Here is a 115,343-nt window from a genome sequence, read left to right as displayed (position 1 = left end):
TAGATGTTGTTCCGCTGTCGCATCTTTATGCTCAACAATCGCAGTAACAGAACCTTCTCCATTGCGAACAATACGTCCGTAGCCTGTAGGATCATTAAGGTTAACCGTAAGTAATGCAAAATTATCTTGTTTAGCTAACTCAACCATCTGATTCATTGTTGCCGGTTGAGTTAAGGGAACATCACCATAAAGAACAAGAACAACGCTATCTTCAGCAACAGAAGGCATTGCTTGAGCAACCGCATGGCCTGTACCTTTCTGCTCAGCTTGTAATGCAAAATTAAGGGTTTGTCCTGCCAAGGATTCTCGTAGCAGTTCTGCCCCATGGCCGATGACCACATGGGTGATCACATCTTTCATTTTTGATGCCGCATCAATCACATGCTGCACCATCGCTTTACCCCCTACTTTATGAAGCACTTTCGGCAGGTTTGATTTCATACGGCTGCCCTGACCTGCAGCTAAAATGACAACGTCAACTGACATAATGTCCAACTTTCCTTGTGGCTAGCGCCTTATTGATAATTACTACTTTATTATCGCTTAACTTTAAAGTAATAATAGTTTCACACAATCCCTTTTGTCACAAATTTTATGACAATTATGAATAATGAAATATTTGAATTACTTGGCCTAACCCCACGTGAAATAGCGATTTATAAAGCTCTTCTATCACTTGGAGCAAGTTCTATCAGATCAATTGCTGATAAATCTGGCATTAATCGTGGTAGTACATATGAAAGCCTTAAAGAGATGCAGGGAAAAGGGATCGTTACCTATTTACCTAAAGGAAGAAGACGATTATTTTCTCCAGTAGATCCTGATTATTTATTGCAGTTAGCAGAAGAGCGTCGTTCAGGTATTGAACGCGCTATAGATACGCTAAAACAAAGCATCATCCCTGAACTACAACACCTTAAACCCGATTTTAACACCGCCAATGTTCAATTTTATGAGGGGGATAATGGTATTGAACATGTGTTAAAAGATATCCTCAGCTCAGTGACCAACTCAGAGCGAGATAGCTACTCAGTCTTCTCCTCTAAGCCGATTAGAAAGCACCTCTATCGACCCTTCCCAAACTTCACAAATCAACGCATACAACGTGGTATTAGCGTACAAGTGATAGCTATAGGAGATGGTGGGGAGGATGCGGAGTTATCAGAACGTAAATGGATAAAAACTGAAGGGAAAGTTGATGCTGCCTATATAGCTATCTACCCACCTAAATGTGCAATTATCTCACTTGCTTCTGACAACTATCCAACCGCTGTAGTGATTAATTCAGCGGAAGTAGCGACTGCACAGAAAATCATCTTTGATACCTTATGGCGATTACTCTAGAAGGCCAACTCTGTGCTGATGCAACCTTAGGTATAATCGCTCTAGGGGAAAGATCTCCCACAAACGAAAAAGGCAACCCGAGGGTTGCCTTTTGACTTGTAGATTGTAAAAAGAGATCTTAACGACCCAGCTTTTTACGAATCTCCTGTAGAGTACGAAGCTGAGCTGCTGCTTCTGCAAGCTGTGTAGCGGCTTTCGAGTATTCAAACTCGGAAGTTTTATTCGCTATAGCTTGCTCAGCATCTTTCTGAGCTTCTTGCGCTGCTGCTTCATTAAGGTCTGCTGCATGCAAAGCTGTGTCTGCAAGAATAGTTACCTTATGAGGTTGAACCTCAAAGAAGCCACCGGATACATAAAAAATATCCTGTTCGCCACCCTGTTTACGTAATTCGACAGGTCCTGGTTTCAGTTCCGTCAGAAGCGGAGCGTGACCTGGGTAAACACCCAAGTCACCCAGGCTACCTGTTACGGATACGAATTCAATCAGGCCAGAGAAAATTTCATTCTCAGCACTAACGATGTCGCAATGAACAGTCATAGCCATATTTATACCTCGTAAAGGTTAGCTAAAAACATTTACATGTTTTTAGCTTTTTCGATCGCTTCGTCCATACCGCCAACCATGTAGAACGCTTGTTCTGGTAGGTCGTCGTACTGTCCTTCAAGGATACCTTTAAAGCCGCTGATTGTATCTTTAAGAGATACGTATTTACCTGGAGAACCAGTGAATACTTCAGCAACGAAGAATGGCTGAGATAGGAAACGCTGAATCTTACGAGCACGCGTTACAACCTGTTTGTCTTCTTCAGACAACTCATCCATACCCAAGATAGCGATGATATCTTTCAGCTCTTTATAACGCTGAAGAACACCCTGCACCTGACGAGCAATATCATAATGCTCTTGGCCGATAACCAATGGATCAAGCTGACGTGATGTTGAATCCAGTGGGTCAACCGCGGGGTAGATACCCAATTCTGCGATCTGACGAGACAATACTACTGTCGCATCAAGATGTGAGAAGGTTGTCGCTGGAGACGGGTCAGTCAAGTCATCCGCTGGTACGTATACCGCCTGGATAGATGTGATAGAACCAGTTTTAGTAGAAGTGATACGTTCCTGAAGAACACCCATCTCTTCCGCTAGTGTTGGCTGGTAACCTACCGCTGAAGGCATACGGCCTAGCAGTGCAGATACCTCGGTTCCCGCAAGAGTGTAACGGTAGATGTTGTCAACGAACAACAATACGTCACGACCTTCGTCACGGAAAGCTTCCGCCATAGTAAGACCAGTCAACGCTACGCGAAGACGGTTACCTGGAGGCTCATTCATCTGGCCGTATACTAGAGATACTTTATCCAATACGTTGGATTCTTTCATCTCATAGTAGAAGTCGTTACCCTCACGAGTACGCTCACCTACACCAGCAAATACAGAGAAACCTGAGTGCTCGATCGCGATATTACGGATCAGCTCCATCATGTTTACTGTTTTACCTACACCGGCACCACCAAACAAACCAACTTTACCACCTTTCGCAAACGGGCATACCAAGTCAATTACCTTGATACCTGTTTCCAAAAGATCGTTAGAAGCTGACTGCTCTTCGTATGAAGGGGCTTTACGGTGGATCGGCATACGCGTCTCTTCACCAATAGCGCCACATTCATCAATTGGGTTACCAAGAACGTCCATAATACGACCCAATGTTGCTGTACCTACAGGTACAGAAATTGGTGCATTAGTGTTCGCTACTTCCCAGCCGCGGCTTACGCCTTCGGTTTGGCCCATTGCAATCGCGCGTACAACACCATCACCCAGCTGCTGCTGAACTTCTAGTGTCAAGCCAGTTTTACCGACTGTCAACGCGTCATAAATCTTCGGTACTGAGTCACGTGGGAATTCCACGTCTACTACAGCGCCGATAATCTGAACAATAGTTCCGCTACTCATGTTCGGATCCTCTTAAAATTGAACCTGTTTACTGCATTAAACAGCCGCAGCACCACTAACGATCTCAGATATTTCCTGAGTAATCGCCGCTTGACGAGCCTTGTTATAAATCATTTCAAGCTCGTTTATCATATCGCCAGCATTATCTGTTGCATTTTTCATTGCTAGCATTCGTGCTGCCTGTTCACAGGCATTGTTCTCAACCACGGCCTGATAGACCAAGGACTCTACGTAACGTACTAGTAAGCCATTTAGAAGCTCTCTAGCATCAGGTTCGTAAAGGTAATCCCAATGATGATTGAGACGTTCATCGTCATCTTCTGCCTTAAGTGGAAGCACCTGTTCGATAGCCGGTGACTGGGTCATTGTATTAACGAATTCGTTAGATACAACAAACACTTTATCCAGTTTTCCTTCATCGTAAGCATCAAGCATGACCTTCACCGCACCAATTAGATCAGCAACTTCCGGTGCGTCACCTAGGTGTGATTTAGCAGCAACTACATTTCCGCCATAGTTCTTAAAGAACGTTGCAGATTTGCTGCCTAGTGAACAAATATCGATTTCGATATTTTGATCATGGAACTCTTTCATGCTTTTAACAGCTGCTTTGAACGCATTCACGTTCAAACCACCACACAAGCCACGGTCGGTTGCAACAACAATGAAACCAACGCGTTTAGTCTCTCTCTCCTGCATGTACAGATGTTTGTACTCAGGATTAGACCCGGCTAGGTGCTGAATTACACCACGGATACTCCGGGCGTACGGCCGAGATGACTCCATGCGATCCTGTGCTTTACGCATCTTAGAAGCAGCAACCATTTCCATAGCGCTGGTAATCTTCCTCGTGCTCTGCACACTCGCAATCTTTGTCTTAATCTCTTTTCCGACTGCCATAGTTCCGCCTATTAACCTTGACTTAGTGTTAGATCTGCATGAATAAACTCATGCAGATCACTCACTCGTAACGAGCTCTTACCAAGTTTGAGTAGACTTGAACTTTTCAATGCCAGCTTTGAACTGTGCAGCGATCTCATCAGAGTATGCGCCAGACTTATTGATATCAGCCATCAGATCAGCGTATTCGCTGTTGAAGAAAGAGATCAATGCAGCTTCAAAGTCTAGAATCTTGTTCAATTCCACACCAGATAGGTAACCTTCGTTAGCAGCGAACAGGCTCAAACCCATGTCAGCAATTGACATTGGTGAGTACTGCTTCTGCTTCATAAGCTCAGTTACAGCCTGACCATGCTCAAGCTGAGCACGAGTCGCATCATCAAGGTCAGAAGCGAACTGTGCGAACGCTGCTAGCTCACGGTACTGAGCCAATGCTAGACGAACACCGCCACCTAGCTTCTTGATGATTTTAGTCTGAGCTGCACCACCTACTCGAGATACCGATAGACCAGCGTTGATTGCTGGACGTACACCTGAGTTGAATAGATCAGATTCTAGGAAGATCTGACCATCAGTGATGGAGATTACGTTTGTTGGTACGAACGCAGAAACGTCACCGCCCTGTGTTTCGATTACAGGTAGAGATGTTAAAGAACCTGTTTGGCCTTTAACTTCACCATTAGTGAATTTCTCAACGTAGTCAGCGTTAACACGCGAAGCACGCTCTAGTAGACGAGAATGCAAGTAGAATACGTCACCTGGGTATGCTTCACGTCCTGGTGGACGACGTAACAATAGAGAGATCTGACGGTAAGCCCATGCCTGTTTAGTCAGGTCATCGTATACGATCAGAGCGTCTTCACCACGGTCACGGAAGTATTCACCCATTGTACAACCAGCATAAGGAGCCAAGAACTGCATTGCTGCAGGATCAGCGGCACCGGCAGCAACAACAATGGTGTGATCCATTGCGCCGTGCTCTTCAAGCTTACGTACAACGTTAGCGATAGTAGACTGTTTCTGGCCTACGGCTACGTAAATACATTTAACGCCTGTATTTTTCTGGTTGATGATAGCGTCGATAGCAATCGCAGATTTACCAATCTGGCGGTCACCAATGATCAGCTCACGCTGACCACGGCCAACTGGCACCATGGAATCGATTGCTTTCAGACCAGTCTGTACTGGCTGATCAACACCCTGACGTTCGATTACACCAGGTGCAACCTTTTCTACAGCGTCAGTTAATTTAGTTTCGATTGGACCTTTACCATCGATCGGGTTACCCAGAGCGTCGACTACGCGACCCTGCAGTTCCGGACCAATTGGCACTTCCAAAATACGACCAGTACAACGTGCAGTCGCACCCTCTACTAGGTTCTGGTAGTCGCCCAATACAACAGCACCTACGGAATCACGCTCAAGGTTAAGAGCCATACCATAGATACCGCCAGGAAATTCGATCATTTCCCCGTACATTACGTCAGCAAGTCCGTGGATCGTAATGATACCATCGGAAACGCTAACTACAGTGCCCTCATTACGGGCTTCTGAAGTCACATCGATGTTTTCAATGCGCTTCTTGAGAATCTCACTGATCTCAGAAGGATTCAGTTGCTGCATGCTTTATTCCCCTCAGGAATTCATCGCTTCGGCCAATTTCGCAAGTCGAGCACGAACGGAGCCGTCGATCACTAAATCGTCTGTACGAACTACTACACCACCCAAAATAGATTTATCTATTTGAGAGGTCAGTGTTACATCACGACCTAGTTTGGTTTTCAGTGCCTGTGCAAGTTTTTCCTGCTGTTCATCTAGCAGTTCAAACGCCGTTGTCACTTCAATATCTAGTGACTTTTCTTGATTCGCTTTCAGTTTATTAAACTGCGCAGAAATCTCAGGCAATAATGCCAAACGTTTGTTCCCAGCTAGAAGCTTAAGGAAATTCTTACCCGCCTCATCTGCATCTTCACAAATGCTAACCATAACGTCAGCTTTTTGTGTGTTTGTAAGAGCAGGGTTACTCAGTACACTCGCTACCTTTTCATCATTAGCTGCAGCTGCAGCTAATGAAAGTGTAGCGGACCACTGATCAAGGTTACCCTTATCCATTGCATACTCAAAAGCAGCTTTGGTATAAGGCCGAGCGACAGTGTTGACTTCAGCCATCGTTAAACCTCGCTTTAAAGCTCAGCGGCCAGTTTTTCAACAAGCTGTGCATGTGCCTTTTCATCAATAGATGCTTCTAGAATTTTCTCTGCGCCTGCTAGGGCTAGAGTAGCAACCTGGCCACGTAATGCTTCACGTGCTTGGTTAACTTCTTGTTCTAGTTCAGCTGTTGCTGCCGCTTTAACACGACCTGCTTCTTCAACAGCTTTCTCTTTAGCTTCTTCGATGATCTGGTTAGCCCGCTTGTTGGCCTGTTCAATGATGGCGGCTGCTTCTTCTTTGCCTTTACGCATATTTTCAGTTGCTTTTTCTTGAGCCAACTGTAAATCACGCTCAGCACGATCAGCAGCGTCCAGACCTTCTGCAATCTTCTTTTTGCGCTCTGCTAGTGCGGCCGTAATTGGAGGCCATACAAATTTCATGCAGAAAACAACAAAAATAAAGAAAGCGATGGCCTGACCAATGATGGTTAGATTGATATTCACGCCATTACCTCTCGCGGTTGATTAAGTTAATCGACAAGTCAGTCTTACGACTTGTAGTTACTTACGCAACAGCGAACAGTACGTACAGACCAAGACCCACACCGATCATAGGTACAGCATCTACTAGACCCATTACGATGAAGAACTGCGTACGTAGAAGAGGGATCAGCTCAGGTTGACGAGCAGCACCTTCTAGGAATTTACCACCTAGGATACCGATACCAACCGCAGCACCCACGCTGCCTAGACCCAACATCAGCGCACCAGCGATGTACAGCAATGCCATTTCCATCAGTTTTATCTCCACTTTAAGTTTTAAATTTAAAAAAATTTCTAAAAATTCGGTTTTTTACTACTTTTCTTTATCTATAACCACCTAGTGGTGATCATACGCCATAGCCATATAAACAATTGTTAGGACCATGAAGATGAACGCCTGCAGGGTAATTACCAGGATATGGAAAATTGCCCAAGGTACAGAGAGTACCCACTGCGCCCAGAACGGTAGTAAAGCGATCAGGATGAAGATCATTTCACCAGCGTACATGTTACCGAACAGTCGCAGCGCCAGTGATATAGGCTTAGCTAACAATCCGACAAGTTCTAAGAACAGGTTAAATGGAAGCATCCATTTACCTAAAGGCTGGAATGATAGTTCAGCTAAGAAACCACCCAAACCTTTCTGTTTAATGCTGTAAAAAATAATCAGGGCAAATACACTTAATGCCATACCCGCTGTTGCATTCACGTCTGTTGTAGGTACTACTTTCATATAGACGTGATGAGGGTCAGCACCAAAACTAGCGCCAATTTGACCAGCAACAAATGGAATCCAATCAACAGGGATCAAATCCATTGTATTCATGAGGAAAATCCACACAAAAATGGTCAATGATAAAGGTGCAATCAGATCATTTTTATGGTGGAAAATGCCTTTAACGTTTTCATCAACAAATTCGATGATCGTTTCGACAAAGTTTTGAGTACTACCCGGTACACCTGAAGTAGCTGTTTTTGCTACTTTACGGAACAACCAAGTGAATAGAACACCTAGGGCAATAGACCAGCCCAAAGTATCTACATTGATTGCCCAAAAACCCATTTCAGCAGCTTCCTGAGCGTTATGAGCAAAGCTCATACCGTTTACAGGGTGACTACCAAACGTAAGGTTCGTTAGGTGGTGGGAAATATACTCTGAGGATGTTTGCGTTCCACTAGCCATTCTCAGTCTCTCTCGTTCAAAGTTTTAGGAATCTGTTATTTAATTTCATCTGAGCAAACCACGCTGATACCTGCATCAAGATGAATGTGCCAAATAAGGAAAATGGATTCAGAGGTTGAATCAAAATAAACACCGCTGAAAACCCCAGAATGCTTATTCCCATTTTCCATATTTGGCTCACGTACATTTCGGCTAATGCTCTTCCCGCGCTTTGTTTATCGCGAAAACTCAGAGCACGATGGGCAAAATAAATATTAGGTATAAGGTATAAGCCTCCACCTAACAAAGCAGACCATGCGCTTACTAAACTATCTAGCAAAAATATTGCTGATAAAATCACACATAAAACTGCCTGTATTAAGAAAACTCTAAAAATTTTCTCTCGAGTTTTACGACTATGGACACCTTGCTTTCGATTAGCTTTGTCCGTTGTCATTGAGTAAAACCTTTAAACTATTTTTATCGCGTTTCTTAACACGCTCTATCTTGGCGCACATATAGCCCAAAATGCGTGCCGATTATATGGGCTTAAGGCTTAAGAGACAACAGTCAGTTTGAGCATTTGCACTAATGTCTTAGCAGATAATGCTATAAGTCAGTTTTATTAAGTGCGAAAGTAGTACTTATGCTCTTATTTCAATAAAGACAGTATAGTTTCTAAGGTTTCAGCATCATCATAATTGATAGTGATTTTGCCTTTACCTTTAGCATTTTCACTAACCGCAACATTAGTGGCAAAACGTATAGATAACTCACCGGCTAATTCACTTAGACGAGGGTTTGGCTCCGGTTTAATTTTCTCAGGGCTAGGTTCGCCACCTTGTTGAATTTTCTTAACCAAAGCTTCAGTTTGACGTACAGACATACCTTGACCAGAAATTTCCTGAGCAGCCTGTAATTGTAGATCGCCATCAAGAGCGAGTAAGGCACGTGCATGACCCATTTCAAGGTCACCATATTCAAGCATTTTCTTAACTTCATCGCCTAATTTCATTAAGCGAAGAAGGTTTGTAACTGCTGAACGGGATTTGCCAACCGCATCAGCAACTTCTTGTTGAGTTAACTCAAATTCATCTTTTAGACGTTGAAGAGAGATCGCTTCTTCAATTGGGTTTAGATTCTCACGCTGAATATTCTCTATCAGCGCCATTGCGATCGCAGCTTCATCGGGAACATCTTTCACAATAGCAGGAATTTCAACTAATCCTGCCATCTGTGTTGCACGCCAGCGACGTTCACCTGCAATAATTTCATAACGATCAGAGTCGATCGGGCGAACAACAATAGGTTGCATAACCCCTTGCGCTTTAATTGAGTTAGAAAGCTCCTCAAGCGCTTGAGGTTCAATATCGCGTCTAGGCTGATAGCGTCCACGCTGAATCACATCAACAGCTAGTAAACGATAACCATCTAATGATTCTGCACCTTGAGTTGAAACATTATCTTCAACATCACTAACACTCGATAAAAGAGCATCCAGACCTTTTCCTAGACCACGCTTTTTAGCCATTAACTATGCTTCCTGTGATTGTTCTTTTTCTTCCAACTTGGTACGGCGAATAAGTTCACCAGCCAATGCTAAATATGCAACGGCACCGCGGGAGTTTTTATCGTACAAAAGAGCCGGTAAACCATGACTTGGCGCCTCAGCTAACCTAATATTTCTTGGTATAACAGTGCGATAAACTTTATCACCAAAATATTCAACGAGGTGAGATGACACATCTTTTGTCAGACTCATCCGCGGGTCAAACATTGTACGTAAAATCCCCTCTATTTTTAGAACAGGATTTAAACGTTTATTAATTTTATCAATAGTACCAATCAGTGCTGATATACCTTCCAATGCATAATATTCACATTGCATAGGTATTATCACACCAGCTGAGGATGCCAACGCATTCACCGTAAGTAGATTGAGTGAGGGCGGATTGTCTATCAATACATAATCATAATCATCATCAACGTCGATTAGTGCCATTTTGAGGCGAAATTCACGACGTGGAATTTGAAGCAGTTCAACTTCTGCTGCGGTTAGATCGCCATTAGAGCCAATTAGATCGTATCCGCCGACAGTATCCTTAACAATTGCTTCACTTATATGAACTTTATCGGTTAAAACCTCATACACTGTATTTTCTAATGTATGTTTATCAACACCACTACCCATACTCGCGTTACCTTGAGGATCAAGGTCTACCAAGAGTACTCGTTTTTTTGTAGCAGCCAATGAAGCAGCCAGATTTACGCAGGTCGTTGTTTTACCTACGCCTCCTTTCTGGTTTGTGATCGTTAAGATCTTTGCCACGCCTAGCGTCTCCCTAAAACTAGCAAATGCCTTTCACCTTCTGTTTCTGGTACTTGTAAGCGGTGACAGGTTTTTAATTCGAAACCATCAGGTAATACTGATAGTTCGTCTTCAGGATACAGTCCTTTCATTGCAAGAAAAATACCCTCTTTCTCACAAAGCTGATGAGTCCAGTTGATCATATCTTCGATTGATGCAAAAGCTCTAGATATAACCTGATCGAAAGGCTCAAACTGACAATTTTCAACACGATCATTAACAATCGTCAAATTTTCAAGCGATAACTCAGTTTTAACTTGCTGCTGAAAGCGTGTTTTTTTGCCATTACTATCCAATGTAGTAACCGATAACTCCGGATAACATATAGCAAGAGGTATGCCGGGAAGTCCGGGGCCACTGCCTACATCTATAATTCGTTTACCTTGGATATATGGCACTATACTCAAACTATCTAACAAATGACGATTAACCATATCCAGCGGCTTTCTGACCGCGGTTAAGTTATACGCTTTATTCCATTTGATAAGTAGGTGTAAATAGTTAATCAATAGGTCTATTTGCTGCTCACTAATATCTAAACCTAAGGTTTTAATGCCCTTTTTAAGTGCAGATTCTAAATCACCTTGTGCGAACTGATTCATTAACTAGCAACCTGCTCTGATTTATCGGTTGTTTGCTTTTTGCTCAATTGATGCTTTTTCAAATAAACCAGCAGTAATGATATAGCAGCTGGAGTCATACCTTGAATTCTAGAGGCTTGCGAAATAGTTTCAGGGCGAACATCTTTTAATTTAGCTTTAAGTTCATTGGATAATCCTCCGACCTGATCATAATCAAAACCTTCAGGTAATAATGTATTCTCCTGACGACGCATCTGCTCGATCTCATCTTTCTGACGATCAATATATCCTGCGTATTTATTGTGAATTTCAACCTGTTCAGATACTTGACTATTGTTTACACCTTCACCTTTCAAATTAGCAATATCTGCATAGCTAAGTTCTGGACGCTTTAGCAGATCAGAAAGATTATATTCTCGCGATAGTGGCGATTTAAGCTTAGGTGCTAATTGATCAGCTTCAGCTGATCCTGGTTGAATCCAAGTCTCTTTTAAGCGTTGTTGCTCACGTTCAATAGATTCACGTTTTTCACAAAATGCCTGCCAACGTTCATCGCCAACTAAACCAAGCTCTCTACCTTTTTCAGTTAAACGAAGATCTGCATTATCTTCTCTTAAAATAAGACGGTACTCAGCACGGCTGGTAAACATTCGATAAGGTTCAGAAGTACCTAAAGTGATCAGATCATCTACCAATACACCAATATAAGCTTCATCCCTACGGGGATACCATTGATCTTTATCTAGAGCTCTTAGCGCTGCGTTTGCTCCAGCTAATAGCCCTTGTGCTCCGGCTTCTTCATAACCTGTTGTGCCATTGATTTGGCCTGCGAAGTACAAACCATCCATATATTTAGTTTCAAGGGTATGCTTTAAATCCTGAGGATTGAAAAAATCATATTCAATGGCATAACCAGGACGAACAATATGGGCGTTTTCAAAGCCACGAATCGATTGAACCGCTGCTAACTGAATATCAAATGGCAAGCTTGTTGAAATGCCATTCGGATAAAGCTCATGGGTTGTTAAACCTTCAGGTTCAACAAAAACTTGATGCTGATCTTTATCAGCAAAACGCATTATTTTATCTTCAATTGATGGACAGTAACGCGGTCCCACACCTTCGATCACACCGGTGTACATAGGTGATCGATCTAAACCACTACGTAAAATGTCATGGGTTCGTTCATTGGTATAAGTGATATAGCAACTAATTTGCTCTGGATGATCACTTAATTTACCCATGTAAGACATAACCGGTGTAGGCGTATCACCTGGCTGCTCTTGCATAACAGAAAAATCTACACTTCGCGCATCAATTCTTGGAGGTGTGCCAGTTTTTAAACGATCAACTCTAAAGGGTAACTCACGTAAACGTTGAGCTAAAGCGATGGAAGGAGGATCCCCTGCCCGTCCACCTGAATGATTTTCTAAACCTATATGAATTACACCGCCAAGGAAGGTTCCTGCGGTAAGCACTACAGATTTTGCTTTAAAACGTATACCTGTTTGGGTAACAACCCCTCTTACCGATTCACCTTCAATAATTAGATCATCAGCTGATTGCTGAAAAATATCTAAATTAGGTTGGTTTTCAAGTATTTGTCTTACCGCTGCTTTGTAAAGAATACGATCAGCTTGGGCTCTTGTTGCTCGAACCGCTGGTCCTTTACGTGAATTCAATGTTCTAAATTGAATTCCGCCTTTGTCTGTAGCACAAGCCATAGCTCCATCTAACGCATCAATCTCCTTAACCAAATGACTTTTACCAATACCCCCGATCGCTGGGTTACAGGACATTTGACCTAAGGTTTCAATGTTATGGGTTAACAGTAATGTTTTTGCACCAGTACGTGCTGATGCTAATGCAGCTTCAGTTCCTGCATGGCCACCACCAATAACAATGACATCAAAGTGGGTTGGAAAATCCACTGTTGTATTACCTCTAAAAAGAATGCTGTTAGATCTGATTAAGACTTCTTAAGCACTTGTGTTGTATACGGGTTTTGAAATGGACGCTGATTATACCTGCACTTCACCCTATTAGGAATGAACGTTTTTTATACAACTCATTGAGAAGTCTTTTTTATATAAAGAATTATATTATTTAAAGATTATATATATGTTTTCTTATTTTAATGATTACTATTAAGCAGGCACTTTTCTGGTGGTAACTTAATATTATCCTTATATTTCAAAGTATTACAGCAATGATAAAGGGTATCTAAAGGTGGATACATTGTCTGCAAAGGCTTAGTGTAAGTTGTGGATATATAGGCTGCTTATCCACAGGGGTAATTATCCACATCTTTATCCCTATGTTACTTAACTATCCTCATACAGTTTGTGCACAGCTTCTGTAGATAAGATTTTTAGGTAATTTATTATTTTATTTTTATTTAGAGATAATTATTCTTAATTTATTCTTATCTATTTGATAAATAAAGATTAAATTATTGTTTTCATAGTTAAAAGTTTATTTTAAGGTGTTTTTTATACAATTCGTTCTGTGGATAAGATGGGAGTAACATTTTATATACTTGTGCAAGAGAGGGGGATTTATATGTATAACTTTATATAGGAAAAACTTAGCAATTTTCCTGTTTTATGGCTTTTGTATCGTAGGTAGATAGAGTTATAAGTATTTTATATTAATATTATTCAGTGAATATCAATTTAACATTAAACTTATTCATTTAATTGTTGTTATAAAGCTACTTTTTATGATTTATGGATCAATCACAAATAGTGGATTTAACTCTCAAAATTAAAGTGATATAGAGTTTAATTAATAGGCTCCAGCAGTAAAAAATTATCTCGAACTGAACAAGCCACAAAAGATATTCAAGGTAAAATATCTAGTTTACAGAGTGAAATTGGCCACCTTTCAAGTGCTATGAATAGTGGTAAATAAACTGCTGAAGAGAGCGTGAATCGTTTACAGGTTACTGCCAATCCGTTGCGTTCTATATTCAGGTAATGATATGAATCTGCAGATACGGTAGCGGAGCAGCAGATACAATCTTCTGGCAGTTAAAGGATCGTTTGATGAGTATTCACTCTGAAGCAAGCAATACTCAATCTATGAGTACTGAGTTAGGAGTTAGAAACTTAGGTCGGTAAGATGTATACAGATATGGAACAATTGGAATCAGTTATTGCTAGCTTTTAAATACAGAAAAAAGTTACTTAGTTTTTATTAAATAACTTTATTTTATACCTAAAAAAGACCGCGTTATTAGCGGCCTTTTGTATTGGATTAGGTGATTTATTAAGCTATTTTTTGCACCTACCTATAAGAGGTGTATTGTAAGTGATTAATCACTTCCCTATGCAGAAAGAGCTAAAAATTCGACCTAGTAGGTCATCTGATGAAAAGGCCCCGGTAATTTCGTTTAAAGTGTGTTGAGCTTGACGGAGATCTTCAGCAAGCAGCTCCCCTGCTCCATTGACTTCTAACTGTGTTTGTCCAATACGTAGTAATGCGTGGGCCCGTTCTAGTGCATCAAGATGGCGTCGTCTTGCCATAAAACCGCCTTCCGTCGTTGCACTAAAGCCCATGCACTGTTTTAAGTGCTCACGCAGTAGATCTACACCGATTTGAGATTTAGCGGATAAGGTGATGGTTGTATGATTTTGTGCTTCGATAATACCGATTGTTTCACCGCTAAGATCAGCTTTATTTCTGATGACGGTAATTTTGCTTGAATCGGGTAATTGGTGAACAAATTCAGGCCATATTTTTTCTGGATTATCTGTTTCTGTTGATTGGCTATCAACCATCAATAAAACAAGATCGGCCTTTTTTATCTCCTGCCATGCGCGGTCGATACCTATACGCTCAACTTCATCAGGTGCATCCCGTAGACCAGCTGTATCAATAATATGCAGTGGCATACCATCAATATGAATATGCTCCCTCAGTACATCTCGAGTTGTTCCTGCGATATCTGTGACTATAGCGGTTTCTCGTCCGGCTAAGGCATTAAGTAAACTTGATTTACCCGCATTCGGTCTACCCGCGATCACTACGTTCATACCTTCACGTAGTAAACTGCCTTGTTTAGCTTCGGTTTGAACATTCGCAATTTTTTCAAGAATCTTATTAAGATCGTTAAGGACTTTGCCATCGGCGAGGAAATCGATCTCCTCTTCGGGGAAATCAATAGCGGCTTCTACATAGATGCGTAACAGGATTAAAGCTTCTACCAATTCATGTATACGGTTTGAAAATTCACCTTGTAGGGAGCGGATAGCGCAGCGAGCGGCTTGTTCAGATGAGCTATCTATCAGGTCAGCTATAGCCTCTGCCTGAGCAAGATCTAACTTATCATTCAGGAAAGCCCGTTCTGAAAATTCACCCGGTTTAGCTAAACGAGCGCCTAATTCTATCGCTCGTCTTAAGATTAAATCGACTATCACTGGGCCGCCGTGACCTTGTAGCTCTAATATATCTTCACCGGTAAAAGAATTAGGTCCGGGAAAATAGAGAGCAATCCCCTGGTCTATCTCTAACCCGTTGTCATCAAAAAAAGGGCCATAATAGGCATAACGGGGCTTAAGTTCTGTTTTAAGAACCTGTGTCGCAATCTCTTTGGCCAAAGGGCCTGAAATTCGGACGATACCAACACCACCACGACCGGGAGGGGTAGCTTGAGCGGTAATCGTATCTTTGGCGGTAAGTGTCATAGTGTCTCTCTACAGATTCTTTCTAATCAATCCTAAGTGTGCGCAGTCTATCACTTTAAGATAGAACGATCAGGCACAAAAAAGCCGCTAATTGTTAGCGGCTTTTTGTTAGCGGGTTATCTAAGTAATATCTACTTATCGGTTCCCGCTTCAATCTGCTTATTGATCACATATTGCTGAGCTATAGACAGCACGTTGTTCACCACCCAGTAAAGGGTTAGACCTGCTGGGAACCAAAGGAAGAAGAAAGTGAACATGATGGGTAGCATCTTCATGATCTTCGCCTGCATTGGATCTGGAGGTGTTGGGTTCAACATCTGCTGAATAAACATACTTGCACCCATAATAATCGGTAGGATGAAGTATGGATCTTTAACCGATAGATCCGCTAGGTATAGGAACTCAGCTTGTCTAAGGTCGACAGACTCCATTAGTACCCAGTAAAGAGCAATAAAGATCGGCATCTGAGCAACAATAGGTAAACAACCACCCAAAGGATTGATTTTTTCCTTTTGGTAAAGCTTCATCATCTCTGAAGACATCTTCTGGCGGTCATCACCATAAAGCTCTTTAAGACGAGTCATCTCAGGGCCAAACTTACGCATTTTAGCCATAGACTTGAAAGCTTTTGCGTTTAGTTGGAACAAAGCAGCTTTCACAAGAATAGTGATACCTATGATCGCAAGACCCCAGTTACCAACTATGCCGTGGATCCATTTAAGCAACATATATAGAGGAGAAGCGATCCACCAAAGCACACCGTAATCTACAGTTAGCTTAAGGTTTTCATCAGCCATTTCCATAATGTCCTGATCTTTAGGACCTGCGTAGAAGTTAGCACTTACTGTTTTGCTATCGCCTGCAGCTACAGTGAAATCAGGAGATAGGAAACCTGCAATATAATTACCGTTCAACTTACGAGTTTGGTAGTTATATTCGGCACCCTTCTCTGGAATCCAAGCACTTAAGAAATAGTGCTGGGACATAGCTACCCAGCCATCTAAGCTTTTCTCTTTAAACTGCTTTTCATCGATGTCATCAAAGTCGTATTTAGTGTAGTTACTCTCTTGTGTAGAGAAAACCGGACCTAAATAAGATTGCATGCCCATATCAGTTGTTGATGTAGGATCTGCACTTTTATCACGTTTAATCTGACCAAACAGGTTAGCAGACCAGCTTTCTTCAGACTGGTTGTTAACGATGAATTCAAGGCCGATTTCGTAGGAACCTTTATTAAAGGTATAACGCTTAGTGATCTGAACCGCGTTTTCAGTAACGTAAGTTAAATCAATAGAGAGAGAATCTTGATCGTCTAAGATAAATTCACTCTGAGAGATAGAATAAGTTGGGCGGCCATTTGCACTTGCATCTGGACCATTTTTACCAACTAGACCACTCTGAGAAACGTAAGTACGTTCTGCTGTTTGCTCAAGTAATACGAATGGAAGCTCAGAACCTAGTACTGCTTTATATTCAGGTAAAGATACCTGAATAATGTCGCCGCCTTTAGTATCTATAGTTACATTCAATACGTCAGTTTTCACCTCAACTAGAGATGCTTTCTGAGCTTGAGCTGCTGTTGCTGGTAGATCACCAGCTTGAGCTGTTGCCTCTACTGCCGCCGGCAGATCAGACACTGCGGGTTGTGTTTCATAAGCAGAAACAGAGGTTGTTACTTGCTCAGCTTGAGGTTGCTGACCGTAATCTTGGTTCCATTGTAGCACCAGCATGTAGCTGATCAGGCAAAGTGCTCCAATAAGAATAATGCGCTGTACATCCATGGGTTAGGGACCAAATCAGGTTTTCTTTAACTTTCTCGATTTATTATTTAATCGGGACCAGCATTTCTTCATCAGCTTGTGGACGTCTTGATTTTCCATCTCTCCTAGACCCTTTCGAGCAAGGATAATGATGTCCACAGCAGGTAAATCATGTTGATTCAGACGAAATGATTCGCGAATGATACGCCGAACACGGTTACGTTTCACCGCTTGACGAACATTTTTTTTAGAAATAACGAAACCAATTCGAGCTTGGTCAAGATCATTGGGGCGAGAAAGTATGAGGAGAGGCTGGTCTGGTACCTTCAACTGTACGTCGTCAAACACACGTTGAAAGTCCCGGCCGGTCAACAAACGTAACCGGCGTGGGTAACTGAATTCGGTCATTCAAATAAACCAGACCTTTTTGTCAGCCATTAAGCTGACAGGCGTTTACGGCCTTTAGCACGGCGGCGGTTAATAACCGCACGTCCAGCTTTAGTAGCCATACGTGAACGAAATCCGTGAGTGCGTTTACGTTTTAGTACGCTTGGTTGAAATGTTCTTTTCATCGGTCAATCCTGCCAACGCATTTGATGAATGAAATACGCAGCCAAATTGACTACGCGAAAAAATAGAGGCGGAATTCTAGTGAATTTGTCGGGAGGGTTCAATCTATTTTTACTAATAATCACTGTTTTTTAACAAACAGACCCATTTATCGCTATTTTAAGGCCTAATCTGAGCTAGAGATAGAAGCAAAATCTTTAACTAGAGGTTTTTGAAATTCTTAATACTCGCTAATTTTAGCTATCTGTCTTTAGTTTTGCTGTTGGTTTTTAAATTTATATGTAAGCGATAAATACTATATTCGACCCTTTTAAAGGCGGTAAATTTAGTGTTTTGATTGTTTTTGTTACTAACTCTGTTAATTGTGTGGATAACTCCTGTGAGCGCTTGAAAACTATACCCATTGTTTGCTGTATAACTTTGGGGATTAAAAGTGGGTTAGTTGTGATTTAAAGAATAAAATTCTTTTAATAAACAATCGCCAACAGCCCTATTTATAGGGCTTTTGAGAAATGGAAAAATTATAAAAAGATTTACAAAAAAGGCCCCTGCTTTGTGGATAAGTGAAGCAGAAGTGGTTAGAATCCTTCTATACTTTGGTGTATCTCTATTATATGCAGTTCATCTGCTTGCCAGAGTAAAATACTAATAACCATAATTACAGGATAGAGAAGGGCCTCTCCCTTATGTCGACGGAACTATGGGCGCGTTGTTTACATAGCCTTCAGGATGAGTTTCCGACTCAGCAATACAATACATGGATTCGACCTTTAAAAGTCGCGCCTGAAAGTGCTGATCGGTTAGTTCTGGTAGCCCCCAACCGTTTTGTACGTGATTGGGTGAATGACAAGTTCCTTTCGCGCATCCGCCAAGTGGTTTGTGATGTTAGCGGTGATATATCCACAGAAGTTGCGCTAGACGTTGCTAATAATCGCGGCGTTGCTGCTCCTCGGCCACGGACTGCTGCTATAGCTGCACGTCGCCCTGCTCCGCCTGCACGCGTTGCTGAAACAATTTTTAATCCAGAACAACATAATAGTTTTGAACCTGCTGCCACCTCTCCTCCTGCTGAATCTCCTAGAGAAAACATCTTTCAGCCTGGTCTGGAGCCTGAGCCATCTCAGATTCAAATGCCGATGGATATGCCTACTCCACCACAACAGCAGCCTATGGTTGAGCGTACAGTTAATGTTGAAGGTGGTCTTAAACATCCGCAATCTAAGTTAAACCAGTCTTTTACCTTTGAAAGTTTTGTACAAGGTAAATCTAACCAGCTAGCTTTAGCCGCTGCACGACAGGTCGGTGATAATCCTGGTGTTTCTTATAACCCACTCTTTATATACGGTGGTGTTGGTTTAGGTAAAACCCACTTGATGCATGCGGTGGGCAACGAGATGTTGAAGCGCAACCCAAATGCGAAGATCGTTTATCTTCACTCTGAGCGTTTTGTTGCAGACATGGTTAAAGCCTTACAACTCAATGCGATCAATGATTTTAAGCGTTACTATCGATCTGTTGATGCACTATTGATCGATGATATTCAGTTCTTTGCCGGTAAAGAGCGTTCACAGGAAGAGTTTTTCCACACATTCAATGCCCTGTTAGAGGGTGGTCAGCAGATGATTCTGACCAGTGACCGTTATCCAAAAGAGATTAACGGTGTTGAAGAGCGTCTTAAATCCCGATTTGGTTGGGGATTAACCGTTGCCATTGAACCACCGGAATTAGAAACCCGTGTTGCCATATTGATGAAGAAAGCCGACGAAGCCCGTGTCCGCTTACCGGATGATGCTGCTTTCTTCCTTGCGCAAAAAATCAGATCCAATGTCCGTGAATTAGAGGGTGCTTTAAAGCGTGTAATTGCCAATGCTCATTTCACCGGTAGTGCAATAACAACACCTTTTATTAAAGAATCTCTAAAAGACCTACTGGCATTGCAGGATAAACAGGTTAGTATTGATAATATTCAACGAGTTGTAGCTGATTATTATAAAATTAAGGTTTCTGATCTGTTGTCGAAAAGACGCAGCCGTTCTGTTGCTAGACCACGCCAAGTGGCGATGAGTTTATCGAAAGAACTGACTAACCATAGTTTGCCAGAAATTGGTGATGCGTTTGGTGGTCGTGATCACACTACTGTGCTCCATGCTTGTCGTAAGATAAAGGAGTTGCGCGAGAGTGATGCGGATATCAGAGAAGATTATAAGAATTTACTGCGCCATCTAACGGCGTAAATATACCGGTCTTAATCCGGCCATATATAAAGGTAGGTGGGTAAACGATGAAATTTGTCATCTCACGTGAAGCGCTGATTAAGCCTCTGCAACTAGTTGCAGGTGTGGTTGAGCGCCGACAGACATTGCCAGTGCTATCCAATATTTTATTGGTGGCTGAAGGAGATCAGCTGTCCATGACCGGTACAGACCTTGAGGTCGAACTGGTTGGACGTGTGACACTGGACGAGCCTGCTGAAGCAGGTTCAGTGACAGTGCCAGCACGTAAGCTGATGGATATCTGTAAATCGCTGCCTGATTCCGCAAGGATCGAGCTGACGCTTACCGGTCAGAAAATGGTGATTAAAGCGGGTCGTAGTCGCTTTAGTTTATCAACTCTGCCTGCTGCAGAATTTCCAAATGTTGAAGACAGTCCAGAAACTCTAGAGCTATCTATGGTGCAGCAGCAGTTGCGTAACCTGATCGATAAGACGGGTTTCTCAATGGCTCAACAGGATGTGCGCTACTACCTTAACGGTATGTTGTTAGAGATCGCCGATGGTCAGCTTCGCGCCGTATCTACAGATGGACACCGTTTAGCAACCAGTGTGACCAATGTTGAAGCGCAAGAAGGTCTTCAGCATCAGATCATTGTGCCACGTAAAGGTATTCTTGAGCTTGCTCGCCTACTGCAAAGTGGTGAGGAGGAGTTACGTTTAGTCATTGGTGCCAGTCATATTCGTGCCCATGTAGGTGACTTTACCTTCACATCTAAACTTGTTGATGGCAAGTTCCCAGATTATGAACGCGTTATCCCGAAAAATGGCGACAAGATCCTGTTAAGTGATCGTATGGAGCTACGCCAAGTTCTAAGCCGTATCGCGATTCTTTCCAATGAGAAGTATCGTGGTGTGCGTCTTGCCCTTTCTCCCGGTTATCTACAGGTTATGGCGAATAACCCTGAGCAGGAAGAAGCGGAAGAAACATTGGCGGTTGATTATGATGGCGATAGTTTAGAGGTTGGCTTTAACGTTAACTATCTACTGGATTGCTTATCTATTCTTAACTCTGACGTTGTGCGTTTAACTTTATCGGATTCCAACTCCAGTGCGCTGGTTGAAGGGTTTGATGAGGAAGGAAACCTATACGTTGTTATGCCAATGCGTATGTAATTAACAGTATATCTTGTGATAAGTACTGAATTACATAGTGATATTTTTATCCTTGGGAGCTGTGACCAGCTCCCATACTTTATTCCCTCCTGATGTCCATTTCTAAGCTCCAGATTAAATCTGTGCGTAATATCAGCTCAATTAATCTTGAGCCATCCCCTGCTATCAACATCATTTGTGGTGAAAACGGTAGCGGTAAAACCAGTATTCTCGAATCGATCAATATTTTGGGTCTTACTCGCTCCTTCCGAACCAACAAAGCCCATCATGTAGTGCAGAATGATCAGCGCGCTTCCGTCGTGTTTGGTTCTATCGATCCGATGATGCAAGGTTTAAAGCAATCCCTGGGTGTTGAGCGTCCAAGTGAGGGTGAAGCAAGGATCCGTTTTGAAGGCTCAGATATAGGTCTTTCTACCCTTGCAGAGCTCATTCCACTGCAAGTTATTAACTCCGATACATTCCTATTATTGGAAGGATCGCCTGCTATTCGGCGACAGTTTTTAGACTGGGGCGTTTTTCATGCAGATAAAGCCTTTATTCAGCTCTGGAGAGGCTTCAGAAGAGTATTAAAACAGCGGAACACATTGCTTAAATGTGGTAAGATTGACAATCAGTTACGTCAGGTTTGGGATAGTGAATTTATCGCCTTTTCAGACCAGCTAACTCGCTTGAGAAAAGAGTACCTTAGCTTGCTAAAACCGGAGTTTGATTCGGTGGTTTCACAGCTACTTGAGGGTACCAAAATCGAGTTGGGTTTTAGCTACGGCTGGGATAAAAAACGACAGTTAGATGAAGTGTTAGCGAGCAACTTTGAACGCGACCTTCGTCAAGGCTTTACCGGCAACGGACCTCAACGGGCCGATCTGCGTTTAAAGGTTGATGGTCATAATGCGGCTGAACGTCTATCCCGAGGCCAGAAAAAATTAGTGGTCAGTGCCCTTAAGCTAGCTCAAGGTGCACTGTTTCAGCGGATGAACAGCCGCCCCTGTATCTATCTGATCGATGATCTACCTTCAGAGTTAGATCAGGTACATGGAGAACTGTTCTGTAAAGTGTTGGAGCAAAGCTCTAACCAGTGTTTTATAACTTGTGTCGACGACAGTGCTTTAAAGACATACTGGAGTCCACAAACGGAAATAGCCACTTTTCGTATAGCAGAAGGTAGCCTTTGCTAACTCACTGTACGGAAGCGTTAGGAGACTTGAATGAGCGGCGAAAATAATCAAGATTATGATTCCTCCAGTATCAAGGTATTAAAAGGCCTAGATGCAGTCAGGAAACGCCCAGGCATGTATATTGGTGACACAGATGACGGTACAGGTCTGCACCACATGGTATTTGAGGTTGTTGATAACTCGATCGATGAAGCCTTAGCGGGTCATTGTGACGAGATTAAAGTCGTCATCCACCCTGACGAGAGTGTTACGGTTTCCGATAACGGTCGTGGTATCCCAACCGATATCCACGAAGAGGAAGGGATCTCAGCTGCCGAAGTTATTATGACGGTACTCCATGCCGGCGGTAAGTTTGATGATAACTCCTATAAAGTATCCGGTGGTTTGCATGGCGTAGGTGTCTCTGTTGTAAACGCCCTCTCCTCCAAATTAAAAATGACCATCCGTCGTAACGGCAAAGTGCATGAGCAGGTTTACTCACATGGTGAACCACAGTCGCCTTTAACCGTTGTTGGAGAAACGGATACCAGCGGTACTATGGTACGTTTCTGGCCTTCAGAAGATACCTTTACTAATCACTTAACCTTTAAGTTTGAGATACTCGCAAAACGTCTTCGTGAGCTATCATTCTTGAACTCTGGTGTTCGTATTGTCCTTAAAGATGAGCGTTCAGCCATTGAAGAAGTGTTTGAATATGAAGGTGGTTTAAGCTCATTTGTTGATTACCTAAACACCAACAAAACCACCGTCAATAAAGTCTTCCACTTTACCGCTGATCACGAAAGCGGCGTTGCAGTTGAAGTAGCGATGCAGTGGAATGACTCTTACCAAGAAAGTATTCACTGTTTTACTAACAACATTCCACAGCGCGATGGTGGTACCCACCTTTCAGGTTTCCGTGCCGCGCTGACTCGCTCTTTAAATACCTATATTGAAAGCGAAGGCCTTAACAAAGGCGGTAAAGTTAGCACAACAGGTGATGATAGCCGTGAAGGTCTAACCGCGATTATTTCGGTTAAAGTGCCTGATCCTAAGTTCTCATCACAGACCAAAGATAAGTTAGTGTCATCTGAAGTTAAATCTGCGGTTGAGCAGACGATGGGTGAACTACTTGCCGACTACCTACGTGAAAACCCACAGGAAGCTAAAGCGGTCGTATCTAAAATGATCGACGCTGCCCGTGCCCGTGAAGCGGCGCGTAAAGCCCGTGAGATGACACGTCGTAAAGGCGCACTAGATATCGCTGGCCTACCCGGCAAGCTTGCTGACTGTCAGGAAAAAGATCCTGCACTGTCCGAAATCTACCTAGTGGAGGGTGATTCTGCGGGTGGATCGGCTAAACAGGGCCGTTCACGTAAAACGCAGGCGATTCTACCGCTTAAAGGTAAAATCCTTAACGTAGAAAAAGCACGTTTCGACAAGATGCTAAGCTCGGTCGAGGTTGGCACACTGATCACAGCCCTAGGCTGTGGTATAGGTCGCGAAGAGTACAACCCAGACAAACTACGTTACCACCACATCATCATCATGACCGATGCCGACGTGGATGGATCCCATATCCGTACCCTACTTCTGACCTTCTTCTTCCGTCAGATGCCGGAACTGATTGAACGTGGTTACATCTACATCGCTCAGCCACCGTTGTACAAAATCAAAAAAGGTAAGCAAGAGCAGTACCTTAAAGATGATGAAGCTTTGGATTCATACTTACTGCAAGGCGCCCTAGACGGTACAACTTTGCACGTTAATCCAAATGCACCAGGTATTGGCGGTCAAGAGCTACAGACGCTTATATACGACTACCGTGCGGTTATTCGCACCATTAACCGTATGTCTCGTGTATATCCTTTTGCTCTACTTAAATCGCTTATCAATGTATCCGTGCCTTTCCCACGTGAAACAATGACAGACCAAGCGGCTGTCGCTGAATGGTGTGACGTCTTTGATGATGCCCTTGCCGGCTTCTCTGATAAAGCGGTTAGCTACCAATGTGTCGTGGTAGAAGATAAAGAGCACAGCAACTTTGTCCCTAAAGTAATGATGCTTCAGCACGGCGTGTCCCATGACTACGTTCTAAATGAAGAGTTCTTTGCCTCCCGTGAATACAGCTCCATTATTAAAATGGCCGGTACACTGGCAGGCTTACTTGAAGAAGGTGCTTACCTACAACGGGGCGAACGCACCCGTGAGATCACCGACTTTGAAGAAGGCCTAAACTGGCTACTGGATCTATCCCGCCGTGGTCACTACATCCAGCGCTACAAAGGTCTAGGTGAGATGAACCCAGAACAGCTTTGGGAAACCACTATGGACCCAGAGTCGCGCCGTATGCTTCAAGTAACGATCGAAGATGCGATTACCGCAGATCAGCTATTCACCACCCTAATGGGTGACGAAGTTGAACCGCGTCGTAACTTTATCGAAGCAAACGCACTACAAGTTGCTAACTTGGATGTGTGATATGTAAGCATTTACTTACTCTAAAAAGCCTTGACAGCAATGTCGGGGCTTTTTTTATGGCTGTCGAATCTCGTGAGTGGTGAAACGCCGTTTCATGATAGTGAAACGGCGTATCGCGAGATATGAACTATGTTTGAGGCGGCAATTGCCGCCTTTTTTAATTTAAAATCCTGGATGCATACTTCTGCATTAACAACTCAAGTGTTCTTGCGCTTGTATAAGCGGCATACTTTTGTATTCCATCTGCTTTATCGGGGTCTGCAAAATCACAAACACTTTTCAATGCAAACACCTTAGGTCTTGGTTCTCCTGCAACAGAAGCGGATGAGTAAAGGCCATACACTTCCATTTCTACACCAATTAAATCTCTTTGCTGAGATTTAATTTCATTGATAACTTCACCATCAGCTAGAACTGCTGAGCCGGATGCTACAGGTCCAATTTGAAGTTCTGGGATCAAGTCAGTTCTGTCTGCATCTTGGGCCATTTTAATAAAAGAGTCTTGATCAGCTTTAATCTGCTCCAAATGCGATCTAATTACAGGATCACATGGTATTTGATGAGGGGCTATTGAGAAGCTTTTATTATCGCTTTGATCAATTACTCTTTTACCGCTTTGGAAGTCCCAAGCGGGGTCTGCAAGCAAGACATCACCCATTTTTACCTTTTCTTTTACTCCGGCACATATGCCGCACATGGTAACTACTTTGGGTTTAAAAGTATTAATCATTGCAGCTGTCCGTAATGCCGTAGAAACCATACCCATCCTAGGGGCGAATGTTGCTGCAACAGTATACTGTTTGCCATCTATGTCAAAATAGCCATCATGTACGAAAATTGTGTCGCTAATAGGCCTCGGTTCTGACCAGTTCCAAGGTAATTTGAGAACCTCGGATAGTTCTGGCTTCTGAAGAGCACAAACAATGACTAAGTCGACACTCTTTTCCCCAGGTTTGTCACTTGGGTCCAAGCTTGAAGTTAAGTAAGCTATACAATTACAAATCTGTGTAATCCATGAGTCATCACTATCTGAGTACTCGATTACATTCCAAGTTGACTCATTAAATTTCTCTGAGGCGTTTCCAGTTGAGTCAATATCACCAGTTATTCCTAAGATCATTTTAGGCTTATTTAACTCATCGCCCTCTTGGATATCAAACAACAAATCTAATGAGTGCTGATTACTATCTGGATCATCTTCAGGGTAATTAGGAAGAAGAATATCTAGGATTAGTAGATCATACTCTTTTGATTCAAGCTCATTTCGAGCATCACTTGCTGATGGAACCAATGAAATGTCTTCTCGTTCCAGACCTATACTAGCTAACTCTTTAAAAAGCCTCTGATATCTTCTTGATTGATCATCGGCGATTAGAACTTTCATTCATGATCCTCAGTGTCATTTGGGTAGTTATCATAAAAAAAATCTTGGAGTTTTAACTTCCAACTAGTGTTTGAAGTATCGAAATGAACTATATCTTTAAAAGAATTTGGGAAATCCTTTTCCAACTGTTCCCTAAGGTCGTTTAGGTCAATAGCTTTCCCTGCTTCTCTTGGAAAAGCTTCATAGCCTGTAATCACTATTGTTGGACAGGAAACTTCTGATAGTTCCATGAAGCGCAGTACTTCTATTCCGCCAAAGCCGAGTGGTTCTCCCCCATTTTCTCTCTCAGATATATCAAATGTAGGCAATGACATATCAAGCAATAAGGCGTCAGGAGGTAAGATTTCAATTTGATCGAAAGCAGAATCAACAGATTTTGCCTCGCTTATAGAAACATCAAGGTTAAGGTCACCAATGAACTTTATGATCTTTGCGCGCTTTGGTGCTTCATCTTCAACCAGCAAGACATTTATCATCAGTGTTAACCTCCATCATAGGTTGTTTGTTAATGATAAATGAAAGAACAACGCTTAATTTGAATCTTCCGTCTTCTTGATACCCAAAATCAATCATCCCCTTTTCTGATTGATGTGCTACTGCCGCAATTTTTACAAATCCACTTCTACCTTCAGATGCTTTCTTTTGCTTATGGTTTTTCTCTTCAATAATAGCTCTGGATTCTGCGAGCTTTTTCTCGTTCTCGGCCCGTTTACTAGGCTTAGAATCGCTAATAACATCTATAGATAGAGTTTCATTTTCTATGTCTGGTACAACGGTAATTTCTACATTGGGACTTCTAAGACCTGAGTGAGCACGTATGTTATCCAGTGCGACAAAAAGAACATCGTGAACAAATACTAAGCTGCTGGATACCGTTTTAATACTTTTACTATGTACTTCCTTACTAATGGTTGGAGTGAAGCCTCTTTGACACTTCAATGCAGAATCTACTGCTATGCTCACTAATTGTTCGAGAACGAACAAACGCTGCTGAGCTTCTACATCTAATTTTTTGAACCAGAGTGAGGCTTCATCGAGGGCATTTTGTACGTTAGTGCAACAAGTGCTTATTTCAGCTGTTACATGCTTGCACGCTGGATCTTTGATAGCGACCATTTTGACTGAGCCTCGAAGTTGATCGAAAAGCTCAACCATTTCATTTTTAATGTTTACAGTGATGAAGTGTCTTACGTTCTTAAGAGAATTATCTAGTGCCGCCCATAGAAATGGTATTGCAACATCAAGAAATGATTGAAGAGTATCGTCTAAGGTAAATAGAGCCCTGGCTAAGTAGATCATTCCTTCAGGTAGGTGAAGGTAAATTAGTCCTTCAGGCTTCTCCTCAGATGCGATCTGAAAATTATTATCCTTGATGTCTACTAATAATTTATCAAAGCTAGTACTGAATTGGATAAATGCTTCTTCAAGTAAGTCTTTCTCTGTATGAGTTAATTGAGAAAATTGATCAATAAAATAACTGTTTCTCTCGTACTGTCCTCCAGCTGAGTCTTTAGTCGTTATTAGTTGACTATCTTCTGCTGGGCCACGAATTAGTCCTGAAAAAGATTGATGCCGTATTCGTTTAGATAGATAGAAATTCAGCCCAAAGTCCGGGTTGCTCAAAAATTGTTCACTGAGTTTTTGTAGAATTTCGTATAGCAGTACATCTGCTTCACTTTCTGCTTTAAAGTTCAGCATTTTTGAAGCTAACGCAGGGGTCGATAGCTCCTTCATTACATCATCAAAGTCATGATTAGAGTCTGTACTTAGATCAACCAGATCCAAATAACGAGCATGATCTTCATGAAGTTCACGCTCGGCCCATTTTATTAGACCATCTACATTCACGTGAATTCTTGATCTATCAACAATGTACTGCCCCTCTTCAATAACCTGCTGGTTTGCAATCTCAGCAACCTCTTGTGCATAAATATCAGAGTTAGAAGGGTCGAGCTCACGTAATGAAGCACATATTGCTTGACGTTCTTCTAAAACTGCCTTAGTCCCTCTGCATAGACGAGAGAGCTGAAGAACCTTAGAAGAGCATATTTTATCAAGGTAATAATTAAGCTGGTGTTTTTTGAAAAGTTCTTGATAATCAATTAGTTCTGACGGCTTTTGAGCGCCGGATTTTGTTGTTACTATTTTTGTTATGTAACGAAGCTGAGATAGCCTTTCATCATCTTCAGTTATATCCCAAAGTAAATGGAGAGCAATTGCTGCATCGATTGGCTCATCGAGTTTTCTGAAGTCTTCCCATGAGTTTGATGATATGCATGCAGCAATAGGAAAGAAAAATCGACTCGAATCAGATGTTATAGCTTCATTTGAGATGAGGGAGATCACTTCGGATCTATTCCCAAGAACTACGTTTGTATGAAGTAGCAATGCAGTATGAAATGGCTTCAGAGCATACGTTGTTTCTATTGAGTTCAGTTCTCTATGTGCTTCGCGAATTCTATTTGAGTTTATTAAGTTTGCGGATATGAAAAGAGATTTGATGTTTTCATCTATAGTAGCTGTTCTATCCTGGCCTAGCAAAAAGCATCCCCAGACCCTGCAAGTCAAAGGGCTACTTATATTGATTCCATAGTTACCAGAGTAATCTGGTTTTAAGTCTTCGACGCCAAAGGTTGGGCTATCGAATCCCATCAGCCAAGGCTTCCACTTAGTTTCTGGTGTTTCCTGTTTTATCTGGTTCGAGAATCTCAAAATCCCAGAGGCTACGGGTAATCCTTTAAAGTTCGTAGTTAGCTTTATTAATGCTGTAAAGGATGCATCTGCTCCTTCCTGTCTCTGAATTACCGATCCAATAAGAGAAGGGATTGACGAGGGAGTTGATGTACTTCTCCCGGATTGTTTGCTCCTACTTGCCTTAAGAAGACCATAGTAAATCAGCTGCCAGCAGTCGATTGGATCATGATGCTTGTATATAGGTCGTATGAGTGAGATTGAACGTGAAAAGTTTTGGCTGATTAGACTATCAGATAGTGCTCTGTCTCTCATCAGGAGACTTCCAGCATTGCATCCACTAATTAGGTTTTTTAACTTAGTAAATCTGTAGTCTTCTACTAGTTCTAATTGGTCAATGCTTTTTTCGATCACTGATAAGAGATTAGGAGTTAAATCTCTTTTACTAAGAAGGTGTTGAAGAACGTTTACGAAGGTTTCATACAGATCAATAATTGAGTGACTTTGCTCTGTGCGAAGAATATCTGCAAGTTTACTTTCGCTATCTGGGAGCTCGTTTGCTAGGCGATACATCAGATAGGTTTGGATCGGTTGATCGTAATACTTATGCTTTTCTATACGAGCTTGAATGTCTTCATTAAATTTGGCTAAGGTTGTTCTTTCTTCATTTCTTACACTTGTATGGTATGCAATGAAATTAAGTAGACCATTCTTGAAGATGTTTCTGACAGACTGTGTGTATTTCTTTTGACTCTCAAGACCGTTAAATGCTTGCTCTATGGCTATTCTTAGTTGAATAAGCCAAAAATTCGCCCCATGTGATTCCTGTATGTCATTCAAGGTTGCTACTGCTTTTTCTACATTACCTGCGAAGATATGCTTCTCTAAGCTGGAAACAATAACCCTAAACGACCTAATTTGCTCTTTTTGAACCAGAATACGGTTAGTTATCCAAACTATTTCATCTTCTAAGGATAGAATTGAAGGACTGATGACGACACCGGATAGGTCATCGAATCCAATAGGTGTTCGTGAGAATTCAGGTAACTGAGAATGAATCTGCTGATGAAGCCATCGCAGGTATTTTTGATATTGTGAGTGGTGTAACGAAGTCCTACTATCAAGTAGAAGCTCCCTGATCCCTGTTCTCAGAATAGCCGCAGGAGAGAGGCGCCTTTCCTTCTTAAAATTCTGATTTTTAAAAACTGAAATTAGGCCGCGAAACAGATGCTGTTGCTGAATAAATTTCTTATGTGAAGACGTTGAGTTTCCTTTCAAAGCCAATTCCTTTTATGCGACAGCTATTCAATAGCGTTCCGTGTTGCTTAACTACTATCCTGGATCGTTAGCTTTGCTTAGCGATCGAATTAAGCTTATTTATGATGCATTCAATGTATATAAAAAGAGTACTAGATTCAATGTGTTATGTCGTTATACGAGAGGTGAACGAAGAAACAACTAGTACTTAACCCCTAAACAGTACTTTTACTTATTTTAGCCATTAGCATTGATTAAGTATCAAAAGTTCAGATATATCGTAACTTTATGAAAAATAAGGTAAAAATTTTGATTTATTCTTCCTTTAGGCTTATCTTGTTACTTAACTGAGTAACTTTTGAGCGGTTTGGTATGTCACCTTTTGGACGGTATCTTGCAACCTTAAGGCTTCACCGAAGAGTCAAACAGAAGGATTTGGCTAATGCTGTAGGGGTTCATCCTTGCTATATAAGCTTGATCGAAAGTGGAAAAAAGAGCCCACCTCCTGGCCGTTTGATCAACTTGATTACCTTAGCACTTGATCTTCAAGATGATGAAGCTGGCTTATTGCGTAGATATGCTGATGAGTCCATCAAAGTAATGCATGTACCTGAAGACCTTCCAATGGAGGGATACGCTTTTATTTATGACTTACGAAAGTCCTTAAAACTGCTTTCCATCGATGATTTCAAAGAGTTACGAAGTATTGTTTCAATGAATAAAGTTCTTGGAGAAGAGAGGATGAAAAATAGCGCCTAGATAAAGAAAAACGGGAAAAGCACTGCTTGACCCGCTTTCAGATGGTATAGATACCATGTTGTGGTGACTAAAAGTATCTATCCCATCCTTAAGCCCGTCAAGCAACCTAACTAAATTCAATAATTTTTGTTACCGATTTTGTTAACGAAAGGGTTAGTTATGTTTAAAAATTATAATGCTACGCCTTTGGGTAAAGGTGTTAAGGGATCTTTGCGCTCAATTTTTAGCGCAGAATCGCCAAATAGTCGGTCAAGGGAGCCTGTTAATCGCTCTGGAATAACATATCGAGGACGATTCCCATCTTTCAAAATGGAAAGATTGATTCATTGGGAATCCAAGTATGAAAGATTGGCCTGCTACAGGTTTGAGTTCTCACCAGGAATAGTAAGCTTTGAAGAGCAGCCTAACCCTATCATTTACCCCCCAGGCTTTAGGTTTTCCAAGTACACACCTGACTTCAGACTAGTGTCTAGTGACTCCAATGAATGGATGGTAGAGATAAAGCCTTATAACCATCTATTTAAAGATGATGTTCTAGATAAGCTACAAACCGCTGCTAGCTATTACCAAGCTCAGGGAATTAACTTCATTGTTATAACCGAAAAAGAGCTTCTTAACCCCATACTCGAATCTAATTTGGTTACCTTGAGAAAAGCTTTGGCCCCTCTTACTGAAAATGAAAGAGCGCACATAACTCACTGGATGAATAACGTTTCTTTGCCAACGGTTGGTATGGCTGCAGAGTATTTTGGAGGCCTGAACAGAGTTTATTCCTTTATTGGCAATCACGTGATAACTACAAATTTAGAATCCCCGTTATCTAGATCATCTTTCATTAAGCTAGCTGAGGAGGGGTACAGTGAAAATTGCTTCTTTTCGTACAGGACAGCACCTCATTTTGAGGTTTGTTGAATATAAGATTTTCAGGATAGTTAGAGATGAGCAGGTAGTTTTAGAGCGCCAAAATGATGGGGCTCTTATCTCTTTTGATAAGCAAAGTTTGATGGAAAGCCTAGTAACAGGCGAATTAGAAATTCTTAGTGACTTACAAAAGCAGGATCACTCCAATGGAGTACTCAATCCACTCAGCTGTTACTCGGATGAATCACAGGCGGAAGCTTCACGTCGGTATGAGTACCTGAAATCAGTCATTGGTGTAGTTGGTGACGTCCCAACTAGAATTGGAATAATACCGGTCATCAAGGAGCATTCTGAGCTAACTGGTGACACCTCCCCTCCAAGTGTTAGTACTCTCTTTAGGTGGTGGAAAAAGTGGCTGCAGAGCGGGAATGATGTTGCTGCATTAGTTCCAATAAATACTAAAAAGCGAAATTCCTTTGTCTCGGGATATCTAAAGGATTTATTCCATGAAGTTGCTGAGGAGGTTCTATTACGGCCAGTTCCTGGAAGTATTCAGGACGCCTATGATTTATATATTGTACGGCTTCAGGAATATAACAAAGCTTGTTCAGAGCCTCTCAGGATGCCCTCACGCTCAACTTTCTATCGTCAGTATCAATCAAGTTATGACGGCTATGAGAAGCTACGTGCTCAAAAAGGAAAGCGCATTGCAGATGAATTTTATCGTGCATCTGGTGCAGGAGTGACTACCTCGCGGATATTAGAGCGTGTAGAGATAGATCATACACCAATAGATAACATCATCGTTGATGATCGCACAGGTTTAGCCATTGGGAAACCCAATCTAACAGCACTTATAGATCACTATTCCAGGATGATTCTCGGAGTCTATATTGGCTTTGAACCTCCTTCAGAGTTATCAGTGATGCTGGCTCTAAAGCACTCGATATTGCCTAAGCCTCAATACCAGGAAGAGTTTGAGTTTGTCCATAATGAGTGGAAAGCATATGGCATCCCATCTGTTCTGGTTTGTGATAATGGTTCAGAGTTTCATGGTCATCAATTGAAACGATTAGCCAGGGAATTAAATATAGAGCTTTTCTTCTGCCCTCCTAGAAAGGGAAGTGCTAAAGGGACAATTGAGCGTGTTGTAGGGTATATCAACGACAGAACTTCTAAGCGTTTACCTGGTACTACTTTTTCGAATATTAATGAAAGGGCCGATTATGACCCTGTGAAGAAATCTTCGATTCCTCTTCGGTATTTTCAGTCTCTTGTATATGAATGGATTATCAATATCTACCAGGAGAGCTTTCATAGTGGCATCAACACATCACCACGGCTGAAGTGGACGGAAGGTTTGGAATCTATAGAGCCTGTCATCCCTGCAAATATCTATCAATTTGATCTCGCTTTTACCCGTGAATATCACAGAAAGCTAAGCCATTCAGGTATTAAGGTTTGTAACCTTCAGTACAACTCGCATGAACTTAAGCTTCTTTCCCATCGAATTGGACATAAGAGCAGTGTCCGTATCAGGCTGGATCCGGAGAATTTAGGCCGAATTTGGATTTACGATGATCAACAAGAACATTTTTTTGTTGTGCCTTCAGTAAGTGAGGAAGCTGAAGGGCTGACAGTTCGTCAGCAAAAACTGATTAGATCAATGATTACTGCACATAGAAAGGAGCTTGATACCGATACTTTAAGGCTGGCTAAGGTTAGCTTGGCGAAACGCTTACGAGATGGTCTGTCTAGTAAAAAGATAACTGAGAGAACTCGCTCGAAAAGGATTGAATCAGACATGGATTGCTTTCAGTCGCCTGTGACACCAGTGAATAAGCCCCCGAAAGCAGATTCTAATAATCCTCTCACTCCACCTGCAGAAGAAGATCTCTTTGAGGTCGATTGGGGGAGAAAGAAATGAATACTGAAGTGTTTGAGAAAATCAAAGCTATTAGAGGAATTACGATTAAGCATCCTCAATTTGAAAAGGCGGTACGGAAAATAGAAAGGGCTTTCTTGTCATGCTCTGAGTGCTCAGTTCCAGAAAATTTGATTTGCATAGGGCCGTCCGGGACAGGCAAATCTACATTAAAGAATTGGTTCGTTGATAGGTATGACAGGAAAGATGTTAATGGGTGCCTAAATATCCCAATTTTAGCTATTGATACACCCTCGCATCCAACAGTAAAGAATTTTGCCGAAGCTGTACTAATTGAACTAGGCGATCCCAATTACAGTAGAGGGTCGATGCAAGATAAGACTAATCGTATACAGCTGTACTTACGGCAATGTGAAGTAAAACTAATTATCTTCGATGAACTACAGCACTTTGTTGATCAAGGAACAAAATCAGCACAAAGAAGTGTATCTGATTGGTTGAAATTATTAATAGATAAGTCAGGGGTGTCCACTGTACTTATGGGACTGGAGAGAAGTGAGCGCATACTACAAGAGAATGAACAAATCCGTAGACGCTTTAGTCACCGAGTTGATCTAACTCCCTTCTCAATCGATACTCATGAGGATAAGAAGACCTTTTACGGAGCAATTTTTGTTCTTGATAAAAGTATCGCTCTTCCTAAGAGAATCGAAGTTGATGACAATCTGTTGATTTCCTTTTTCTACGCTACTAATGGTGTGATGGGCTACTTGGTAAAGCTCATGTTAGGTGCTTTTGAAGTGGCTTACTTTTCTAGATCCAAGTCGATATCAAGAAAACATTTAGAAGTAGCTTTCACCGACACAATTTGGTCTAAGGGGGTTGGTAGCAATAATCCGTTCAGTTCCTCTTTTGCCAAGAGGCCTTTGATTAGAGAGGGAATGCCCTTTTATCTAGAAAGTCAGCCCTTTATTAAGGAGCCGAATGATGCCTGAGCTGATAAGGCCTATTTATCATCCAGTCGCGTTTAAAGAAGAGTCTCCTCTTGGTTATCTTTTTCGGCTATCTGATATGAATAAGTACAAGTTTATACACTGGCTTTTTAAAGATAACTTTGGTGCTCTTTCTTATACATTCAAGAACTTACTTCATAGCTTAATTGATCAGCCTTGGACGGGGTTTGATGAATGTGATGAGTTATCAAATAAAATCTCTGAATTGCCAGGTAAATATCTAAATTATACAAGCTGTCGATATTGCCCTTCTTGTCTTCGTGAGGACGGATACTATAGAAATATATGGCATATAAAGTCTGTGGTAGCTTGCCCCAGGCATAACGTATGGCTAGTTGATACGTGCCATTCTTGTAATTCCAGATTGAACTTCAGAGAGCTTGCAGGCTTGCATAGTTGTAGCTGTGGGGCAGATTTGCGTTTGGCATCATCTATAGAGCTTGCCGAAGATGTTCGCCGTTACTTTTATCTACTATCGATAGAAAAACCAGCCTCAGACTTTCATTCTTGGCCTTACTCTATTTGCTTTGGGATGAAAAACTGGAGCCTGGAAGTGCGAATCAGCTACTTACATTTTTTTGCGTCCTGGCAGCCAATAGACCTAAACAATTTTGACCATCGAGGGGCTTTTGGTGGGCTTAATTCAATGGATTCTGCAAAACCGTATATTGAATCCTTGGCTATGAGCCTATGTGGTAACGAGCAGTCTTGTTTTCATGAATTCCTCGACAAGCTCCAGCACTCTGTCGAAAGTAGCCCTGATGCTGGAGACGCCCTCCTCCGCCGCTTTTACAAAGCTTTCTACAAGGTCTGCACCCATGATGACTTCGATGCTTTAAGAATCTCTTTGCAAGAGTATTTAAACGATAACTGGATGTATGCTGTGAATCACAGAAATACCCTGTTTTCTGATCAAGAGATCAAGGCTCATAATTGGGTCTCTTTGCAGACAATTTCTAGGCAATTTGGTATAGGTCAATCCAAAATATTACATGCAATTTCCTCGGAAATGGTTCGAGCCCACTATAGAAGCTCTGATAAAAGGGTCCAAACCCTGGTTCATCGGCAAGACCTAATTCGTTACTTTGAGCAGGAGAAGAATTACGTCGATTTTAAGACGACAGCATCGTTACTTGGCATAACCAGAAAGCAGCTGAAGAGTTTGATTGATGCTGAGGTTTTAAAGGGAAAAGAGCCGGAAAAGCACTACCAGAGTTGGTCCTTTTCTTTGGATGATATCCATGAGCTGATCGATACGTTAAAGGAAGTTGTACCATTCATTGAGGACTCTCGACTTTCTTTAGCTGATGCCATTCGGAAAATATCAAATCGAATAGATAATCCTTTAGTGCGGCTGTATGACGCTATTTTGAATGAAGATGTTAAGTGCTTCTACGATAGCAAATATGTTGGTTTAAGCGGCTTATTAATTGATGAAGCTAGCTTGATGGATTGGTATATGAGAGAAACTTACAAAGAGGATTCTAGTGTCTTTACTAAAGAGCAATTAAAGATGCTGTTGAAGCTTTCATCGACACTGATCAAGCAGTTAGTAGATAAGGGTTTCTTGGAAAAGAGTATGGCTACTGGTCCTGGGAACTGCACTTATATTTCTCAGGAAGCTGTTATCAAGTTCCAGGAGCAGTATGTTGTTCTCTCAAAGCTTTCAAATGCTACTGGAATTGAGTCAAGAGGACTGATTAACTTGCTGTCTGAGCTAAATATTCGTTCTATTGATGCGGGCTGGCCACTAAATCAGTCACTGTTTCAGAAGGTTTATTTAAGGAGAGACTTAGTTGGCGTTAAGGAAGTAGATGGAGCAGTTCGTACGGGTGAGGATTGGGCTTATGCATCAGTAGGTGCTATTCCTCAGGCACAGAAAAACACACATTATGAGTGGGATGCTCAGTTGAACTGTCCCTTTTAAGACTGTAAATTCAGTTAGTTATATAGCCTCAAAATAAATTATCGGATTTGATCATGGATGACATATCGCTCTCTACAGCAATTTTTTCAATAGTATGTAGCCTTATCGCAAGCTGGTTATTTCTGAAGTATCAGAAGATTAGTGAGTATCGAGTTAAGAAGAAGATTGCTGACTTAGACTTCGAAATTGAATTTTTAGATCGAATTGGTAATGGTTACAAGGAGCTGATCCGGGTTTCAGTAAAGGTACTTTGTTTCTCTTTAGGATTGTGTGCCACTGCAGCAGCGGTACTTGTAGCTGCATTCTTCTTAAATGTCCTAGCCGCTTTTAAATCTGTAGCCGTCATCGTTGCTCTCATCTGCTTAATATCTGCTGCAGGAATCTTCTTTGCTCACTTTAGATCGTTGGTTCAGCTCATTGATAAAGAGTCTGTTCAGAATAAGATGAGAGTGAAAAAGGGGAAACTTGAAAGCAAGATAGGACGATAACTACTTTCAGAATTTGGTGCTAAGATGATCCCCTCATAGGTGTAGGTTATTGATTCTAAGTACACCTCAAAGGAATGATAAACAAACGGAGTTACTTAGTTGGGCTTTGAAGTTCGAAAAGGAGTAGTTATTGTTAATCATTCTCATAATGAATTTGCAGTAACCTCAGTCAAGGATAACCCTACCTCAGCCTTTATCAATGGCCTAGAGGTACATTCTGCGTTCTCACGTAAGAGAAAAAGGTTACGTCGAGGGAAGGGAAGCAATCAGCGTGTTGCAGGTGATAACTGTCCTATGATCTATGCGCTAAAGGGTAAAGATGACTTAACCACAAATAGAAGTGAAGTCCTTAAGCTTAATGCGAATCTCAAAGAGGTTATAAAGAAGTTTGCTATAGGCTCAGATGATTGGGATTTGATTGTATCCCTGCCATCTTCTCATAGCATTGGGCATATTGTTGCGAGAAGGCTGCAGCGCGCTTTTGGGAATCAAACAGTTGCCATCAATAATATGTTTAGAAAGAAAAATATTTTCGAAGCTCGAGCTGAGATCAAGTCATCTTCTTTACCAGTGAAAGATAAAAGATATTTTGAAGATAGGTTGAGTCTCCAGCGTAAGGAGGTTGGTTGGGGAGGTCCTTATTCATTAAAAGGAATCTTTGCTAACCAGAGGGAGAAGCTGAGTCTCTTAGTTATGATAAACCCTCCTAATAAGGGTGTAGTTAGAAGAGTTCTTTTAGTTGATGATGTTGTTTCTTCAGGTACAACATTGAATTCTGCGAAGGCATTGATCGAGCAGAGCCTAGATGATGTAGAAGTGCAGGCATTTTGCCTATTTAGCGCAAGTGGAGCGAAGTAATCATAACTATAAGGCCATTGACTCATATAGCAAACTAGCTTATATTTTGTACTACAGAGCTGGCATGAGCCTCCTAGCTCTATAAAGATCAAAGTGAGGTCCGCGCAGCGCATGTGTAGCCAGGTCGTAAGGGCCAAGATTCACAGCAAACGAAGCGGGTTGCCAACTTTTCTAAGATTAAGATGTGCTTGGGACGGTTGTAAATTTCGATATGGGGAGCCTTATGGCTCCCCTTCTCTTTTGTAGTTCTTCTTTATCTTATCTTTTCATCGGCCTTGTTGCTTCAGGCGTCGATTTCAACTTTGCTATTTAATAACCCCTTTCTCAAAGAGTTAAACTCTCCTATCTGTAAGAAAAGACGAATCTCAATGTAATAGCTTACACATATTTCTAAATCGCTGTCACAGGATGTAGATAGCAACCTAAAGATTGTTGGACAAATGGAGCTATTGGTTTTATCACTAATGGGATTCTAATGTTTGGTTGCACTTATTGTGAGATTTACGAGAATTATGTTGTGTCTTGAGTGTTGCTACGACTGCCTAGGCAGGTGACTTCTGTTTCAGGTCTCATGAGACTCGACAATGGCTCTCTAAAGCAAGGATATAAACTCGCTCCGCTCCAAAAATATGTATGTAGGAGCTCAGCCCCTGAGCGAATGCCTGAGCAAATATCTGAGCGAATTCCTGAACAAAGCCTCGGGCAGAGATTTTTCCTCTGCTAAGTTAATGCTAAGCGCCGGTGCGCGTTTATAGAAAGAAGATGTTCGCGAAGAAAGAAACATGGGTTGTTCTACAAAAAAAGACCTAATCCCATAGTTCGGTCGAATGTAAAAATTGATCAGACGGATCATAAGTTTGATCAATTTTCACGTTTCACCGTTTTCCATGGCTAAAGCGACCTTCTTGCAAGTCGTTATGGGGAGGTAGAGCTTGCGTGTATTTTCGCAGCTAACTTCGATAAAGCCATATTGTTTATAAAAACCTACAGCATCTTCTTTTGCATCAACAAAAAGCCCTATTACTGCGGCAGGGTTATCAGGTTGAGCAGACAATGCTGTTTTTCTAATACATTCAAGTAGTAGCTGTTCACCGAAGCGATGCTTCTTGAAGCTTTTATCTATAGCCATACGAGCTAACGTCAGGGCTGGTGCGGGGTAAGGATAGTTTGCGAGCCGAGGAAAACCATCTGGCACAGATACAGTAGCATAGGCCAGTGTATAAAAACCGATGATTTTCTTGGGCTGTTCAGAATCAACGAGCACAAACGTTTTAGTCAATGAACGTTGATCTGAACTGCTTGCATACTTTGCTAGATAGTCGTTTAAAACATCAACACCGCAATCAAAACCTTTGCGGTCGTGTTGCTTCTTATCAAGTTGAACTGTCTCCAGCATATTTAAATCCACCTTCTTCGTTAAACGTTTTGGCAGCAGTCAAAAGTTTGTTATTGATCGGCGGCGGATTGTCTAGAGCGGCAAAAACAGCTTCTGCCCCTTGCATTGAGAGGCGAATGCTTTGCTCGCTTTCATAAACCGATCGGGCCTTGGTTGTTACGGCCTCTACGATAAATTGAGACAGCGTTGAACCCGATAGATCCGCAGCATTTTTTACAAATTCCTGAACATCCTGCGGAACACGTGCAACGAGCCTTGCGTCCTTTGGTGCTACAACGGTCATTGTTCTCTCCAAATTTTTAGTCTTAGTTTTTCGCCACAGTTAGCGAATGCGGTCATTCACTAAGGTTAATCATACAGATCAATACTGTGTGCTATTATGGCATACAAGCTTAAAATGTCAATAATGTGTGCTAAACAGGCATACAAAGATAGGAAGAAACAACGTGGTCAAAACCCCGTAGGAGCTCAGCCCCTGAGCGAATTCGGAGCAAGCCTCGCTCAAGATTTTTCCTTTGCTATTGTTGTTTAGGCACGCAGTCTATTTTCACATAGGCGCTTTCCCTGCGGATTTACAGCCTTAGCTGTCCAAAATGATAATTGTATTGCCTGCCCGCTTAGGTTAAAAATAGTGATCAATCAGACAGGTGGATGTCTGGCATGGGTCGATATACAGAGCCGCTTTTAGCAGGTTCAATGTCTATCAATTGTTAATACGCATGCTCGTTTTGTCACGGAAGAGTACGATTTAATCCTTTAGTTTCTCCTTCCTTTTCAAATCACACCATCTGTTTTTAACGGATAGTGGTGTGGGTAGATACACGGACCCCCGTATATACAAATGTTAAACGGTGAAGCATGGAAAGCAGAGTTCGCAGAAAATATGCTTCGATGATGTGGGAGTGTCGCTATCGGATAGAAACACTGCGTGACTTCACGTCCGGAAAAACTCACTGCACCTATCTCCAGACCACGATTGAATCAGAAGCCCTTCAGTTGCGGAAGTTGCTTGAGCTAATTGCGTTCTCCTCGTTGGTGTCATACCAAGAGGCTTACCGTTCTGTGAGAAGCGATATTGCTAAGGATTGGCACGCCGCTAGGGTCTTGCGCAAGATTGAGACCATTAATCCTGAGTTTTATCCAGTCCCAATAGACGGCTTCAATAGGAATGACTGGAATAGAGTGCAAGGAGGGTACCTTACGAGAAAGCAGTTCGAACGATTATATGATAAATGTGGAGCTATGCTTCACTCTCAGAATCCTTTCTCAAAAGGGAAGAGCTCATTGGCCTTCCATAGAAAAGTACCCGAATATCTGCGCAGAATTGAGACGCTATTGTCAGAACATTTGGTGGAGCTTGCTGAATCACGAGAGCTCATTCACGTGATCGCTCCGATGGAAGATGATGCACCAATCCAAGTCCGGCACTTAGTGCGGGAATCAAAGCACGTTTAACAAGGCCAAGCACAGCGACAGCTTTTTCGTTGCGGCTTCGCCTTCACTACAAAGCTGCGCGTGTTGGCGGCGTTAATTCAGTTCTCGCATTTTGCATTAGATTACCAACTTCATCTTTCTCACATAAAATGAATTAACAGATATTTTGCCTCTACCCTACTTCAAGCCAAGTAAGATCCGACACTTTTGCACCTAGACCTTAAAAAGCAGCCTCTGGGCTGCTTTTTGCGTTATAGGCGTAAACTTAGCTTGCTGTTGGCCCTATAAGGCCCTCTATCGGTCATTTTATTTGGTTATGCAATCAGCTAAGGGCTTCTTTAAAACCCTTCAAAAACGATTATATAAAGCCGAAATTTCCACTATTTTTTACAATAACGTCGATTAGGCGCAACAAGGTCAGGGTATTACCTATGGCGTTAACTTAGGAGGTAAACGCTTTGTGGTAAGTTGTACAGTTGCTGTCGTTGTACTTTTGCACTCGCGGCAATTAAAAGGCATAGCGGCATTGCCCTACTCGTCTTTGGCTACCGGTTTACAAAAAGTGAATAAACTAAATGGATAAGTATTTTATGAGTGGGTATAGAATCCTTCAGCGATAAGATTGTATATCTATGCCTGCTTGCAGAAAGTCTAGGTAGGCAGTGAAAATGTAATTTTTACTTTATGATTGTTTTACGCAAAACACAGATCTGCTTTTAATAAATTCAACCGGCTAAATGTGCGGGGCTCGGTAAAAGTGCTAACGCTATTATGAGAATAATCTTAGCTATAGGAATCAGTCTGCTCGCTACCGTTGCCTTATATCTTTTATATTGGTTAGGCAGTGGGATCGCATCAGATCTTGGCTACCCTCAACGAGGGGGTGTTGGCTGGGGTATTGCTGTGTTCGTAGCTTCATTTTTTATGTTGCCGTCTGCGCTTATATATATGCTGCTTTTACGTAAGTGGACCTCTTCCCGTGTTGTTGCACTAAGCCTAAGCTTCCTTGTGTTTCTGTTGTTAAGTACATTGTTTATGGGAAATCAGTTTAGTGATGGTTGGTCGCACCCCTATCGTTATATCTATTTTCAATCTTGTGCCTTGCTGGTGTTGAGTTCGTTAGTTGTTGTGCCGTTAGTCTATAAAGCTATCCGGCGGGCTTAAACTAAGCTTACTTTTTAAAGAATTAACTCTTCGCTTTCTAATCTTCCTGTCCTTGTGAAGTTGTTCCCATATAGCCTTGCCTCTACCCTTCTCTCTTTCGAATAACGCTTGTTTCACGTGAAACTTATCAGTTAATTAATAGACACGATTTACTTGTCGGGCGTCAATAGAAGAGGAATTAGCGTGATGTATATTGCTGATATGTTGGCTTGGTAATGGTGTTGTTTGCTCCTTGAGAAATCCTTTTTTCAAGTCAAATGTTGACTCAAAATCTGTGTGCTACTTGTTCTAATGAACTAGCTGTTTGTGGTTGTTAGTTAATGGGTAGAGGAAATGGACGCGGGATGGCTGGGTCCGTTTAGTCAGTATTAGGCGAAGCAGCAACGCTTTTATTTTTGCTGTAAATTCCAATAAGAGTAAACCTATGAATATTCAAACTCTCTCTATTTTAGCTGCCTCGCTAGGATTTTTAGTGAGCGGAAATATTGCACAGGCACAGGAGCCTATTCAGCCTATTTCTACAGTTAAGGAGATTAACTTAGCTGAAGTTGAACTTGGGAAAAAACTCTATTTTGATCCTCGGTTGTCAAAATCAGGCTTCATTTCTTGTAACTCGTGTCACAACCTGAGTATGGGAGGTACAGATAACCTAAAGACTTCTATTGGGCATAATTGGCAGCAAGGTCCAATTAACTCACCGACTGTATTAAATTCCAGCTTAAATATTGCGCAATTTTGGGATGGCCGTGCTAAAGATCTAAAAGCTCAGGCGAGTGGTCCTATCGCTAATCCTGGTGAAATGGCATCGACCCACACCTTAGCAATTGATGTTTTGGAGTCAATCCCTGCTTACGTTAATGAGTTTAAAGAGGTCTTTGGTAAAGACAAAATTGATATTGATCAGGTGACTCAAGCTATTGCCGAATTTGAAAAAACACTAGTTACACCTAATTCTCGATTCGACCAATGGTTGCTGGGAGATAAGGATGCGATTACCGATAATGAATTAGCGGGTTATAACCTATTTAAAAGCAGCGGTTGTATCGCTTGTCATAATGGCGAGGCTGTTGGTGGTAACTCCTTTCAGAAAATGGGGTTGGTTGAGCCCTATGAGGCAACGAGTGCTGCTGAAGGGTTAGCTGCTGTTACAGGAAAGGATGCGGATCGTTTTAAGTTCAAGGTGCCCACATTACGCAATGTGGAAATGACCTACCCCTACTTCCATGATGGCGAAGCGGAAACAATGACTGAGGCGGTAGATATTATGGGTCGGCTACAGTTAGGGCGAAAGTTTAGTGATGACGAAAATGCGCAGATTGTCGCTTTTTTAAGAACACTAACAGGCGATCAGCCTACTTTTCAGTTGCCGATCTTGCCACCATCTACAGAGACAACTCCTAAGCCTCAGCCCTTTGAGTAAATACCCTTCCTGAGTTATTTGGTCGAGCTCTAAACTCGAAGCATGTTTTCGGGTTTAGAGCATATATCTTAAGTTTGAATAAATGAGATTATGAACACCTGGACTGCTTTGGATCAACAGCGGGCAGCCTAGGTTTTAGGCGTTGAAATTAGTCAGCTGAAAAGGGATTAGTGCTGGGTTAGGGCGGTCGGTTTTTGCTGGGGTGTTTAAACGGAAATAGGTTTTTCATCTGTGGTTCTGTTTATAACGGCCGGAGATTTAAGGCACGCTCATTAGTCAGCATCAGTAAAATACTTTATGTGTTTCACGTGAAACCTTGTTGTTACTTCCTGCGAATTGTTGCTTTTGCCTTCCCTTTAGTTAATCCACAAGTCCGTTCTTTTGCAGTGATCGATAGATTTTCTTGGCTGTTTTGGCCAGTTTGTCTATATCCCCAAGGTTGGGTATTTCTCCCTCCTTTAGGTTTTTCTCTTTATCGAGCAGTTCCATATCTAAATAATCTAAGAGCTTTTTAGCGCAGCCGGTACAAGGGCCGTTACACATTAATGCGACGGGCATGTCGAATGGAATTGTCTCTCTGATCTGTTTGATGAGTGTTTGCATGGCTTCTGTGGTATCAGGTTTCATAGCTCCCTCCTCTGTCCTTAATTTACCAAAATTGCAGTATTGGTTTCTAGCCTTATGACAAAGGTGAGTGATATACAATTAACTTTGTAAGTGAGTGGCGGACTTTTTAGGTTATGTTTGGATTGTTTATAGGGGCCTATATTGGGCTGTTTTTTTGTATTGATGCTCAGGTTGCGAATGGTAATGAAAACTCAAAACAGGTGCCCTGGTTGAGGGTGCTGCGTACTTTGATGGGACTGTTATGTAGTTCTAAAATCCGCTTCACTATAGCTAAACCTAGCCCTGTTGAATTATGCGCTTCTCTGCTTTTATCTGGGTTGGTGTAAAAGCGCTCGAATATATGGGGTAGATCATCCTGACTTATGCCTGCGCCATTATCGCTAATGCTGATTTTAATTGCCTTTGTTGTGAAGGTCGCTTGGGGTTCTAGTTGGAAAACAATATTCCCGTTTTGAGGGGTGTAAGCGATAGCATTACGAATTAGGTTTTCAAAGACCCGCTGAATAAGGCTGATATCTGCATGCACATTAAGGCTGTGATTGGGGATGATAACTTGGTAGTGAATTCCCTTATCTTTTAGCTCCAGCTCCAACTCTTGTAAGGTATCGTAAACGAGCTCTGCTAAGGAGAAGGTTTCAAATTTTGGGGCTACGTTAAAGGCCTCTAGTTTTGATAGTTCAAATAGATCCCCGATTAACTGGCCTAAACGACTTGTGCTGCTGATCGCTGTTTTTAGATAGTGTAAGCGCTCCTTGTCGGTAAGCTGTTTGTCTTTGATGAGTAAAGTTTCTAAGTAGCCTTGGGTCGATGCTAAAGGGGTTCTTAGGTCATGGGATACATTGGCAATCAGTTCACGGCGTGAATTGTCGGCGTCCTTTAGTTGATCAAACTGTTGCTCAATCTGTGCTGCCATCTGAGCAAAGGTTTGTTGTAGTTGGTCGATCTCATCTTTAGCAGGTTGCGGCTTTGAGGGTTTGCTTAGAGATCTGTGTTTGCTCTCTAGTGTCTTCCCTAGTTGCTGTTCGGAAAATTGACCTATCCTTTTGCTTAGCTTGCTGAGGGGATTTATCAGTAAGCTAAAGATTAAGAGGCCTGCTGTGACGGCAGCTAGACTGATCATAGAGAGGGTCATAACCGCCATAGAGCGGCTGTGGCTGGACTTTATATCTTTACCCATTTCTTGGTGTATCTTGCTGCCTAATACCACGTACAGGTAGCCCTGAGGCGTTCCATTGTTAAGCACTTGGGCGGCGGAAAATATTTTAGTCCGTGTGGGATCGCGAGGGTCAATGCCATGGAGTGGAAATTCTGCATCGCCATTAATAAAGGTTTTAATTGGCCCTAAAGGGATTGTTCTTTGTTGGATACTGGTTTCCGGTAATGCGTGGGCGATGATCCTGCCCGTACTGTCCAGTAGATAAACTTCGGCTATGGGATTGATGATCATCGCTTGGCGAGAAAGTTTTTTTATCACATCGAGATTGGGCTTTTCGTCATCTTTGTCGATCAGTTCGTAGGCGTCCGTAACGTACATTGCGATACTGGCATTTATCTTTTGGGTTATCTCTTCGTTGTAGCGTTTCATCCAAAATTGGCCAGCAAAGAACATAGCGACACTGGATGATATGAGGATGAGTATAAGTGCAATGGATAGCTTGCTGCTGAGTGTGCGAGTTATACCTGCACTTAAAGGGGATCGAATAAGCATAGGTTGGCTCATGGGTTAGTGCCTAAGGTTTCTAATTTGTAACCTACACCCCAAATGGTGACGATCTGTTTTGGGTTGTTAGCGTCCTGCTCTATTTTCGCTCTAAGTCGATTTATATGAGAATTGACTGTGTGTTCGTAGCCGTCATGACCATAGCCCCAAACTTGATCTAAGAGTTCTGAACGCCTAAAAACTCGTCCTGGGTGTGAGGCGAAATGTTTGAGTAGATCGAACTCGCGTGCCGTTAAGTCGATCTCTTCCTTGCCTAAAAATACGCTGCGCTGATCTTCATCTATTGTTAGCTCTCCTGCTTTTATTATTCGCTTGTTGCTGTGGGTTACTTTCTGCATAGCTGCTTCACGGCGAAACACTGCTCGGATACGGGCAATAAACTCCATTACACTGAAGGGTTTTGTGATGTAATCATCGGCGCCTAGATCTAGGCCAAGCACCCTATCCAATTCGCTTGATCTTGATGTGAGTAATAGCACAGGTATATAGGTTTGCTCTCGCCGAACGCGGCGGCAAATTTCTAACCCTGAAGGTCCGGGAAGTTGGATGTCGAGAATGATTAAATCCCAGCTTTCGGTTAGTGCTTTTTGTAGGCCATCATTACCTTCGCTAGAAAGTGTCACCATCGCGCCTAAATCACCGAGATGAAGATTCAACAGGTCGGCTATATCTTTCTGGTCCTCCACAATCAGTATTTTTTTATTTTCCATTGGTACCCGCCTGTAGGTGAGAATCTATTTATTCTTATCGTGCTCAGTCAGTGTGACAGTTAATTGGTGATTTAATTCTATCGATCAGTTCTCACAGGAGTATCACGAAATATGGGTTATTTAGTTTTTCTGTGATATCTCTGGATAGAATTAACACCTAATTGTTAAGTGCCCTTGATACCTTCTCCTGCCCTCTTTTTTAAACTAGTTCCGATCTGAAATTATATGGCGGCCTCTGTTTGGTCGTTTAGACGGAGAGATTTAATGAACAGTTCTAAAGCTAAATTAAGTGCGGTTGTTTCTGCTGTTGTTTTGTCGTCGGTGATGAGTGCGGGCGCTATGGCTGCTGATGGTTTTTACGTGGGTGGTCAGTTGCAGAGTTCTACGTTTGGTCACAGTATTGAACGTAATACGGGTAGCGCTACTAGCCCAAGTATTACCAGTTTTGCAGAAGAAACGGATGTGGCTGTTGGTGTGCATCTTGGGTATAAATTACATTTAACGGATGATGCATTCGTTGTAGCGGAAGCGTTTTATAATGATGAAAATGCTGAGACAACCAACATCAACAATATGCTGCAAACTCAGTTGGAGCTTAATAGCTCTTATGGTATTAACTTTAAAGCTGGGGTTGATGTAACAAGTAAGTTTTCTGTTTACGGAATTGCGGGCGCGACAGTCTTAGATTTTGATATCCATAATAGCTATCCATTTGCCCCGCCTATGCGAAGTGGTGATGCGTCAGAAGTTGGTCTGTCCTTGGGGGCGGGCTTTGAGTATCAAGTGGATAAGCAGTGGTCAGTTAAGGGTGAGTATATTCAGATCAATGATCTAAGTTTTGATCCTCTACCTGAGGTTGCTGTGCCGGGTAAATTGAATCCTAACGAAGTGGATTTCGACAGCCTTAAGTTGTCAGTGAGCTACGCTTTTTAAACTTTGCTAACAATGCCGTGTAAGCCCCCTTCCTTGCTGTACGGTTTTTTTGCTCAGTGTTTCACGTGAAACGCTGAGTTTTTTATAAGACCGACTGGCAGGAAAATTATTTCGGCATTATTTGTCTTAGCTTTTAAGTGAGTGACTGGAGAGTAAATGCTTTGCGAAGGCGTTAAGATCATCAAAGATTAATGTGTTTTCTGGATGGGTTTTTGCCGAGAGTGTTTTCAGCCCTTTACCTGTTTTTACCAAAACCGGCTGGCTATTGAGTTCGCATCCTGCGACAAGATCGCGGGCACTGTCACCAATGGTGTATGAGCCTGACAGATCTGAAAGCTCAAAGGTCTCTGCAATTTTTTTAAACATGCCAGGAAGTGGTTTGCGGCATTCGCAATTATCGTCAGGGCCGTGAGGGCAGTATTCTATTGTGTGTATGATTCCGCCCTTTTCACTGACTAGATTCGTTAGCTTCTTATGCATTGCATGTAGCGTGCTTTCATCAAAATAATTTCTGGCTAGTCCTGATTGGTTGGTTGCCACGCAAAGGGTGTAACCGGCTTTTGATAGGTCAGCGATCGCTTCGATACTTCCTTTGATTGGAATCCATTCCTCTAGTGATTTTACATACTGGTCTGAGTCTTCGTTGATGACACCATCACGGTCAAGAATAATAAGTTTGTTTGGATCGATAAGTGCCATAGTTTTTGCCATTGTTGAGTTGATCTGTGTTTCACGTGAAACGTCAATAAAAAAGCCGGCGTAATGGCCGGCTTTTATTATAACTGAGTGCGGAGTCTTATCCGAGAACGGAGATGTCTGCTACACCCAAGAATAGAGCGCGAAGCTGACTAAGCAGTGCTAGACGATTATTTTTAACCGCCTCGTCATCAGCCATAACCATTACGTCTTCGAAGAATGCATCAACAGGCGCGCGAAGTCCTGCTAGTGATTCTAGGGCTTCTTGATATTTACCTTCGGCAAATAGTGGCGCTAGAACTGCTTTCTGTGCATCAATTGCGCTTGCTAACGACTTCTCTGCTGCTTCAGATAGAAGAGCTGGATTAACATCAGATATGCCAGTTACACCCTGTTTGGAAAGGATGTTGGATACACGCTTATTAGCTGCTGCCAATGCGTTGGCTTCTGTTAGGCTGCGGAAATGATTCACTGCTTTGACGCGACGATCAAAATCTAACGGACGTGTAGGTTTGATTGCCAGTACAGCCAAGAACACTTCGGCATTGATGTTTACATCTTCATACCATGCGCGGAATCGCTCAAGCATAAAGTCGAGAACTTTATCTTCCAAGCCATCACGAGCCGGTAAGCTTGTGTGGTTGTTGGCAGCGATAGTTAATAGTTCGCGAAGATCTAAATCAAGGTTGCGATCCACAATAATACGTAGAACGCCTAAAGCTGCACGACGTAAAGCAAAAGGATCTTTAGATCCTGTCGGTGGCTGATTGATACCAAAAAGCCCTGTTAGGGTGTCCAGACGATCCGCAATGGCTACAGCGATGCCGGGTGCTGTTTCTGGTAATTCATCACCCGAAAAGCGTGGCATGTATTGTTCGTTTTGAGCCAGCGCTACATCTTTATCTTCGCCATCGTTTAGCGCGTAGTGGTAACCCATTAGCCCTTGCAGGTCGGTGAACTCATAAACCATATCTGTCATTAGATCGGTTTTTGCTAAAAGCCCTGCCCGTTCTGCTTTGGCTTGATCTTCACCTAGTACGGAAGCCACTTTACCAGCAAGGGTGCTGATACGTGATGCTTTATCATGCAGAGTGCCAAGGTCTTTCTGGAAGACAATGCTTTTTAATTTTTCAACGCGGGACTCAAGCGTGCTCTTCTTGTCGGTCTCAAAAAAGAATGCCGCGTCGGATAGACGTGGACGAATAACTTTTTCATTCCCTTCTATAACCTGCTGCGGATCGTTTGAAACGATGTTGCAGATGGTTGTGAAGTTCGGCAGCAACTTGCCTTCGCTGTCTAAATGATGGAAATATTTCTGATGCTCTTTCATTGAAGAGATCAGGGCTTCCGCAGGTACATCTAAAAAGCGCTCTTCAAAACGACCGGTTAGAGCAACGGGCCACTCATTCAGTGCGGTTACTTCATCCAGTAGATCTTCATCTATTTGAGCAGTGGCGCTGATTTTTTCACCCTCAGCAATGACTTGCTGGCGAATTAGTTCAAGACGTTCTTCGTAATCCGCAATGACCATGCCGGGTGTTTTTAGCGTTGCCGCATATTCAGATGGCGTGATTAACTCAATATCGTTGTTGTAATGGAATCGGTGACCACGGGTTTTGCGCCCTGATTTAAGCCCTAGAATTTCACAATCAATAACATCATCGCCTAATAGCATCACTAGCCAGTGAACCGGACGGACAAACTCAACCCGTGAAGAACCCCAACGCATACGTTTAGGGATAGGTAGTTTGTTTAGTGAGTTTTCAACTAAGGTTGGAAGAAGAAGTGCTGTTGCTTTCCCCTCTTCTGTATTGCGGAAGTTGAAGTAATCACCTTTATCCGTTGAGATGGTTTCTAACTGATTGGCGCTAACACCGCAAGAACGGGCAAAGCCTTCGACAGCCTTTTCTGGTGCTTTCACTGATGGGCCGCGACGCTCAATATCTCGGTCGGCCTGTTTCTCATCTAGTGCGCTAATCAGTACAGCAAGTCTGCGTGGTGAAGCGTAGCTTTTAACGTCGCCAAAACCTACACCCGCTTCTTTTAGACCCGAGGTAATGCCTTGGGTAAACGCGTTAGACAGCGTTTTAAGTGCTTTAGGTGGTAGCTCTTCAGTACCTAGTTCTACGAGAAAATCCTGATGTGACATTATTTGCTCTCCTCGCAGTTAGCCAGTACTTCCTGACGAATTGCTTCAGGTGCTAGCGGAAATCCAAGTTCTTTACGCGTATTGAAATATGCGTTTGCAACTTCACGTGCCAAAGTACGTACACGTAGAATAAAACGTTGGCGTTCAGTTACTGAGATCGCATGGCGAGCATCTAATAAATTGAAGGTATGAGATGCCTTAAGAACCTGTTCGTAAGCGGGTAGAGGTAACGGCTTTTCAAGTTGAAGTAGCTTGTTACACTCAGCTTCGCAATGGTCGAACAGTTCAAATAGTTTAGGTACATCGGCATGTTCGAAGTTATAAGTAGATTGCTCAACTTCGTTTTGGTGGAATACATCGCCATAAGTAACCACTGTACCATCTGAGTTTTTAGCCCAAATAAGATCGTATACGCTATCAACATTCTGCAGATACATGGCAATACGTTCTAAACCGTAGGTGATCTCACCAGTAACGGGATAGCATTCAAGCCCACCGGCTTGTTGGAAGTAGGTGAACTGAGTCACTTCCATGCCGTTAAGCCATACTTCCCAACCAAGGCCCCAAGCGCCCAGTGTTGGTGATTCCCAGTTGTCCTCTACGAAACGAACATCATGAATACCTAGATCTACACCCATATGTCGGAGAGAGCCAAGGTAAAGCTCCTGAATGTTATCTGGGGATGGTTTCAGTACAACTTGGAATTGGTAGTAATGCTGAAGACGGTTAGGGTTTTCACCATAACGGCCATCGGTTGGTCGGCGGCTTGGCTGAACATAAGCCGCGCGCCAAGTTTCTGGTCCGATAGCACGAAGAAAAGTAGATGGGTGGAAGGTGCCAGCACCAACCTCCATATCAAGCGGTTGTACGATCACACAGCCCTGCTCTGCCCAGTATTCCTGGAGAGCAAGGATCAGCCCCTGAAATGTGCTTACGTCTGGGGTTGCCTTATCAGTCACAGAGTTCACCATTGTAAAATTGGCCGAAAAATTAGCCGGCAATTATACAACAAAAAATGATCAATCGGTCTTAGGAATGCAGAGAAGATGGGATAAAAAGGGTTTTTTAGTGAAAAGATTGAGCAGAACTAAAGTCTGCCCAATCTCAAGGTAGAAAATTAGTAATCTAAACAGAGGTATTTAAGGGTCTCAATAACCTGTTCAGTGTTTTCTGCAACGGCATGAGCACAGGCATCGATCTCTTTGAGTGGATGGGTTAGTTCTGGAGCGTGTTCCACAATAAGTGATTTTCCATTAGCAATCGCAAAGCCCGCATCAAAGGCTGCATTCCATTGGCGGTATTTATTGCCAAAACGAACAATCACTATATCTGCGCGTTTGATAGCGGTCATGTGGCGCATAGTATTCATTTTTGCTGATTTGTGATCGGTCCAGAAATTGGACTCTTCTGGGCCTAAAATTTCGGTAGCGCAACCATCACTTGATTCGTGGTCTGTATTTGGCGTTAAGACGTCGATCGGTAGGCCGTTTTGATTAATAGCTTTTTTGATCTGGTCGCGCCAGTCGGAATGAATTTCGCCAGAAAGGTATACGGTATAACGCATGGTTTAGGTCTCAACTTTTTAATAACTTAAAATCTATTTTACAGGTTACTTATCGTTTCCAGAATATAGGTGTAAATAATACAAGCAGTGTGAATACTTCTAATCGCCCTAGCAGCATTGCAAAACAAAGCACCCATTTTGCTGGCTGATTTAAGTCACCGTAATGGGTTGAAACGCCACCTAGACCCGGACCTAAATTGTTCAAGGTTGCACCTACGGCAGACCAGGCTGTTACTTGATCTAAACCGGTAGCGAGTAATGCAAGTAGCATGACAACGAATACGATCATATAAACCGAGAAAAATCCCCAGACCGCTTCTAATACGCGATCGGATACGGGCTTTTTGCCTAGTTTAACGGGAATGATCGCGTTCGGGTGAACGAGACGTTGAATCTCACGATAACCCTGTTTGAGGATAAGTAAAACACGTATTACTTTCATACCGCCGCCGGTTGAGCCTGCACAGCCGCCGGCAAAGGTGGCGACGAAGAGGAGGAATGGCAGCATGACGGGCCAGTGGGCAAAGTCAGCAGTCGCGAAGCCGGTTGTTGTGGCTATAGAGACAACCATGAACAACGCTTTACGGAGAGATTCTGCAGGCTCATAAGTGTTGGTGACGATTAAGGCTATAAGGGCAATTATTGTTATACCGACCAATGTTGAAAGGTAAAACTTGAATTCAGGGTCTTTTAAATAGTGGCTGATAGAGCGTTGGCGCCAAGCAAAGAAATGCAGGCCAAAGTTAGCGGTGGAGACAATCATAAAGAACACGCAGATCAGTTCTATAGTGACTGAATCAAAGTGACCAATACTGGCATCGTGGGTTGAGAATCCACCAATCGCGACGGTGGAGAAGCTATGACTCACCGCGTCAAATACGTCCATGCCTGCTAGCCAATAACCTACGCCACAAACGATTGTTAGGGATAGATAGATATACCAAAGGGCTTTGGCTGTTTCAGTAATACGCGGCGTAAGTTTAGAGTCTTTTACCGGCCCAGGTATCTCTGCCCTGTATAGCTGCATGCCCCCGATACCCAGCATTGGCAGAATCGCCACCGCTAATACGATGATACCCATACCGCCTAACCATTGGAGTTGTTGGCGATAGAAGAGGATTGATTTAGGCAGATAATCAATACCGGTTATAACGGTGGCTCCGGTGGTTGTTAAACCGGACATAGATTCAAACACAGCATCAACGAAAGAGAGGTGGGGATCCTCGGTGATCATAAAAGGAAAGGCCCCGAAAAAACCCAATACTGCCCAGAAGAGTACCGTAATTAAAAATCCATCTCGTGTGCGGAGGTCTTGTCTAACGCGGTAAACCGGAATCCAGATAATAAACCCGGTTATTAGTGTGATAAAAAAACCAGCGATAAATGCGAACTCAGCGCCGTCCGCGTAAATATATGAGATAGCTAAAGGCGGCAACATGGAAAAGCTGAATATCATCAGCAAAATACCAAGAATGCGCAGAATTACTTTGTAATGCATTTGATCAATTACCGCTTAGAAGAAAGTTAAGCCAACTTGGAAAAGTCGCTCAACCTCTTTAATTCGTCGTTTGTCGACAAGGAATAAGATCACGTGGTCGCCACTTTCAACGACAACATCATCGTGAGCAATAAGTACTTGATCGTTACGAACAATAGCTCCAATGGTCGTACCTTCAGGTAACTTGATCTCTTCGATAGCTTTGCCTACCACCTTTGAGGATGAGCTGTCCCCATGGGCAACCGCCTCTAAGGCTTCTGCCGCGCCTCGTCGTAAAGCATGTACTGCAACAACATCACCTCGGCGCACATGGGTTAGCAGTGCACCAATAGTTGTTTGTTGGGGGGATATGGCAATATCTATAGCGCCGCCTTGTACTAAATCTACATAAGCGGGGTTATTGATAAGGGTCATTACTGTGCGAACACCTTGGCGCTTTGCGAGCATTGAGGCCATGATATTGGCCTCATCATCGTTAGTCAGAGCGCAAAATACATCGGTATCTTCGATATTCTCTTCGATTAGAAGCTCTCTATCGGAGGCGCTTCCTTGAAGTACAATGGTTTTATCTAAGGTGCGGGCCAGTTTGTTACAGCGTTCGAGGTTCCGTTCAATAATCTTTACTTGGTAGCGATCTTCTATAGATTCCGCTAAGCGGGCACCTATATTACCGCCTCCGGCGATGATAATGCGCTTATAGGGGTTATCGAGACGGCGTAGCTCGCTCATTACTGCCAAAATATCTTTTCGTGCAGCGATAAAGAAGACTTCATCGTCTGCTTCAATCACTGTATCCCCTTTAGGGATAATAGGACTACCACTACGGAAAATGGCTGCAACGCGGGTATCAACGGCGGGCATATGTGCACGAAGGTAAGATATTTCGCGCCCTACCAGTGGGCCGCCATAGTAAGCCTTTACTGCTACAAGTTGTGCTTTTCCATCGGCAAAATCGAGTACTTGCAGTGCGCCTGGGTGCTGAATAAGGCGTTTGATATGTTTGGTAACTAGAAATTCAGGGCTGATTTTTACATCAATAGGGATGCCTTTTTCGCCAAAAATCTTCTGGTTTTTGTTGAGGTAATCATGCTCGCGAACACGAGCGATCTTTGTTGGCGTGTTGAACAGTGTTTGTGCAATCTGACAGGCGAGCATATTAACTTCGTCAGAGTTGGTAACTGCAATCAACATATCAGCATCTACCGCACCGGCCTGTTCCAGTACCGTTGGGTATGAGGCTTTGCCTTCGATGGTACGAATATCGAGTCTGTCTTGAAGTTCTCGCAGTCGATTCGTGTCTGTGTCGACGACGGTGATGTCGTTATCTTCTCGGGCTAAATTCTCAGCCAGTGTGCCGCCAACTTGCCCGGCACCTAGAATAATAATCTTCATTATCAGCCTTTTACTGCTGCTAGAGGCGGTAGAGTCGCCGTTTTAGTCGAGCTTACTCTGTTTTTCCAGCAGTGCATAATAGAAACCATCATGGCGATTGATTTGTGGAAATAATTGACGTCCATGCTCGCGGGCAATTCCCCAAGGTGCATCAATTTTTATCTCTGTTACATCGTCTGTTTGTGCAATAAAGCGCTTTATCTGTCGCTCATTTTCTTGCGGGAAAATGGAGCAAGTTGCATAGAGTAATTTTCCGCCTGGTTTGAGCATCGACCAGCAGTTTTCTAAGATAGATAATTGTAGTTTAGATGTTTCATGAATATCTTCACCTTGGCGTAAATATTTAATATCTGGATTGCGTCTAATAACGCCGGTGGCTGAACAGGGTGCATCTAATAGAATTCGATCGTAGAGCGTTCCGTCCCACCACTCTTGATGTGAAGCATCAGCAATAATTACATTGGCATCTAAATCTAAGCGCTCTAGGTTTTCTTCGATTCGCCCTGCTCTTCTCTCTTCTAGTTCAACGGCATCAACGGAGGCTAGAGCGGGTTCACTTTCCAATAGGTGGCATAGTTTTCCACCTGGGGCCGCGCAAGCATCGAGAACGGTTTGACCTGCCTGCAAATCTAGTAGTTGGGCGGATAGTTGGGCCGCCTCATCTTGCACACTAAAGGCGCCTTCCTCATAACCGGGCAGTGATTCAATATTTAATGAGGTGGATAGGCGAATTCCTGTGGGACTAAATTCGGTTTTCTCTGCATCAACGATGGGTTCAAGCTGAGTTAAATAGCTTTCTCTATCTGTTTTGAGTGCGTTGATTCTTAACGTCAGAGGTGCTTGTTCATTGTTGGCTTGTAGGATCTGTTGCCAATGATCCGGCCAGTTGTTTTTTAATTTAGCGATCATCCACTCGGGGTGGTTAAATTGGTAAGATTCGTTGTCTGATAATGAGTCGATCAACTCCTCTTGTTCCCGTTGGAAGCGGCGTAAAATAGCGTTCACAACTTTACCTGCCCACTCCTTATCTAAATCCCTGCAAGCCTCAACACTTTCACTGATGGCTGCATGGGCGGGAATACGTGTATGTTGAAGTTGGTATAAACCTAGAAGCACAATCGCTTTAATGTCTATATCGCGAAATTTGAAAGCGCGATTTTGAAGCAGTTTTATTATGCAATTTAACTGTGGGTGGTGACGCATAGTGCCATAGCAGAGTTCGCGAAGTAAGGCGCGATCTTTCTCTGGGCAGCGTCGCTCAATAGCGGGGAGCTGGGTGTTGAGCGAACCTTTGTTCTGCAATAAAGGAGTCAACACTTGAGCGGCTAAGGCACGGACATTGGATGTCATTATAGTTATCCTAGTTGTACGCCAGCACTAAACTGTTCACGTTTAGAGTTGAGTACTGAAGCTGCATCCATAGGCTTTTTACCGGGGAGTTGCAGCATCTTGATTTTGATAGCCCCTTCCCCGCAGCCAACAACGATGCTTTTTTTATCAGAGGGAAGAATTTGTCCTGCTACACCTTGTTGATCTAGTCGTTCGCATTCAAGCAACTTAATTGTTTCACCTTCTAGCTGGAAAGTAACCGCTATACGTGGGCTCAATGCGCGAATCTTTAGATCAATAGCTTCTGCTGATTGGTTCCAGTCGATCACGCCCTCTTCTTTGCTGAGCTTGTGGGCATAAGTTGCTAACTCATTATCTTGCATTTCAGCAGCAATGTTTCCTTCACATAGGCCGTTTAATGTTTCGATTAAGGCGGTTGCACCTATGCCACTTAAACGATCAAAAAGGGACGCTGCTGTATCTGTTTCATTTATAGGTGTTGCGGCTTTTAAAAGCATGTCACCGGTATCTAAACCTTCATCCATCTGCATGATGGTGACGCCGGTTTCTGCATCACCGGCTAACATAGAGCGTTCTACAGGGGCGGCACCTCTCCAGCGTGGCAGAAGTGAGCCATGCACATTAATACAGCCTAAACGGGGAGTTTCTAATATGGAGGGTGGCAAGAGCATTCCATAAGCAACAACAACCATAATGTCGGCTTCAAGGTTAGCGAGTACTTGCTGCTCCTCCTCGGTTTTTAAGCTGGTGGGCTGAAAAACAGGGATGTTATGGGCTTGAGCAAGGTCTTTAACCGGCCTTGGTGCCATTTGGTTTTTGCGTTTTCCTTTTTTATCAGGCTGGGTATACACCGCTATCACTTGGTGGTCGCTATCCAGCAGCGCTTGTAAATTGTACGCGGCGAAGTCTGGCGTTCCTGCAAAGACGATACGAAGTGGGGTGTTAGCCATAAAAAAGTTATCCAAATTAAATAAAACAGGCCTGCGCTGTTAAGCGCAAGCCTGAGAATAGAGTGTAGTCGATCGCGCTTACGCGTGCTTTTCCATTTTGTGCTGTTTTTCAAGCTTACCTTTAATGCGGTTTCGTTTAAGCATGGAAAGGTAATCTACAAACAACTTGCCATTTAGATGATCTAATTCATGTTGAATACAAACCGCTAAAAGGTCGTCTGCAATAAGTTCGTATGGCTCACCATTGTAATCTAGAGCTTTTAACTTAACTTTTTGTGGGCGCTGCACATCTTCATAGAAGCCGGGAACAGATAAACAGCCTTCCTGATATTTGTGTAACTCATCTTCAAGTATTTCAAATTCAGGGTTAATCAGAATTAAAGGCTCGTTTTGTTCTTCTGAGATATCGATAGTAACAATACGCTTATGAATATTTACCTGCGTTGCTGCTAAACCTATGCCGGGGGCGGCATACATAGTTTCGAGCATGTCATCAATTTGAGCACGTACGGCATCATCAACCGTTTCTACAGGTTCTGCGATAGTGCGCAGGCGAGGATCTGGGTATTCTAGAATGGTTAATATTGCCATGATTTAATGTCTATTCTACAGTTGTGTGAGGCTATCCAGCAGGTATCTATCATTGATACATGCTAACGTTAGAAAGAAAGTAACTTTGTTTCTAATCAAATTTCTCGATTTTTCAGCAGATTGGCCGAAATAATATGTCGAGATCGATAGCGAAAAATATTATTCTGCCTATTATACTGATTAGAACGCTCAATGCATTGTCGTTACCTCGTTAGCTTGATAGTTTTATAGCTTGGGGTAATAAGGGAACTGGACATGAAAAAATTGTTATGTGGATTACTTGCCTTTGTGGTGCTTTCTATTACGCATGTTAGTGCTGAAACACGAGAGGATAGTTTGCTTCTTCGTGATGATTATCCACAAGAATACGTGGTAGTTAAAGGTGATACTTTATGGCACATATCAGGGCGCTTTCTGCAAAGCCCTTGGAAATGGCCAGAGGTTTGGGGCGTAAACCCACAAGTTGATAATCCACACCTTATTTATCCTGGTGATGTTATCTACTTAACATGGGTAGATGGTAAGCCTCGTCTTGGTGTTCGTCGAGATAGTGGTATCTATCCTCGTGCGCGAACCTCTCCGCTAGATCAGGCTATCCCTGCGATACCTCTACGCGACATCATCAGCTTTTTGAATGATAACCGTGTGTTAGAGGAAGATATTCTAAAGGACGCTCCTTATGTATTAGGTGGTAAAAGTGCACGCATCATCGCCGGTGCAGGCGATCGTATTTATGCTCGAGGTAGTTTGTTAGAAGAGCAGCGTCGACAAGGCATCTATCGTGCAGATGGTGAATACGTAGACCCTGATACGGAAGAGGTATTAGGTTTCGAGCTAACTAAGGTAGCTGATGCTGATGTGAAAACACACACAGACGATGTTATTACCCTTGATGTTGTGAAATCTAAAAAAGAGATTCGAGTATTGGATCGAGTAGTACCGACCGAAGAAGTTCGTATACAGTCTATCTTTTATCCTCAACCCTCTCCTGATGGTCTTGAAGGTAAAATTCTTAAAGTGCTTGGTGGTGTTAGAGATGGCGGGCAGTTCAATGCTGTCGCCATTAACCGCGGTGTACGTGAAGGTTTAGAGCCTGGGCATGTTTTTGCTATTTACCGTAAAGGTGAGCGTCTTAAGGATCCTGTGACTAAAGAGTTCGTCACTTTGCCTAGTGAACGTTCGGGCGAATTGATGGTGTTTAAAGTATTCGAAAAAGTAAGCTATGGTTTAGTTATGCAAAGTACAGATGTCGTTTCTATTGGCGATACTTTGCGCCAACCATAATTTAAGGAAATAAAAATGACGGCAGATCCAAGGGACTGGATCGCCGTTGCAGCTCTGCCCAGTCTTGGGCCGGCTTCGATTAAAGCGTTATGGGAGCAAGGCTGGACGCCTGAAAAGCTTCTTAACGCATCTGCAATCGAATGGCAGCGGCTAGGTCTTAAACAGAAAACTGTAGATGCGCTGTGTGAATATCAGTGCTCCTCTCAAGGTCTTGTTCATCAAGCTATAGATACTGCTTCGCAGTGGCAAGCATCGTTTGATGACGCACATATCCTACCGATCACCCACTCTGATTATCCCCAATTACTTCGTGAAATTTATGATCCTCCTCCTATTTTGTTTGTTCGTGGGAATATTCAAGCACTTAATCTACCCCAGATAGCGATTGTCGGTAGCAGGAGCGCGTCTGCAAGTGGTTTAAAGCAAGCCTACAGGTTTGCCTTAGAATTCGCCAAAAATGGCGTTGTTGTTAATTCGGGATTGGCTTTGGGGGTTGATGCCGCGGCCCATAAGGCGTGCATTGATATTGAGAAGCCTACTGTCGCTGTTTTTGGTACCGGCATTGATCGGATCTATCCCGCCCGAAATCGATCATTAGCTGTAGATATTTTAAGAAATGGAGGTGCTTGGGTAAGTGAATTTTTCTTGGGCTCCCCTCCTATAGCGCCCCATTTTCCAAAAAGGAATCGCTTAATTAGTGGTATGAGCGTAGGTGTGCTGGTTGTTGAGGCGGCTCCGAAAAGCGGATCTTTAATTACGGCTAGAATGGCAATGGAGCATGGTCGAGAGGTTTTTGCGCTGCCGGGTCCATTAAATAATCCTTTAAGTCGAGGTTGCCACTTGTTAATTAAAGAGGGAGCCGCATTGGTAGAAACAGCGCAAGAGATGGTTGACCAACTTGCGCCTTTATTGGGTTGTTATCTAAATGAGGAGTTTGAGCAAGATAGCGTAAACCTAGACAGCAGTGCCCAGAATAATTTAATGGTTGAGTTGAGTGGCGCTGAAAGCCGCGTTTTAGAACAGATAGGTTATGAGGTTTGTTGTATAGATGCGCTAAGTGTTCAAAGTGGTTTAAGCATTGCTGAGTTGAGTCAGCTACTTGTCTCTATGGAATTAAAAGGAGTGATAGAGCAAAGAGAGGGTGGCTATATTAAGTGCTAAAAGAGTTTGGTTTGCCTAACATGAAATAAAAAGGAATATCAGTCGATTTTTCTATATATTTTTCGTCTATATCTATGACCTAACAGTTGTTGCAAAGCGGGCTTTGAACATTTAGTGTTCAGCATCCTAACCTAACTATCCGAGAGAGACATGAGCAAACCATTCCTTGCTATTCTAATGGGGTCGGATTCTGACCTACCTGTAATGACCGCTGCGGTTGACGTATTGCGCTCATTGGACGTTGCGTTCGAAATTAAAGTTAGCTCTGCACACCGTACTCCGGTTCAGACACATGATTATGTTAAAGATGCTGATGCTCGTGGTGCTGTAGCTTTTATTTGTGCTGCCGGAATGGCTGCTCATTTAGCAGGTGCCGTAGCTGCGAATACAACTAAACCAGTGATTGGTGTGCCAATTAATTCATCACTTGATGGTTTAGATGCGTTACTTTCTACTGTTCAGATGCCGGGTGGTATTCCTGTTGCTACAGTTGCTATTGGTAAAGCTGGCGCTAAAAATGCAGCCTACCTTGGTGCACAGATTATGGCTGTAGCGGATGCTGATCTTGCGGAACGTTTAAAACAAGAGCGACAAGCTAATACTGATTCCATTGTTGCAAAAGATGCAGCACTGCAGGAAAAGCTACAGAACGGTGAGTTGTAATCAGAATTTAAACTGGTGGCATATCCATCAGTCTGTTCGGGCGATAGAACACGGAGGTGTTATCGCCTATCCTACCGAAGCGGTTTGGGGATTAGGGTGTGACCCTTTTAACCAAGACGCAGTCTCCCACCTGCTCAAAATTAAACGACGCCCTGTCGATAAAGGGCTTGTTTTGGTTGCGGGCAACCTGTCTCAAATACAATTTCTGTTAGATGACCTCAGTGCGGAAGAATACGATAAAGTAACGGCTAGTTGGCCGGGGCCTTATACGTGGGTTTTACCGGACAAAAAAGATATAATCCCCAGATGGATTAAAGGAAAACATAGTTCGGTTGCTGTGAGAGTGAGCGATCACTTACTTGTTAAAAAGTTAACTGAAACTTACGGTTCTTTCATCGTTTCAACTTCTGCTAATCCTTCAGCTCATTGTCCTGCAAAAGATATATTGAGAGTAAATACTTACTTCGGCAGTGAGCTTGATTATGTTTTGCCTGGTTGTTTAGGCGGATTGTCTCAGCCAACCCAAATTAAAGATTTAAAATCGGACCGTATCGTTAGGGTCTGAATATATAAGTGAGTGAGTACTATGTCCGCCCCAAATATCGAAGCTGTAAAAGAATATCTATTAAGCCTTCAGGACGCTATTTGTGATGCCCTTGAAAAGGTTGATGGCGGTGGTGAATTCTTTGAGGACGAATGGCAGCGTGAAACCGGCGGCGGAGGTCGGACTCGAGTATTAGCGGATGGAGCCATCATTGAAAAAGGCGGGGTAAACTTCTCCCATGTTTTTGGTGATAAGTTACCGGGCTCGGCTACTGCGCATCGGCCTGAGTTGGCCGGACGTAACTTTCAGGCGATGGGTGTTTCCTTGGTCATCCATCCAAAAAACCCTTACATCCCTACTTCGCATGCTAACGTACGCTTCTTTATTGCAGAAAAAGAAGGGGAAGATCCTGTTTGGTGGTTTGGTGGTGGTTTTGATTTAACGCCTTACTATGGCAATGATGAAGACTGTAAATTTTGGCATCAAACAGCTAAAGATGCATGTGACCCGTTTGGCGAGGATATCTATCCACACTTTAAAACATGGTGTGATGAGTATTTCCATCTGAAGCATCGTGATGAGCCAAGAGGTATAGGTGGATTGTTTTTTGATGACCTGAATGAGTATGGTTTCGAAAAAAGCTTTGCTCTGATGCAATCTATTGGTAACGCTTATAGTAAAGCTTATATCCCAATTATTGAGCGTAATAAAGATAAAGAGTACGGCGAGCGTCAACGTGATTTCCAACTGCATCGTCGTGGACGTTATGTTGAGTTTAACCTTGTTTATGATCGTGGGACACTTTTTGGCCTTCAGTCTGGTGGGCGTACAGAGTCAATTCTAATGTCACTGCCTCCTGAAGTGCGTTGGGGCTATGATTGGAAACCAGAAGCAGGCACTGAAGAATCTGTGTTATATGATCGTTATTTAAAGCCTACAGATTGGTTGAATGTTTAACATTACTCAAGCAATGTAAAGAGTCCGTATATATGACAGATCGTTATGCCGTTTTTGGCAACCCTATAACGCATTCAAAATCACCGCAGATTCATACGGCTTTTGCTGAAAATACAGGTCAAGATTTGACCTATGAGGCGGTTGCTGTAGCGGAAGATAAATTTGCTGAAACTGTTGAGTCATTTTTATCCGGCGATGGGCGGGGGTTGAATATAACTATACCTTTTAAGCAGGAAGCTTGGGCGTTAGCTACCGTGCGATCCCCTCGTGCAGAACTTGCCGGAGCAGTGAATACTCTCTATCGCGATGAGCAGGGGCAGCTCTGTGGTGATAACACTGATGGTATAGGTATGGTGCGAGATATTATTCGTAACCATGGCGGCAAGATTGAAGGTAAGCGGGTTCTTATTCTTGGTGCTGGTGGTGCGGTGAGGGGCGTGTTACAGCCTGTTTTAGAGCAGAAGCCACAGCGATTAGTGATTGCAAACCGAACCGCTTCAAAAGCGGTTGAATTGGCCGAACTGGTTGCTCATTTAGGTAATGTTTCCGGATCTGGATTTGATACATTGGATGGACAATGTTTTGATTTGATTATCAATGGGACCGCTGCGAGCCTTCAGGGAGAAGTGCCTCCCATTCCTGCTTCTGTTTTAGCTGATCATGCTTGGTGCTATGACATGATGTATTCCGCCTCCCCTACTGCTTTTTGTCAGTGGGCTTTAGATAAAGGCGCAGAAAAATCAATTGATGGATTAGGTATGCTCGTTGAACAAGCCGCACAATCCTTTCAAATATGGCGCGGAATTGAACCTGATTCTCAGTCGGTAATTAAACAGCTTCGTAATCTATTAACTGATTGATTTTAATACAACTGTTATCTTTCCTTGTTTTTCCATCAGAGCTTGCAAGCGGCGCTTCTGGGGGGTATAACTTCAAGAAACACAGGTAAAAATTGTGATTTCTTAATGACCCCAGTCATCAGCGGGAGCGCCATATGGTAACGGAAACCCGACTATCCACTGAGCAGCTCTATTGCAGCTGTGATCCTGAACTACTACCTTTTAAAACCACATCAACACTTGAACCTTTTACCGGCTTTTTTGGGCAGGATCGGGCGCTTGAGGCGATGGAATTTGGTATTGGTATGCGCCGTCCAGGTTATAACCTGTTTGTTATGGGAACGCCTCATACTGGACGTTTCTCTTTTGCGATGGAAAACCTAAAAGCGGTTGCCAAAAAAGAGAAGAAACCGACCGATTGGATCTACCTTAATAATTTAAAAGATAATCGCCATCCTTTGGCCATCAGTTTTCCCGCCGGGAAGGCACAGCAGTTTAAGCGTGATATTAAACATATTATTGAGGGCGCTTTAACGGAGATGCCCGCGGCGTTTGAAAGCCCAACTTACCAGCGTAAGAAAAGTAAAATCGAGCGCGATTTTAATCGTTATTATGATCATGCGATTGATGCCGTTGAGCGCGAAGCGCGTGAACATAGTATTGCTGTCTATAGAGATGCCGGGACTATAGGGTTTACTCCTGTTGCTGATGGGCAGGCAATGGATGAGGCAGCTTTTTCTCAGCTAACTGAAGAGGCGCGAGCTGGATTTACTAGAGCTATTTCTGAGTTAGAAGATCAGCTAAATGAGGCGCTAACTGGCTTGCCTCAATGGCGTCGTGAAGCGGCTGAAAAGTTAAAAAATCTTGATCGAGACACAACTAGAGAAGCGATCTCCCCCCTATTCCAACCGATTAAAGAGAAATATGCCAATCTCTCTGCAGCCATGGACTATTTGGCAGAGATGGAAAACTCGTTGGTTAAAAACTGTAGTGAAATTGTCGGTGATGACAAGGTTCTAGAGCCCGTAACTGATGCTGCCCGACGTAACTATATGGAAAGCAATTACGGGGTTAATCTGCTAGTTGATAATGTTAAAACCAAAGGCGCTCCCGTTGTTTATGAGGCTCATCCGAGTTATGAGAATCTATTTGGCCGCGTTGAATACAATACGGAGATGGGTGCGCTGTCGACCAACTACAAGCTTATTCGTTCTGGTGCATTGCATCAGGCTAATGGCGGTTATTTGGTTATGGAGGCGGAAAAGCTATTAGAACAGCCTTTTGTCTATGGCGCATTGAAGCGTGCACTGAAATCCCACGAGATAAGTATAGAAAGCCCTGCCAGTGAATATACAGGGATCAGTACTATTACACTCTTGCCTCAAGCGGTGCCTTTGACAGTAAAGATTGTGCTTGTGGGCTCTCGAGATATTTATTACTTACTACAAGAACTCGACCATGATTTTGAAAAGATGTTTCGTGTTGTGGTCGATTTTGATGAGGATGTAAAGCGAACTCCACAGATGGTGCGTAGTTATGCCCGTTTGATGAAAACCTTAGCGGATGAAGAAGGTTTAGCGCCTTTAACTCGTCGAGCGGTAGCTCGGTTGGTGGAACATAGTTCTCGGCAGGCTCAAAATCAAGCGCTGTTATCGGCTCATATTGGTGAGTTAGTAGATCTGCTCTGTGAAGCGGATTTTAAACGGATCAAGGAGGAAGATGAGCTAATCAATGCTGATCATGTGGAGATGGCATTGAATGCGAAAGAGCGTCGCACAGCACGTATGGCGGAGAAGATTGAAGAGGGTATCGTAGAAGAGACCGTATTGATCGATACTGAAGGTGAGGCTATAGGTAAAGCCAATGGCTTAACTGTACTTCAAGTGGGTGATGTGGCTTTTGGTACACCTGCACGTATTACTGCGACGGTATATCCCGGTAATCGCGGTATTGTGGATATTGAGCGGGAGGTGACTTTAGGTCAGCCTATTCACTCGAAAGGGGTGCTTATCCTCAGTGGTTTCCTGGGTAATCAGTACGCTAAAGATTTCCCTATGGCGATGTCCGCGAGCATAGCTCTAGAGCAATCGTACGGCTATGTTGATGGTGATAGCGCTTCATTAGCGGAGGTTTGTACTTTAATCTCAGCACTTACCCATATTCCAATCAGTCAAAATTATGCAACCACTGGTTCAATCAATCAGTATGGTGAAGTGCAGGCAATTGGCGGTGTAAACGAGAAAATAGAAGGTTTCTTTAATCTATGTAAGGCTCGAGGCTTGAATGGCGAACAGGGGGTGGTTATCCCTAAGGCAAATATTCGTAATTTAATGTTAAAAGCTGAAGTGGTTGAAGCGGTGAGACAAGGGGAGTTTTCTGTTTATGCAGTTTCCCACGTGGATCAATGTTTAGAAGTCTTGATGGGGCGTAAAGCCGGTAAGCTTAAAGAGGATGGTACGTTTACTCAGCGCAGTATTAATGCCCAAGTGGTTAAGCGTTTACGTGAAATATCCAGTGCTAAAGCCGATTAGGCTTCATACCTTATGCTTAAAATAGGTAAAAGTTGTTGCTAGCTAGTTCCATGCTTAGCATTTTACCGATACTATGCACGCTATTAGTGCAATGGTTTCATTGTCACTAAGGTTATACCGAATTGTGACGACCGGCATTGATGATAGAAGGGGGATTCAATGCCGGTCTGTCACACTACGAAGTAAATAGCAGTTTTTTACTGCAGGTCTACTTAGTTCACTGCTTGGAAACAGTTAACCTTGTGGTTTAAAACTCTGTTACAAGTACAAGGTTTAACGTATCTGTTTCTTCATTGCTGTATGACTCTTCACGAACATACTCTGCAACAACAGACGCATTTTCACCGAATGAGCGCTCTACACCTAGAACAATACGTTCTTCCGCTAGGTCTACAACATTCTGGCCATCATCTGTTTCACTATAGCCTGCAAAGATTTGACCGTCAGCACCAAACACGTTAGTTGCATAACCTGCATTTAGGTGTAGGAAGGTAGGGTCAATAGATGTGTTGTCAGCATCAATATCAATATATTCTGCAGACAGCGCTAGAGCACCGACTTCATATAGGCCGTTTACACGCCATGCATCGCCTGCTGGAAGGCCGTTTAGGTCAGCAACATCGCTTAGGTAGCCCGCACCAAAAGACAAGCCTTCAGTTACAGCGAAATCTGCGCCTAAACCAATAGTATCAAGGGTATCGCCATCTTCTGCGCCATTAAAAGTATAAGCGTCTAGTGTTAGGCTATCGTTACCCCAGCTAACCATCGCCATACCTTCTTTGATATCGAAAGCATCGTCAGTTAGTGGATCAGTCCATGAGTTGCTTTTAATAACAGCAAATGGAACTGGTGCTTTACCAACAGTAAGGGATAGGTTGCTATCTGGTGCACCAATTACAGCGTAAGCTTCAGTTACGTCTAGTTTTTCAGCGTCTGAATCATATTCAATTAATGAAGAAAGCGTTACGTTTTCGTTAACTTTAGCTTCAATGCCTAACTCAAAAGTGTCAAGCAGGACATCATTTGTGCTGTTGCCGCCGTCTTCTTCAGAGTGAGTTGCAAGAACTTCTAACGCACCTGAAACGCTTACGTTATCAGCAAAACCACCAGAGGTATTAGATGTAGTTCCTTGTTTAGCTATAGTAGCTTGCTGAGTCGCTAGCTGAGATTCAAGCTGTGCGATGCGCGCTTTCATTGCTGCTAATTCTTCTGCAACGTCCGCAAATGCAGGAGATGATATTGCTAGAGCCGCTGCAACACATGTAGCGATGGCTGTTTTTTTCATGGTTTTTCCCTTCATCTTTATGTAATAGTAATAAGTTATATTATAACATTTTATATATGCTTGTGTGTATACCCCAATGCCTAAAAATAGCCTCTTCAAAAAAGAGGGGGTAGACACTCCCTAAACTAGAAATGGGGATAAGTGGTTATCCCAAGCGGTATGAGCCGGAATATCCAATTTTACTTTTTCTTTATTTTTGGTTTGGCAGTTATAACGGTAGCAATACCCTCTGCCCGTACTGATTAAGAACTCTTCAGGTTTCTCTGTTTGCGCTAAACCGCAACCATCTCTGCTTGTGGTTGATGTAATAAATTGCTGGGTGTCTGCATGCCAAAATGTTACTAAGTCACCGCGGGGTGATGAGATGGCTGCAACTTTTCCGCTTTTATCAAAACGAGCACTACCGCAATACTGTTTCATTGCCATATTGGTGCTAATCGGTGCGCGAACTAATGCTAGAGGTTGTCCTTGGGTATGGAACGCAACTAAAGGGACATCGTCTGTTTTGTCTCCTTGGTATTGCAGGCCTATGACAACCCTGCCTGTTTGATTGATATCAAAGTGGCGAATGCTCAGCTGGTGGTACTCTTCAGGCATAAAGACCTGTTCTTTCAATTGACCTGTATTGATGTCTACATAGGCTAGTGATGGGCGCATAACATCTATATTGAGTTTTGCCCTACCTTTGTCGGGATGGGTAAGAATTCCCCCATTGGCGATTACTAAGGTCTTTTCATCAGGCATCATTTTTAGTTCATGGGGGCCAATGCCCGCAGAGCTAAATTGTTGTACAACAGCATAGTTATGCAGAGCATCACGAATAACAATTAGTCCCTGCCCTGTTGCAATCTCGTTTTCAGTTGAGATCAGCCAGCGACCATCTGCAGAATAAATTGCATGGCCGTAAAAGTGCTGTCCTTGAGCGCTTCTAATGCGAGTTTCTAGCTGTTTTTTTTCGTAGTTGACCACATCAATAAATGTTTCTGGGCGACGACCTACAGCGGCTAATAGCGGCTTATGGGGATGGGCCGCAATGTGATGCGCTCGTGCTGGTAACTCATGACGTAAGTGCAGACGCCCTGCCTGATCGATCACCAGTAATTCATATGCACCATTGGATGCTTTTGCAGCGGAAGCAAATAAAGACTGTTTCCCATTTGCAAGCAGCGAAGGGCTTAGTAAAGTGCAACCTAACAGCAGGCTAAATTGTCTACGATTAATCCCCGTCACGACTATTAAATCCTAGCTGAAGACCTAGTGCAGGCATGGTTTTATCAAGGCTTTCGTGCAGTTGCTTAAGCTCTTGGGCGATAAGTAGTAGCTGCTCTTTCACCTTTGGCTCTTTAAGGTGCTGAGATAGTGGCGTAGGTATCTTTTCTAAGGTGGTTTCTATAGTGATGAATTGCTGTTCAATACTGTCTGCTAAATCGGTCGCACCCTCCTCTTTTAGCAACTGGAAAAGACTGTAATCTTTAAGGCCGCTGTAGAGGTGATGGAGTGATTGGATATTCATCTGTATATTTTGCAGTGCATTTTTACTACGCCAGCTTTCTAAGCGACGAGCCTTTGCTTTACCTTCATTACCTAGTGGTCTAAGTATTTTTAGATCGCGAATCACTTCCAGTGGTTCGACTTGAGCTTTCATAATATCAATGCTCGCTTCTTGAGCACTTTCGTAGATACCTTCTTCGGAAGTGAGTGTACTAAATTCCTGCTTGTACTCTTGCCACTCCTTATTGGTATTGTCCGTTTGAATGACTAGATAATCACTAACCGATTGTAGGAATTGGCAACGATATGGATTCTCTTCTATCTGTTTTAACGCGTCATCAGCAAAGAGAATTCGCTCCATGGCGGGTAAGCCTTTCACTGCAATACTTGCTGTTCTGAAAAATTCGGGCTCCAGTGATGCTGGATCTTGATTTTTAAGAATAATATTCAGTTGTTTTGAAGTGAGGTTTTTCTTGTCTGGCCAAAATTGAATCGTAAAATTACGCATTAATAGTTCAATAGGGCCAAACTGCACATGCTGTATACTCTGCCATGCATTCAGTGTGTCAATAAAGTGGGCTTCAGCATTCCTCAAATTTTCTTCGGATGGCGCTGCACACAGTGAGGCGCTAGCCATCGCTAAGGTTTTGCTTTTTTCCGCTAGAATATTGTAGCTCGGAAGTATGTGCTCATTTACAGCGGCTTGATTGAGTTTTAACCAACGCTCTTGGCTGATTTCTGCTGCTGTAATTGGCGCATTCAGTAAAAATACTAAGCTGAGTGCGCTGTATCGGGTAATAGATAGCAGGCTCATTTATAGAGACTCCAGGAATTTGATAAGATTATTTCGATCAGATTTTGACATCTTTGTTACGGATCGCTTGGCTTGTTCAGCTTCGCCTCCGTGCCAGAGGATCGCTTCAAGTAAAGTGCGTGCACGACCATCATGTAAGTAGTGGGTTTTTCCGCTAACAACGTCCGTTAGTCCAATGCCCCATAACGGGGGTGTTCGCCACTCAAGGCCATTAGCTAAATACTCGGCGCGATTATCGGCTAAATCTTCCCCCATGTCATGTAATAGAAGATCTGTATAAGGCCAGATTAATTGATTACTTAATTCAGGTAGCTCGGGTATGTTCGCTGTTGTAAATCTTGGCTGGTGGCAGTTAGCGCAACCGCTATTATAGAAAATTTCTTTGCCCGCTAAAACCTCTGGATCGTCAGCATTTCTGCGAGCGGGAACGGCAATATGACGTGTATAGAAGAGTAATAGCTCTATCATGCTTGCGGATGCCTCAACCCCGTCAAGATGAGCACTATTTCCATTGGGCATGTTTAAGCAGCTTTCTTGCTGTTGTGTGCACTCGCCATAAGGACTTGTTGCATAGGGAGTGGATATGCCTATATCTCCATTAAAAGCGGTATTGTTCTGTTGGTTTAGAGTTGGTGTGCCGGCCTTCCAGCCAAATCGCCCGAGTGCTGTTGACTGGGTTTGTTGGTTCCAAACCCAGTTAGCCCTGCCTGAAATACCATCGTTATTGAGATCATTAGGATCGCTTAGGGCTAAAATGCTGGCCTCAGGAATACTTTCTAAGAGACCTAAACCAATCATCGGGGGGGCGATACGAGGTGATAATAAAGTCTCTGGATGTAGAGGGCCATATCCGAGATCGCTGATTGAGTATTTTGGGCGACGTAAAGAAACGGATTCTCCATCCGCTAAGGTGATCTCTGTCTCGCTATAGCTTATTTGTATATGCCCTTCGGCATTTAATCCTGCTACCGCAAAGTCTTGTAACTGAGTACCGTAAGTCGGTTCAGGAATGACACCGACCTCTCCTGTTGCTAAGGCTTGCTTTTGCTCTTTGTTTTGAGGAGGGATACTTAAGCGCAAGAAAAGTGAAACTGCGTTATCTTCTGGCCAGTTGCTTTCCGGCGTATGGCCTCGGCCATCTCTTATATGGCATTGCATGCAGGAGCGAGCATTATAGAGGGGGCCTAAACCATCGCTGGCGGTGGTTGATGATGGCGCAGGTACCCACAACTTTTTGAATATACTATTCCCTAGCTTAAAATCTAACTCTTTTTTAAATGCGAGATTAGCGGCTGGGTGGCTGAAGCTGTGTCTATTATTTCCATTATGATGAGTTGTTGCACCACCCTGCTCGATCTCTTCTGCTATAAAACCTACCGTTGAGCTCTCTGCTGCGAAGAGCTGGAAGGAGAAAAGCAGATATAGGAATAGAGATAATTTGTGCACAGTATTTTTTTCATCATCTATGAAAAGAAAAATCCGAGACCTAGGCCCCGGATTTTATGATTAGCCTTCAGTTTAGTTACTCAGCGCTAATTGAAGCTGGGTTATCTAAGCTATCTGAACCTTCTAACTCAATACCTTCGAGCTTCAACGCTGCAATAGCATTTTCAATAGACTCAGCTTCTGCAACTAAGGCGTCCACGAACGTTTGTACTACTTGGTTGCCTGTTTTGTTGTCGACACCGATAAGTACGTCAAAGGTATTGCCTTTCGCTGCTTCATCAACCATTGCTTGAGCAGCGTTTTCAGTTCTGTCCAGGTTGTTTCTAAGATCTTGATCAACTGCAGGAGATTGGTGCTTGATCAGTTCCGCAAGGCTTGCACCAGAAACGGTGGAGCCATCAACGCGGGTATATTCGCCTAAATAGACATTTTTAATCCCTTTTGCATCGTAGAAATGGGAGTTATGTGTATTATCGGAGAAGCAATCATGTTCCTCTTCAGGGTCATGTAGCATTAAGCCTAGCTTAGTGCGTTCTCCCGCCAGTTCACCGTACGCTAAGCTACCCATGCCCGTTAGAATTGTTGCTATACCTTCCGCGGGTGCTTTGGATAATAGTTCAGTGCGCGCAGGGCCTTGGGGAGCCCAGTTGTTTGTCATCTCTTGCAGATCATCAATCAGAAGCTCTGTCGCAGCCATTAAGTAGTCGCGGCGACGATCACAGTTACCATGGGTGCAATTCTCAAGATCAAAATCAGTTGCTGGGCGATTACCTGCACCTGGGTTATTACCATTTAGATCTTGGCCCCATAAAAGGAACTCAATGGCATGATAACCAGTTGCCACATTGGCTTCTACTTCGTCTATCTCATGTAGGGTTTCTGCGAGCAGCTTCTTATCTATTTTAGATGCGTCAATCTCAACGCCACCTACTTTAAGTTTGCTGTTGGCAACAATATTAGCTGTATAGAATGGGTTTTCATCTGATTCCGCACCATAACCTGCTGCTACGTAATCGATCAGTCCTTCATCTAGTGGCCAAGCATTAACTTTGCCTTCCCAATCATCAACTATTGGGTTACCAAAGCGGAAAGCTTCCGATTGCTGGTAAGGTACGCGTGCTGCAATCCACGCTGCACGAGCCTTTTTTAGATTCTCTTCGGTAGGTTTGGCAAGGAAAAGATTAAGAACTTTATTTAGCTCTTGAGCCGTTAGTAGCGAATCTTCATACGTCGCTTGTGCAATGTTAGCGTAATTGTCGAGTATATCGGACTGGGCGGGCGTTGAGGCAAGAACGGGACCGCATACGATAGCCGATATAGCTGCTGCTACGAATGACTGGCGAAAATTCATAAATCAATTCCTATTTATTTGCAGTAATAATAAATTTTTCAGAAGGATAATCGTAATGAGAATAAATATCAATAGCAAAAAGGCTTATATAAACTATTTATGGCGCTGCGCCTGAAAGCCAGTGCTCTGCTTCGATAATCCATGCGGCTTCTCCATTAGGGCGAAACCAAGAATCTACTGCATAGGCATGGTCCGTATCGCTCTCAATCACTGCGGCACTGTTGTGGGGCGCATGGAGAGTGAACAAGCCACGGTGCATATTACCGCCAACTCGGTGGTATTTAAGCAGTTCTAAGTTTTGTAGAAGGAGTAAATAAGTACTTGTGTTGTTTGATTCGGCAACACAGTCGAGTTGATTGCTTTCAAAGCTAAAGCCAAAAGCATTTTTAGCTAAATCGTGTTCCGTGCCTATTTTGGGACCTGTTATCTTTTCTAATAGTCCGATCGCTTGAGCTATCCTCTCTCGTTCTTCTACAGCGTTAGCAGGTAATGGGGTGAATAGTAATTGAACCGGTTTAAGCTCATCGGCTGATAACTGTATAGATTTGGATTTAGTGCAACCAAAGTTTTGGCATAAGGTCATCTCTCCTGAGTCTGTAGGTGTTGATAAACCATGTGTTTTTAGCCAAGACTCTGGCGTACTTTGGGTGTTGTAACTACAGCCGCTGCAACTGATAAGAACAGCGAGGGCGCTATAAATTAGCGTAGTCTTCTTCAAGGTGTTTATCCTTTAGATTTACGTAATTAGAGGCGCTGTAACTGAAAAAAGAACATTCCTTTTCGGTTAAAGCTCGTTGTTGCTTTGCTGGGCGGCCCACATAAAGATAACCGCTTTTTAAGGTTTTTCCTGGGGGCACAAGAGAGCCAGCGCCGATAATCACTTCATCTTCGACAATAGCGCCATCCATAATCATAGCGCCCATACCGACAAGAACCCTATTGCCAATACTGCAGCCGTGTAACATCGCTTGGTGGCCAATGGTGACATCAGAGCCGATGATAAGAGGGAAACCGTCAGGGTTGTAGGGGCCTGCATGAGTAATATGTAACACGGAGCCATCTTGTACGCTTGTGCGATCGCCTATGCTTATTCGGTGCATATCGCCACGAATGACAGTGAGAGGCCAAACAGATACATCATCGCCCAATGTTACATCACCAAGCACGACCGCACTTGGATCAACAAATACACGCTCTCCTAACGTGGGAGTCATGCCTTGATAGGTACGGATTTTCATACTTTATTACTCGAATATGATTTAAAGGAAACTATTATGGCAAATTTATAAGAGGAAGTTTAAATAGAATTATAATTGAAAAATTCATTTTTGATCCCATTAAAGAGGTATTACCCCTCTTCTTTAGGAGCATATTAGATGAGCAACCCAATGCTTGAGCCGCAATTATTACCTGCTTTTAGTTCGATTAAACCTAATCATATCGAAGCAGCGATAGATCAGTTATTGGCGGATGGCCGAGCAGAGGTTGAGAGAATCTTAGGCTCAATGACATCGCCTACATGGGATAATCTTGTGGCGCCGTTGGAGGAGATGAACGATCGCTTGGCAAAAGCTTGGTCACCGGTCTCTCATATGAATGCGGTGGTTAATACGGATGAGTTGAGAGACGCCTATAACGCCTGCCTGCCTAAATTGTCCCAATACTGGACTGAGATGGGACAGAATCAAGCGCTTTACCAAGCGTTCAATGATTTTGCTGAAAGTGAAAATTTCAAACAGTTAAATGAAGCTCAACAGAAGGTCGTTACTAATACCCTAAGGGATTTTCGTTTATCCGGTATCGCATTGAATGGTGATGATCAAAAACGTTATGCAGAGCTGCAGCAGAAGCTCTCAGAGCTAACGACGAAGTTCTCCGAGAATGTATTAGATGCCAGTAACGCATGGAATAAACTACTTCGCGACGAAAGCGAGCTGGCGGGTTTGCCGCCGATGGCTTTAGCTGCGGCAAAACAGATGGCTGAAGCAAAAGGTTTAGACGGGTGGTTAGTAACTTTAGATTTTCCATCTTACCTGCCAACGATCACTTATGCGGATAATCGTGAATTACGCAAAGAAGTTTATACCGCCTTTGCGACACGGGCATCAGATCAGGGGCCTGGTGAGGGGAAATGGGATAATTCGTCTGTAATGACGCAGATTCTTGAGCTCCGTTTAGAGTTGGCGAAGCTATTAGGTTTCGATAACTACGCTGAATACTCCCTTGCTACTAAAATGGCTGAAACAACCGATCAGGTTGTACAGTTTCTAAATGATTTAGCCGAGAAAAGCTTGCCTGTAGCTAAGCAAGATTATCAGCAGCTGTGTGATTTCGCTAAAGAGGAATATGGGGTTGAGGATCTTCAAGCGTGGGATCTTGCTTACTTTAGTGAAAAATTGAAACAGGCTAAATACGCTATTTCTGAAGAGCAGATTCGCCCTTACTTCCCGCTACCTAAAGTGTTGAACGGTTTGTTTACTGTGGCAGGAAAGCTGTTTGATATTGAGATCAGTGAAGTGAATGAGTTCGACCGTTGGCATAAAGATGCACGGTTGTTTGAAATTCGGCGTAAAGGCGAGGTGATTGCACGCTTCTTCTTAGACCTTTATGCCCGTGAAAAGAAACGGGGCGGCGCTTGGATGGATGATTGTCGTGTACGTCGCCGCTTAGCGGACGGTACGCTTCAGCTTCCCGTTGCGTATTTAGTGTGTAATTTTAGTTCACCGGTGGGGGATGATCCCGCTTTATTGACCCATAATGAAGTGACCACCATGTTCCATGAGTTTGGCCACGGGTTACACCATATGCTGACTCAGATCGAATCGGCTGATGTCAGTGGTATTAATGGTGTTGCTTGGGATGCGGTTGAGTTGCCAAGTCAGTTCTTAGAAAACTGGTGTTATGAGCCGGAAGCTTTAGCACTTATTTCTGGTCACTATCAAACGGGTGAAACGCTGCCGCAAGCATTGTTAGACAAAATGTTGGCAGCACGTAATTTTCAATCCGGTATGATGATGGTACGTCAGCTTGAATTTTCGTTATTCGATTTCTGTTTACATCGTGACTATGAGCCTGGTGTCACAGATGTGCAGAGCTATTTAAACGATATCCGTAGTCGTGTGGCGGTGATTACACCACCTGATTTCAATCGTTTCCAGCATAGCTTTAGTCATATTTTTGCTGGTGGCTATGCCGCAGGGTATTACAGTTACAAATGGGCTGAAGTTTTGTCTGCTGATGCCTTTTCCCGCTTTGAAGAGGATGGCGTATTTAGTAAAGAAGCGGGTAATGACTTCCGTCAGCATATTTTAGAGATGGGTGGGTCTCGTGAGCCAATGGAGCTGTTTGTTGCCTTCCGTGGGCGTGAGCCACAAGTGGATGCACTGCTTCGTCATTGCGGTATCCAAACCGCAGCTTAGAATCATAAAAAGGTAAGGGGCCTTTCAGGTCGCTTACCTGCACCGACAAGGTGAGTTAGAGATAAAATTATGAGCATTGTAAAACGATTTATTGCCGGTGCTGTTTGTCCCCGGTGTGGTGAGATGGACTGTATCCGGACCTTTCGAGATGATGAGCGGGAGTATAAAGAGTGCGTCCGCTGTGATTATGAAGACTCCATGCGATTAGATGGAACGCCGGATATTGAAGAGTTAGAAACGCGAGTAAACCGCGATACTGGGCCTCAAATTGAAGAGGGTGCACAACCCTTACTGTTCACAGAGAATCCAGGTAGCGCACGAAAAGATCATTAGCCTTAGATAAAAAAATACCCTATGTAATCATGGGGTATTATTTTATATCTTTGAAAGGCGATAAATGACGCCTGCATGATCATCTGATATCAAGAGACTACCTTCGGGTGTCTCAATGATGTCATTAGGTCTTCCCCAATATTTCTCATTTTTAAGCCATCCGCTTATAAAGGGTTTGTGGCTAATCACTTTATTATTTTTTATCTGTAGTTCTACAACGCGATAGCCTACTTTTTGACTTCTATTCCATGATCCGTGCTCAGCAATATATAGCGTTTGTTGAGCTTCTGTTGAGGCGTTAACGGAGAATGTCATACCTAGAGGCGCAACATGCGCACCGAGTTTATAGGCGGCAGGTGTATAGCTGAGCGGCTGTTGGTCGGTATACTGCTTTTTACCGTATTTAGGATCAGCTAATCCTTGAGCGTGAAAAAAAGGGTAGCCAAAATGCTCGCCGTTATCTGTTACATGGTTGAGCTCATCGGAAGGCCGATCATCCCCTAAGTGATCTCGCCCATTCTCTGTAAACCATAGCTGCTGGTTTAGAGGATTCCAAGCAAAGCCGACACTGTTACGTACGCCTTGGGCGATAAGTGTGGTGTTCTTATGGCTATCCAGCTTCATAATGGTTGCAAAGGGCTGTTCAGGTAAGCAGATATTACAGGGAGCGCCGATGTTGAAGTACAAGGCTTCGTCTGGGCCAAACTTAAGATATTTCCAACCATGATGGGTTTTGTCAGGGAGTTTGTCGTAGTAGATTTCAGGTGTTGGTGTGGAAGAAGGCTTCAGAGGTAAAACCTCTTTATATCTGAGAATGCGAGATACCTCTGCCACATAGAGGTCATTGCCTTTTACAGCGATACCACTGGGCATATTAAGCTTTGTAGCTAAAATGACTGTTTGTTCGTAGATCCCATCTTTATCTTGATCGATAAACCCATACAGGTTTCCCGCTCGTCGGCTTCCGGCAAAGAGAGTCCCATCCTTTGCTAGCGCAAGTTGGCGGACATTCGGGGCTTTTGCGACAACCTCGATCTTATATGAAGGCGGGAGGGTTAATGTTTCGAGCGGTAACTCGCTGATACCAGAAAAAGAGATCAGTATGCTGAGTGGTGTAATCATCAACTTATCCAACGTTTATGTTTGCAGATCGTCCAGTAAACATAGCCGCCAGAGAGTGCTCTCGCCACAAAAAGAGCAAGAAATGAAAACCATAAACCTTGATTTCCATAGCTTTGAGTTAGCCACCATAAAGGTAGAAAAACGATAAAAACAGAGAAGAGCATAGTGTTTTGCATCGCTTTAAATTGGGTTGCTCCCACAAAAATACCGTCGAGTAGAAAACTCCAGACACCGATCAAGGGTAAGACAATAATCCAGGGGAGGTAAGCTTTAGCGATGATACGTACGCTTTCAATGCCGGTGAGTAGATTGATAATAAGGTCGCCAGCTAACCAAAATACCAACGAAAGTAGAGCGGCTGTACCTACAGACCAGCATAAAGCACTGACCAGTGATTGATAAAATGTGGTTAGCTTTTTCGCCCCGATATACTTACCTGATAGCGCTTCGGTTGCATGTGCAAACCCATCGAGCCAGTTAGAGATTAATAATAAAAAGTTAAGTAAAACCGCATTGGCAGAGAGAATATCGGTGCCTTGTTTCGCGCCTTGGGCGGTAAAAAAGGCAATGGAGCCTAAAATACACAGTGTACGAATAAAGAGAAAACGGTTTACCGCAATCAAATTTATATAATCACTGAGCCGTTTTAGGCAGGCGATCTCAAGTTGAGATGAAACATTTTTGAGATGTTTCTTCGCGAGGTAGAGGCCGAGAAAAAGCGCGAAATATTCAGAAAAAACGGTGGCCGCCGCAACCCCATCTGCATGCATACCTAAGCCATAGACTGCGAGTATATCTAACAACATATTGATGATGTTGGTGACCAATAATATGAGGAGGGGGATACGTGTATTTTGGTTGCCGACAAACCAGCCCAGCAATGCATAGTTACATAGCACCGCGGGGGCGCCTAAAATGCGGATCTCACTATATTTTGCCGCTTCTGCCGTTACTATAGGCTCAGCCCCCATTAGTGACAGGGCTAAACTGATAATAGGCGTGCGGAATAGTAAAATAAGCAAGCCTATCGCCGTTGCTAATATAAGCGATTGTGCGAGCAGTTGGCGATTTAAGGCGCCATTATCGTCACCTAGCGCTTGGGCTGTCATGCCCGTAGTGCCCATGCGTAGAAAACCAAAAGCCCAGTAGAGGACAGTAAAAATCATACTGCCAACAGCTACAGCCCCTAAGTGATGACTTTCTGGCAGATGACCAATAACGGCGGTATCGACCAAACCTAATAGAGGTACAGTGATATTGGATAGCATTAGAGGCCAAGCTAATGCCCATACTTGCCTGTGACGCTGTTTGTCGGGCCAATATTTATGCAGCGACGCGATCATGCTTGTTGTTTAGTTGGTAGGCTGTAGAGTGCGATGAAAAGTGCTAAAGATACAACGACTACTGAAGGGCCTGCCGGTGTATCAAAGTACCAAGATAGGCTTATCCCTCCCAAGATTGAGAGGCACCCTATAACGCCAGCACCAATCGCCATCTGTTCTGGTGTGCGCGCTAAGCGTCGAGCCGCTGCAGCCGGAATAATAAGTAGAGAGGTAATGAGCAGTAAGCCAACAATTTTCATTGCTATAGCAATGACTACTGCAATTAATAGCATCAAAATCAGACGGATAAGCGGCACGTTGACGCCCTCCACATGAGCTAGCTCTTCATTGATTGTGATCGCAAGTAGAGGCTGCCAGAGTAATTTTAAAAGCAGTAAAACTGCAATGCCGCCGCCGTAGATCCAGAAGAGGTCTTGCGGACTCACCGCCAACAGATCACCAAAGAGGTATGACATTAAATCAACGCGAATTTCTAACAACGCGACAGCAACTAAGCCAAGGGAGAGAGCACTGTGGGCCATTATGCCCAATAAGGTATCTGTAGCGACCATACGTTGACGTTGCAAGGCAACAAGCACAAGTGCTAAGCCTACGCAGCAGATAATAACGGATAAGTTGAGATTAATGTCGAGCAAAAAGCCAATGGAGACCCCTAGTAACGCTGAGTGGGCTAAGGTATCGCCAAAATATGCCATACGTCGCCAAACCACAAATGAGCCTAATGGCCCTGCGACTATTGCTACACCTAAGCCGCCGAGTAAAGCGTAAATAAGAAAATCAGGCATTAGCAACAACCCTTGTGATTAGAGCTGCTTGCGTGCTCCTTTTCTGGAATGACATTTCCCTGTTCATCATGTTTGTGATTATGGTGGTGGCTGTAGACGGCTAGCTGTTCGCTTCCTTTAATGCCAAATAACTCAGTAAAAGATGGGTCATTAGTAACATGTTCAGGATGTCCTGAGCAGCAAACATGATGATTGATGCAAACTACATGATCTGTTGATGCCATGACTAAGTGAAGGTCATGACTGATCATTAATACGCCACAGCCGCGCTCATCTCGTATACGAGAGATAAGGTTATAAAGTTCTAGTTGCCCGTTAATATCCACCCCTTGTACAGGTTCATCTAAAACGAGTAAGTGGGGATCACGCAATAGAGCACGGGCGAGTAAAATTCGCTGCATCTCTCCGCCTGATAAATGGTGGATAGATTGCTTGAGTAACAGAGAGGCACCTACATCGTTTAGCGCGGCCTGCATCTGCTCCTGATTGCAGTTTTGGGCAGTTTTTAAAAAGCGTTCGACCGTTAAAGGAAAGGTTTTATCGACTTGTAATTTCTGTGGCATATAGCCAATACGAAGATTGTTCTCTTTCCATATAGTGCCACTATCGGGTTTTAATAAGCCAAGAATAACCCTAACTAGGGTGGTTTTTCCCGCACCGTTGGGACCAATAATAGTTGTTATACAACCTTTGTGGAGTTCGGTGCTGATATTTTGCAAAACATGATTCTGGCCAAAATGAAGGTTAACCATATCCAGCTTAATTAGAGGTTCATGGCGATGTGGTTGATTCATTATGGGCTTACTCGCTGGCATTCAGGGCAGGTGCCTAAAACTTCGATAGATTGCTGCTCTGGGATAAACCCTAATAGCTCAGCTTGTTTATTGACCTCTTTACTTATCCCTGAGGTTTCAATCTCAACGGCATTTTTACATTGGCTACAGATTAAAAAGGAGCTTTCGTGAGCTTTGTGTGGATGAGGGCAACCAATAAAAGCATTGAGCAGTGCGATTCTATGAACAAATCCCTGCTCCTGTAAAAAATCAAGAGCGCGGTAGACAGTAGGTGGCGCTGAGTTAAATCCCGCCTCTGCTAAGGTAGGAAGGAGCTCATATGCACCAAGCGGTTTATGGCTTTGCCAGATCGTTTTAAGTACAAGTTCACGGATCGGCGTAAAACGTAGTTTTCTTTCTGCACATAACTCACGAGCGTCACGTAGTGCATGCTCTATACAGTCACGATGATCATGTTCAGATCGAAAAGCGAGTTGGGATTCTGGCATAAAAGTTATCATTCACCGTTTTGTGTTATATTATAACGGAAAATTATCCGAGATGTATTATATCAATGAAAAAGTTAGCCTTTGTTACAGCCATTTTTTTGCTATCTCCAATGCTAATTGCCCAAGAGCGTTTGCAGTTGGTGACTAGTGTAAAACCACTTCAATTAGTTGCACATGCTATTGTGGCAGATTTAGGGGAGGTGGATCTATTAATTCCGCCAGGTGCCTCGCCGCATCATTATTCCTTAAAGCCGTCTGATATTCGTACACTGCAAAAGGCCGATCTTGTGATATGGGTTGGGCCAGAAATGGAGCAGTTTCTGGAAAAGGCGTTGCAGCGCTCCGAGCGACCTGTTCTTCAGCTCTTAAAAACTGAAGAGGAGGATGGTGATCATCATGAACATGAACACCAAGCTGCGTCCCATAAGGAAGAGGAACACGAAGAGCACAACGAACACGACGAACATGAAGAGCACGGCGAACATCACCATCATGGTGACGTTGATCCGCATATCTGGATGGATCCTATTTATATGTTGGAGGCCGCTGAGCAGATTAAAGATATGTTGCAACAGCAGTCGCCGGAATTGTCGGATAAGTTAGAACAGAACTACCAGGCCTTTAAACGTGATCTGTTGCAGGCGGATAAGCAGATTCAGCAACAGTTGGCGCCTCACCAGAAGAGTGGTTTTGTTGTTTTCCACGATGCGTTTTCTCTTTTTGTTGAGCACTATGGTTTAAATCAGAGAGCGTTCTTTACCGTCGATCCGGCTCGATCACCGGGCGCTAAAAAACTAGCAAGAATTGAAAAAATATTAAACGAGCCCGCTGTTCGTTGTGTATTTGTTGAGCCTCAGTTCGAAGCACCTATTGTAGAGCGCATTGTTGCCGACCTGCCTGTTAACTTAGGGCGTTTAGATCCATTGGCTACTGATGTGTCGCTTTCTCAAGGGTATGTTGGCTACCTTAAAGACCTTGCGAATAGTATCGAAAGCTGTTTGAAATAAGGCCAATCTTTGAATAAATACCGTTATCACAGCGTTCTTGAGCTGTGGTAGCGGTATTTGCTTTCTCCCGCTCTTCCGGGACTATCGCTCTCTCGTTGTATCGCTTATGACTAGTCTAAGAGGATGATTTTACTGAAATCGGGCGGATTTTCTTGTGGAACTAATTCTCTATCAATCGCCCATTGAGCTTGATTCTTTACCGAACTGAGCAAAGGTTCATTTAACAATAACTCAAATGTATAGTCTTGCCAGACCCAGTCGATAAAGTGCTGGCTAAGCTTTAAGTGACGGCGCAGAATCAATTGGGATCTTTCTGGATTAATCGCGATAAAGCGGACTGCTTTATTCAGTGCTTCTGTAACTTTTTGTTTGATCTGCCTGTGGTTGCCTAAGGTCTGCGTGGATGTGAGAACAGGGTTGTCTCGCAAGCCTATAAGATTAAAGGAAAAGTTGTAGAGTCCTTTAGTGTTCATGATCTCTATATCATTATTGGAATTGTTGATTTGGTAAGCAAAAGGTTCCCATACCGAAATCGCATCAACTTTGCCTTGCTCGAGTGCAATGGGTAGTTCGTTGGCAAAATAAGATTTTATATCGACCTCCGCAATATCTATCTCTGACTTGCTTAGCCAAAGGTGAAGGAAATATTCGCTTGCGCTGCCTTTTACGACGCCGACAGTTTTTCCTCTTAAATCATGGGGCGTACGAATATTTTTTTGCTTAAAAGAAACGATTTTCAAGTCGTTATCTGATTTTGCGAAACTGCTAATTACTTCAAAATTTGAGTGTTCAAAGCTATTAAACATGATCACAGAGTTAGATACAGTAGCCATATCGGCCTTCCCTGTTTGTAATGCTGTAAAGCATTGATCACCCCCATCGATTTCTAAAATAGACACATCCAGACCTGCATTGATAAAAAAGCCTTTAACTTTTGCGATATATACTGGGGCGGAAAGGGGAGTGGTTGATACCGCAATCTTTATTTTAGGTGCTGGGTTTAGGTTTTGAGCCCCATGAACCATTGCGCTAAACAGAGCGAAGATAGCGATATAAAAAGGCAGGCTAATTTTTAAAGTTTCATTCATTTTGTCCCTATTATATAAAAATGAGTGAATGGTGAGGCGCTACGCCAACTAAGCTTTATGGAGAGATAAAGGTGCGAATAAAAATTTTATCTTTGTGAATTATAGGAGAGGTTTCTATTTTTTGCGTAAATTGTGCGTATTAAGTGGGAGGGCGCTTAGGAAAAGATCAGATACTGTTGAGGGGCAGTATCTGATTGATCTTTTTTTCTTACATGTGGGTGCTGTTGGCAAGCCATTTGGGGTTAGTTGGCGAGTAATACTATTTGCACTATGGCAGGTAAAATCGCAACAACTAAGCCTCCGAGAACCATCAAAACTGATGGAGCGATTCCGATGACTTCAACATTTTCTTCAACATGGCTCATGGCTAAGCTCCTAGATATGTTAATAAGTTACTAGGACTAAGCAGAGATAGTGCCAGTTATATAACCCTTTGTTATTTGGGGTTTTTTGTTATTTCCATATTGAAGAATCTTATCTTTGTCATGTCAATTATGACGCATGGATTCTTTTTGTGTCTAAAATGGCAGTTTTTATAGAGTGTTAAAAACGAGTTGTATGTTGTTTAACTAAGGCTTGGCTGTTGCATTACTCTTACTGACTTGCTGAAAAATCTGTATGGCAGACCAGCTAAATAGTCCTGCCATAATTGAAGCAACAATAAGGTCTGGCCATGCGGAAGCGCTCTGCCAAACGCCAAGTGCTGCGATCATAACTGCAATATTACCAATGGCATCGTTACGGCTGCACAGCCAAACGGAGCGAACGTTGGCGTCTCCATTTCTAAAACGCAGTAGGATCATGACACTAATTAAGTTGGCAGTGAAAGCGAGTGCGCCAACAGACCCCATAGTTACCGCTTTGGGGGTTTGCATATATATCACTTTATAAAGTGTTATGCCGAATACCCCTATGCCCATAATCATCAAGCTGGTGGCTTTAAATAAAGCGGCTCGATTACGGACTTGTAAAGATTTTCCGATGACGAGCAAAGATAGAGAATAAGTTGCTGTATCGCCTAAAAAGTCTAAGGCATCCGCTTGCAATGCTTGTGAATTGGCTTGGACACTGGCGCCCATTTCAATAAAAAACATTAGGGCATTGATGGCGATAACCCACCATAAGGCGCGTTTGTATTCTATTGATGCCCCATCGAAGTGGTTATCGTTGTTACAGCATGAGCCCATATATACTCCGCAGTTCTTAAAATGTGTAATGAACGCTTTTTAGATTCATTATAGACAGATATTGTACCCAAGTAGCATGGTGGATGTTTTATATCCCCCTACACTTAATTACACCGTTCATTTTTGTGAGAAAGAATTATGGCTGGGCTCTATAAATTACAACCTGTATTGATGACCTTATTGCTTACGTGTCTCTCATTTAATAGTTTTGCGGATGTTTTAATTGGCAAAAAGCAGGTTCTGCTTGTGGATAAAAAAGGCCAAGAGATTGTGATTGGTGATATTACTTTCTCTCCGGAGGGACAGCGTAGCCGTTACGAGTTACATATGAATCATGACAAATTTAAGGACTTCTTTCTTTCTATGAAGGAGATGAAGTGCCTTGAAGGCCCTGAGTTGTGGTGTCATCTTGCTTATCCATATGAACAGCCTCACAACGTATCCTCTGAGGATTTGAGTTGGCTTTCCCATGACCTGTTGTTTATGTTTAAAAAGAAGGAAGACTTTGGCGCCAACTTTTGGAATGGCATTTACTATGAGATGAAAATTGATGGCGAATCAATTCGAGGTGAAGCACAAGCCATCGATCTTAATGTCTTAGCTTCTCCACCTGATGATCTGAGTGTGCCGCCGGTTAACGAAACGCTGCGTGATGAAATTGATAGAAGTAAGCGTTGGTTGCCTGATCTAATTATTCGTTGATTTATTCTCTTTGTATTCAGCTTTACAGAGCTATGCTGAGTTTTATAGGTGTATAGGAGTCTCGCTTAGTGGAAGCAAAGAGATCGAGTATAAGTGTTGTTTTAATTTCCTTAGTTGCTCTGTTATCAGGCTGCGCAAGTTTAAGTGAAGAGGAGTGTGTAACCGGTGATTGGTATGGCATAGGTTATAGTGACGGCTTACAGGGCCGTTCAGAGACCTTCCTTTCTAATCACCAAGAAGCATGTGCAGAATATACAATTGCTTTTGATGTTGAGCCTTATTTGATGGGGCGTGAAGAGGGCTTGAAGCGTTATTGCCATCAAGATAACGGCTATAGATTGGGGCGAAGTGGCGCTAAGTATCATTATGTTTGCCCTGAAGATTTAGAACCTGCTTTTTTAGAAACCTACCAGAGTGGTCGTCAGGTTTATCAACAAGAGCAGCAGGTTCGAGAATTAGAAAAAGAGCTTGAACGACAAGAAAAAGAGCTGCATGAAGTGGAATTACAAGCTCAACGGACAGAGAAACGTTTAATCAGTCGTGGACTTTCAAGTGCAGAGCGAGAAGATCTTTTATTTAAGTTAAGAGAGTTTGAGCGTGAGCAGCGGACTTCGTATTACCAGTTGCAGCATTTAGAGCATCAGCTCTTGCAAGAAAGGTCAAAGCTTGAATATATGGACTAACCCAACTTAGATTTCATACGGTCTTTCTCTAAGTGAAAATCTTAGCTCCAAGGAGGCTTGGCAGCGAACTGTTCAGTTAAGTAATCCAAAAAGACTCGCACTTTAGCCGACAGGTGTTTGCGATGGGGGTACACGGCATTAATTTTTTGCTGGGGAATGCCATAATTCGTCAATAAGGGAATAAGACGACCCGCCTCTATATCTTTATTAATCATAAAACTGGATAGCCGTGCAATGCCTCCGCCTAGCAGGGCATATTCATGTAAACCATCGACATTATCGGTTACAAAACTGCCTGTTACATTGAAGGTTTCCACCTTAGTTTCGCCTGATTGATGGCTGGTAAACTGCCAGTGATTAAATATCTCATTAGTGGATAGGCGTAAACAGTTGTGCTCTAAAAGGTCAGAGGGTTTTTGTGGTATGCCTTTGGAGTCGATATAGTGTGGGCTTGCACAGACTAAGCGTTCACTCTCTCCTAGTTTCCGAGCAACTAAGCTGGTGTCTTTTAGTTCTCCTAATCGGATCGCTAGATCAACCCCTTCTGCAATAAGGTCGACCGCTTGGCCGCTAAGCTGGAACTCCAATTTTATCTTAGGGTAGCGTGCTTGAAACATCGGCATTATTGGCAAAAGCTGATGTTTTGCAAACCCGTGGGTACTGTTGATGCGAAGCGTTCCCGCTGGCTCCTGTACTAAGCCTGTTAACGCGTCTTCTACATCGTCTATTTCGGCCAAAATATCAACGCAGTGGTTGAAGTATATCTGGCCCCCTTCTGTCAGGCTTAACATGCGGGTAGTACGGTTGAGAAGTCGGACGCCCAAGCGGGTTTCTAGCCTTGTTAAAAGCTTGCTGACTGCTGAAGGTGATAGATCTAATTGCCGACCAGCAGCGGAAAAACTGCCCTGCCTAACTGATTCGACAAAAACCTGCATCTCAGTCCACTTAGCCAAGTATGACTCCTATTATTGAATTATATTCACATATTCTATGACAGTTTTGATATTTATCAAAAATAAGCCCTAGGGATAAACTGAGATCTAACAATAATTCTGGGTTTTAGGTGAACCCAACTTATTTCATCTAATGAAAAAGGTACTGTCATGCTTGAGCTATATACCCACCCAATGTCTCCATGCGCTCAGAAAGTTCGTATTGTCTTAGCAGAAAAGGGATTAGATTGGACTAAACATACCGTTGAGCTGTCCCAAAAAGAGAACTTGCGGCCAGAATATTTGGCACTAAACCCTCTCGGTGTTGTACCAACGCTTGTTGATAAGGGGCGTCCCATAATTGAATCCAGCATCATTTGTGAATATTTAGATGATACTTTTTCTGCCCACAGCTTAAAGCCATCCTCCTCTTATCAGGTTGCTCAAATGCGTCTTTGGATGAAGCATGTGGATACTAAGCTTCATCCTTCATGTGGTGCGCTCCAATGGCCTATAGTGATGCGTCCTGCCTTAATGGAAAAAAGTCAGAGTGAGCGTGATGAGTTGTTGGAGAAAATACCTGAAAAGCCTCGCCGAGAACGACAAAAACGTTTAGTTCAATATGGTCTTGATGCGCCAGATGTGATTGATGGGATTAATCTTTATCGTAAAACTATTCTCGATATGGAGGCTGCTTTATCTGAACATCAATGGATAGTGAGTGATAACTTTAGTCTTGCTGATGTGTGTTTAGCTCCTTATTTTCAAACGATTTATCAGTTTGGTTGGAGTGATATGTATAAAGATTGTCCTCGCGTAGCTGACTGGTTTGAGCGTTGCCGAGGGCGAGATTCCTACCTGACGTCAGTTATTGCTGATTTCTCTCCTGAGATTGAGGCGGATCTATTAGCGAAAGGTCAGCCCGCATGGCAGATTATTAGTGCACATCTTGCAGCCCATCGCTGATAGATACCGAGATTAATTATTTTGCTCGGTTGGAACTGTGCTTCACCTTAAGTGTCAGAGCCATAGTGACTGATAATTGGTGGGGCGTTAAATGAGCATGTGGTTAATCTTTCTAGTGTCTGGCTTGGCGCTGGTATCTATTTTCCTGTCTAGAAAAGCTACTCAAGAAGGTGGTTTTTTTAGAGGTGAATCGGCAGATGGTAGAGCGCCTTCACTGCTTGCTTTAACCTTCTCGCAAGTGACCACTTGGATATTTGCTCGCTCTTTACTCAATGCTGCCATTTTGGGGTTCTATTACGGTATTTGGGGGACTTTAGCCTACGCAGCCTACTATCTTTCTTTTCTTACGGGTGGCCGGATTATTGACCATCTCCGTTTTGAGCAAGGCTATGGCAGCGTACAAGGGTTTTTAAGTGATCGTTTCGGTGCTTGGGGCGGACGCTGTTATAACTTTGTGGTGGGGATACGGTTGGTCAGTGAGGTCTTTGCCAATTTATTAGTCATTGGCATTTTATTTGGTGCGGCAGGTTCTCAGTCATACACTTTAGCCGTTATAGGATTAGCCGCCGTAACGCTCCTCTATTCAATGCTTGGCGGTTTATACGCTTCGCTACGTACTGATGTTATGCAGATGTGGGTGTTTTTAGTCGTGCTTAGTATTTTGCTAGGCATAGTGGTCAGTGGAGGCCACTTTACAACTGAACTGCTGGCATTTAAACCGTTCGATATTAGTCAGCCTGGGCCAATTTTGCTGCTGGTGGCATTGCTACAGGTCTGGAGCTATCCAATGCATGACCCCGTTATGATGGATCGAGGCTTTCTTGCCGATAGAGAGACGACAAAACGTAGTTTTCTGCATGCGGGTTGGATCAGTAGTATCAGTATTCTTGCGTTTGGTTCTTTAGGTGTAATCGCTGGCGCTAATGGTTTGGAAGGCGAAGATATGAATCAGGTTTTGAGCCGACTATTGGGTGAATTCCCTATGTTCCTATTTAGCGCATCTCTGGTTATCTCTGCCATGTCTACGCTAGACAGTACTTTGACTAGCTCGGCAAAAATGATGGTGCTTGATATGCGCCTTATGTCTGTAAGCCTTAGAAATGGGCGGATGGTTATGGCCATCTTTATGTTACTGGGTTTGTTATTAGTGTTTGTTGGGAATAAAGATATCTTCAGCGCTGTTGCCGTTAGCGGAACGGCCTCAATGTACCTTGTACCTGTTATCTTCTTTAGTCTCTGGGGGAATCGGCGTGATATCCCTGTGTGGAGTTATATTGGCAGTTTCTTTTTGGCTGTCAGTGGTTCACTCCTGTATTTCACTGAGTCCTCCTCTTACACCATGTTATTAGGTGAAGTGCATAAATACACTAAACTGTTGTGGATCTGTATCGCTGTGATGGTTGGCGGGTGCGCTCTTTTTATGATCGGTGGCGCAAGCCAAAAACAACTACAACCTCTTGCTAATAATTAATAGGAATAGAAGAGCGATTATGGATCTTGGTAAGTTTTCTGGCCCTGTGCTGATTTTTGGTGGACCGTATAGCAATTTAGCGGCAACTCGCGCGATGCAAGCTGAAGCGTCCCGTCTTGGTATCCCTGCGGAACAGGTTATCTGTACCGGTGATTTGGTGGCTTATTGCGCAGAGCCTGAAGCAACTGTTCAATTGATTCGTGATTGGGGTATTCCTGTCGTGATGGGAAATTGTGAAGAGTCTTTAGCTCAAAATGCCCCCGATTGTGGATGTGGTTTTGATCAAGGGAGTGCTTGCTCCCTATTGTCAGTTGAATGGTACAACTTCAGCAATCAGCGCTTGTCTCAAGATGATAAGCACTGGATGGCGGATTTGCCGCGAGAGATTCGATTTAGCCTGAATGGTCGGACTGCTACGGTTATCCATGGTAGCTATCAGCGGATAAATGAGTTTGTCTTCGCTAGTGGGGATAAGGTTGTTAAGAATAAGCAGTTAAATTTAGCTGGGAGCGATCTGCTTATTGGAGGCCATTGTGGTTTGCCTTTTGGGTCTGAGTTAACTGATGGTTATTGGTTAAATGCGGGCGTGATTGGGATGCCTGCTAATGATGGTACAACGGATGGTTGGTATATGTTGTTGCAACCGGTCGATGATCGAATAGAGGTGAGTTGGCATCGATTGGCCTATGATGCCCGCGGTGCCGCAGAAAGCATGAAACAAGCGTCCCTGTCTCAGGCTTATGCTAAAGCTTTAGTGACGGGCCTTTGGCCGAGTGTAGACATTTTACCTGCGCCGGAATCTGAACAGACCGGAGTGAAACTTAGTCTGCAAGCGCAGCTAATTTAACGCTTAGACTACTCATTGTTATTAGTTCAATAAATGTGTTTCCTTCTTTAGGCGTTGTACTAAAGGCGTTGTTGAACGATCATAAAAGATATTTTTATTGTTGATTAGTAGTGGCTAATATGGAGGGATAACATAATAAGAAGTTGTTGCGATGAACTATATTACTGCGGTTCTGTTTTCTCTACTTGAACGTTTACGGATACCCTTATCCCTATTAAAAACGTTAATAGCTATCCTTAGTTTCACTTTCCTTCTCGTTTGTAACCTTGCTCAGGCAGGGGTGATGGATAAGGCAGCGATGGAGAAAGCATTTCCCTCTCCTTATGTCGTTGGTGATAAAGATGAGGCCCTACCTATTTGGCCGCTTTATCAGCAAATATCGACTGATACCCCGCTGGTTGGTTACGCATTTGAATCGATTGATCTTGCGGCGATCCCAGGGTTTGCAGGCATACCTTTTAACCTGCTCGTTGCTATTGATCCTGATGGCCGTTTTATAGATGTTCGCGTTTTATCTCACCATGAACCTGTCTTTTTAGAAGGACTTGGCGAAAAGCCATTGATCGATTTTTCTAAACAGTACAAAGGTGTTTCGTTGATGCAAAACATCAAGATTGATGCGAAACCGGGTTTGGGCGGCGCCAATAACAGCGCCAATGTTTATATTGATGGTGTGACTAAAGCTACCGCTTCGGTTCGTATTTTTAACCAATCTTTGCTTGCTTCCTCGTTAAAGGTGGCCCGTGAGAAATTAGGTTATGCCAAAGGACGTGATCCTGACCTTATTGCACGTATTAAACCTGATTTATTTGAGTCGATGTCTTGGCAGGAATTGCTAGATGAGGGGCTGATTGTTAAATACACCTTTAGCAATAAAGAGGTGGAAGCGCGGTTTGAGGGGACGATTGGTGAAGGGCAAGACCCTGAAGCTTTAGAGGCACCCGATGAACAGTTTGTTGAGATCTATGCCGCGAATTTAACTATACCTAGCGTTGGCCGTAATCTATTACTGCCCACCGCTTGGGACTATGTGAAAGGAAATATTGCGGCTAATGATCAATTATTACTGATTTTGAGTCAGGGCCGATATTCATTTACCGGAGAAGATTTTGTTCGTGGCAAAGTTCCTGAGCGTATCAGTTTGCACCAAGCTGAGCTGCCCATAGAGATGCGCGATTTTGATCTGGATGATCGTTTAAATCTTTTTGATCTTGAGTATAAACTTAACTTGCCTGAGGAGCTGGAGGGTTTCGAATGGAAGCTCTTTCATGTGATTGGTCAGGCAGGCTTGGATCCGGCGTATCCTGCCGAATTTAAGCTGAATGTCGTACGGCAAAAAGGTTGGTTATACCCTGAAAGTGTGACCGAAGGACTCGATTTTAAATTACCTATTCCTGAGCAATATATTCTTGCTGCGGAGAGTGATAACAAAACATGGCACAGCTTATGGGCCGGTCGTACTGTTGATATTGCCATTTTAATTATAGGTTTGGTGATATTGACCGTCGTTTTAGTGAAGCACCGTATACTGACAGGGCCTAAGCACCGCTTGCGTTGGTTCCGTCCTTTATATTTACTGTTTACTCTAGTCTTTATTGGTTGGTATGCCCAAGGGCAGCTGTCGATTGTTAATATCACGGGTGTATTACAGGCTTTAGTCGCAGGACGAAGTTTAGAGTTCTTCCTATATGACCCGATGACGGTATTACTTTGGGCCTATATTGGTATCACTTTCTTTGTCTGGGGGCGTGGTACTTTCTGTGGTTGGCTATGTCCTTTTGGTGCATTACAAGAGTTGATCGGTAAGCTATTGGCCTTTCTTAAACTACCACAAATCAAAGTATCACCTCTGTTAGATTCACGCTTGAAGTGGATTAAATATGTTGTGCTTGCGGGCATACTTATAGTGGCTGTTGTGTCTATTCCTTTGACGGGCAGTGTGGTTGAGATAGAGCCCTTTAAAACGAGTATTACATTAATCTTTGACCGGTCATGGCCATTTGTTCTGTGGGCCGTAGTGCTGTTAGCGCTAAGTTTGTTTGTCTACAAAGGTTACTGCCGTTATATCTGCCCCTTAGGTGCAGGTTTAGCTATTTTTGGTAAGCTGAGGATATTCAACTGGCTTCCACGTCGTAGTGAATGTGGTCAGCCATGTCAGCTGTGTAAACACCGCTGTGAATATCAGTCGATCGAGCAAACAGGCAAGATTGATTACGATGAGTGCTTTCAATGTTTAGATTGCGTTGAGATCTACGAGAGTGATGAGCTTTGTGTACCGCTGATTGTTGAAAAGAGAAAAGGGCGTAAACTCAAAACGCGCCAAGATAACGATAATATAATTGCATCTAGTTAATTACTGCGACCTATGCATCGGTAGAGTGTAGAGATAGACCTCTCTACGCTCTATCCGTTTTAATGTTTAAACTCGCCCTACAATTTCGGTGAGCATCGGACAATCTCGACTGTTCTATATTTGCTGTTGAACCTTAAGTTTCCCTTTTAAGGCCGGTATAAGGCTAATTTCCTATTGGATTTAGCTTTTATTCTAGGCAATCTGTTTACGGTCTAATGGTTTAATTAATATATAAACTATTACAGTAATAAAGATCGAAATAAGTTAAGGCGATTCTGATTGATTTTTCTGCCTATAATTTTTAACGATAGGAATGCTTGAATGAGTTGTGTGCTGTTTAACGAATATCCTACCCAAGATGGTAAGCGAATAGTTGAGATCTGCTTAAATGCGGAACGCTCTTTAAATGCTTTATCACTGGATATGATCGATCTGATCCAGCCTCAGCTCGATCAGTGGCAAGACGACGACAGGGTTGTCGCTGTTATTTTAGATAGCGCAGGTTCTAAGGCTTTTTGTGCTGGTGGTGATGTTGTCAGTATTTATAAAGCGATCAGCGAAGATTCTAATGCTAAGTTTGCCGAAGCTTTTTTTACCCGTGAATATACCCTTGATTACACTATACATACCTATAGCAAGCCTATTATCTGCTGGGGAAGCGGTATTGTAATGGGTGGCGGCATGGGACTTATGAATGGCTGTAGCCATCGTATAGTGACTGAAACTTCCCATTTAGCTATGCCTGAAGTAACTATAGGTTTGTATCCTGATGTTGGGGGTAGCTGGTTTCTAAACCATATGCCCGGTCGAACGGGGCTCTTTTTGGGGTTAACCGGTAATCCAATGAATGCCGCGGATGCCCTGTTTTTGGGATTAGCTGATCGGTTTATTTCAGTAGAGCTGCGCCAGTCTATGCTCGAGAGCCTTCAGGCAGAGTCATGGGGCGATGCTAATGCTGCTGTTAATCGAGTGTTGCGTGGTTTAGAGCAGGAATCTCAAGCCTGTTTTAGTTCAAGGTCACCGGTAAGAAATCATTATGATTTTATTCAACAGATCACTGATCATGATTCTGTGACGGGTTTTGTCGATAGTTTATTAAGTGTTGAAAGTGATGATAAATGGATAAAGCGAGCCCAAAAGGCCATTCATCATGGCAGCCCGTTGGCGATTAATTTAATAAAGAAGCAGCTCGAAGTGACTAAGCATATGTCCTTGAAAGAGGTGTTTTGTGCAGAGCTTATCTTATCGGTGCAATGCTGCCAGCATAAGGAGTTTCCTGAAGGGGTTCGTGCTTTGCTTGTGGATAAAGATGCTGATCCTCAGTGGCGCTTTAAAACGTTAGCGGATGTGGATAACGCTTATGTGGATAAGTTTTTCCTCTCGCCTTGGCAGAAAAATCCATTGGCTGAGATGTAGTAGCATCAAACAAAAAAATATAATAATTAAGGGGATCATCAATGGGATCGGTAATTAAGGGGATCATCAATGGGATCGGTAATTAAAAAAGGGATTTACCAGTTGGTTAAAGAGGCAAACCAAGTGGTGCGAGAGATTTCGGTGCCTGAAGCCATCGCTCTATATGGGAAGGAGGGTGTGCAGTTTGTTGATCTGCGCGATATTCGTGAATTAGAGCGCGAAGGGGTTATTCCTGGGGCTTATCATTGCCCAAGGGGTATGCTGGAGTTTTGGGTTGATCCGGAAAGCCCTTATGCTAAAGAAATATTTCAGCAAGAGCTGACCTTTGTTCTCTTTTGTGGCGGAGGTTTACGCTCTGCACTAGCTGGAAAGGCGATTATAGAGATGGGATTGACGAATGTGCTACATATTCAAGGCGGCTACGCAGGGTGGAAAAAGGAGAAAGGTCAGACTGCCGAATTTATAACTAAAGATTATAGGTAGTGGTAATCTAGAGATGTCGGGTGTGGTTTTTTCTGTTTTACCTTTGGTCTTCTTTTAAACTGAGGCCTTTTGTTCAAGCACTATAGATAATTAGCTAATTTTTAAGTAAACCTATTTAATTTCCATATTAAGTAGGTTTTTTTTATGCTTCTTTTGGGTCAGCTCCAACTATCAATTTATTTATGATAAGAATGCAGGGATAATTGTGTACCTTTTTTCCACTTAAGTTCAAATCGGGAACTAAAGATGCACGTTTTACTTCTGAGCCTTATTGGTCTCGCTTTCGTCTTAATTATTATTGAAGACCTTATTCACCTAAATAAAGCTAAATCGACTCTGTTTATTGGCACGTTGGTTTGGATATTAGCTTTTGTTTTTCCAGAGCATAGCGTTGCACATATCAAAGAGGGGTTAAATGAAAACCTTTTAGATATAGCGACATTGTGGCTGTTTTTAATGGCGGCAATGACATTTGTTGCGTACTTGAACCAGCAGGGATTGATTACTCAGCTAGTTTATCGGTTACTCCCCAATAAATTGACGCTGCGAACGTTGATGATCTTAATGGCCTTAATGGGGCTTGTGTTCTCCTCTTTAGCGGATAACATCACTGCATCTTTGATCATGCTCTCGTTATTAACCTCACTTAAGTTGGATAAGAAACAAACACTTAAGTTTGCCACGCTGATTGTCTTCGCGGTGAACTCCGGAGGTGTTTCCTTGATTACGGGGGATGTAACTACCTTAATGATCTTCTTGGCAGGGAAGGTCGATATCACTGACCTCTTCCTTTTAATTGGTCCAGCTTGTGCGGGTGTTATCTCTTTAGCTTTGTTACTTATGTGGGGGACAAACGAAGAGGTTACATTACCGAAGTTTAAGCGCCCAATTGCAACAGTTGATAAGTTAATTGCGGTTCTATTCCTTTTGACCATTTTTAGCACTCTCTTTATGAGTGTTGCGTTTTCTGTACCGCCAGTATTGACCTTCCTGTTCGGATTATCGGTGATGTTTATCTCTCATCGTTTGTTCCATCGTAGTGAGAAATCACCTGATATCTTAGAGTCTGTGCGAGAGATCGAGTTTGATACCTTGCTGTTTTTCTTAGGGGTATTGCTGCTGGTGGGGATGCTTAAAGAGCTTTCTGTCTTGGAGTTTTTGTTACAGCTTTACGATATTTTACCTACTTACTTGGCTAACTTTGTTGTTGGTATATTGTCGGCGTTAGTGGATAACGTTCCATTAACTGCGGCTATTTTGAAATCAGGTATTAGCATGAGCACTGCTGAATGGCTGGGGCTCACTTATGCTGTAGGTGTTGGTGGCTCTATTTTGATTATTGGCTCCGCCGCCGGTGTTATCGCGCTGAGTAAACTGGAAGAGGTCTCTTTCATTACTTACCTACGTTTTATTCATTGGTTGCTGCTGGCGTACACATTAGGTTATGTGTCAGTGATGTTTATCGCTAATTTATAAAAACGCTGCAAACTCTCTCGAAAAGGCTTAGTACTTATTACTAAGCCTTTTTTTTGCTAACTGATTAGTGCGACAGATTTTATTTGTGCCCATAGCTTTTTGCCCGGTTCCAATTGGAGACGGTCAATGGATTTACAGGTTAAACGCGCTATAAGGTACTCGCTCCCTGTTTTTAAGCGTATTAATGCCATTGCCTCATCAGTGTCGGCTGCTATTTCATCTACAGTAACGGCTAATCGATTAAGGATGCTTGAGTCATTATCGGGTGTTAAGGTTAGACTAACATCCCGTGCGAGTACTCGAACCCTTACCGCTTGATTGAGTTCATCTCCTCGGTCTCTTACCCAAAGCTCACCATCGGAAAATGCAATACGAGCTAAGTGCCATTTCCGGTCACGTTCAATTACATGGCCCTGAAGAACTACACCAGTATCATCACCATAATCTAAAGGTAGATCGATTTGTGAAAAAACTTCGGTGAGCCCCCCTTGTGCGCTGACCTTACCTTGCTTTAGAACCACAACATGGTCTGCTAAACGGGAGACCTCATCCATAGAATGGCTGACGTAAATAATAGGGATCTCTAAGCTAGAGCCTAGACGTTCCAAATAGGGGATAATCTCTTGTTTGCGCTGTTTATCTAAAGAGGCAAGCGGCTCATCCATCAGCAATAATAGAGGGTTGATTAACAAGGCTCGGGCGATAGCGACACGCTGCCGTTCACCGCCAGATAGTTGTTGTGGGTAACGGTGTAAAATATCGTGGATCCCCATAATATCAATGGCGTGATCATACAATTGATTAGAGACTTTTTTACCTGCTCGCTTGCGAGCATAGTTGAGATTGCCGAGTGCGGTTAGATGCGGGAAGAGGCTTGATTCCTGAAAGACATATCCTAAAGGGCGTTTGTGGGTCGGCATAGATAGTGAGGCATTTTGCCATATCTCTCCATTAATGCTGAGCTGTCCCTTATCTGGTTCCTCTAAGCCTGCAATACAGCGTAGTAGTGTGGTTTTGCCTGAACCTGATGGGCCAAAGATCACTGTTACCCCCTGACTAGGCAGAGTCAGATCTATATCCAGAATAAAGCTGTTATCGAGAGCTTCAGGGTGCTTTAACTGGAATGAGGCCTGTATATGGTTGTTACTGATGTCAGATTGCATAGATAAGAGGCCTCATCTAGTTTAAAAGCGAAACTTTTTGTTTACGCTGGAGCCAATACAGCGCTAAAAGTACCGAGAAAGAGAAAATAAGCATAGCGCCAGACAGGGCGTGTGCCTGCATAAACTCCAGTGCCTCGACATGATCATATATCTGTACAGATATGACGCGGGTCTCTCCCGGAATATTGCCACCTATCATTAATATAATGCCAAACTCTCCCACTGTATGTGCGAAACCAAGAATCGATGCGGTTATAAACCCAGGCTTTGCTAGCGGTAGAACAACGGTAAAAAAGCGATCAAAAGGGCCTGCTCTCAGCGTGGCAGCAACCTCTAAAGGACGTTCCCCTATAGCTTCCATCGCGTTCTGGATCGGCTGTACAACAAAGGGCATAGAATAAAATACAGAGGCGATGACAAGACCCCAGAAAGTAAAGGGCAGTGTGCCTAAGCCTAGGCTCTGAGTAAATTGGCCAAAGAAACCATGAGGGCCCATCGCTATGAGAAGGTAGAAACCAAGTACAGTGGGCGGCAGTATCAGAGGTAGGGCAACTATAGCTGCTATAGGTGCTTTCCAGACCGAACTTGTTCGAGCTAGCCACCAAGCGATAGGCGTGCCTATTATTAACAGTAACAAGGTAACCGTTGTCGCTAGACGCAATGTTAGCCAAATGGCCGCTAAGTCCGCTTCCGAAAAACTCATGGATTAGCTGCTAAAGGTTTATAACCATAAGATGTCATGATCTGTTTTACTTGCGGCTCTTTGATGAAACTGAGGAGTGCTTGGGCAGCAGGACTATTTTCTCCGCGTAATAATAACACTACATCCTGTTTGATTGGATTATATAAATTTTCAGGAATAACCCAACTAGACCCAGTTTTTAATTTTCCATCTTTTAATATTTGAGAGAGGGCCACAAAGCCTAGTTCAGCATTTCCAGTGCTGACAAACTGATATGTCTGAGCAATGTTCTCACCTTGTACCCATTTATTTTGAGTTGCTTCAATTAATGAGAGCCGTTCTAGCACTTCTATGGCTGCTACTCCGTAAGGAGCCAGTTTCGGGTTTGCGAGTGCCAGTTTGTTAAATTGGAGCTGTCTCAACCGATCCGTATTTCCTTTAACAAAGCCTTTCTGCGATGACCAAAGCGCAAGACGACCTCTTGCGTAAGTAAAACGGCTAGAGGGTGCTATAAGCCTATCCCGTTCAAGTTGTTCAGGTTTTTTTTGATCGGCGGAAAAAAAGATTTGGAATGGGGCACCATGTTTTATTTGCGCATAAAACTTACCGGAGGATCCAAAAGATAAGCGTACTTTATGGCCGGTGGATTGCTCAAATAAAGAGGCTATCTCTTTCATCGGTGCTGTAAAGTTAGAGGCTACTGCGACGCTAATCTCTTCCGCCTTAGCGGTGGGAAGTAACAAACTAAGTACAAGAAGGCAGATAATCGAGATAGATCCCATCGATTTTCTCCGTAATTCACTATTTACTTATAAGTGAATTTAATAATGAGTGGTGGTTTTGGTTATATGGTAGCGGATATATAAGATGATCAAAAGTGATAGGGAGAGCGCGTCTGTTATTAGTTGGTTTTTGGTCGCTAGTAAGAGAGAAGAGGCGACCGTTTTTGGGCCGCCCAATACCAAAAACCTTACTTTTAAAGGGAGAGTTAGGCGGTATAAATGGCAACTAAGTCAGACATAGATAGAGTGCCTACTATATTTTGTTCTGGATCCATTAGGTCGTATAGAGTGCCGCCAGCGGTGTTATCAAAAATACTGAACAAGATAATAGCGCCTCCGTCACCACCACATTCAGCATGAGGAGCATCGGATGGTTGTGCAACAGTGTAGCTTCCTGTTGCTCGTACCTCCGACAGCGTACCATCAGCATCATAGATGTGATGTTCTCCTTTAAGGACTAACAATTTATTCAGTGAATTATGACGATGAAGAATGATCGGCTTATGGGGTTCAAATTTAAATAGGAGTTCTGCGCGCTGCTGTTCTTCATCGATGTGGAGAATTGAGTAACGGAAGTGCTCTAAATCACCAAATTGATTCCATTCAACAACATCTTCAATGTATTGCGGGCTCATGACTTATCCTCTTATTATAGTTAACCACGACTTCAGCTTTAGCATTGTCATGGGGTCAGTGGGTGGTACGTTAGCTTGGATCTTGCTGTCATGTCACAGCCAAATTGACTAAGAGGGTCGGGTATATAGCCCGATACATTAAGTCGATGGTTTTTTTAGAATGAATTCTTAATAACTCATAAAGTGCTTACTATGCGACCGATTAAGCTCAATACATTGTTGATGTTACTCGTTATCTTCACCGGTTCAGTGGCGATGAGTGTATCGGCGGTTGTAGCCTTGTACCAATCGAACAAAGAGGCGCAAGATCAGGCCGCCCAAATTGCTAACTCGGTTAAACAGCAGTTGGAGTGGCAGCTTTTAAAAGCACATAACCTTATGCAAGGTCCTACCGACTTCCCCGATTTTTTTCTTTGGCAGAATAGTAATAGTAGTATTTCAGGTTTTTGCATTCAGTATGAAACGGCAGAGGGGCGGCTTGAACGCAGTTTATGCAAAGGGGATGTTTCAGAGGAGATTTGGCCTGCGTGGTTTAAAACCCTTTATCTTTATCAGTTTGGGACTGAGCAGGGCAGCCAACGTGATGTGGTGTTTAACGAGGAAGTTAAAGGTCGGATTAATGTTACGCCCAGTTTTTTGGTGATGTTGCACCGAGCGTGGCGAGATATGAACAACCTAATGGAGATGTCCGTTATTACAGTTATGACCTTATGTATCTTGCTTTATATTACATTAGGGTGGGTACTGAAGCCTGTACGTTTGACGACCGCTGCTTTAGGTAAAATACAGGAGGGGGATCTCTCGGTTCGGTTACCAGATTTTAGGGTTAAAGAGTGGCAGGACACTGCTCAAAGTATTAATGCGATGGCATCCACATTGCAGGAAACTTTTGAGGAACGAAAGCAATTATCGATGAAGTTGCTGCATCTGCAAGAGGAGGAACGGCGGCATCTTTGCCGAGAGTTACATGACGAATTAGGTCAGTCCTTAACTGGTTTAAGAGCCATTGCTTATTACATGGAGGGAGAGGCTAAGGATCATTGCCCCTCACTTCTACCTAAAGTGTCTCAAATCACAGGGATTGCCCAACAGATGATGGGATTGGTTAAGAACTTGCTGTTTAAATTACGCCCTGCGGATTTGGATGAACTGGGGTTGATGGAAAATCTCAGCTCTATGATTGATGAGTGGAACGCTAAGCATCAAGAGGTGGACTGCTATTTAGTGACTGAGGGACGGTGTGATGAGATACCCGCTGCTATAGCGGTCAATCTACTGAGAATCGTACAGGAAAGCCTGACAAATGTGGTGAAGCATGCGTCAGCCTCGCGCGTTGAGGTATTGCTTTGCTGTCCTTATTCAGAGAGGGAGCAGTTATTATTGCAGATCGAGGATAATGGGAATTTAACCCGCGCCGAAACTTTATTGAAGCCGGGTAATGGTTTATTAGGTGTCAAAGAGCGCGTTAATGCGTTAAATGGTGAGGTTAACTTTGCGCGTTCTGCACTTGGTGGCTTGAAGGTTGAAGCGATTGTACCTGTGTTGGAATATGAGGTGGCTGATGGGACTCATTAATATTCTATTGGTAGATGACCATGCAATTGTGCGTGAAGGTTATCGTTCTTTATTAAATAAACAGCCAAGCTTAAATATTATTGCAGAAGCTGAAAGTGGTGAAGATGCTTATGTGCTTTACCGTCAGCATAAACCAGACCTGTTAATCCTTGACCTGTCCCTGCCAGGAAAAGGGGGGTTAGCAACCTTGATTCAAATTCGTCAGTTAGATCCTAAAGCTAAAGTATTGGTGTTTAGTATGCACCAGAATCCCTCTATGGCGAAAAAAGTAATTGAAGCGGGGGCTAAAGGTTATATTACGAAAAGTAGTGCGCCGGCAGAACTGATTCAAGCGGTAATGGATGTTGTAAACGGAAGGTTGGCGATTAGCGAAGATATAGCAAGAGCTATAGCGATGGACAGCTTGCATGGTAAGTCAGCGATAGTGAATAAGTTGTCTACCCGAGAGTATGAGATTCTACGTATGTTAGTCGAAGGGAAAACCAAGGCAGATATTGCCGAAACCTTATCTATTAGCGTTAAAACAGTTTCCAATGCCTATTACATTATTAAAAGTAAGCTTGAGGTGAAAACAGATCTTGAATTAATGCATGCGGCATTACAGGCAAGAGTCGTTTCTGTTTCTGATTATCTATAGTGAGTAAACGCTTATACTTTTAATACACCCGCTGCCAACGCTATATGTGTGAGTTCTACCGTTGTATTTGCATTGAGTTTGTTTTTAATTCGAGTGCTGTAATTAGCAATTGTTTTATAGCCTAGGCACATATTTTCTGATATCTCATGCCCATTTAAGCCTTTTGCTAATAGGCAGAACACATCAAACTCTTTAGGGGATAAAAGCTCTACTGGTGTATTTGGGTTTTGGCTTTCCTTGGCTTTTTGTACGCTAGGCTCAGCTTTTGGCTGTGTGTTATCTAAGAAAATATTACCTGCACTTACTGAGAGTATGGCTTCAGCTAAGCAATTGGCGGCGCTATTCTTATTGATAAAACCACGAGCACCGGCTTGTAGAGCGCGTTCGGTATAGATTGCGCTATCATGAATGCTATAAACCAAAATCATTGCATCTGGCGATATTTTGACTATTTTACGAATGGCTTCAAGGCCGCCAATTCCTGGCATGGAGATATCCATGACTACAATATCGGGTTGTAGTTTTTTATATAGCTGGATCGCCTCCTCGCCACTGTTAGCTGTATCGATCTGGTTAAACTGTTCGTAGGCGCTAAGGAGCATCTTAAAGCCCGCTTGAACAACCTCATGGTCGTCAACAAGAAGAATATTAAGCTTTTTACCATTCATGATTTAACTCCAGACAGTGGTAGCAATACATCAATTAGCATGCCTTTGCCTAAGTTTGAGATAATATTAAGCTTACCTCCCTGGCTTTCAGCCCTTTCTTTAATACCTAATAAGCCAAACCCTTTTGATTTGTCATTTTGTAAAAGACCAGACCCATTATCTTTAATGAGCAGTGACACTTCATTTGTTTCTGATAGGGTTAAGTGTATGCTAACTTGGCTCGCACCGGCGTGTTTAGCAATATTTGTTAGACACTCTTGGGTGATGCGGTATATATGTATCGCTGCTTGATGGTCTATCTGTTCGGGTTCACCAGAAAACCTAAGCTCGACGCGTGTATTAAGGTGATTTTGTTCCCACTCCTGCACTAGGTTTTTTAGCGTATCTTTCAGCCCTAATTCTGCAAGACAGAGAGGGTGCAAGGTCAACATTCTTGAGCGCACGATACTCGATAGATGATCACAAATACTAATAATTGTCTCACATGCTACAGTTGAGTCACTTTGTTGCTGTTTTGTTGCAACAGATATAGCTTTTATCGCGGTTAAAGATTGGCCCATTTCATCATGGAGCTCACGAGCCATCGCTTTTCTTTCATTTTCTTGGATATTTAAACTGTGGTTAGTGAGTTTCTTATTAGTCTGTTTTGATTGTTCAAGTGCTAGAGTTAGGGCATTAATCTCTTGTGAAATAAGGTCAAATTCAAGGATGTGGTGTTTAGCTAGGGGGGTGCCATATTCTCCCGATGAAATCGCTTTTAAGCGATTAAGTATGCTGAGTACAGCGTTTAACATTGAGTTAAAGAGGATATTAATGGCCATAAATAAGACGGTTAGAATAGCGATTATTGACCAGAATAGGGTTAGGAATTCACTCCAAGCTTCATTTATCTCATCGCTAGGGTCTGTTGTGATAAGTATGCTTTTTGAAGTGTCATTTCGGAAATTGATACGATACTCAAGTACAGGAAAATCAAGGCTTACAGCGTAAACAAACCAAGCTGGAGGCGTATTTTTCTCTTCATTCAAATGATCTGCTGCTGAGCCTGTTTCTACCTTGTTATTAGAATAGATTACGACTTTTATATGGCGAGTTTCTTTTATGGAAGACAGGTATTCCAACCATGAGGATTCACTGTCTGGTGCTGCTAATAAGCGTTCACGTTTGAGTTGGAAATCCAGCATAGATTTGACGAGCTGGAAGGATGAACTTACTTCGTCCTCGACAGAACTCTTTGCCTTCCAGATAGCAATGGCACCACCCGCTATTAAGACAATAAGTACAATGCTCAGTACTCTTATATTTATTTGGTTGCGTAAACTCATACCGACTAGACCTCAAACCGCGTATATCTCTCTACTATCTAATTAGCAGTTTATATGCCAAATAAACCGAACGTTTTTACGCTAGGTCGAGCGTTTTAGAATTTTTTATTACGATCTGTTTTTTTATTGGTTATGGACTGTGTGGGGGGGAAGAGGGACTTTGATCAAAGGTGGTTGAATTAATAGACTATTTTTAACTTATCTTCAGAGTCCAGAATGTTGTGTCAGCAGGGATCAAATTGTGCGGAATAATATTTCAAGTTGAATGCTTGAGGAATACCTTAAGTTGAACTAGGTTTTATTGTGCAAGTGCTCAAAAAATTATAAGACAGCAATCCATCTTCACTCACTTAATGGATTAAATCGGTGGCGAAAAAGAATGTACCTAATATAGCTTATGAGCTTGAAAAGTTAACAGCCAGTATTGAACAAGAAGACTTAACGTCTAAAGTTTGGAGCTTACCTAGCGTCTTTTATCTGATCTCCTTCCAGATTTCGGCCCTTGCGGCTATTCTCTCTATAGTTGTTTTATATGGTTATTGGATGGATGTTGAGTTTTTATATCGACCTATAATGCAGGAGCCCGCTACGCACCCTGTCACCGCGTTATTATCTTTATCTCTTGGTATCTCCATTTTCTTGCCGAACCATCGACCCATTATTAATTCCACTAAAAAAGTAGTTGTAATAGTCTGTGGAATTATCGTCCTTATGGCCATTATTGACTATGTCTTTAATACAGACCTTATGCCGCCTAATATTATTTTTGAGCAAGAGGTGTTTGATTCTAATGGCTTTGTTTTTGTTAATTACTTAAGTGTTAATACTGCAATTATGCTCTTGATGATCAGCTGCGCGGTGCTGGCTGATATATATGGGAGACAGAATGTTCAGCAGCTAATAGCTTACTTGGCAATCTCTATCCCATGTATTTCCTTTATTGGATATGCTTATGGGCTGGAAACATTCTATAGCCATATGTCTTTATATACGGCGATAATTGGCTTTCTATTGGGTTGGGCTGTGTTAGCGAGAACCTCAAACTATGGTGGTTTAAAAGCGATTTTAAGTCCTTATTTAGGTGGGCGTATCGCTCGCTATCAATCAATCAGTGGGATGTTACTACCGTTCTCTGTTGGTTTGTTTTTTGTCTCATTATCTAATGAGCTGAATTCTTCTTATATAGCGATGTTTGTTATATTTGTGACATGGTTTCTTGTGTTAATGATTGGCATCTCAGCTTATGTTCAAGAAAAAATTGACGCCGCTCGACGGGAAGTGACTGAAAAGTTAATTTTAGCCGCTAATACAGATCCTTTGACCGGTTTGTATAATCGCCGTCAGTTTTTTTATTTGGGCATGAAGGAGTTGAGAAGAGCGCATCGTTCGGGTAGTGCTGTAGCTGTATTGATGATTGATATAGATGATTTCAAAATCATTAATGATACTGCTGGCCATGATGTAGGGGATCAAGTACTGATTGCTGTTTCAAATACCCTGTCTGCCGTTTTACGAGAGTTCGATTTAGTTTGTCGGTTTGGTGGGGAGGAGTTTTGTGTTCTCATTACCGATACATCGAAACAAGGGGTTGAAGAGGTTTGTAATAAAATCACCTCAACAATTCGAGGTTTAGATATTAATTCTTGGACTGATTTACATGGTCCGGTAACTGTGTCTATAGGTGCTTGTTTAATTGAGAAAAAGATAGATTTAGAATCTGCCTTGAAGGTTGCTGATGCGGCTATGTATCAGGCTAAGAGCTTAGGTAAAAACCAAACCTATTATTCTGTAGCGTTTTTGAGTGTCAATAATGGGTTGCAATAAGAGTATTTATGGATAATTTTTACCACGAGCTAGAAGGTTTTTCTGATACGGCTCAGATTGTTGATAATCGTCACTATCAATCTATACCTGATGATTGGTTTATCTCTGTTATTGATGTGCGAGCTTCGACTGAAGCTATTAAGGCGGGGCGCTATAGGGATGTTAATTTTGTTGGCGCGGCGGCTATTACCTCCCATTTGAATCTTATTAGCCGTGATCTACCATTTATGTTTGGTGGTGACGGGGCAACGATTTTAATTAAAAAAAGTATGTATGGAGTTGCGCAGGAAGTACTTCAATCTTTGAGCTTTTACACTAAAGAGAGTTTTGACTTTGACCTGCATGCAGGGCTTGTGCCTGTTAGTGCTGTTCGTGCAATGGGTCGAGATGTAAAGGTTGCTAAATATTTATCAGGTGAGAGCCCTCCGCAAGCTATGTTTAAGGGCGGCGGGGTTAGTTTAGCTGAGTCTTTAGTGAAGTCCTCCTCTGAGTATCGAGTGGCTCCAAAATGCTGTTTTTCTAAAGAAAAAATATTTGCTGGCTTGTCTTGTCGCTGGAAACCGATCCCATCGTCGACAGGGGTGACTTTGTCGATTTTAGTTCAGCCTATGCAGCTCGATGATGAACAAGCCGTTAAAAGGGCAATTGCAAAGTTTGAGAGCCTGCTAGGGACCTCATTATCCTGTCTTAACCCAATCAATATGCAACAGGCGAGTTATGAGTCGTTTTTTAAGAACTTTAAACGCCAACTAAGTATTGCCGAGATTAAACCGAGCAAAGCCTTTTTTGCTGCAATGGGTGAAGTGTTTATTACGGTCCCATTATTCCGTTTTGGGCTGTATAAATATTTTCCTCAATTAAAAAACTATATGGAAAAGATCTCCACCCATTGCGATTTTCATAAATATGATGACACCTTAAGAATGGTGATTAATTGCTCGGAACGGGAGCACAGAGCGCTGGTTGCTTATTTGGAATCAGAATATGAGCAGCAGCAGCTTTTTTTTGGAGTCAGTGCATCTGACGCCGCTCAAATGACTTGTCATGTTGAGAGTATCGCCGACGGTGAGCATTTACACTTTATTGATGGTTCGGACGGGGGTTATGCGATGGCAGCCATCGGCCTGAAAAATCAGCTTTTGGCGGCTCAACAGTGATTAGAGCTGCTTTTTAACGGCATCAAGCTTCTCTTTGAGGCTTTCAGATTTTCCGACTGTATTTGTTTTTTTAGGGCGGCTTTCATCTACGGTATCTATGCTTTTTAATAAGGTAGAGAGTTCTGAAGAGCGTAGTTTAAGCTCTTTTTTGACCTGTTTATCAATATAGCCTAGCTCTTTTAGCGCTTGTGTTGCTTCATGCATTAGCTCAGGCAAAATATTGATAATATTTTCTTCGTTAGGGATTTCTGCTAAATGTTCTTGCAGTGTGCCTCTTGCGGTGAGCCATGCTTCGAGCTCACTAATTTCATGTGTGGATAAGAGCGCTGCTACATGGGGAGCGACTTGGTTTACATCAATATCAAAATCGACGACCTGTTGCTCTTTCCCTGCTATTTCGCGAATACATTTAACTTTGTTGTCTGTGGTAATAAACTTCATTACAGATCCCTTCTATTCAATAAGCGGCTTGTGCGCATTTAGCTCCATTACCAGTTGCATGATCTCTGGGTTCTTTTCGAAACGTTCTTCTTCTTTTGCTTGGCGGCGATACTCTTCTGATACGTCAATTGCCCGTAGTAAATACTCATACGCTATATGATCGGCTTGTAGATCAGAAAATGCGCAAGCTAATTGGAAGAAAGCGTGGCCATTATCGGCCTCTAGCTCTAATGCTTTGTTACATAGAGCGATCGCCCACTGTGGGTTGTCTAGTTCAAGTGCTGCGTCGGCTTTGTACGTTAGTGCTTCTGCGCTATCGGGTCTTAATTCAAGTATTTGGTCATAGAGCTTTATTTTTTGTTCCCAAGAGGATTCTTGCCCAGCTTTTAACCAGAACGATTGAACCTCATTAGTGGTTTCTATTTCTTGTTGGTTCTTTTTGATAACCGCTGATTTCGATACAAGCCCTTTTTCTAACTCGTTAAGGCGTGATTCGTAGTCGATTATCAGTTGGCTGATCTTGGTTTCGGCATGGCCTTGGATATTGCTTCGTATATCTCGTAGGGAGGTCCAACCGACTAATAAAAGTGCAGAGCTTGTTGCTGCGATTAGATAGAAGAAGTAGGTTACTGTATCTGTTGCATAAGTCGCTGCAATTTCGGCAACATGAAGCTGCCTGTCTGTGATCTCTTTAGTGTATTCAACCCTAAGATTTTGCTGTTCAATCCTAAGCTGTTTGAGCTCATCAATAATATAGCGTTCAATAAAGGGATTATATAAGGGTTGCTCTAGCGTATTGATTTTGTCTTCAGATACAGTGTTGTTAACTGTATCGACAGACGCAGTTTCCGCCCAGACGGCATTAAGGCTTAAAATAACGAATGAGATAAGTAGGATAGAGATTCTTTGGAACACAGTGTTTAAGCCCTGAGTTGGTTTTTAGTCATATGCCGCCGTTCGCCACCTATATGCAGAAAAGGTGATGCTTTTTGCATTGGTGGTTAGACTGGGGTACCTATTTGAGCGCTGCTCTTAGCCACACTGACATAGAGATACCCCAGCGTCTACGCCGCTGATCACTTTACTGCTCTTTTTAGAGATTAAACGGCAATTTTACGGATGACGTCGCCGTGATTTTCCTCTTCAATTAGGGCGACATGAAGTGCTTTTATCCCCTTCTCATAGTCGCTTTGTTCCACTACGCACTGCATCTCTACTTGCCTAACGGATTGGTGGAGGGCAAGAATGTTTATATCTGCGTTTGATAACGCTGAGATCGTTTTTGCCAGGATACCTTTTACTTTTATATCTGAGCCAACTGCAGAGATGATAGCGATCTTATGCATGCTCACTTCTGCAGAGGGATACTGCTGTTCAATTAATCTCATCACACGGTTAATTTTTTTCCGTGTACTAACCGCATAAAACGTAATGCTGTTGGCATCGGCATCTTTATTGACGATGGATATTTTTAACTCTTTCATCAGTTTTGAGATATAAATATCGTAGTCTGGGCTACCTAGCATCTCTTGGTCGAAAATTTCGATGCCGACTGCGTCGTTGCGTCCTGTAATGATCTCTACGCAAGGGCGAGGGTTACAGTAATTGTTATCAATAACCGTACCTAAGTGTTCAGGCTCGAAAGTGTTTTTAATACGAATGGGAATGCCGGATTTACGAATCTCTCGTGCGGCTCTAGGGTGGATTGCTTCCATCCCTAAATTTGAGAGTTGGTCGGCAACGTCAAAATTAGTCATGCCTATAGTGACGACATTATCTTCGCCTACTAATTTAGGGTCAGCGCTGCTTAAGTGAAACTCTTTATGAATAACCGCTTCGCGGGCATTGGTTAAAGCCGCTATTTTTGCGAAGGTCATCTCACTGTAACCGCGATCAAAGGTTCGCATCAGCTGTTCTTCGCAATGGGTATAGCCGGTTACAATTAATAGCTCTTTGCTTGGGTCTAATGGCTGCAGGTGATGTTTTATCATCTCATCAACAGGCAGAGACTGTTCTTGCTTCCAGCCAGTTAGATCGACAAACCGCGCAGGAAGTCCATTCTGCTGGAGTAGTTTAACGGTATTATAAGCACTGTGAGCTTCGCCGATAGAGGCAAGCATTTCACGTATAGTGGATAAGTGTTCTTCCAGTTGGAAATGACCATAGGAGCATAAGTTATGCAGGTTTTTCATACAGCGTTCGGTATCGGCTATGCGCCCAGAAATAAAGGTGTTAGCAGTGCTGAGATCATCTCCGGTAAATATACGCTCATTGATTTCTAACAGCTTTGTTTTTACTTTAGCAAGCTGGTCGATCCATGCGTCTTCTTTTTCGGCTTCAGCAAAGCAGCTATATACCCCAGCGTCACCTGTCTTTTTATGTTCGAGTAACAGGTCTGTAACACCGCTATAAGCGGAGACAACAAATATGCGGTTAAATAGGCTGCCATTTTTTTTGCGTAACAAAATATTATTTAATACTTCTGTAAAACGGCTCATTGAAGTGCCGCCAATTTTTTCTACTGTATGTGTCATTGTGTTTCCCTAAGGTGTTTATCCTTCTTTCTTTTGTTAGATGACCTGATTATCTTTTTGGGCAAAACCGTTGCTCTATGGTTTTTCACTGAAAAGCGGATCTAACATCGTGCGGTTAATAGCTGCGACGGCTTAAATCTTGATGAACCTTTGATGGGGCCGCCGCATGTATTTTTAAGACAGAAAAGAATAGTAAAGTCTCTCTTTAGCAGAGACTGGCTCTGATCAAGAGAGGTTTGCAAATCACCTAATGAAGAGCCCTATCAGGTATGTTACTCATCTAAATGAATTAAATATTTGCAATGTAATTCATTTAGATAAGTCATTATGTATTTCGTTGTGGGCGTGGTGATTCCATTTTGTCCTGTTTAAGATTAGCTTTCGTCGATCGGATAAACGCCATTCTCATCATGAACTTCCAGCCCTGTTAAAGGCGGGTTAAATACGCAAGCGAGTTTTAATTCTGTATGTGCTCGCAGCATGTGTTCATCATTTTTGTCTAGCACGTAAATAGTACCAGGCTTAATAGAGTGAATCGCTGCGTCTTCTAGCGTCTCTACTTCACCTTCTCCGCTAATACAGTAAACAGACTCCAAATGGTTTTGATACCAAATGTGGGTCTCTGTGCCCGCGTAGATAGTGGTGATATGGAAGGAAAAGCCCATATTATCTTCTTTAAGCAATAGTCGAGTGCTTTCCCAGTGTTTGTCTGGGGATACTACGCGTCGTGCGCTCTGTTCTGCTTCTTTCAGTGTTCTAACGATCATTCTTGGTATCCTTAATTAGCCGACTTCGTGATAAACGTCGTCAAAGTAACAATTATCTTCTGGCATTTCTGACTCAATGGCACAAACTGCTTTAACTGCACTCTCAACGATATCTATGCCTCGTTTGAGGTTTTCGTCACTGATAGTTAATGGGCAAAGAAACTTGATGACTTGGTCATCTGCGCCGCTGGTTTCAATCATTACACCCTGCTGGAAGGCGATACGTGTGATTTTACTAGCCAGTTCACCATTTACACAGTTGATTCCTTGGAACATACCGCGACCACGGGTACTGAAGTTCCCTTCACCATATTCTGCAACAATGCTGTTTAGGCGTTGTGATATATAGTTGCCTTTACGTTTAACGCTGTCGGCGAATGTGTTGTCCGACCAATAATGATCGATGGCTGCTTTAGCAGTGACGAAGGCAAAGTTATTACCACGGAATGTACCGTTATGTTCGCCTGGCTTCCATAGGTCAATTTCAGGACGAATAAGTACAACAGCAAAAGGTAAACCATAACCACTAAGTGATTTTGATAAAGTAACAATATCAGGCTTAATGCCAGCTTCTTCAAAGCTGAAGTAGCTACCCGTACGCCCACATCCTGCTTGAATGTCATCAACAATCAGAAGGATCTCATGTTTTTTACAGACAGCAGATAGGTTGCGTAACCAGTCGAAACTTGCAGCGTTGATACCACCTTCGCCTTGAACTGTTTCTACAATAACCGCTGCAGGCGTATCAATACCGCTACTAGAGTCCATTAATAGTTTTTCTAAATAGGCGGTAGTATCAATGTTTTCGCCAAGGTAACCATCGTAAGGTACGCGGCTCACACCATTTAAACTTACGCCGGCAGCACCACGGTGGTGTGAATTGCCTGTCGCAGCTAAGGCGCCTAGGCTTACACCATGGAAGCCATTAGTGAAGGCGATAATATTTTCTCTGCCTGTGATATTACGAGCTAGTTTTAAAGCGGCTTCGACCGCATTGGTACCTGTAGGCCCAGTGAACTGCACAACGTAATCTAAATCCCTAGGCTTTAATATTTTTTCATTAAAGGTTTCTAGGAACTCGCCCTTAGCTTTAGTGTGTAGATCTAAGCCGTGTGTAATTCCGTCACTTTCAATATAGGCAAGGAGCTTTTCTTTAAATAGATCGTTGTTATGACCGTAATTTAAGGTTCCAGCACCGGCTAAAAAATCTAGATACTCAGTACCGTCTTCTGAGTAAAGGTACTCGCCTTTTGCGCGGTTAAATACACGCGGGAATGAACGCGCATATGACTGAACTTCTGATTCGATCTCATCGAAAATTTTCATTATGTAAATCTCTTAATTAACTTTTTGTCACACTCTGCAACGCTGTTTTTTAAGCGGTACGAGGATCAAATGATTTTGCGGGGCCTGCTAGGTAAAGCACTTCATCTTCATGATCTTTATCTAAGTGCACACCACTTTTGAATAAGGTCTTACTGTCAACGTCCATTAGATGGTCGTTAAAGAAGCGTTCAAATAGCTGTTTAGAAGCAGAGTTACTCGGTGAGATTGTTGTCTCTAGGTAACGAATGCCAGGATCGCGACTAAATAATTGGGCGAGCATTTTTTGTGCAATGCCTTTGCCTCTGAACTCTTTATCTAATGCGACCTGCCAGATGAATAAGGTTTCTGGACGATTTTGAGGAATATATCCAGAAATAAATCCGACAATCTTATTGCTAGATGTTTCAGCAATAATGGAAGTATTTGAAAAGTCCCTGCACTGGATCAAATTACAATAAAGGGAATTTTGATCTAGAGGAGGGCAGCGCTTTATAAGTTGATGTACATCCTGTCCATCAGCTATCTGGGGTTTTCTGTATGTAATATTATCCATAGTATTTAAATATATTAGCCTTGCTAATGTTTAGTAATACTATACATTTTAAAGCATTTTTTCAAGAGATGTTCAATCATATCTTAGCTTTTTACTGATTTTGTGTGGTTTTAGGCGGGTTTTTATGAATTATATGTTTAGTTTTACTAAGTAAATTTTCTTGTATATGGTTTTTATATACTTTTGATAGTACTATTTTTGCAAAATTTGATAGGTGTTTTGGGTAGATGGAAAAGAGCCAAGAGGCGTTAGTTTTATTGCGTCAAATTATTAGAGTGACTGATATGCAGGAAAAAGAGATTAGCCGCAGTACAGGGCTAACACTTCCGCAATTAATGGTTATGCAAACTCTACGTCAGATGTCGCCTATAACTACAGGTGAATTGGCAAAGGAGATCTCTCTTACTCAAGCAACGGTTACGAGTATCTTGGATCGTTTAGAGAAAAAGGGCCTTGTCTCCCGTGAGCGAGGGGTGGAGGATAAGCGCAAAGTTTGGATTAATTTAACCGAACAAGGTTTAGATTTAATGAAGGGCGCGCCAACCACTCAGCAAGATATTTTTTCCCGCCGTTTTGATGATATGCAAAATTGGGAGCAATCGATGGTGGTAGCTGCGCTAGAACGAGTGGCTTTTATGCTAGATGCTCAACACCTTGATGCTGCACCTGTGCTTGGAATAGGTCAGCTTGATAGGGGAATGAACTAACTGTTACGCCCTCTGTCGTTTAGATTGGGGCTGTTAGCCTCAATCTATCCAGTCTACAATCCATTTTACTGCTTCTGTGATCCCCATCGTTTTTTAAGCATGGATTATAGTCGTGTCTGCTGTTCTATAGCTTTTATACTGCTAAAACAGGTCACTTATGTGGCGCAAAAAAATAAGCCCCGAAGATCAGGTTATGACCTTCGGGGCTAACTTATAGGATAGCCAAACAGTTGTTAGGCAGCTGGCGTTGGAGCCTTTTCTTCCACAGGGGGCGTTTTCTTTTTCGTTGTAAGGTATAACCAGATAAAACCGGTTATACCAGCGGAAAGTGACGCGAATAGGATGCCTGTTTTAGCCATTAAAAGGTCTGCTGGGTAGTCGGCAAAACCTAATTCTGCAATAAATATCGACATTGTGAAGCCAATCCCCCCCATAAATGCGACACCAATAATGTGATGCATATTGAGGCCTTTAGGGAGGTTGCAGACGCCGAGTTTGACAGCAACCCACGTGAAACCGGCTATACCGATTAATTTACCTGCAACTAAACCAGCACCTATACCCATTGCGACGGGGTGGACAACGATTCCGCCAATATTTGACCAATCAATGGGTACACCCGCATTGGCTAAGGCGAAGATAGGAATGACAAGATAAGCGGAGGGTAGATGGAGCTTACTCTCTAATATTTGGGCTGGCGCTTGAACAAGGTTTACACCATTACCTAATGCGCGTACCCGAGAGCGAAGCGCATCATTAACGATGATATTTTCATCTTTTTTATAGGTATCTTTGATGTTTTGGACGCTCTCAATAATTAAAGATAAAAAGCGTTTGGGGTCGTATTTAGGTTTCATGGGAATGGTGAAGGCGAGAATAACGCCAGCAAGGGTCGCGTGAATACCGCTTTTAAGCATGGCGATCCAGAGGAACGTGCCTATCAGCAAGTAGGGCGAGAGTCGTCGCACCCCAGCAAGGTTCAGAGAGATTAGCGCGAATACAAAGAAGGCGACCAGTGCTAATGCCGTCATATTCAGGGCTTCTGTATAAAAGATGGCAATAACGATAACCGCACCAAGGTCATCGACAATCGCTAAGGCCACCAGAAACATAAGTAAGCTTTGTGGAACGCGTTTACCTAATAAAGCTAATGCACCTAAGGCAAAGGCGATATCAGTCGCCATCGGAATGCCCCAGCCGTCGCTTGTATGGCCTGTTGGGTTGATCGCTACATATATTAGTGCAGGAACTAGCATCCCCCCCACCGCGGCGATAATAGGCAATAATGCTTGTTTTACATTGGCCAGTTCACCGACCAGTAGTTCTCGTTTTAATTCCAAGCCTACGACGAGGAAGAAGATAGCCATTAGGCCATCATTGATCCAGTGGTGAAGCGATTTAGAGAGTTGGAAGTTTTCTAACCCGATGGTTAAGTAGGTTTGGAATAAGTGATGATAAGTTTCAGCAAAATGGCTATTGGCAAGAATCAACGCAATAACGGCGCAGAGCATCAATAACACACCACTGGTGGTCTGTCGGTGGATAAACTCTTCTAATGGGGATAAAACCTTATCAAAAGCTCGCTCCCAAGGAGCAACATATTCTTTTCCCAAAAGTCGACGTTTCTGTTTCATCTTACTCTCCCGCTTAATAACCATATTGATATTAAGCCCTTCATCGTTATCGTTCGTTGATAGGGTTAATATTCAAGTCGTATAACACTCATAATACTGTAATTGCTATTTATAACTACAGATCTACATAGCGAATTCTTATTTAAGATACTGTGTTCTTGGATAAATAAATACAAATGAAAAAACAAAACTAAGCTGTGTAGATTAAAGCCTGAAGTGTTTCATAACTTATGCAGATCAGTTTAGACTAATTTTGATAATTCTTCTTCAAAAATAGAGAGTTACCTATTGCTCTCTTAAGGGTAAATCTATACTCCACAGCTTATGATGAAAATACTTAACGGCGATATTTTTTTGTCTGTATTTGTCATTAATTTCGATTTGTTTTTTTGCAATGATAGTTGATGGATATGCCGGTGCATTTTTGCGAACAGCCAATCGGCTTTTGGTGGGCGTTGTTATACGGCAATGGCCGTTATTAAGGGTGAAAAGATAGTTTAACTAAAGGTAAATCGGAGGTTGAACTGTTATGTCAGGAAATAGAAATTAAAAAATAACTCAATGTATTTAAAGAGGTTTTTAGATGAAGGGTTGTTTTGTGACGTGAGCGCGCTGGAAGGGGCTTGCCCGCAAGCCCCTGTCGATCTTTTAGGTTGGCACTTTATGCATCGTAATTTTGTGGATAAAGAGCTTTCAGTGCTTCATCATCCATCTCTGATTTAAACGCAATATCTTTATTGATTGCTCTTGCTTGGGCAACAGCGGGACGGCTGTTAATTGCATTGAACCAACGATTAAGGTTGGGGTACTGCTCTAACGCACCGTCACCTAACACAGGTATGAATCTATCAATCCAGCCCCATGCGGCTATATCAACGATGGTGTAGCTATCCCCTACGATAAACTCAGAATTTTCTAATTGTTTGTCGATTACTTGGTAATGACGCTCTGCTTCGCGGCGGTAACGGTTGATCGCATAAGGTATCTCTTCGGGCGCAGCTTTTTGAAAATGCACCGCTTGTCCAGAGTAAGGTCCTAGGCCAGAAGCGATAAACATTAACCAAGAGAGTATTTGACCTCTTTCTTCCGGCTTACCTAAAAATGTGTTCGTTTTTTCGGCCAAATAGAGAAGGATAGCATTGGAGTCAAAAACGACGGTGCCGTTATCATCAATGGCAGGAAGCTTGCCGTTAGGGTTAATCGCTGTGAACGCTGGAGCATGCTGCTCACCTTTAAGTGTATCAACAGCTACCAGTTGATATTCTAAACCTGATTCAGCAAGGAATAGTGCGACTTTCATTGGGTTTGGTGTTGGATGGAAATAAAATTTCAACATTAGTGCGTCCTTAGGTCATGGCGTTAATTGCGCTGCATTTTATTTTGAACGGTTGTTCATTTTTATAGCCTAGTCTCTCTTGAATGATTGTTCAATATCGAAGTGGTTAATACTTTAATTTAATATGTGCCATACGGCTAATATAGAGAAATATGCTGTGCGCGAAGTAAGGTTACTGTTTTGGGGAAAGAGCTTACATACTAGGTTATGCGTAAAATTTAAAATGTACTGCTATGTGTTTTGGTAGGATCAGGCCACATTTAGTAGTAAAGAAGGGTGACAGATGAAGCGGGTTGGTTTACACGTTTTTAACAGATATAGAATAGGTGAGTGAGCTGAAAATAAGTGCTAAAGGTGTTTAAGGAAGTGGTGCCCAGAGACGGAATCGAACCGCCGACACGAGGATTTTCAATCCTCTGCTCTACCGACTGAGCTATCTGGGCATGATGAGTCGATCCAGAGACAAAAAAAGGCCTGCGATTTTATATGCAAGCCTTCTATGTAAGTGGTGCCCAGAGACGGAATCGAACCGCCGACACGAGGATTTTCAATCCTCTGCTCTACCGACTGAGCTATCTGG

Annotated in this window: 105 protein-coding genes and 1 tRNA gene (1 of these 106 running past the window's edge); 40 read left to right on the top strand and 66 right to left on the bottom strand. The window is 42.8% G+C overall.

Features of this window, described 5'->3' with window-relative positions:
* A protein-coding gene (gene glmU, locus Q4492_RS09850; protein WP_303417438.1) for a bifunctional UDP-N-acetylglucosamine diphosphorylase/glucosamine-1-phosphate N-acetyltransferase GlmU crosses the window boundary here: on the bottom strand, nucleotides 1–486 show its start. 888 nt of this gene lie to the left of the window's left edge; only the first 486 of its 1,374 coding nucleotides appear in the window; the start codon lies at nucleotides 484–486; its stop codon lies off the left edge, out of view.
* Nucleotides 487–603: 117 nt separating this feature from the next.
* Between glmU and Q4492_RS09845 the strand changes: the two genes are divergently transcribed.
* On the top strand, nucleotides 604–1,344 hold the full coding sequence (locus Q4492_RS09845) for a TrmB family transcriptional regulator (RefSeq protein WP_303417436.1): 741 nt from the start codon (nucleotides 604–606) through the stop codon (nucleotides 1,342–1,344).
* A gap of 118 nt (nucleotides 1,345–1,462) precedes the next feature.
* Here Q4492_RS09845 and Q4492_RS09840 read toward each other — a convergent pair whose 3' ends face one another.
* The 17 genes from Q4492_RS09840 to rpmH form a co-directional block, all read right to left on the bottom strand.
* Nucleotides 1,463–1,888: a F0F1 ATP synthase subunit epsilon gene (locus Q4492_RS09840; RefSeq protein WP_067867948.1), complete on the bottom strand. Its 426-nt coding sequence runs from the start codon at nucleotides 1,886–1,888 to the stop codon at nucleotides 1,463–1,465.
* Nucleotides 1,889–1,920: 32 nt separating this feature from the next.
* On the bottom strand, nucleotides 1,921–3,297 hold the full coding sequence (atpD, locus tag Q4492_RS09835) for a F0F1 ATP synthase subunit beta (protein ID WP_303417433.1): 1,377 nt from the start codon (nucleotides 3,295–3,297) through the stop codon (nucleotides 1,921–1,923).
* Nucleotides 3,298–3,333: 36 nt separating this feature from the next.
* On the bottom strand, nucleotides 3,334–4,197 hold the full coding sequence (gene atpG / locus Q4492_RS09830) for a F0F1 ATP synthase subunit gamma (RefSeq protein WP_067867942.1): 864 nt from the start codon (nucleotides 4,195–4,197) through the stop codon (nucleotides 3,334–3,336).
* 78 nt (nucleotides 4,198–4,275) lie between these two features.
* On the bottom strand, nucleotides 4,276–5,820 hold the full coding sequence (gene atpA / locus Q4492_RS09825; RefSeq protein ID WP_303417429.1) for a F0F1 ATP synthase subunit alpha: 1,545 nt from the start codon (nucleotides 5,818–5,820) through the stop codon (nucleotides 4,276–4,278).
* A 12-nt stretch (nucleotides 5,821–5,832) separates the two neighbouring features.
* Nucleotides 5,833–6,366 carry a F0F1 ATP synthase subunit delta gene (locus Q4492_RS09820; protein WP_303417427.1) on the bottom strand — a complete coding sequence of 178 codons (534 nt, stop codon included), beginning with the start codon at nucleotides 6,364–6,366 and terminating at the stop codon, nucleotides 5,833–5,835.
* A gap of 14 nt (nucleotides 6,367–6,380) precedes the next feature.
* Nucleotides 6,381–6,851, bottom strand: coding sequence for a F0F1 ATP synthase subunit B (locus Q4492_RS09815; protein ID WP_303417426.1), 471 nt, complete (start codon nucleotides 6,849–6,851; stop codon nucleotides 6,381–6,383).
* A 61-nt stretch (nucleotides 6,852–6,912) separates the two neighbouring features.
* Nucleotides 6,913–7,152 carry a F0F1 ATP synthase subunit C gene (atpE, locus tag Q4492_RS09810; protein WP_197462808.1) on the bottom strand — a complete coding sequence of 80 codons (240 nt, stop codon included), beginning with the start codon at nucleotides 7,150–7,152 and terminating at the stop codon, nucleotides 6,913–6,915.
* Nucleotides 7,153–7,227: 75 nt separating this feature from the next.
* Nucleotides 7,228–8,073, bottom strand: a complete 846-nt coding sequence (gene atpB, locus Q4492_RS09805; protein WP_303417424.1) for a F0F1 ATP synthase subunit A — start codon at nucleotides 8,071–8,073, stop codon at nucleotides 7,228–7,230.
* Between the two features lie 16 nt (nucleotides 8,074–8,089).
* Complete coding sequence (locus Q4492_RS09800) at nucleotides 8,090–8,509, bottom strand: ATP synthase subunit I (RefSeq protein WP_303417423.1); 420 nt, start codon at nucleotides 8,507–8,509, stop codon at nucleotides 8,090–8,092.
* Nucleotides 8,510–8,704: 195 nt separating this feature from the next.
* Nucleotides 8,705–9,583, bottom strand: a complete 879-nt coding sequence (locus Q4492_RS09795) for a ParB/RepB/Spo0J family partition protein (RefSeq protein WP_303417422.1) — start codon at nucleotides 9,581–9,583, stop codon at nucleotides 8,705–8,707.
* A gap of 3 nt (nucleotides 9,584–9,586) precedes the next feature.
* A complete protein-coding gene (locus Q4492_RS09790) occupies nucleotides 9,587–10,381 on the bottom strand; it encodes a ParA family protein (protein ID WP_303417421.1) in 795 nt (264 codons plus the stop codon).
* A 2-nt stretch (nucleotides 10,382–10,383) separates the two neighbouring features.
* Complete coding sequence (rsmG, locus tag Q4492_RS09785; RefSeq protein WP_303417420.1) at nucleotides 10,384–11,022, bottom strand: 16S rRNA (guanine(527)-N(7))-methyltransferase RsmG; 639 nt, start codon at nucleotides 11,020–11,022, stop codon at nucleotides 10,384–10,386.
* On the bottom strand, nucleotides 11,022–12,932 hold the full coding sequence (gene mnmG, locus Q4492_RS09780; RefSeq protein WP_303417418.1) for a tRNA uridine-5-carboxymethylaminomethyl(34) synthesis enzyme MnmG: 1,911 nt from the start codon (nucleotides 12,930–12,932) through the stop codon (nucleotides 11,022–11,024). The genes rsmG and mnmG overlap by 1 nt, the downstream gene beginning before the upstream one ends.
* Before the next feature lie 1,389 nt (nucleotides 12,933–14,321).
* On the bottom strand, nucleotides 14,322–15,689 hold the full coding sequence (gene mnmE, locus Q4492_RS09775; RefSeq protein WP_303417415.1) for a tRNA uridine-5-carboxymethylaminomethyl(34) synthesis GTPase MnmE: 1,368 nt from the start codon (nucleotides 15,687–15,689) through the stop codon (nucleotides 14,322–14,324).
* Nucleotides 15,690–15,820: 131 nt separating this feature from the next.
* Nucleotides 15,821–17,470, bottom strand: a complete 1,650-nt coding sequence (gene yidC, locus Q4492_RS09770; protein WP_303417413.1) for a membrane protein insertase YidC — start codon at nucleotides 17,468–17,470, stop codon at nucleotides 15,821–15,823.
* A gap of 15 nt (nucleotides 17,471–17,485) precedes the next feature.
* On the bottom strand, nucleotides 17,486–17,857 hold the full coding sequence (gene rnpA, locus Q4492_RS09765; RefSeq protein WP_303417411.1) for a ribonuclease P protein component: 372 nt from the start codon (nucleotides 17,855–17,857) through the stop codon (nucleotides 17,486–17,488).
* Between the two features lie 29 nt (nucleotides 17,858–17,886).
* Entirely contained in the window at nucleotides 17,887–18,021 is a 135-nt protein-coding gene (gene rpmH, locus Q4492_RS09760; protein WP_067867899.1) for a 50S ribosomal protein L34, read from the bottom strand.
* Nucleotides 18,022–18,705: 684 nt separating this feature from the next.
* Between rpmH and dnaA the strand changes: the two genes are divergently transcribed.
* The 4 genes from dnaA to gyrB all read left to right on the top strand — a co-directional run bounded on the left by dnaA (nucleotide 18,706) and on the right by gyrB (nucleotide 25,039).
* Nucleotides 18,706–20,253: a chromosomal replication initiator protein DnaA gene (gene dnaA / locus Q4492_RS09755; protein ID WP_303417408.1), complete on the top strand. Its 1,548-nt coding sequence runs from the start codon at nucleotides 18,706–18,708 to the stop codon at nucleotides 20,251–20,253.
* A gap of 47 nt (nucleotides 20,254–20,300) precedes the next feature.
* Nucleotides 20,301–21,404, top strand: a complete 1,104-nt coding sequence (gene dnaN / locus Q4492_RS09750) for a DNA polymerase III subunit beta (RefSeq protein WP_303417406.1) — start codon at nucleotides 20,301–20,303, stop codon at nucleotides 21,402–21,404.
* Between the two features lie 92 nt (nucleotides 21,405–21,496).
* The gene (gene recF / locus Q4492_RS09745; RefSeq protein WP_303417404.1) at nucleotides 21,497–22,579 is read left to right on the top strand and encodes a DNA replication/repair protein RecF; all 1,083 of its coding nucleotides are present in this window, start codon (nucleotides 21,497–21,499) and stop codon (nucleotides 22,577–22,579) included.
* A gap of 30 nt (nucleotides 22,580–22,609) precedes the next feature.
* Nucleotides 22,610–25,039 carry a DNA topoisomerase (ATP-hydrolyzing) subunit B gene (gene gyrB, locus Q4492_RS09740; protein ID WP_303417402.1) on the top strand — a complete coding sequence of 810 codons (2,430 nt, stop codon included), beginning with the start codon at nucleotides 22,610–22,612 and terminating at the stop codon, nucleotides 25,037–25,039.
* 157 nt (nucleotides 25,040–25,196) lie between these two features.
* Here gyrB and Q4492_RS09735 read toward each other — a convergent pair whose 3' ends face one another.
* From Q4492_RS09735 to Q4492_RS09725, 3 genes are read right to left on the bottom strand one after another with little or no spacing between them, the layout of a single operon-like run.
* Complete coding sequence (locus tag Q4492_RS09735) at nucleotides 25,197–26,423, bottom strand: hypothetical protein (RefSeq protein WP_303417400.1); 1,227 nt, start codon at nucleotides 26,421–26,423, stop codon at nucleotides 25,197–25,199.
* Nucleotides 26,420–26,899, bottom strand: a complete 480-nt coding sequence (locus tag Q4492_RS09730) for a hypothetical protein (protein ID WP_303417398.1) — start codon at nucleotides 26,897–26,899, stop codon at nucleotides 26,420–26,422. The genes Q4492_RS09735 and Q4492_RS09730 overlap by 4 nt, the downstream gene beginning before the upstream one ends.
* Entirely contained in the window at nucleotides 26,877–30,392 is a 3,516-nt protein-coding gene (locus Q4492_RS09725; RefSeq protein ID WP_303417395.1) for a hypothetical protein, read from the bottom strand. Before Q4492_RS09725 ends, Q4492_RS09730 begins: the two co-directional genes overlap by 23 nt.
* Before the next feature lie 351 nt (nucleotides 30,393–30,743).
* Between Q4492_RS09725 and Q4492_RS09720 the strand changes: the two genes are divergently transcribed.
* The 7 genes from Q4492_RS09720 to Q4492_RS09690 all read left to right on the top strand — a co-directional run bounded on the left by Q4492_RS09720 (nucleotide 30,744) and on the right by Q4492_RS09690 (nucleotide 38,162).
* Nucleotides 30,744–31,130 carry a helix-turn-helix domain-containing protein gene (locus Q4492_RS09720; protein WP_303417393.1) on the top strand — a complete coding sequence of 129 codons (387 nt, stop codon included), beginning with the start codon at nucleotides 30,744–30,746 and terminating at the stop codon, nucleotides 31,128–31,130.
* 159 nt (nucleotides 31,131–31,289) lie between these two features.
* On the top strand, nucleotides 31,290–32,042 hold the full coding sequence (locus Q4492_RS09715) for a TnsA endonuclease N-terminal domain-containing protein (RefSeq protein WP_067984798.1): 753 nt from the start codon (nucleotides 31,290–31,292) through the stop codon (nucleotides 32,040–32,042).
* Entirely contained in the window at nucleotides 31,990–33,918 is a 1,929-nt protein-coding gene (locus tag Q4492_RS09710; RefSeq protein WP_156473470.1) for a Mu transposase C-terminal domain-containing protein, read from the top strand. Before Q4492_RS09715 ends, Q4492_RS09710 begins: the two co-directional genes overlap by 53 nt.
* Complete coding sequence (locus tag Q4492_RS09705; RefSeq protein ID WP_067984802.1) at nucleotides 33,915–34,871, top strand: TniB family NTP-binding protein; 957 nt, start codon at nucleotides 33,915–33,917, stop codon at nucleotides 34,869–34,871. Before Q4492_RS09710 ends, Q4492_RS09705 begins: the two co-directional genes overlap by 4 nt.
* Complete coding sequence (locus tag Q4492_RS09700; protein ID WP_303417385.1) at nucleotides 34,861–36,816, top strand: TniQ family protein; 1,956 nt, start codon at nucleotides 34,861–34,863, stop codon at nucleotides 36,814–36,816. The genes Q4492_RS09705 and Q4492_RS09700 overlap by 11 nt, the downstream gene beginning before the upstream one ends.
* A 53-nt stretch (nucleotides 36,817–36,869) precedes the next feature.
* Nucleotides 36,870–37,304, top strand: coding sequence for a hypothetical protein (locus tag Q4492_RS09695; RefSeq protein WP_303417384.1), 435 nt, complete (start codon nucleotides 36,870–36,872; stop codon nucleotides 37,302–37,304).
* A 99-nt stretch (nucleotides 37,305–37,403) separates the two neighbouring features.
* Nucleotides 37,404–38,162, top strand: coding sequence for a hypothetical protein (locus Q4492_RS09690; protein WP_303417382.1), 759 nt, complete (start codon nucleotides 37,404–37,406; stop codon nucleotides 38,160–38,162).
* Between the two features lie 868 nt (nucleotides 38,163–39,030).
* On the opposite strand, the gene Q4492_RS09685 is transcribed toward Q4492_RS09690, so the two are convergent.
* Entirely contained in the window at nucleotides 39,031–39,558 is a 528-nt protein-coding gene (locus tag Q4492_RS09685) for a GNAT family N-acetyltransferase (RefSeq protein WP_303417380.1), read from the bottom strand.
* On the bottom strand, nucleotides 39,536–39,841 hold the full coding sequence (locus Q4492_RS09680) for a DUF1778 domain-containing protein (RefSeq protein ID WP_067867856.1): 306 nt from the start codon (nucleotides 39,839–39,841) through the stop codon (nucleotides 39,536–39,538). Before Q4492_RS09680 ends, Q4492_RS09685 begins: the two co-directional genes overlap by 23 nt.
* A gap of 575 nt (nucleotides 39,842–40,416) precedes the next feature.
* On the opposite strand from Q4492_RS09680, the gene Q4492_RS09675 reads away from it, so the two are divergent.
* The 3 genes from Q4492_RS09675 to Q4492_RS09665 all read left to right on the top strand — a co-directional run bounded on the left by Q4492_RS09675 (nucleotide 40,417) and on the right by Q4492_RS09665 (nucleotide 43,576).
* On the top strand, nucleotides 40,417–41,013 hold the full coding sequence (locus tag Q4492_RS09675) for a hypothetical protein (protein ID WP_303417376.1): 597 nt from the start codon (nucleotides 40,417–40,419) through the stop codon (nucleotides 41,011–41,013).
* A gap of 750 nt (nucleotides 41,014–41,763) precedes the next feature.
* Complete coding sequence (locus tag Q4492_RS09670) at nucleotides 41,764–42,156, top strand: hypothetical protein (RefSeq protein ID WP_303417374.1); 393 nt, start codon at nucleotides 41,764–41,766, stop codon at nucleotides 42,154–42,156.
* Between the two features lie 424 nt (nucleotides 42,157–42,580).
* Nucleotides 42,581–43,576 (top strand): cytochrome-c peroxidase, encoded by a 996-nt coding sequence (locus tag Q4492_RS09665; protein ID WP_303417372.1) that lies wholly within the window; start codon nucleotides 42,581–42,583, stop codon nucleotides 43,574–43,576.
* Nucleotides 43,577–43,936: 360 nt separating this feature from the next.
* Here Q4492_RS09665 and Q4492_RS09660 read toward each other — a convergent pair whose 3' ends face one another.
* From Q4492_RS09660 to Q4492_RS09650, 3 genes are all read right to left on the bottom strand, one after another.
* Entirely contained in the window at nucleotides 43,937–44,203 is a 267-nt protein-coding gene (locus Q4492_RS09660) for a hypothetical protein (RefSeq protein ID WP_303417370.1), read from the bottom strand.
* Nucleotides 44,204–44,369: 166 nt separating this feature from the next.
* Nucleotides 44,370–45,923, bottom strand: coding sequence for a cell wall metabolism sensor histidine kinase WalK (locus tag Q4492_RS09655; protein ID WP_303417368.1), 1,554 nt, complete (start codon nucleotides 45,921–45,923; stop codon nucleotides 44,370–44,372).
* The gene (locus tag Q4492_RS09650) at nucleotides 45,920–46,633 is read right to left on the bottom strand and encodes a response regulator transcription factor (RefSeq protein WP_303417366.1); all 714 of its coding nucleotides are present in this window, start codon (nucleotides 46,631–46,633) and stop codon (nucleotides 45,920–45,922) included. Before Q4492_RS09650 ends, Q4492_RS09655 begins: the two co-directional genes overlap by 4 nt.
* Nucleotides 46,634–46,897: 264 nt before the next feature.
* Here Q4492_RS09650 and Q4492_RS09645 point away from each other — a divergent pair, with 264 nt between their 5' ends.
* On the top strand, nucleotides 46,898–47,566 hold the full coding sequence (locus tag Q4492_RS09645) for an outer membrane protein (protein ID WP_303417365.1): 669 nt from the start codon (nucleotides 46,898–46,900) through the stop codon (nucleotides 47,564–47,566).
* Nucleotides 47,567–47,692: 126 nt separating this feature from the next.
* Here the strand turns inward: Q4492_RS09645 and gmhB are convergent, their stop codons facing one another.
* From gmhB to def, 9 genes are all read right to left on the bottom strand, one after another.
* Nucleotides 47,693–48,265: a D-glycero-beta-D-manno-heptose 1,7-bisphosphate 7-phosphatase gene (gene gmhB, locus Q4492_RS09640; RefSeq protein ID WP_303417363.1), complete on the bottom strand. Its 573-nt coding sequence runs from the start codon at nucleotides 48,263–48,265 to the stop codon at nucleotides 47,693–47,695.
* A 97-nt stretch (nucleotides 48,266–48,362) separates the two neighbouring features.
* Nucleotides 48,363–50,411, bottom strand: a complete 2,049-nt coding sequence (glyS, locus tag Q4492_RS09635; protein ID WP_303417362.1) for a glycine--tRNA ligase subunit beta — start codon at nucleotides 50,409–50,411, stop codon at nucleotides 48,363–48,365.
* Entirely contained in the window at nucleotides 50,411–51,382 is a 972-nt protein-coding gene (glyQ, locus tag Q4492_RS09630) for a glycine--tRNA ligase subunit alpha (RefSeq protein ID WP_303417360.1), read from the bottom strand. The genes glyS and glyQ overlap by 1 nt, the downstream gene beginning before the upstream one ends.
* 146 nt (nucleotides 51,383–51,528) lie before the next feature.
* On the bottom strand, nucleotides 51,529–51,975 hold the full coding sequence (locus Q4492_RS09625) for a YtoQ family protein (RefSeq protein WP_067868591.1): 447 nt from the start codon (nucleotides 51,973–51,975) through the stop codon (nucleotides 51,529–51,531).
* A gap of 49 nt (nucleotides 51,976–52,024) precedes the next feature.
* Nucleotides 52,025–53,473 (bottom strand): TrkH family potassium uptake protein, encoded by a 1,449-nt coding sequence (locus Q4492_RS09620; RefSeq protein ID WP_303417357.1) that lies wholly within the window; start codon nucleotides 53,471–53,473, stop codon nucleotides 52,025–52,027.
* 15 nt (nucleotides 53,474–53,488) lie between these two features.
* Entirely contained in the window at nucleotides 53,489–54,865 is a 1,377-nt protein-coding gene (gene trkA / locus Q4492_RS09615; protein ID WP_303417355.1) for a Trk system potassium transporter TrkA, read from the bottom strand.
* Between the two features lie 42 nt (nucleotides 54,866–54,907).
* The gene (gene rsmB, locus Q4492_RS09610) at nucleotides 54,908–56,215 is read right to left on the bottom strand and encodes a 16S rRNA (cytosine(967)-C(5))-methyltransferase RsmB (RefSeq protein ID WP_303417353.1); all 1,308 of its coding nucleotides are present in this window, start codon (nucleotides 56,213–56,215) and stop codon (nucleotides 54,908–54,910) included.
* Between the two features lie 5 nt (nucleotides 56,216–56,220).
* Entirely contained in the window at nucleotides 56,221–57,165 is a 945-nt protein-coding gene (gene fmt, locus Q4492_RS09605) for a methionyl-tRNA formyltransferase (protein ID WP_303417351.1), read from the bottom strand.
* Nucleotides 57,166–57,243: 78 nt separating this feature from the next.
* Nucleotides 57,244–57,756 carry a peptide deformylase gene (def, locus tag Q4492_RS09600; protein ID WP_303417349.1) on the bottom strand — a complete coding sequence of 171 codons (513 nt, stop codon included), beginning with the start codon at nucleotides 57,754–57,756 and terminating at the stop codon, nucleotides 57,244–57,246.
* 255 nt (nucleotides 57,757–58,011) lie between these two features.
* On the opposite strand from def, the gene Q4492_RS09595 reads away from it, so the two are divergent.
* The 7 genes from Q4492_RS09595 (at nucleotide 58,012) to Q4492_RS09565 (ending at nucleotide 65,735) form a co-directional block, all read left to right on the top strand.
* Complete coding sequence (locus Q4492_RS09595; RefSeq protein WP_303417347.1) at nucleotides 58,012–59,040, top strand: LysM peptidoglycan-binding domain-containing protein; 1,029 nt, start codon at nucleotides 58,012–58,014, stop codon at nucleotides 59,038–59,040.
* Between the two features lie 15 nt (nucleotides 59,041–59,055).
* The gene (gene dprA, locus Q4492_RS09590; RefSeq protein WP_303417345.1) at nucleotides 59,056–60,201 is read left to right on the top strand and encodes a DNA-processing protein DprA; all 1,146 of its coding nucleotides are present in this window, start codon (nucleotides 59,056–59,058) and stop codon (nucleotides 60,199–60,201) included.
* A 150-nt stretch (nucleotides 60,202–60,351) separates the two neighbouring features.
* Entirely contained in the window at nucleotides 60,352–60,864 is a 513-nt protein-coding gene (gene purE / locus Q4492_RS09585) for a 5-(carboxyamino)imidazole ribonucleotide mutase (RefSeq protein ID WP_067868572.1), read from the top strand.
* Nucleotides 60,854–61,429, top strand: coding sequence for an L-threonylcarbamoyladenylate synthase (locus tag Q4492_RS09580; RefSeq protein ID WP_303417342.1), 576 nt, complete (start codon nucleotides 60,854–60,856; stop codon nucleotides 61,427–61,429). The genes purE and Q4492_RS09580 overlap by 11 nt, the downstream gene beginning before the upstream one ends.
* Before the next feature lie 21 nt (nucleotides 61,430–61,450).
* Entirely contained in the window at nucleotides 61,451–62,365 is a 915-nt protein-coding gene (hemF, locus tag Q4492_RS09575) for an oxygen-dependent coproporphyrinogen oxidase (RefSeq protein WP_303417339.1), read from the top strand.
* 32 nt (nucleotides 62,366–62,397) lie between these two features.
* Nucleotides 62,398–63,225 carry a shikimate dehydrogenase gene (gene aroE / locus Q4492_RS09570; RefSeq protein ID WP_303417337.1) on the top strand — a complete coding sequence of 276 codons (828 nt, stop codon included), beginning with the start codon at nucleotides 62,398–62,400 and terminating at the stop codon, nucleotides 63,223–63,225.
* 134 nt (nucleotides 63,226–63,359) lie between these two features.
* Complete coding sequence (locus tag Q4492_RS09565) at nucleotides 63,360–65,735, top strand: Lon protease family protein (protein ID WP_303417335.1); 2,376 nt, start codon at nucleotides 63,360–63,362, stop codon at nucleotides 65,733–65,735.
* Nucleotides 65,736–65,982: 247 nt separating this feature from the next.
* On the opposite strand, the gene Q4492_RS09560 is transcribed toward Q4492_RS09565, so the two are convergent.
* The 7 genes from Q4492_RS09560 to Q4492_RS09530 all read right to left on the bottom strand — a co-directional run bounded on the left by Q4492_RS09560 (nucleotide 65,983) and on the right by Q4492_RS09530 (nucleotide 73,360).
* On the bottom strand, nucleotides 65,983–67,020 hold the full coding sequence (locus tag Q4492_RS09560) for an LbtU family siderophore porin (RefSeq protein ID WP_303417333.1): 1,038 nt from the start codon (nucleotides 67,018–67,020) through the stop codon (nucleotides 65,983–65,985).
* 120 nt (nucleotides 67,021–67,140) lie between these two features.
* Complete coding sequence (locus Q4492_RS09555) at nucleotides 67,141–68,250, bottom strand: DUF1513 domain-containing protein (RefSeq protein WP_303417331.1); 1,110 nt, start codon at nucleotides 68,248–68,250, stop codon at nucleotides 67,141–67,143.
* Nucleotides 68,237–69,325 (bottom strand): imelysin family protein, encoded by a 1,089-nt coding sequence (locus Q4492_RS09550; protein ID WP_303417329.1) that lies wholly within the window; start codon nucleotides 69,323–69,325, stop codon nucleotides 68,237–68,239. Before Q4492_RS09550 ends, Q4492_RS09555 begins: the two co-directional genes overlap by 14 nt.
* Nucleotides 69,326–70,771 carry a di-heme oxidoredictase family protein gene (locus tag Q4492_RS09545; protein WP_303417327.1) on the bottom strand — a complete coding sequence of 482 codons (1,446 nt, stop codon included), beginning with the start codon at nucleotides 70,769–70,771 and terminating at the stop codon, nucleotides 69,326–69,328.
* A gap of 76 nt (nucleotides 70,772–70,847) precedes the next feature.
* Nucleotides 70,848–72,122 carry an imelysin family protein gene (locus Q4492_RS09540; RefSeq protein ID WP_303417325.1) on the bottom strand — a complete coding sequence of 425 codons (1,275 nt, stop codon included), beginning with the start codon at nucleotides 72,120–72,122 and terminating at the stop codon, nucleotides 70,848–70,850.
* A 97-nt stretch (nucleotides 72,123–72,219) separates the two neighbouring features.
* The gene (locus Q4492_RS09535; RefSeq protein ID WP_303417323.1) at nucleotides 72,220–72,840 is read right to left on the bottom strand and encodes a hypothetical protein; all 621 of its coding nucleotides are present in this window, start codon (nucleotides 72,838–72,840) and stop codon (nucleotides 72,220–72,222) included.
* Nucleotides 72,815–73,360 carry a gamma carbonic anhydrase family protein gene (locus tag Q4492_RS09530; protein WP_303417321.1) on the bottom strand — a complete coding sequence of 182 codons (546 nt, stop codon included), beginning with the start codon at nucleotides 73,358–73,360 and terminating at the stop codon, nucleotides 72,815–72,817. Before Q4492_RS09530 ends, Q4492_RS09535 begins: the two co-directional genes overlap by 26 nt.
* Nucleotides 73,361–73,498: 138 nt before the next feature.
* Between Q4492_RS09530 and prlC the strand changes: the two genes are divergently transcribed.
* Entirely contained in the window at nucleotides 73,499–75,541 is a 2,043-nt protein-coding gene (gene prlC / locus Q4492_RS09525; RefSeq protein ID WP_303417319.1) for an oligopeptidase A, read from the top strand.
* A 69-nt stretch (nucleotides 75,542–75,610) separates the two neighbouring features.
* Nucleotides 75,611–75,874 carry a YheV family putative zinc ribbon protein gene (locus Q4492_RS09520; RefSeq protein WP_303417317.1) on the top strand — a complete coding sequence of 88 codons (264 nt, stop codon included), beginning with the start codon at nucleotides 75,611–75,613 and terminating at the stop codon, nucleotides 75,872–75,874.
* Nucleotides 75,875–75,916: 42 nt separating this feature from the next.
* Here Q4492_RS09520 and Q4492_RS09515 read toward each other — a convergent pair whose 3' ends face one another.
* Genes Q4492_RS09515 through Q4492_RS09495 form a run of 5 tightly spaced genes read right to left on the bottom strand, consistent with a single transcriptional unit; the run spans nucleotide 75,917 to nucleotide 80,406 of the window.
* Nucleotides 75,917–76,996 carry a sorbosone dehydrogenase family protein gene (locus Q4492_RS09515; RefSeq protein WP_303417315.1) on the bottom strand — a complete coding sequence of 360 codons (1,080 nt, stop codon included), beginning with the start codon at nucleotides 76,994–76,996 and terminating at the stop codon, nucleotides 75,917–75,919.
* Nucleotides 76,996–78,339 (bottom strand): MATE family efflux transporter, encoded by a 1,344-nt coding sequence (locus Q4492_RS09510; protein ID WP_303417313.1) that lies wholly within the window; start codon nucleotides 78,337–78,339, stop codon nucleotides 76,996–76,998. The genes Q4492_RS09515 and Q4492_RS09510 overlap by 1 nt, the downstream gene beginning before the upstream one ends.
* Nucleotides 78,336–79,124 carry a zinc ABC transporter permease subunit ZnuB gene (gene znuB / locus Q4492_RS09505; protein ID WP_303417311.1) on the bottom strand — a complete coding sequence of 263 codons (789 nt, stop codon included), beginning with the start codon at nucleotides 79,122–79,124 and terminating at the stop codon, nucleotides 78,336–78,338. Before znuB ends, Q4492_RS09510 begins: the two co-directional genes overlap by 4 nt.
* Nucleotides 79,124–79,918: a zinc ABC transporter ATP-binding protein ZnuC gene (gene znuC / locus Q4492_RS09500; RefSeq protein ID WP_303417310.1), complete on the bottom strand. Its 795-nt coding sequence runs from the start codon at nucleotides 79,916–79,918 to the stop codon at nucleotides 79,124–79,126. Before znuC ends, znuB begins: the two co-directional genes overlap by 1 nt.
* A complete protein-coding gene (locus tag Q4492_RS09495) occupies nucleotides 79,918–80,406 on the bottom strand; it encodes a Fur family transcriptional regulator (protein WP_303417308.1) in 489 nt (162 codons plus the stop codon). The genes znuC and Q4492_RS09495 overlap by 1 nt, the downstream gene beginning before the upstream one ends.
* 65 nt (nucleotides 80,407–80,471) lie before the next feature.
* On the opposite strand from Q4492_RS09495, the gene znuA reads away from it, so the two are divergent.
* Nucleotides 80,472–81,413: a zinc ABC transporter substrate-binding protein ZnuA gene (gene znuA, locus Q4492_RS09490; protein ID WP_303417306.1), complete on the top strand. Its 942-nt coding sequence runs from the start codon at nucleotides 80,472–80,474 to the stop codon at nucleotides 81,411–81,413.
* 110 nt (nucleotides 81,414–81,523) lie between these two features.
* On the opposite strand, the gene Q4492_RS09485 is transcribed toward znuA, so the two are convergent.
* The 3 genes from Q4492_RS09485 to Q4492_RS09475 form a co-directional block, all read right to left on the bottom strand.
* Entirely contained in the window at nucleotides 81,524–82,501 is a 978-nt protein-coding gene (locus Q4492_RS09485; RefSeq protein ID WP_303417304.1) for an ABC transporter substrate-binding protein, read from the bottom strand.
* A 242-nt stretch (nucleotides 82,502–82,743) separates the two neighbouring features.
* Nucleotides 82,744–82,866 carry a hypothetical protein gene (locus Q4492_RS09480; RefSeq protein WP_269454620.1) on the bottom strand — a complete coding sequence of 41 codons (123 nt, stop codon included), beginning with the start codon at nucleotides 82,864–82,866 and terminating at the stop codon, nucleotides 82,744–82,746.
* Between the two features lie 204 nt (nucleotides 82,867–83,070).
* Nucleotides 83,071–83,688, bottom strand: a complete 618-nt coding sequence (locus Q4492_RS09475) for a cation transporter (protein ID WP_303417301.1) — start codon at nucleotides 83,686–83,688, stop codon at nucleotides 83,071–83,073.
* A 138-nt stretch (nucleotides 83,689–83,826) separates the two neighbouring features.
* Here Q4492_RS09475 and Q4492_RS09470 point away from each other — a divergent pair, with 138 nt between their 5' ends.
* Nucleotides 83,827–84,390 carry a hypothetical protein gene (locus tag Q4492_RS09470; protein ID WP_303417299.1) on the top strand — a complete coding sequence of 188 codons (564 nt, stop codon included), beginning with the start codon at nucleotides 83,827–83,829 and terminating at the stop codon, nucleotides 84,388–84,390.
* A gap of 68 nt (nucleotides 84,391–84,458) precedes the next feature.
* On the top strand, nucleotides 84,459–85,073 hold the full coding sequence (locus Q4492_RS09465) for a DUF2799 domain-containing protein (protein WP_303417297.1): 615 nt from the start codon (nucleotides 84,459–84,461) through the stop codon (nucleotides 85,071–85,073).
* Nucleotides 85,074–85,114: 41 nt separating this feature from the next.
* Here the strand turns inward: Q4492_RS09465 and Q4492_RS09460 are convergent, their stop codons facing one another.
* Nucleotides 85,115–86,026, bottom strand: a complete 912-nt coding sequence (locus tag Q4492_RS09460) for a LysR family transcriptional regulator (protein WP_303417295.1) — start codon at nucleotides 86,024–86,026, stop codon at nucleotides 85,115–85,117.
* 150 nt (nucleotides 86,027–86,176) lie between these two features.
* Between Q4492_RS09460 and Q4492_RS09455 the strand changes: the two genes are divergently transcribed.
* The 7 genes from Q4492_RS09455 (at nucleotide 86,177) to nhaD (ending at nucleotide 95,017) form a co-directional block, all read left to right on the top strand.
* Complete coding sequence (locus tag Q4492_RS09455) at nucleotides 86,177–86,971, top strand: glutathione S-transferase family protein (protein ID WP_303417293.1); 795 nt, start codon at nucleotides 86,177–86,179, stop codon at nucleotides 86,969–86,971.
* Nucleotides 86,972–87,062: 91 nt separating this feature from the next.
* A complete protein-coding gene (locus tag Q4492_RS09450; protein ID WP_303417291.1) occupies nucleotides 87,063–88,442 on the top strand; it encodes a sodium:proline symporter in 1,380 nt (459 codons plus the stop codon).
* 19 nt (nucleotides 88,443–88,461) lie between these two features.
* The gene (locus tag Q4492_RS09445; protein ID WP_303417289.1) at nucleotides 88,462–89,289 is read left to right on the top strand and encodes a metallophosphoesterase; all 828 of its coding nucleotides are present in this window, start codon (nucleotides 88,462–88,464) and stop codon (nucleotides 89,287–89,289) included.
* A gap of 151 nt (nucleotides 89,290–89,440) precedes the next feature.
* A complete protein-coding gene (locus Q4492_RS09440; RefSeq protein ID WP_303417287.1) occupies nucleotides 89,441–91,642 on the top strand; it encodes a 4Fe-4S binding protein in 2,202 nt (733 codons plus the stop codon).
* Nucleotides 91,643–91,963: 321 nt separating this feature from the next.
* On the top strand, nucleotides 91,964–93,058 hold the full coding sequence (locus Q4492_RS09435) for an enoyl-CoA hydratase/isomerase family protein (protein WP_303417285.1): 1,095 nt from the start codon (nucleotides 91,964–91,966) through the stop codon (nucleotides 93,056–93,058).
* A 69-nt stretch (nucleotides 93,059–93,127) separates the two neighbouring features.
* Nucleotides 93,128–93,541 carry a rhodanese-like domain-containing protein gene (locus tag Q4492_RS09430; RefSeq protein ID WP_303417284.1) on the top strand — a complete coding sequence of 138 codons (414 nt, stop codon included), beginning with the start codon at nucleotides 93,128–93,130 and terminating at the stop codon, nucleotides 93,539–93,541.
* 246 nt (nucleotides 93,542–93,787) lie between these two features.
* Complete coding sequence (nhaD, locus tag Q4492_RS09425) at nucleotides 93,788–95,017, top strand: sodium:proton antiporter NhaD (protein ID WP_303417282.1); 1,230 nt, start codon at nucleotides 93,788–93,790, stop codon at nucleotides 95,015–95,017.
* A gap of 56 nt (nucleotides 95,018–95,073) precedes the next feature.
* Here the strand turns inward: nhaD and modC are convergent, their stop codons facing one another.
* From modC to Q4492_RS09405, 4 genes are all read right to left on the bottom strand, one after another.
* On the bottom strand, nucleotides 95,074–96,180 hold the full coding sequence (gene modC, locus Q4492_RS09420) for a molybdenum ABC transporter ATP-binding protein (RefSeq protein ID WP_303417280.1): 1,107 nt from the start codon (nucleotides 96,178–96,180) through the stop codon (nucleotides 95,074–95,076).
* Nucleotides 96,181–96,196: 16 nt separating this feature from the next.
* Nucleotides 96,197–96,883, bottom strand: a complete 687-nt coding sequence (modB, locus tag Q4492_RS09415) for a molybdate ABC transporter permease subunit (RefSeq protein ID WP_067869969.1) — start codon at nucleotides 96,881–96,883, stop codon at nucleotides 96,197–96,199.
* Nucleotides 96,880–97,644: a molybdate ABC transporter substrate-binding protein gene (gene modA / locus Q4492_RS09410; protein ID WP_303417277.1), complete on the bottom strand. Its 765-nt coding sequence runs from the start codon at nucleotides 97,642–97,644 to the stop codon at nucleotides 96,880–96,882. Before modA ends, modB begins: the two co-directional genes overlap by 4 nt.
* Before the next feature lie 206 nt (nucleotides 97,645–97,850).
* Nucleotides 97,851–98,279: a hypothetical protein gene (locus Q4492_RS09405; RefSeq protein WP_303417275.1), complete on the bottom strand. Its 429-nt coding sequence runs from the start codon at nucleotides 98,277–98,279 to the stop codon at nucleotides 97,851–97,853.
* Between the two features lie 192 nt (nucleotides 98,280–98,471).
* On the opposite strand from Q4492_RS09405, the gene Q4492_RS09400 reads away from it, so the two are divergent.
* Nucleotides 98,472–99,854, top strand: coding sequence for a histidine kinase (locus Q4492_RS09400; protein WP_303417274.1), 1,383 nt, complete (start codon nucleotides 98,472–98,474; stop codon nucleotides 99,852–99,854).
* Nucleotides 99,841–100,491: a response regulator transcription factor gene (locus Q4492_RS09395; RefSeq protein WP_303417272.1), complete on the top strand. Its 651-nt coding sequence runs from the start codon at nucleotides 99,841–99,843 to the stop codon at nucleotides 100,489–100,491. The genes Q4492_RS09400 and Q4492_RS09395 overlap by 14 nt, the downstream gene beginning before the upstream one ends.
* An 11-nt stretch (nucleotides 100,492–100,502) precedes the next feature.
* Here the strand turns inward: Q4492_RS09395 and Q4492_RS09390 are convergent, their stop codons facing one another.
* Together Q4492_RS09390 and Q4492_RS09385 are read right to left on the bottom strand one after the other, a co-directional pair.
* The gene (locus tag Q4492_RS09390) at nucleotides 100,503–101,159 is read right to left on the bottom strand and encodes a response regulator transcription factor (RefSeq protein ID WP_303417270.1); all 657 of its coding nucleotides are present in this window, start codon (nucleotides 101,157–101,159) and stop codon (nucleotides 100,503–100,505) included.
* Nucleotides 101,156–102,484: a sensor histidine kinase gene (locus tag Q4492_RS09385; protein WP_303417268.1), complete on the bottom strand. Its 1,329-nt coding sequence runs from the start codon at nucleotides 102,482–102,484 to the stop codon at nucleotides 101,156–101,158. Before Q4492_RS09385 ends, Q4492_RS09390 begins: the two co-directional genes overlap by 4 nt.
* 366 nt (nucleotides 102,485–102,850) lie before the next feature.
* Here Q4492_RS09385 and Q4492_RS09380 point away from each other — a divergent pair, with 366 nt between their 5' ends.
* Both Q4492_RS09380 and Q4492_RS09375 read left to right on the top strand, forming a co-directional pair.
* Entirely contained in the window at nucleotides 102,851–104,308 is a 1,458-nt protein-coding gene (locus Q4492_RS09380) for a GGDEF domain-containing protein (RefSeq protein ID WP_303417266.1), read from the top strand.
* Between the two features lie 8 nt (nucleotides 104,309–104,316).
* Nucleotides 104,317–105,465, top strand: a complete 1,149-nt coding sequence (locus Q4492_RS09375; RefSeq protein ID WP_303417265.1) for a DUF3095 family protein — start codon at nucleotides 104,317–104,319, stop codon at nucleotides 105,463–105,465.
* On the opposite strand, the gene Q4492_RS09370 is transcribed toward Q4492_RS09375, so the two are convergent.
* The 6 genes from Q4492_RS09370 to ectA form a co-directional block, all read right to left on the bottom strand.
* Entirely contained in the window at nucleotides 105,466–105,906 is a 441-nt protein-coding gene (locus Q4492_RS09370; protein ID WP_303417264.1) for a hypothetical protein, read from the bottom strand. It lies immediately after the preceding gene.
* Nucleotides 105,907–105,918: 12 nt separating this feature from the next.
* Nucleotides 105,919–106,821 (bottom strand): hypothetical protein, encoded by a 903-nt coding sequence (locus Q4492_RS09365; RefSeq protein WP_303417262.1) that lies wholly within the window; start codon nucleotides 106,819–106,821, stop codon nucleotides 105,919–105,921.
* Between the two features lie 185 nt (nucleotides 106,822–107,006).
* The gene (locus tag Q4492_RS09360) at nucleotides 107,007–108,440 is read right to left on the bottom strand and encodes an aspartate kinase (RefSeq protein WP_303417260.1); all 1,434 of its coding nucleotides are present in this window, start codon (nucleotides 108,438–108,440) and stop codon (nucleotides 107,007–107,009) included.
* A 374-nt stretch (nucleotides 108,441–108,814) separates the two neighbouring features.
* Nucleotides 108,815–109,207, bottom strand: a complete 393-nt coding sequence (locus tag Q4492_RS09355; RefSeq protein ID WP_303417258.1) for an ectoine synthase — start codon at nucleotides 109,205–109,207, stop codon at nucleotides 108,815–108,817.
* Nucleotides 109,208–109,222: 15 nt separating this feature from the next.
* Nucleotides 109,223–110,533: a diaminobutyrate--2-oxoglutarate transaminase gene (gene ectB / locus Q4492_RS09350; RefSeq protein WP_303417256.1), complete on the bottom strand. Its 1,311-nt coding sequence runs from the start codon at nucleotides 110,531–110,533 to the stop codon at nucleotides 109,223–109,225.
* A 49-nt stretch (nucleotides 110,534–110,582) separates the two neighbouring features.
* Entirely contained in the window at nucleotides 110,583–111,086 is a 504-nt protein-coding gene (ectA, locus tag Q4492_RS09345; protein WP_303417254.1) for a diaminobutyrate acetyltransferase, read from the bottom strand.
* Nucleotides 111,087–111,313: 227 nt separating this feature from the next.
* Between ectA and Q4492_RS09340 the strand changes: the two genes are divergently transcribed.
* Nucleotides 111,314–111,793 (top strand): MarR family winged helix-turn-helix transcriptional regulator, encoded by a 480-nt coding sequence (locus Q4492_RS09340; RefSeq protein ID WP_303417252.1) that lies wholly within the window; start codon nucleotides 111,314–111,316, stop codon nucleotides 111,791–111,793.
* A gap of 233 nt (nucleotides 111,794–112,026) precedes the next feature.
* On the opposite strand, the gene nhaA is transcribed toward Q4492_RS09340, so the two are convergent.
* The 3 genes from nhaA to Q4492_RS09325 form a co-directional block, all read right to left on the bottom strand.
* Entirely contained in the window at nucleotides 112,027–113,427 is a 1,401-nt protein-coding gene (gene nhaA, locus Q4492_RS09335; protein WP_303417251.1) for a Na+/H+ antiporter NhaA, read from the bottom strand.
* A gap of 661 nt (nucleotides 113,428–114,088) precedes the next feature.
* On the bottom strand, nucleotides 114,089–114,763 hold the full coding sequence (locus Q4492_RS09330; RefSeq protein ID WP_303417249.1) for a glutathione S-transferase family protein: 675 nt from the start codon (nucleotides 114,761–114,763) through the stop codon (nucleotides 114,089–114,091).
* Between the two features lie 367 nt (nucleotides 114,764–115,130).
* Nucleotides 115,131–115,206, bottom strand: a tRNA-Phe gene (locus Q4492_RS09325).
* Between the last annotated feature and the right edge of the window lie 137 nt (nucleotides 115,207–115,343).

The organism is Neptuniibacter sp. 1_MG-2023 (genome assembly GCF_030547185.1).
In the GTDB taxonomy this organism is placed as follows: Bacteria; Pseudomonadota; Gammaproteobacteria; order Pseudomonadales; family Balneatricaceae; genus Neptuniibacter.
Note: the sequence above shows the minus strand (reverse complement) of the source record. Positions and strands in the feature narration are given on the sequence as shown.

What these genes read in the sequence shown, in the direction of transcription:
- Q4492_RS09845 (WP_303417436.1), top strand. Translation starts at nt 604, where the DNA reads ATGAATAATGAAATATTTGAATTACTTGGCCTAACCCCACGTGAAATA.
- Q4492_RS09840 (WP_067867948.1), bottom strand. Translation starts at nt 1,888, where the DNA reads ATGGCTATGACTGTTCATTGCGACATCGTTAGTGCTGAGAATGAAATT.
- atpD (WP_303417433.1), bottom strand. Translation starts at nt 3,297, where the DNA reads ATGAGTAGCGGAACTATTGTTCAGATTATCGGCGCTGTAGTAGACGTG.
- atpG (WP_067867942.1), bottom strand. Translation starts at nt 4,197, where the DNA reads ATGGCAGTCGGAAAAGAGATTAAGACAAAGATTGCGAGTGTGCAGAGC.
- atpA (WP_303417429.1), bottom strand. Translation starts at nt 5,820, where the DNA reads ATGCAGCAACTGAATCCTTCTGAGATCAGTGAGATTCTCAAGAAGCGC.
- Q4492_RS09820 (WP_303417427.1), bottom strand. Translation starts at nt 6,366, where the DNA reads ATGGCTGAAGTCAACACTGTCGCTCGGCCTTATACCAAAGCTGCTTTT.
- atpB (WP_303417424.1), bottom strand. Translation starts at nt 8,073, where the DNA reads ATGGCTAGTGGAACGCAAACATCCTCAGAGTATATTTCCCACCACCTA.
- Q4492_RS09800 (WP_303417423.1), bottom strand. Translation starts at nt 8,509, where the DNA reads ATGACAACGGACAAAGCTAATCGAAAGCAAGGTGTCCATAGTCGTAAA.
- Q4492_RS09795 (WP_303417422.1), bottom strand. Translation starts at nt 9,583, where the DNA reads ATGGCTAAAAAGCGTGGTCTAGGAAAAGGTCTGGATGCTCTTTTATCG.
- rsmG (WP_303417420.1), bottom strand. Translation starts at nt 11,022, where the DNA reads ATGAATCAGTTCGCACAAGGTGATTTAGAATCTGCACTTAAAAAGGGC.
- mnmE (WP_303417415.1), bottom strand. Translation starts at nt 15,689, where the DNA reads ATGACACTTACCGCCAAAGATACGATTACCGCTCAAGCTACCCCTCCC.
- yidC (WP_303417413.1), bottom strand. Translation starts at nt 17,470, where the DNA reads ATGGATGTACAGCGCATTATTCTTATTGGAGCACTTTGCCTGATCAGC.
- rnpA (WP_303417411.1), bottom strand. Translation starts at nt 17,857, where the DNA reads ATGACCGAATTCAGTTACCCACGCCGGTTACGTTTGTTGACCGGCCGG.
- rpmH (WP_067867899.1), bottom strand. Translation starts at nt 18,021, where the DNA reads ATGAAAAGAACATTTCAACCAAGCGTACTAAAACGTAAACGCACTCAC.
- dnaA (WP_303417408.1), top strand. Translation starts at nt 18,706, where the DNA reads ATGTCGACGGAACTATGGGCGCGTTGTTTACATAGCCTTCAGGATGAG.
- dnaN (WP_303417406.1), top strand. Translation starts at nt 20,301, where the DNA reads ATGAAATTTGTCATCTCACGTGAAGCGCTGATTAAGCCTCTGCAACTA.
- recF (WP_303417404.1), top strand. Translation starts at nt 21,497, where the DNA reads ATGTCCATTTCTAAGCTCCAGATTAAATCTGTGCGTAATATCAGCTCA.
- gyrB (WP_303417402.1), top strand. Translation starts at nt 22,610, where the DNA reads ATGAGCGGCGAAAATAATCAAGATTATGATTCCTCCAGTATCAAGGTA.
- Q4492_RS09735 (WP_303417400.1), bottom strand. Translation starts at nt 26,423, where the DNA reads ATGAAAGTTCTAATCGCCGATGATCAATCAAGAAGATATCAGAGGCTT.
- Q4492_RS09730 (WP_303417398.1), bottom strand. Translation starts at nt 26,899, where the DNA reads ATGATAAATGTCTTGCTGGTTGAAGATGAAGCACCAAAGCGCGCAAAG.
- Q4492_RS09720 (WP_303417393.1), top strand. Translation starts at nt 30,744, where the DNA reads ATGTCACCTTTTGGACGGTATCTTGCAACCTTAAGGCTTCACCGAAGA.
- Q4492_RS09715 (WP_067984798.1), top strand. Translation starts at nt 31,290, where the DNA reads ATGTTTAAAAATTATAATGCTACGCCTTTGGGTAAAGGTGTTAAGGGA.
- Q4492_RS09705 (WP_067984802.1), top strand. Translation starts at nt 33,915, where the DNA reads ATGAATACTGAAGTGTTTGAGAAAATCAAAGCTATTAGAGGAATTACG.
- Q4492_RS09700 (WP_303417385.1), top strand. Translation starts at nt 34,861, where the DNA reads ATGATGCCTGAGCTGATAAGGCCTATTTATCATCCAGTCGCGTTTAAA.
- Q4492_RS09695 (WP_303417384.1), top strand. Translation starts at nt 36,870, where the DNA reads ATGGATGACATATCGCTCTCTACAGCAATTTTTTCAATAGTATGTAGC.
- Q4492_RS09685 (WP_303417380.1), bottom strand. Translation starts at nt 39,558, where the DNA reads ATGCTGGAGACAGTTCAACTTGATAAGAAGCAACACGACCGCAAAGGT.
- Q4492_RS09680 (WP_067867856.1), bottom strand. Translation starts at nt 39,841, where the DNA reads ATGACCGTTGTAGCACCAAAGGACGCAAGGCTCGTTGCACGTGTTCCG.
- Q4492_RS09675 (WP_303417376.1), top strand. Translation starts at nt 40,417, where the DNA reads ATGGAAAGCAGAGTTCGCAGAAAATATGCTTCGATGATGTGGGAGTGT.
- Q4492_RS09670 (WP_303417374.1), top strand. Translation starts at nt 41,764, where the DNA reads ATGAGAATAATCTTAGCTATAGGAATCAGTCTGCTCGCTACCGTTGCC.
- Q4492_RS09665 (WP_303417372.1), top strand. Translation starts at nt 42,581, where the DNA reads ATGAATATTCAAACTCTCTCTATTTTAGCTGCCTCGCTAGGATTTTTA.
- Q4492_RS09660 (WP_303417370.1), bottom strand. Translation starts at nt 44,203, where the DNA reads ATGAAACCTGATACCACAGAAGCCATGCAAACACTCATCAAACAGATC.
- Q4492_RS09655 (WP_303417368.1), bottom strand. Translation starts at nt 45,923, where the DNA reads ATGAGCCAACCTATGCTTATTCGATCCCCTTTAAGTGCAGGTATAACT.
- Q4492_RS09650 (WP_303417366.1), bottom strand. Translation starts at nt 46,633, where the DNA reads ATGGAAAATAAAAAAATACTGATTGTGGAGGACCAGAAAGATATAGCC.
- Q4492_RS09645 (WP_303417365.1), top strand. Translation starts at nt 46,898, where the DNA reads ATGAACAGTTCTAAAGCTAAATTAAGTGCGGTTGTTTCTGCTGTTGTT.
- gmhB (WP_303417363.1), bottom strand. Translation starts at nt 48,265, where the DNA reads ATGGCACTTATCGATCCAAACAAACTTATTATTCTTGACCGTGATGGT.
- glyS (WP_303417362.1), bottom strand. Translation starts at nt 50,411, where the DNA reads ATGTCACATCAGGATTTTCTCGTAGAACTAGGTACTGAAGAGCTACCA.
- glyQ (WP_303417360.1), bottom strand. Translation starts at nt 51,382, where the DNA reads ATGGTGAACTCTGTGACTGATAAGGCAACCCCAGACGTAAGCACATTT.
- Q4492_RS09625 (WP_067868591.1), bottom strand. Translation starts at nt 51,975, where the DNA reads ATGCGTTATACCGTATACCTTTCTGGCGAAATTCATTCCGACTGGCGC.
- Q4492_RS09620 (WP_303417357.1), bottom strand. Translation starts at nt 53,473, where the DNA reads ATGCATTACAAAGTAATTCTGCGCATTCTTGGTATTTTGCTGATGATA.
- trkA (WP_303417355.1), bottom strand. Translation starts at nt 54,865, where the DNA reads ATGAAGATTATTATTCTAGGTGCCGGGCAAGTTGGCGGCACACTGGCT.
- rsmB (WP_303417353.1), bottom strand. Translation starts at nt 56,215, where the DNA reads ATGACATCCAATGTCCGTGCCTTAGCCGCTCAAGTGTTGACTCCTTTA.
- fmt (WP_303417351.1), bottom strand. Translation starts at nt 57,165, where the DNA reads ATGGCTAACACCCCACTTCGTATCGTCTTTGCAGGAACGCCAGACTTC.
- def (WP_303417349.1), bottom strand. Translation starts at nt 57,756, where the DNA reads ATGGCAATATTAACCATTCTAGAATACCCAGATCCTCGCCTGCGCACT.
- Q4492_RS09595 (WP_303417347.1), top strand. Translation starts at nt 58,012, where the DNA reads ATGAAAAAATTGTTATGTGGATTACTTGCCTTTGTGGTGCTTTCTATT.
- dprA (WP_303417345.1), top strand. Translation starts at nt 59,056, where the DNA reads ATGACGGCAGATCCAAGGGACTGGATCGCCGTTGCAGCTCTGCCCAGT.
- purE (WP_067868572.1), top strand. Translation starts at nt 60,352, where the DNA reads ATGAGCAAACCATTCCTTGCTATTCTAATGGGGTCGGATTCTGACCTA.
- hemF (WP_303417339.1), top strand. Translation starts at nt 61,451, where the DNA reads ATGTCCGCCCCAAATATCGAAGCTGTAAAAGAATATCTATTAAGCCTT.
- aroE (WP_303417337.1), top strand. Translation starts at nt 62,398, where the DNA reads ATGACAGATCGTTATGCCGTTTTTGGCAACCCTATAACGCATTCAAAA.
- Q4492_RS09565 (WP_303417335.1), top strand. Translation starts at nt 63,360, where the DNA reads ATGGTAACGGAAACCCGACTATCCACTGAGCAGCTCTATTGCAGCTGT.
- Q4492_RS09560 (WP_303417333.1), bottom strand. Translation starts at nt 67,020, where the DNA reads ATGAAAAAAACAGCCATCGCTACATGTGTTGCAGCGGCTCTAGCAATA.
- Q4492_RS09550 (WP_303417329.1), bottom strand. Translation starts at nt 69,325, where the DNA reads ATGAGCCTGCTATCTATTACCCGATACAGCGCACTCAGCTTAGTATTT.
- Q4492_RS09540 (WP_303417325.1), bottom strand. Translation starts at nt 72,122, where the DNA reads ATGAATTTTCGCCAGTCATTCGTAGCAGCAGCTATATCGGCTATCGTA.
- Q4492_RS09530 (WP_303417321.1), bottom strand. Translation starts at nt 73,360, where the DNA reads ATGAAAATCCGTACCTATCAAGGCATGACTCCCACGTTAGGAGAGCGT.
- prlC (WP_303417319.1), top strand. Translation starts at nt 73,499, where the DNA reads ATGAGCAACCCAATGCTTGAGCCGCAATTATTACCTGCTTTTAGTTCG.
- Q4492_RS09520 (WP_303417317.1), top strand. Translation starts at nt 75,611, where the DNA reads ATGAGCATTGTAAAACGATTTATTGCCGGTGCTGTTTGTCCCCGGTGT.
- Q4492_RS09515 (WP_303417315.1), bottom strand. Translation starts at nt 76,996, where the DNA reads ATGATTACACCACTCAGCATACTGATCTCTTTTTCTGGTATCAGCGAG.
- Q4492_RS09510 (WP_303417313.1), bottom strand. Translation starts at nt 78,339, where the DNA reads ATGATCGCGTCGCTGCATAAATATTGGCCCGACAAACAGCGTCACAGG.
- znuB (WP_303417311.1), bottom strand. Translation starts at nt 79,124, where the DNA reads ATGCCTGATTTTCTTATTTACGCTTTACTCGGCGGCTTAGGTGTAGCA.
- znuC (WP_303417310.1), bottom strand. Translation starts at nt 79,918, where the DNA reads ATGAATCAACCACATCGCCATGAACCTCTAATTAAGCTGGATATGGTT.
- Q4492_RS09495 (WP_303417308.1), bottom strand. Translation starts at nt 80,406, where the DNA reads ATGCCAGAATCCCAACTCGCTTTTCGATCTGAACATGATCATCGTGAC.
- znuA (WP_303417306.1), top strand. Translation starts at nt 80,472, where the DNA reads ATGAAAAAGTTAGCCTTTGTTACAGCCATTTTTTTGCTATCTCCAATG.
- Q4492_RS09485 (WP_303417304.1), bottom strand. Translation starts at nt 82,501, where the DNA reads ATGAATGAAACTTTAAAAATTAGCCTGCCTTTTTATATCGCTATCTTC.
- Q4492_RS09480 (WP_269454620.1), bottom strand. Translation starts at nt 82,866, where the DNA reads ATGAGCCATGTTGAAGAAAATGTTGAAGTCATCGGAATCGCTCCATCA.
- Q4492_RS09475 (WP_303417301.1), bottom strand. Translation starts at nt 83,688, where the DNA reads ATGGGCTCATGCTGTAACAACGATAACCACTTCGATGGGGCATCAATA.
- Q4492_RS09470 (WP_303417299.1), top strand. Translation starts at nt 83,827, where the DNA reads ATGGCTGGGCTCTATAAATTACAACCTGTATTGATGACCTTATTGCTT.
- Q4492_RS09455 (WP_303417293.1), top strand. Translation starts at nt 86,177, where the DNA reads ATGCTTGAGCTATATACCCACCCAATGTCTCCATGCGCTCAGAAAGTT.
- Q4492_RS09450 (WP_303417291.1), top strand. Translation starts at nt 87,063, where the DNA reads ATGAGCATGTGGTTAATCTTTCTAGTGTCTGGCTTGGCGCTGGTATCT.
- Q4492_RS09445 (WP_303417289.1), top strand. Translation starts at nt 88,462, where the DNA reads ATGGATCTTGGTAAGTTTTCTGGCCCTGTGCTGATTTTTGGTGGACCG.
- Q4492_RS09440 (WP_303417287.1), top strand. Translation starts at nt 89,441, where the DNA reads ATGAACTATATTACTGCGGTTCTGTTTTCTCTACTTGAACGTTTACGG.
- Q4492_RS09435 (WP_303417285.1), top strand. Translation starts at nt 91,964, where the DNA reads ATGAGTTGTGTGCTGTTTAACGAATATCCTACCCAAGATGGTAAGCGA.
- Q4492_RS09430 (WP_303417284.1), top strand. Translation starts at nt 93,128, where the DNA reads ATGGGATCGGTAATTAAAAAAGGGATTTACCAGTTGGTTAAAGAGGCA.
- nhaD (WP_303417282.1), top strand. Translation starts at nt 93,788, where the DNA reads ATGCACGTTTTACTTCTGAGCCTTATTGGTCTCGCTTTCGTCTTAATT.
- modC (WP_303417280.1), bottom strand. Translation starts at nt 96,180, where the DNA reads ATGCAATCTGACATCAGTAACAACCATATACAGGCCTCATTCCAGTTA.
- modB (WP_067869969.1), bottom strand. Translation starts at nt 96,883, where the DNA reads ATGAGTTTTTCGGAAGCGGACTTAGCGGCCATTTGGCTAACATTGCGT.
- modA (WP_303417277.1), bottom strand. Translation starts at nt 97,644, where the DNA reads ATGGGATCTATCTCGATTATCTGCCTTCTTGTACTTAGTTTGTTACTT.
- Q4492_RS09405 (WP_303417275.1), bottom strand. Translation starts at nt 98,279, where the DNA reads ATGAGCCCGCAATACATTGAAGATGTTGTTGAATGGAATCAATTTGGT.
- Q4492_RS09400 (WP_303417274.1), top strand. Translation starts at nt 98,472, where the DNA reads ATGCGACCGATTAAGCTCAATACATTGTTGATGTTACTCGTTATCTTC.
- Q4492_RS09395 (WP_303417272.1), top strand. Translation starts at nt 99,841, where the DNA reads ATGGGACTCATTAATATTCTATTGGTAGATGACCATGCAATTGTGCGT.
- Q4492_RS09390 (WP_303417270.1), bottom strand. Translation starts at nt 101,159, where the DNA reads ATGAATGGTAAAAAGCTTAATATTCTTCTTGTTGACGACCATGAGGTT.
- Q4492_RS09385 (WP_303417268.1), bottom strand. Translation starts at nt 102,484, where the DNA reads ATGAGTTTACGCAACCAAATAAATATAAGAGTACTGAGCATTGTACTT.
- Q4492_RS09375 (WP_303417265.1), top strand. Translation starts at nt 104,317, where the DNA reads ATGGATAATTTTTACCACGAGCTAGAAGGTTTTTCTGATACGGCTCAG.
- Q4492_RS09370 (WP_303417264.1), bottom strand. Translation starts at nt 105,906, where the DNA reads ATGAAGTTTATTACCACAGACAACAAAGTTAAATGTATTCGCGAAATA.
- Q4492_RS09360 (WP_303417260.1), bottom strand. Translation starts at nt 108,440, where the DNA reads ATGACACATACAGTAGAAAAAATTGGCGGCACTTCAATGAGCCGTTTT.
- Q4492_RS09355 (WP_303417258.1), bottom strand. Translation starts at nt 109,207, where the DNA reads ATGATCGTTAGAACACTGAAAGAAGCAGAACAGAGCGCACGACGCGTA.
- ectB (WP_303417256.1), bottom strand. Translation starts at nt 110,533, where the DNA reads ATGAAAATTTTCGATGAGATCGAATCAGAAGTTCAGTCATATGCGCGT.
- ectA (WP_303417254.1), bottom strand. Translation starts at nt 111,086, where the DNA reads ATGGATAATATTACATACAGAAAACCCCAGATAGCTGATGGACAGGAT.
- Q4492_RS09340 (WP_303417252.1), top strand. Translation starts at nt 111,314, where the DNA reads ATGGAAAAGAGCCAAGAGGCGTTAGTTTTATTGCGTCAAATTATTAGA.
- nhaA (WP_303417251.1), bottom strand. Translation starts at nt 113,427, where the DNA reads ATGAAACAGAAACGTCGACTTTTGGGAAAAGAATATGTTGCTCCTTGG.
- Q4492_RS09330 (WP_303417249.1), bottom strand. Translation starts at nt 114,763, where the DNA reads ATGTTGAAATTTTATTTCCATCCAACACCAAACCCAATGAAAGTCGCA.